Origin of the sequence: Massilia sp. ZL223, from assembly GCF_018119395.1 — a bacterium.
In the GTDB taxonomy this organism is placed as follows: domain Bacteria; phylum Pseudomonadota; class Gammaproteobacteria; order Burkholderiales; family Burkholderiaceae_D; genus Telluria.
Genome location: NZ_JAGPWD010000008.1, coordinates 55,899 through 137,215, shown reverse-complemented (window position 1 = coordinate 137,215; position 81,317 = coordinate 55,899). Strand labels below are relative to the sequence as shown.

The 81,317-nt window shown below is 63.1% G+C and carries 77 protein-coding genes, 1 tRNA gene and 1 pseudogene (1 of these 79 only partly in view); 44 read left to right on the top strand and 35 right to left on the bottom strand.

All coding sequences use genetic code 11. From position 1 onward, the window contains the following. From KBW95_RS08120 to KBW95_RS08110, 3 genes are all read right to left on the bottom strand, one after another. On the bottom strand, positions 1-1,857 hold a 1,857-nt coding region (locus tag KBW95_RS08120; RefSeq protein ID WP_211527932.1), incomplete at its 3' end, for an ATP-binding protein. A gap of 379 nt (positions 1,858-2,236) precedes the next feature. Next, positions 2,237-2,431 (bottom strand): YbdD/YjiX family protein, encoded by a 195-nt coding sequence (locus KBW95_RS08115; RefSeq protein ID WP_211525833.1) that lies wholly within the window; start codon positions 2,429-2,431, stop codon positions 2,237-2,239. Continuing rightward, entirely contained in the window at positions 2,431-4,497 is a 2,067-nt protein-coding gene (locus tag KBW95_RS08110; protein ID WP_211525834.1) for a carbon starvation CstA family protein, read from the bottom strand. The genes KBW95_RS08115 and KBW95_RS08110 overlap by 1 nt, the downstream gene beginning before the upstream one ends. Before the next feature lie 306 nt (positions 4,498-4,803). Here KBW95_RS08110 and KBW95_RS08105 point away from each other — a divergent pair, with 306 nt between their 5' ends. The 7 genes from KBW95_RS08105 (at position 4,804) to KBW95_RS08075 (ending at position 12,235) form a co-directional block, all read left to right on the top strand. Further along, positions 4,804-6,180, top strand: a complete 1,377-nt coding sequence (locus KBW95_RS08105; protein ID WP_211527931.1) for a cache domain-containing protein — start codon at positions 4,804-4,806, stop codon at positions 6,178-6,180. Beyond that, positions 6,177-6,809 (top strand): response regulator transcription factor, encoded by a 633-nt coding sequence (locus KBW95_RS08100; RefSeq protein ID WP_211525836.1) that lies wholly within the window; start codon positions 6,177-6,179, stop codon positions 6,807-6,809. Before KBW95_RS08105 ends, KBW95_RS08100 begins: the two co-directional genes overlap by 4 nt. A 117-nt stretch (positions 6,810-6,926) precedes the next feature. Continuing rightward, positions 6,927-8,099 carry an HDOD domain-containing protein gene (locus KBW95_RS08095; protein ID WP_211525837.1) on the top strand — a complete coding sequence of 391 codons (1,173 nt, stop codon included), beginning with the start codon at positions 6,927-6,929 and terminating at the stop codon, positions 8,097-8,099. Beyond that, positions 8,092-10,137: a bifunctional diguanylate cyclase/phosphodiesterase gene (locus tag KBW95_RS08090; protein WP_211527930.1), complete on the top strand. Its 2,046-nt coding sequence runs from the start codon at positions 8,092-8,094 to the stop codon at positions 10,135-10,137. The genes KBW95_RS08095 and KBW95_RS08090 overlap by 8 nt, the downstream gene beginning before the upstream one ends. A 175-nt stretch (positions 10,138-10,312) precedes the next feature. Then, a tRNA-Ser gene (locus KBW95_RS08085) sits at positions 10,313-10,402 on the top strand. Positions 10,403-10,579: 177 nt separating this feature from the next. Further along, positions 10,580-11,788 (top strand): site-specific integrase, encoded by a 1,209-nt coding sequence (locus tag KBW95_RS08080; protein ID WP_211527929.1) that lies wholly within the window; start codon positions 10,580-10,582, stop codon positions 11,786-11,788. A 129-nt stretch (positions 11,789-11,917) separates the two neighbouring features. Further along, positions 11,918-12,235, top strand: coding sequence for a hypothetical protein (locus tag KBW95_RS08075; protein ID WP_211527928.1), 318 nt, complete (start codon positions 11,918-11,920; stop codon positions 12,233-12,235). Between the two features lie 119 nt (positions 12,236-12,354). On the opposite strand, the gene KBW95_RS08070 is transcribed toward KBW95_RS08075, so the two are convergent. Continuing rightward, positions 12,355-14,091: a bifunctional 2-polyprenyl-6-hydroxyphenol methylase/3-demethylubiquinol 3-O-methyltransferase UbiG gene (locus tag KBW95_RS08070; protein ID WP_211527927.1), complete on the bottom strand. Its 1,737-nt coding sequence runs from the start codon at positions 14,089-14,091 to the stop codon at positions 12,355-12,357. Between the two features lie 203 nt (positions 14,092-14,294). On the opposite strand from KBW95_RS08070, the gene KBW95_RS08065 reads away from it, so the two are divergent. Continuing rightward, entirely contained in the window at positions 14,295-14,900 is a 606-nt protein-coding gene (locus tag KBW95_RS08065; protein ID WP_211527926.1) for a type IV toxin-antitoxin system AbiEi family antitoxin domain-containing protein, read from the top strand. Positions 14,901-14,912: 12 nt separating this feature from the next. Further along, positions 14,913-15,749, top strand: a pseudogene (locus KBW95_RS08060) (nucleotidyl transferase AbiEii/AbiGii toxin family protein). On the opposite strand, the gene KBW95_RS08055 reads toward KBW95_RS08060, so the two are convergent. Beyond that, on the bottom strand, positions 15,746-16,000 hold the full coding sequence (locus KBW95_RS08055; RefSeq protein WP_211527925.1) for an AlpA family transcriptional regulator: 255 nt from the start codon (positions 15,998-16,000) through the stop codon (positions 15,746-15,748). The pseudogene KBW95_RS08060 and the gene KBW95_RS08055 overlap by 4 nt on opposite strands. A gap of 810 nt (positions 16,001-16,810) precedes the next feature. On the opposite strand from KBW95_RS08055, the gene KBW95_RS08050 reads away from it, so the two are divergent. Then, positions 16,811-17,557 (top strand): hypothetical protein, encoded by a 747-nt coding sequence (locus KBW95_RS08050; RefSeq protein WP_211527924.1) that lies wholly within the window; start codon positions 16,811-16,813, stop codon positions 17,555-17,557. Here the strand turns inward: KBW95_RS08050 and KBW95_RS08045 are convergent, their stop codons facing one another. Next, positions 17,558-18,439, bottom strand: a complete 882-nt coding sequence (locus KBW95_RS08045; RefSeq protein ID WP_211527923.1) for a site-specific DNA-methyltransferase — start codon at positions 18,437-18,439, stop codon at positions 17,558-17,560. Between the two features lie 578 nt (positions 18,440-19,017). On the opposite strand from KBW95_RS08045, the gene KBW95_RS08040 reads away from it, so the two are divergent. The 3 genes from KBW95_RS08040 (at position 19,018) to KBW95_RS08030 (ending at position 24,555) form a co-directional block, all read left to right on the top strand. Then, the gene (locus tag KBW95_RS08040; protein ID WP_211527922.1) at positions 19,018-21,357 is read left to right on the top strand and encodes a Z1 domain-containing protein; all 2,340 of its coding nucleotides are present in this window, start codon (positions 19,018-19,020) and stop codon (positions 21,355-21,357) included. Between the two features lie 1,154 nt (positions 21,358-22,511). Next, positions 22,512-24,020 (top strand): P-loop ATPase, Sll1717 family, encoded by a 1,509-nt coding sequence (locus KBW95_RS08035; protein ID WP_211527921.1) that lies wholly within the window; start codon positions 22,512-22,514, stop codon positions 24,018-24,020. A 115-nt stretch (positions 24,021-24,135) separates the two neighbouring features. Then, positions 24,136-24,555 carry a hypothetical protein gene (locus KBW95_RS08030; protein ID WP_211527920.1) on the top strand — a complete coding sequence of 140 codons (420 nt, stop codon included), beginning with the start codon at positions 24,136-24,138 and terminating at the stop codon, positions 24,553-24,555. A 382-nt stretch (positions 24,556-24,937) separates the two neighbouring features. Here KBW95_RS08030 and KBW95_RS08025 read toward each other — a convergent pair whose 3' ends face one another. After that, positions 24,938-25,363, bottom strand: coding sequence for a hypothetical protein (locus tag KBW95_RS08025; protein WP_211527919.1), 426 nt, complete (start codon positions 25,361-25,363; stop codon positions 24,938-24,940). 313 nt (positions 25,364-25,676) lie between these two features. Further along, entirely contained in the window at positions 25,677-27,410 is a 1,734-nt protein-coding gene (locus tag KBW95_RS08020; protein ID WP_211527918.1) for a methyltransferase domain-containing protein, read from the bottom strand. Between the two features lie 258 nt (positions 27,411-27,668). Here KBW95_RS08020 and KBW95_RS08015 point away from each other — a divergent pair, with 258 nt between their 5' ends. From KBW95_RS08015 to KBW95_RS07980, 8 genes are all read left to right on the top strand, one after another. Beyond that, positions 27,669-28,346, top strand: a complete 678-nt coding sequence (locus tag KBW95_RS08015; RefSeq protein ID WP_211525841.1) for a PEP-CTERM sorting domain-containing protein — start codon at positions 27,669-27,671, stop codon at positions 28,344-28,346. A 232-nt stretch (positions 28,347-28,578) separates the two neighbouring features. Further along, complete coding sequence (gene lldD / locus KBW95_RS08010; protein WP_211527917.1) at positions 28,579-29,712, top strand: FMN-dependent L-lactate dehydrogenase LldD; 1,134 nt, start codon at positions 28,579-28,581, stop codon at positions 29,710-29,712. 237 nt (positions 29,713-29,949) lie between these two features. After that, a complete protein-coding gene (locus KBW95_RS08005; RefSeq protein WP_211525843.1) occupies positions 29,950-31,104 on the top strand; it encodes a TRAP transporter substrate-binding protein in 1,155 nt (384 codons plus the stop codon). A gap of 164 nt (positions 31,105-31,268) precedes the next feature. Then, a complete protein-coding gene (locus KBW95_RS08000) occupies positions 31,269-31,853 on the top strand; it encodes a TRAP transporter small permease subunit (RefSeq protein WP_211525844.1) in 585 nt (194 codons plus the stop codon). Further along, positions 31,850-33,790 (top strand): TRAP transporter large permease subunit, encoded by a 1,941-nt coding sequence (locus KBW95_RS07995; RefSeq protein WP_211527916.1) that lies wholly within the window; start codon positions 31,850-31,852, stop codon positions 33,788-33,790. The genes KBW95_RS08000 and KBW95_RS07995 overlap by 4 nt, the downstream gene beginning before the upstream one ends. A 192-nt stretch (positions 33,791-33,982) precedes the next feature. Continuing rightward, the gene (locus KBW95_RS07990; protein WP_211527915.1) at positions 33,983-35,134 is read left to right on the top strand and encodes a PAS domain-containing sensor histidine kinase; all 1,152 of its coding nucleotides are present in this window, start codon (positions 33,983-33,985) and stop codon (positions 35,132-35,134) included. A gap of 87 nt (positions 35,135-35,221) precedes the next feature. After that, complete coding sequence (locus KBW95_RS07985; protein ID WP_373888771.1) at positions 35,222-35,674, top strand: response regulator; 453 nt, start codon at positions 35,222-35,224, stop codon at positions 35,672-35,674. Positions 35,675-35,953: 279 nt separating this feature from the next. Beyond that, positions 35,954-36,586: a YitT family protein gene (locus KBW95_RS07980; RefSeq protein WP_229429612.1), complete on the top strand. Its 633-nt coding sequence runs from the start codon at positions 35,954-35,956 to the stop codon at positions 36,584-36,586. A 3-nt stretch (positions 36,587-36,589) separates the two neighbouring features. Here KBW95_RS07980 and KBW95_RS07975 read toward each other — a convergent pair whose 3' ends face one another. Then, positions 36,590-38,041, bottom strand: coding sequence for a carboxylesterase/lipase family protein (locus KBW95_RS07975; protein ID WP_211527912.1), 1,452 nt, complete (start codon positions 38,039-38,041; stop codon positions 36,590-36,592). 122 nt (positions 38,042-38,163) lie between these two features. Next, complete coding sequence (locus KBW95_RS07970) at positions 38,164-39,105, bottom strand: LysR family transcriptional regulator (RefSeq protein WP_211527937.1); 942 nt, start codon at positions 39,103-39,105, stop codon at positions 38,164-38,166. A 355-nt stretch (positions 39,106-39,460) separates the two neighbouring features. On the opposite strand from KBW95_RS07970, the gene KBW95_RS07965 reads away from it, so the two are divergent. Continuing rightward, entirely contained in the window at positions 39,461-41,062 is a 1,602-nt protein-coding gene (locus tag KBW95_RS07965) for a diguanylate cyclase domain-containing protein (protein WP_373888773.1), read from the top strand. Positions 41,063-41,141: 79 nt separating this feature from the next. Further along, complete coding sequence (locus KBW95_RS07960) at positions 41,142-41,873, top strand: helix-turn-helix transcriptional regulator (protein ID WP_211527910.1); 732 nt, start codon at positions 41,142-41,144, stop codon at positions 41,871-41,873. Here the strand turns inward: KBW95_RS07960 and KBW95_RS07955 are convergent. Further along, complete coding sequence (locus KBW95_RS07955) at positions 41,854-43,200, bottom strand: alpha-amylase family glycosyl hydrolase (RefSeq protein ID WP_211525853.1); 1,347 nt, start codon at positions 43,198-43,200, stop codon at positions 41,854-41,856. The genes KBW95_RS07960 and KBW95_RS07955 overlap by 20 nt on opposite strands. Positions 43,201-43,380: 180 nt before the next feature. On the opposite strand from KBW95_RS07955, the gene KBW95_RS07950 reads away from it, so the two are divergent. Together KBW95_RS07950 and KBW95_RS07945 are read left to right on the top strand one after the other, a co-directional pair. Continuing rightward, positions 43,381-44,358 (top strand): porin, encoded by a 978-nt coding sequence (locus KBW95_RS07950; protein ID WP_211525854.1) that lies wholly within the window; start codon positions 43,381-43,383, stop codon positions 44,356-44,358. A gap of 92 nt (positions 44,359-44,450) precedes the next feature. Beyond that, positions 44,451-44,873: a hypothetical protein gene (locus KBW95_RS07945; protein ID WP_211525855.1), complete on the top strand. Its 423-nt coding sequence runs from the start codon at positions 44,451-44,453 to the stop codon at positions 44,871-44,873. Here the strand turns inward: KBW95_RS07945 and KBW95_RS07940 are convergent. The 3 genes from KBW95_RS07940 to KBW95_RS07930 form a co-directional block, all read right to left on the bottom strand. Next, positions 44,847-45,869 carry an SDR family oxidoreductase gene (locus tag KBW95_RS07940; RefSeq protein ID WP_211527909.1) on the bottom strand — a complete coding sequence of 341 codons (1,023 nt, stop codon included), beginning with the start codon at positions 45,867-45,869 and terminating at the stop codon, positions 44,847-44,849. The two genes, KBW95_RS07945 and KBW95_RS07940, sit on opposite strands and share 27 nt — an antisense overlap. A 328-nt stretch (positions 45,870-46,197) precedes the next feature. Further along, positions 46,198-47,202, bottom strand: a complete 1,005-nt coding sequence (locus KBW95_RS07935) for a sulfate ABC transporter substrate-binding protein (protein WP_211525857.1) — start codon at positions 47,200-47,202, stop codon at positions 46,198-46,200. Positions 47,203-47,344: 142 nt separating this feature from the next. Continuing rightward, a complete protein-coding gene (locus KBW95_RS07930) occupies positions 47,345-47,557 on the bottom strand; it encodes a hypothetical protein (protein ID WP_211525858.1) in 213 nt (70 codons plus the stop codon). Between the two features lie 141 nt (positions 47,558-47,698). Between KBW95_RS07930 and KBW95_RS07925 the strand changes: the two genes are divergently transcribed. Both KBW95_RS07925 and KBW95_RS07920 read left to right on the top strand, forming a co-directional pair. Beyond that, entirely contained in the window at positions 47,699-48,451 is a 753-nt protein-coding gene (locus KBW95_RS07925; protein ID WP_211525859.1) for a phosphatase PAP2 family protein, read from the top strand. Between the two features lie 10 nt (positions 48,452-48,461). After that, the gene (locus tag KBW95_RS07920) at positions 48,462-49,298 is read left to right on the top strand and encodes a metallophosphoesterase (RefSeq protein ID WP_211525860.1); all 837 of its coding nucleotides are present in this window, start codon (positions 48,462-48,464) and stop codon (positions 49,296-49,298) included. A 301-nt stretch (positions 49,299-49,599) separates the two neighbouring features. On the opposite strand, the gene cls is transcribed toward KBW95_RS07920, so the two are convergent. Next, positions 49,600-50,988, bottom strand: a complete 1,389-nt coding sequence (gene cls / locus KBW95_RS07915) for a cardiolipin synthase (RefSeq protein WP_211527908.1) — start codon at positions 50,986-50,988, stop codon at positions 49,600-49,602. Further along, positions 50,985-53,108: a site-specific recombinase gene (locus KBW95_RS07910; RefSeq protein WP_211527907.1), complete on the bottom strand. Its 2,124-nt coding sequence runs from the start codon at positions 53,106-53,108 to the stop codon at positions 50,985-50,987. The genes cls and KBW95_RS07910 overlap by 4 nt, the downstream gene beginning before the upstream one ends. A gap of 162 nt (positions 53,109-53,270) precedes the next feature. On the opposite strand from KBW95_RS07910, the gene KBW95_RS07905 reads away from it, so the two are divergent. Further along, positions 53,271-54,107, top strand: coding sequence for a branched-chain amino acid aminotransferase (locus tag KBW95_RS07905; protein ID WP_211527906.1), 837 nt, complete (start codon positions 53,271-53,273; stop codon positions 54,105-54,107). Here KBW95_RS07905 and KBW95_RS07900 read toward each other — a convergent pair. The 5 genes from KBW95_RS07900 to KBW95_RS07880 all read right to left on the bottom strand — a co-directional run bounded on the left by KBW95_RS07900 (position 54,080) and on the right by KBW95_RS07880 (position 57,059). Continuing rightward, positions 54,080-54,688 carry an NUDIX domain-containing protein gene (locus KBW95_RS07900; RefSeq protein WP_211525864.1) on the bottom strand — a complete coding sequence of 203 codons (609 nt, stop codon included), beginning with the start codon at positions 54,686-54,688 and terminating at the stop codon, positions 54,080-54,082. The genes KBW95_RS07905 and KBW95_RS07900 overlap by 28 nt on opposite strands. Before the next feature lie 173 nt (positions 54,689-54,861). After that, positions 54,862-55,530: an OmpA family protein gene (locus KBW95_RS07895; RefSeq protein ID WP_211525865.1), complete on the bottom strand. Its 669-nt coding sequence runs from the start codon at positions 55,528-55,530 to the stop codon at positions 54,862-54,864. A 107-nt stretch (positions 55,531-55,637) separates the two neighbouring features. Continuing rightward, positions 55,638-55,784 (bottom strand): lmo0937 family membrane protein, encoded by a 147-nt coding sequence (locus KBW95_RS07890; RefSeq protein ID WP_020652694.1) that lies wholly within the window; start codon positions 55,782-55,784, stop codon positions 55,638-55,640. Between the two features lie 90 nt (positions 55,785-55,874). Further along, positions 55,875-56,099, bottom strand: a complete 225-nt coding sequence (locus KBW95_RS07885; RefSeq protein WP_211525866.1) for a hypothetical protein — start codon at positions 56,097-56,099, stop codon at positions 55,875-55,877. 192 nt (positions 56,100-56,291) lie between these two features. Beyond that, entirely contained in the window at positions 56,292-57,059 is a 768-nt protein-coding gene (locus tag KBW95_RS07880) for a glycine zipper 2TM domain-containing protein (protein ID WP_211525867.1), read from the bottom strand. Between the two features lie 205 nt (positions 57,060-57,264). Between KBW95_RS07880 and KBW95_RS07875 the strand changes: the two genes are divergently transcribed. After that, positions 57,265-57,993, top strand: coding sequence for a Crp/Fnr family transcriptional regulator (locus tag KBW95_RS07875; protein WP_211525868.1), 729 nt, complete (start codon positions 57,265-57,267; stop codon positions 57,991-57,993). Between the two features lie 105 nt (positions 57,994-58,098). On the opposite strand, the gene KBW95_RS07870 is transcribed toward KBW95_RS07875, so the two are convergent. The 3 genes from KBW95_RS07870 to KBW95_RS07860 all read right to left on the bottom strand — a co-directional run bounded on the left by KBW95_RS07870 (position 58,099) and on the right by KBW95_RS07860 (position 60,865). Next, on the bottom strand, positions 58,099-58,320 hold the full coding sequence (locus KBW95_RS07870) for a glycine zipper 2TM domain-containing protein (RefSeq protein ID WP_211525869.1): 222 nt from the start codon (positions 58,318-58,320) through the stop codon (positions 58,099-58,101). A 23-nt stretch (positions 58,321-58,343) separates the two neighbouring features. Further along, positions 58,344-58,655, bottom strand: a complete 312-nt coding sequence (locus KBW95_RS07865) for a BON domain-containing protein (protein ID WP_229429611.1) — start codon at positions 58,653-58,655, stop codon at positions 58,344-58,346. A gap of 131 nt (positions 58,656-58,786) precedes the next feature. Beyond that, positions 58,787-60,865, bottom strand: coding sequence for an AsmA family protein (locus KBW95_RS07860; protein ID WP_211527905.1), 2,079 nt, complete (start codon positions 60,863-60,865; stop codon positions 58,787-58,789). Between the two features lie 193 nt (positions 60,866-61,058). On the opposite strand from KBW95_RS07860, the gene KBW95_RS07855 reads away from it, so the two are divergent. From KBW95_RS07855 to KBW95_RS07830, 6 genes are all read left to right on the top strand, one after another. Continuing rightward, positions 61,059-61,523, top strand: a complete 465-nt coding sequence (locus KBW95_RS07855; protein WP_211527904.1) for a DUF4398 domain-containing protein — start codon at positions 61,059-61,061, stop codon at positions 61,521-61,523. 64 nt (positions 61,524-61,587) lie between these two features. Next, positions 61,588-62,541, top strand: a complete 954-nt coding sequence (locus KBW95_RS07850) for an OmpA family protein (RefSeq protein ID WP_229429610.1) — start codon at positions 61,588-61,590, stop codon at positions 62,539-62,541. 89 nt (positions 62,542-62,630) lie between these two features. After that, a complete protein-coding gene (locus tag KBW95_RS07845) occupies positions 62,631-63,164 on the top strand; it encodes a bacterioferritin (protein ID WP_211527903.1) in 534 nt (177 codons plus the stop codon). Between the two features lie 130 nt (positions 63,165-63,294). Next, positions 63,295-63,567 (top strand): YqjD family protein, encoded by a 273-nt coding sequence (locus tag KBW95_RS07840; protein WP_373888772.1) that lies wholly within the window; start codon positions 63,295-63,297, stop codon positions 63,565-63,567. Positions 63,568-63,606: 39 nt separating this feature from the next. Beyond that, the gene (locus KBW95_RS07835; protein ID WP_373888770.1) at positions 63,607-63,972 is read left to right on the top strand and encodes a phage holin family protein; all 366 of its coding nucleotides are present in this window, start codon (positions 63,607-63,609) and stop codon (positions 63,970-63,972) included. Between the two features lie 24 nt (positions 63,973-63,996). Then, entirely contained in the window at positions 63,997-64,386 is a 390-nt protein-coding gene (locus KBW95_RS07830) for a hypothetical protein (RefSeq protein ID WP_211527902.1), read from the top strand. A 390-nt stretch (positions 64,387-64,776) separates the two neighbouring features. Here KBW95_RS07830 and KBW95_RS07825 read toward each other — a convergent pair whose 3' ends face one another. From KBW95_RS07825 to KBW95_RS07815, 3 genes are read right to left on the bottom strand one after another with little or no spacing between them, the layout of a single operon-like run. Continuing rightward, positions 64,777-65,184, bottom strand: a complete 408-nt coding sequence (locus tag KBW95_RS07825) for a hypothetical protein (RefSeq protein WP_211525876.1) — start codon at positions 65,182-65,184, stop codon at positions 64,777-64,779. A 49-nt stretch (positions 65,185-65,233) separates the two neighbouring features. Continuing rightward, positions 65,234-65,386, bottom strand: a complete 153-nt coding sequence (locus KBW95_RS07820; protein WP_211525877.1) for a DUF3309 family protein — start codon at positions 65,384-65,386, stop codon at positions 65,234-65,236. Between the two features lie 23 nt (positions 65,387-65,409). Further along, positions 65,410-65,886, bottom strand: a complete 477-nt coding sequence (locus KBW95_RS07815) for a glycine zipper 2TM domain-containing protein (RefSeq protein WP_211527901.1) — start codon at positions 65,884-65,886, stop codon at positions 65,410-65,412. A gap of 193 nt (positions 65,887-66,079) precedes the next feature. On the opposite strand from KBW95_RS07815, the gene KBW95_RS07810 reads away from it, so the two are divergent. The 3 genes from KBW95_RS07810 (at position 66,080) to KBW95_RS07800 (ending at position 68,342) form a co-directional block, all read left to right on the top strand. Then, positions 66,080-66,631, top strand: coding sequence for a hypothetical protein (locus KBW95_RS07810; protein ID WP_211525879.1), 552 nt, complete (start codon positions 66,080-66,082; stop codon positions 66,629-66,631). 85 nt (positions 66,632-66,716) lie between these two features. After that, positions 66,717-67,040, top strand: coding sequence for a BON domain-containing protein (locus tag KBW95_RS07805; protein WP_211525880.1), 324 nt, complete (start codon positions 66,717-66,719; stop codon positions 67,038-67,040). A 45-nt stretch (positions 67,041-67,085) separates the two neighbouring features. Next, positions 67,086-68,342 carry an AI-2E family transporter gene (locus KBW95_RS07800; protein WP_211525881.1) on the top strand — a complete coding sequence of 419 codons (1,257 nt, stop codon included), beginning with the start codon at positions 67,086-67,088 and terminating at the stop codon, positions 68,340-68,342. Between the two features lie 30 nt (positions 68,343-68,372). Here KBW95_RS07800 and KBW95_RS07795 read toward each other — a convergent pair whose 3' ends face one another. Together KBW95_RS07795 and KBW95_RS07790 are read right to left on the bottom strand one after the other, a co-directional pair. Continuing rightward, positions 68,373-69,296: a YihY/virulence factor BrkB family protein gene (locus tag KBW95_RS07795; protein ID WP_211527900.1), complete on the bottom strand. Its 924-nt coding sequence runs from the start codon at positions 69,294-69,296 to the stop codon at positions 68,373-68,375. A gap of 81 nt (positions 69,297-69,377) precedes the next feature. Next, complete coding sequence (locus KBW95_RS07790) at positions 69,378-70,415, bottom strand: OmpA family protein (RefSeq protein WP_211527899.1); 1,038 nt, start codon at positions 70,413-70,415, stop codon at positions 69,378-69,380. A gap of 404 nt (positions 70,416-70,819) precedes the next feature. Between KBW95_RS07790 and KBW95_RS07785 the strand changes: the two genes are divergently transcribed. From KBW95_RS07785 to phbB, 5 genes are all read left to right on the top strand, one after another. After that, positions 70,820-71,434: a winged helix-turn-helix domain-containing protein gene (locus KBW95_RS07785; protein WP_211525884.1), complete on the top strand. Its 615-nt coding sequence runs from the start codon at positions 70,820-70,822 to the stop codon at positions 71,432-71,434. Positions 71,435-71,695: 261 nt separating this feature from the next. Continuing rightward, positions 71,696-72,445 carry a glutathione peroxidase gene (locus tag KBW95_RS07780; protein ID WP_211527898.1) on the top strand — a complete coding sequence of 250 codons (750 nt, stop codon included), beginning with the start codon at positions 71,696-71,698 and terminating at the stop codon, positions 72,443-72,445. Then, positions 72,442-73,332 (top strand): zinc-dependent peptidase, encoded by an 891-nt coding sequence (locus KBW95_RS07775; RefSeq protein ID WP_373888769.1) that lies wholly within the window; start codon positions 72,442-72,444, stop codon positions 73,330-73,332. The genes KBW95_RS07780 and KBW95_RS07775 overlap by 4 nt, the downstream gene beginning before the upstream one ends. Before the next feature lie 105 nt (positions 73,333-73,437). Continuing rightward, complete coding sequence (locus KBW95_RS07770; protein WP_211525887.1) at positions 73,438-73,995, top strand: hypothetical protein; 558 nt, start codon at positions 73,438-73,440, stop codon at positions 73,993-73,995. 144 nt (positions 73,996-74,139) lie between these two features. Then, entirely contained in the window at positions 74,140-74,883 is a 744-nt protein-coding gene (gene phbB, locus KBW95_RS07765; protein WP_211527897.1) for an acetoacetyl-CoA reductase, read from the top strand. Positions 74,884-75,180: 297 nt separating this feature from the next. Here phbB and KBW95_RS07760 read toward each other — a convergent pair whose 3' ends face one another. From KBW95_RS07760 to KBW95_RS07735, 6 genes are all read right to left on the bottom strand, one after another. Next, entirely contained in the window at positions 75,181-75,774 is a 594-nt protein-coding gene (locus KBW95_RS07760; RefSeq protein WP_229429608.1) for a hypothetical protein, read from the bottom strand. Between the two features lie 10 nt (positions 75,775-75,784). Then, on the bottom strand, positions 75,785-76,636 hold the full coding sequence (locus KBW95_RS07755) for a hypothetical protein (protein ID WP_211525889.1): 852 nt from the start codon (positions 76,634-76,636) through the stop codon (positions 75,785-75,787). A gap of 88 nt (positions 76,637-76,724) precedes the next feature. Further along, entirely contained in the window at positions 76,725-77,090 is a 366-nt protein-coding gene (locus tag KBW95_RS07750; RefSeq protein WP_211525890.1) for a VOC family protein, read from the bottom strand. A 60-nt stretch (positions 77,091-77,150) separates the two neighbouring features. Beyond that, the gene (gene hyi / locus KBW95_RS07745) at positions 77,151-77,936 is read right to left on the bottom strand and encodes a hydroxypyruvate isomerase (protein ID WP_211525891.1); all 786 of its coding nucleotides are present in this window, start codon (positions 77,934-77,936) and stop codon (positions 77,151-77,153) included. 362 nt (positions 77,937-78,298) lie between these two features. Beyond that, a complete protein-coding gene (locus KBW95_RS07740; RefSeq protein ID WP_211527896.1) occupies positions 78,299-79,645 on the bottom strand; it encodes a DEAD/DEAH box helicase in 1,347 nt (448 codons plus the stop codon). Between the two features lie 262 nt (positions 79,646-79,907). Then, a complete protein-coding gene (locus tag KBW95_RS07735; RefSeq protein WP_211526885.1) occupies positions 79,908-80,687 on the bottom strand; it encodes an inositol monophosphatase family protein in 780 nt (259 codons plus the stop codon). A 189-nt stretch (positions 80,688-80,876) separates the two neighbouring features. On the opposite strand from KBW95_RS07735, the gene KBW95_RS07730 reads away from it, so the two are divergent. Continuing rightward, positions 80,877-81,317, top strand: partial view of an RNA methyltransferase gene (locus KBW95_RS07730; protein WP_211527895.1) — the 5' portion only. 324 nt of this gene lie beyond the right edge of the window; the window shows 441 of its 765 coding nt (coding positions 1-441); its start codon is at positions 80,877-80,879; the stop codon falls past the right edge of the window.

The window sequence follows — 81,317 nt, the reverse complement described above, 5'->3', positions numbered from 1 at the left end:
CTGGACTGGGTCGGCCGCCAGTTTTTCCGGGCTGAGAAGAATCAGCTGGGTGGCGCGCGCCGCCGGCTCGGCGCGGATCGAGGCGGCCAGCGCCAGGCCGCTGGTGTGGGTCAGCTCCATGTCCAGCAAGGCCGCATCGAAGGGACGGCCGGCGCGCGCCGCGGCCAGCAGGCGTTCGTAGGCCGCGGCCGCGCTGGCCGCGCCCTCGCAGGAGGCGCGCCAGGTGTCGAGCTGGCGCATGAGTTCCGTACGGCTCTCGTCCTGCTCGTCCACCACCAGCACGCGCAGGCCTTCCAGGCTGTGCTGGCGATGGCCGGGCGCGTCGGGATCGACGCGGCGCTTGTCGAAGCCGACCGTGAACCAGAAGATCGAGCCGCGCTGGGGCGCGTTGTCGACGCCGATCGCGCCTTTCATGAGCTCCACCAGCTGCTTCGAGATCGCCAGCCCCAGGCCGGTGCCGCCGTACTTGCGGGTGGTGGAATCGTCGGCCTGCGAGAAGGCGTTGAAGATGCGCGCGCGCGCCTCGCGCGAGATGCCGATGCCGGTGTCGTGCACCTCGAAGCGCAGGTTGACCTTTTGCGCATCCTCGCCCGCCACGCGCACGCGCGCCAGGATGCGGCCCTGGTCGGTGAACTTGATCGCGTTGCCGAGCAGGTTGGCCATGATCTGGCGCAGCCGGTTCGGGTCGCCGCAGATGGCCACCGGGATGTCGTTGGCGATGTCGAAGTCGAAGCCGATGCCCTTGGCGGCGGCCTGCGGGTTGTAGACGTTGTGGATGTCGTCCAGCAGGTCCCACAGGTTGAAGTTGATGTACTCGATGGTCAGCTTGCCGGCTTCGATCTTGGAGAAGTCGAGGATGTCGTTGATGATCACCAGCAGGTGCTCGCCGGAGCGCTTGACCAGGGTGGTGTAATTGCGCTGCGCCTCGGTGAGTTCGGTGGCCAGCAGCATCTCGGTCATGCCCAGCACGCCGTTCATGGGCGTGCGGATCTCGTGGCTCATGGTGGCCAGGAAGGCGCTCTTGGCGCGGCTGGCCGCTTCGGCCGCGTTCTTGGCCTTCTCAAGCTGCTCGGTGCGCACGCCCACCTGGCGTTCCAGCTCGTCGCGGTGGTGCAGCAGGGCGGCGCCGCGGTCCTGGATCTGGGCCATCATGGTGTTGAAGCTGTCGATCAGGGTGCCCAGTTCGTCGGTGCGCGCGTGGCTGATGCGCAGGCCGTAGTTCTGGCTGGTGGAGACCTTTTGCGCGGCCTGGATCAACTTGGTGACCGGCTCCAGGATGCTGCGCTTGAAGCGCCCGGCCAGCATCAGGGCCACGGGCAGCGAGGCGCCCATGGCCAGGCCGATCACGCCCAGGCTGGCGAGGATGTCGAGCCACATGGGCAGCAGGTCGGCCTCGAGCATGACGATGCCGACCGGGAGCTCGCCATGGCGCACCTCGTGATAGACGCGCATGTGGCGCGACAGCAGGGTGCGGCCGCTGCGGTTGGCCTGGGCCAGGGTGGCGGCATCGACGCCGTCGAGCCCTTCCAGGTCTTCCTCGGCGCGGCCCTGGGCCTGGTAACGCGCCAGCGGTCGGCCGAGGCGGTCGTAGAGCACGGCGGCCGAGATCTCGCGCTGGGCCTCGAGGGCGGCCAGGGTGGCCTGGGCCTGCTTGCGGTCGACCAGCAGCAGTTCGCTGGCGCTGGCCGCGCCGATCACGCGTGCGAAGGAGGCCAGCTGCATGCTTTCTTCCTGGCGGTGGTTGATCACCGAGCTCACCGCGAAGGCGGCGAAGACGAACAGCAGGGCGGTCGCCGTGGAAAGCAGCGAGAGGATGGTCAGCTTCTGGTTCAGGCTCGAGCGCTCGAAGTTCGGCATTGCGGTTCCCGCAGGCGGACGGCGAAGCGGACCAGCGATGGACGCAGCAGGTCCTCCTGTGCGGAATGCAAATTCCCGCAAGAAAAAATATACGGTAAGGGGGGATGATGTTTTTGAGGCAACGCAAAGTGGCGGGGGAGGGCGGGCGCTGACCCACGGCCACGATGTAGCCACCTGCCCGTCAACGTCATCCCGGCGAAGGCCGGGATCCAAGTTTGCCCGCGCATCCTCGAACGTCAAGCTCGGTGGGTACGCGACGAACTTGGATTCCGGCCTTCGCCGGAATGACGGTTTTTGGGCTGGAGGGGAGAGCGGGCGCGGGAGGTGTGCAAGCAAAAAAGAAGGGGGCGCTCTCGCGCCCCCTCATCACTTCATCTGCTTAGCAGCAGCTCGCCCTCGACCCGCCGTACCTCGCCTCCTGGCGCTCACGGAAGAACTCCTCGTAGCTCATCGGCGTCTCATCAGGATGAGTACGCTCCATGTGCGCCAGGTAGGTGTCGTATTCAGGCAAGCCCACCATCAGGCGCAGGCTCTGCCCGAGGTACTTGCCTGCCTGTGCCAGCGAGCCGAACATCACTGCACCTGCGGCGTCGGCATGGCGACGTAAGGCGTTTCCTTCGCGGTCGGGCCGCCGGCGGCGCGGGCCGCCAGCACGGTGCGGACGCCGTAGAACAGCACCGCCACCACCACGAACATGAAGAAGCCCGACAGGGTCGCATCGACATAGTCGTTGAAGATGATGCGTTCCATCTGCTCCACCGTCTTGGCCGGGGCCAGCACCGTGCCGGCGTCGTGCGCGGCCTGGAACTTGTTGGCGTGGGCGATGAAGCCGACCTTCGGATTCGCATCGAAGATCTTCTGCCAGCCGGCGGTCAGGGTGCAGGCCAGCAGCCACAGGGTCGGCACGATGGTGACCCAGGCGTACTTGGCGCGCTTCATCTTGAAGAGCACGCAGGTGCCCAGCATCAGCGCGATACCGGCCAGCATCTGGTTGGCGATGCCGAACAGCGGCCACAGGGTGTTGATGCCGCCCAGCGGATCGACCACGCCCTGGTACAGGAAGTAGCCCCAGGCCGCCACGCACAGGCCGGTGGCCAGCAGGTTGGCCGGCAGCGACTCGGTGCGCTTGAGCGACGGCGCGAAGGCGCCCAGCAGGTCCTGCAGCATGAAGCGGCCGGCGCGGGTGCCCGCGTCGACGGCGGTCAGGATGAACAGCGCCTCGAACAGGATCGCGAAGTGGTACCAGAAGGCCATCATGGCCTGGCCGCCCACCACGTTCGACAGGATGTGGGCCATGCCCACCGCCAGGGTCGGCGCGCCGCCGGCGCGCGAGATGATGGTGTGCTCTCCGACGTCCTTGGCCATCTGCTCCAGGGCTTCGGGCGTGATCACGAAGCCCATGTTCGACACGGCGGCCGCAGCCGACTGCGCGGTGGTGCCCAGCACGGCGGCCGGGCTGTTCATGGCGAAGTAGACGCCCGGATCGATGGTCGCAGCGGCCACCAGGGCCATGATCGCGACGAAGGATTCCATCAGCATGCCGCCGTAGCCGATGAAGCGGGCGTGCGATTCGTTCTCGATCATCTTCGGCGTGGTGCCCGAGGAGATCAGCGCGTGGAAGCCCGACACGGCGCCGCAGGCGATGGTGATGAACAGGAAGGGGAACAGGTTGCCCGACCACACCGGACCGGTGCCGTCGATGAACTTGGTCACGGCCGGCATGCGCAGGTCCGGCGCCACCAGCAGGATGCCGATCGCGAGGCCGACGATGGTGCCGATCTTCAGGAAGGTCGACAGGTAGTCGCGCGGCGCCAGCAGCAGCCAGACGGGAATCACGGAAGCGACGAAGCCGTAGCCGATCAGCATCCAGGTGAGTTCGGTGCCGGTGAAGGTGAACATCGGGCCCAGGACCGCGGAGTCGTGCACCCACTGGCCGCCGATAATGGCCAGCATCAGCAGCACGAAGCCGATCATCGACACTTCGCCGATGCGGCCGACGCGCACGTAGCGCGAGTACAGGCCCATGAACAATGCGATCGGGATGGTCGCCATCACGGTGAAGGTGCCCCATGGGGAGCCGGTCAGCGCCTTCACGACGATCAGCGCCAGCACCGCCAGGATGATGACCATGATCATGAAGGTGCCGAGCAGGGCGATCATGCCCGGGATCTCGCCCATTTCCGACTTGATCAGGTCGCCCAGCGAGCGGCCGTCGCGGCGGGTGGAGATGAACAGCACGAGGAAGTCCTGCACGGCGCCGGCGAAGACCACGCCGGCCAGGATCCACATCATGCCGGGCAGGTAGCCCATCTGGGCCGCCAGCACGGGGCCGACCAGCGGGCCGGCGCCGGCGATCGCGGCGAAGTGGTGGCCGAACAGGACGTACTTGTTGGTCGGGACGTAGTCGAGGCCATCGTTGAATTTATAGGCCGGGGTCTGGCGCTTGGGGTCGAGCTGCATCACCTTGCTGGCGATGAATAGCGAGTAGAAGCGGTAGGCGATCAGGTAGACGCAGACTGCCGCCGCGACGACCCAGATGGCGTTGATGGTTTCGCCGCGCTTGACCGCGACGACGCCGAGCGAAAACGCGCCCAGCAGCGAGAGCGCGACCCAGCCGAGCGCGCGCATGGAACGATTCATTGTGACTCCTCCGATTAAGGATTGATGCTTATTTTCCGCCGGTGGGGCCGGCGCATTTATTGACAGCTATCGGCCAGTATCTTGCACTATCAGTTACGCCACAAGCGCATGATTACGGAGGGGCTGCGTAGTATTACGTAGGGCAACTGTGCGCCTGAGGCGTAGTCGCTCCGTTAGCCGAGTCCCGGGACGACGGCCTTCGGGCTAATGCAGTGAAACTTCGTCAGCGCCTTGCAAGCACTTCGGTAAAAAACCGCCCTCAGGCGTAAAATGCGCGGATGCAAGTATTCGATGTGGAAGCGCCAAATGGCTGAGACATTACGCCTGAGACAAAAGGTCATCGTGCTGGCGATCGCGCCGCTGATCGTGGCGCTGGTGGCCATTGCGCTGTTCGTGCGCCAGCAGGCGGTGACCCTGGCGCAGCAGCAGCGCGCCACCATCCAGCGCGCCTACCTGGACAGCAAGGAAGCCGAGCTGCGCCACTACGTGGCCCTGGCCGCGCGCTCGATCGCCCACCTGACCCGCTCGGGCCGCAGCGACCCCGCCACCCTGGCCGAAGCCAAGCGCATCCTGGCCTCGCTCAGCTACGGCGACGACGGCTACTTCTTCCTGTACGACATGCAGGGCAACAACCTGATGCACCCGCGCCAGCCCGAACTGGTCGGCACCAACATGTGGAACTGGCGCGATGACCTGGGCGAACCCACCATCCAGCGCCTGATCCAGCGCGCCCAGGCCGGCGGCGGCTTCCAGCGCTACCGCTGGGTCAAGCCATCATCCAGCCAGCAGGCCCTGAAGCTCGGCTACGTGGTGCCGGTCCCGCACTGGGGCTGGATGATGGGCACCGGCATCTACCTCGACGACGTCGAGGCCGCGCTGGCCCAGGTCGATGCGCAGCAGTCGCGCAACATCGAAGAAACCATGTTGTGGATCGCCGGCCTGGCCATCCTGGCCGCGCTGACCGTGGCGACCGGCGGCCTGGCGCTGAATATCAGCGAGCACCGCGTGGCCGACGCCAAGCTCAAGGCCCTGGCCCAGCGCGTGGTCGATTCGCAGGAAGAAGAACGGGCGCGCCTGTCGCGCGACCTGCACGACGGGATCAGCCAGGCGCTGGTTTCGGTCAAGCTGCAGCTGGAGGCGGGCATCATCCGCCTGGGCGGCGACGAAGGCCAGCGCGCGCAGGCCAGGATCGGCCTGGAACGCACGGTGGAGCAGGTGAAGTCGGTGCTGGGCGAAGTGCGCCGCATCTCGCACGACCTGCGTCCGACCCTGCTGGACGACCTGGGTCTGGCGCCCGCGCTCGACCACCTGGCCAGCGAATTCGGCGAGCATGCCGGCACGCCGGTGCGCTTCCGCACCGAAGGACAGCTCGACGGCCTGCCCGAGATGGTGGGCACGGTGCTGTTCCGCGTAGCCCAGGAAGCCCTGACCAACGCCGAGCGCCATGCGGGCGCCACCTGCATCGACATGAGCCTGGTGAGGGCGGAGCGGTGTTTGAGCCTGACGATCCAGGACGACGGCCTGGGCTTCGACGCCGACAGCGTGGCCGTGCACCCGAAGCGCGGCATCGGCCTGCGCAACATGATGGAGAGGATGGAAGCGATCGGCGGCCGGCTCGCGATCGCTTCCTCGCCGGCCGGCACCCGCGTGGTGGCCAGCATCGACCTGGAGGAACAGGCATGAGCCAAGAAGTGAAGATTCTGCTGGTGGACGACCACCCCCTGGTGCGCGACGGCCTGCGCGCGCGCCTGGAAGCCGCGCCGCACCTGCGCGTGGTGGGCGAAGCCGGCTCGGGCCAGGAAGCGCTGGAGCAGGCCGGCCGCTGCCAGCCCGACCTGGTGCTGATGGACGTGAACATGCGCGCTAGCAGCGGCATCGAAGCCACCGCCCAGCTCACGGCGCGCTATCCGGGCATCGCGGTCTTGATCCTGTCGATGCACGACAAGCCCGAGTACGTGAGCCAGGCCATGCAGGCCGGTGCGCGCGGCTATGTGCTCAAGGACGCGCCGGGCAAGGACATCGTGCTGGCTATCGAGACCGTGATGGGCGGCGGCATCTACTACAGCGCCGCGCTGGCGCGCCAGCTGGCCAGCCCCCTGGCGGCCGACAACCAGCTGACCTCGCGCGAGCAGGAAGTGCTGCGCCATATCGCCGCCGGCCAGTCGAACAAGCAGATCGCGCGCGAACTCGACCTGTCGGTACGCACCGTCGAAACCCACCGCCTGAACATCAAGCGCAAACTCGGCATCGAAGGGCAGGCGGAATTGATCCGTTTCGCCGTCCAGCGCGCCGGATTCGAAGAAAACCCATAAATCCTTGTCTTCCGGGATGCATATTCTTCGGATATCGTGTCTTTACGGAAACAGCGGGTGTTGCTTTCTAATAATTGGTGCACTAAGATCATCTGAATATCACCTTTGAAACAACACATGGCTGCGCAGGAACAAGATTCAATCCCGCTGGTTGCATTCGACCCGGTCGCCAATGCGCAGAACGAGTGGGTGGCGCTTTGCGTGCGTGTGGAGCCCGGCGAGAACATGCCGGCGCGCCTGCAGGCCGTGTTCGGCATGCCGGACCTGCTGGCCGCCATCGCGCCGCTGGACGGCCTGTTGATGGTCGATTCCCCCGCTGCGCTGACGCCGCCGGTGCTGGCGCTGCTGCCGGCCAACCGCATCGGTTTCGTCGTGGCGGCCGATGCGCTGCTGCAGGAGGGCGCCATGCGCCGCCTGGGCGAGCTGCACGAAACCGGTTACCGGGTCTGGCTCGATGGCGCGATTCCTGAAGGCGTGAAGGCGCCGGCCGCCCTGCGTTCGGTCGCGCGCGACTGCGGCGCGGATGCGCCGCCTCCCGGCCGCCTGGCCGCGCTGTTCGGCCCGCACCTGGCGCGCAATGTGCACACTGCGCTGCGTTTTTCCGAATGCGAGAACGCCGGTTTCGACTGGTTCAGCGGCGACTACCCGCTCGACCCGGCCAGTTTCCCATCGCCGAGCGACGACGGCAGCTCGCGCCGCCGCCTGCTGACCCTCCTGGGCCTGCTGGCGCGCGATGCCGATTCGCGCGAGCTGGAACTGCAGCTCAAGCAGGACCCGACGCTGTCCTATCACTTGCTCAAGCTGGTGAATTCCGCCGCCTTCGCGGTAAGCACCCAGATCACCAGCTTCAACCAGGCCATCAACCTGCTGGGCCGGCGCCAACTGCAGCGCTGGCTGCAGCTGCTGCTGTACGCGCGCCAGCAGCCGGACGGCCCGCCGAACCTGCTGCTGCCGCTGGCCGCGCGCCGCGGCGCGCAGCTGGAAGCTCTGTGCAAGCACGCCGGCGGCAGCCGCGACGAACAGGACCTGGCCTTCATGACCGGCGTGTTCTCGCTGCTGGACCGGCTGCTGCGCATGCCGATGCACGACATCGCGGCGGACCTGTGCCTGCCCGAGCACATCGCGGGCGCGCTGCTGGAGCGCAGCGGCACCCTGGGCGGCTGGCTGCGCCTGACTGAGATCGATCCGCTTGGGGATGACCTGGAGCGGGCCGGCGTGACGATTGACGCCTGGTGGAACAGCCAGTTGCACGCGTATCACTGGGCGATACAGGTGGGCCGCAATGTCTGACCTGCACGAGGTGGTTCCGGTCGCGGTGGATGTCGTCGGCGGTTCTGCCGCCGTGTGCGAGGCCGTCATCCGACTGCGTGGGGAAGCGCTGTCGCATGAGCTGGGCCGCGTGGCGCGCGAGCTCATGTCCAGCCCTGTGGGGCGCTTCGTGCAGGGCGCGGGCAGCTTCGAGACCGGCGTCTATGGCAACTCGCTGCGCCATCCCGTCTGTGCGGGCACCGAGCAGTTCGGCTACTACGAGGTGGCGGGGCGCGGCTACTGCGACAGCGACTACCGCCAGCTGGCCGCACTCGCGCAACTGACCGGCAACCTGATGCAGATGCAGGCGCTGGCCCAGCGTTCCACCCACGCGTACGCGCAGATGGAAGCGCAGCTGGCGCACCAGTCGCAGATCCTGGACCAGATCCACGAATCCGTGCTGACGATGGACCAGATGGGCTACATCACCAGCTGGAACCGCGGCGCCGAGGAGCTGTTCGGCTACTCCGCGCTGGAAGCCATCGGCCGCAACATCCTGTTCCTGTACGCGGACGAGGATGAAGGCTTCCACGACGTGTTCGCGGAGCAGGGCGGGCGCATGATGGAAGTCCGGCGCAGGAAGAAATCGGGCGAGGTGTTCTGGGCCAGCCTGTCGCTGTCGCCGCTGCGCGACCTGGCGGAGCGGCCGATCGGGCTGATCGCGTATCTCACCGATATCACCGAACGCAAGCAGGCCGAGGAACAGCTGCACCACCTGGCCTATTACGACGAGCTCACGGGGCTGCCGAACCGCACGCTGTTCGCGCGCCTGGTCGACCAGGCCCTGATGGTCGCCCAGCGCAACGAGGCGAATGGCTGCCTGCTGTTCATCGACCTGAATCGCTTCAAGCGCATCAACGATACCCTGGGCCGCCGCATTGGCGACGAGCTGCTGAAGCAGGTGGCGCAGCGCTTCCGCGACACCTTGCGCGACGAGGATGTGGTGGCGCGCCTGTCCGGCGACGAATTCGCCGTCGGGCTGTTCGACATTCGCCAGCACTACGAAGCCACCACGGTGGCGCAGAAGCTGCAGGGCGTGCTGGATGCGCCGTTCTACATCGCCGGGCACGACCTGCGCGTGGGCGCGAGTATCGGCATCAGCGTGTATCCGCAGAACGGCAACGATGCGGAGACCTTGCTGGGACTGGCGGACATCGCGATGGAGCGGGCCAAGAAGGGCGACGCCAATCCGGACCGCAGCGTGGCCTTCTATAGCGACGACATGAACCAGGGCATGCAGGAGCGCATGCGCATCGAGACCGGCTTGCGCCAGGCGCTCGGTAACGGTGAATTGATCCTGTATTACCAGCCGAAGTTTGAAATCGGCAGCGGGCGCATCGTCGGCGCGGAGGCGCTGGTGCGCTGGGTGCATCCGCAGCGCGGCCTGGTTCCCCCTAGCGAGTTCATTCCGCTGGCCGAGAGCACGGGCCTGATCGTGCAGGTGGGCGAGTGGGTGCTGGAGCAGGCCTGCGCGCAGGCGGCCGTGTGGCAGAAGGCGGGCTTGCCGCCGTTCCGCCTGGCCGTGAACGTGTCGGCGCGCGAGTTCACGCAATCGCTGCCGGCGAGGGTGGCGGATACGCTGCGGCGCTACCAGCTCGATCCGTCGTGGCTGGAGCTGGAGATCACCGAGAGCACGCTGATGCACGACATCGGACGGGTGACCGGGATCATGGACAGGCTGACGGCGCTGGGCGTGGCCTTGTCGCTGGACGATTTCGGGACCGGGTATTCGAGCTTGTCGTATCTGAAGCGCTTCCCGATTCACACTTTGAAGATCGACCGCTCGTTCACGACCGGGATTCCGGGTGATGCGAGCGATTGCGCGATCGCGGGGACCATCATCAGCATGGCGCGCCAGCTGCGCCTGCGCGTGATCGCGGAAGGGGTGGAAACGGTGGAGCAGCTGGACTTCCTGCGCGAGTCGGGTTGCGACGAGGTGCAGGGGTATTTGTACAGCAAGCCGCTGCCGGCGTATGACTTCGAGCGGAGTTTGCGGGACAACTGGCTGCTGCTTGCCTGAGTATCGCGGCTTGTTCCGCACCGACCACCGCTAGCCTTAAGACCGTCGCTCCGGGACTCGGCGTCCCCCTCGGCCGGAGTCTAAGTTTCGTGGCTCAGCCGAGGCATATGCAAACTGCGTGGACCGATGAGCCTCACTGGGACCGATGATTTATGTATAATGCCGGTTCCTCAAAGGAAGCGTGGCCGAGTGGTTGAAGGCAGCAGTCTTGAAAACTGCCGACGGGGGAACCCGTTCGTGAGTTCGAATCTCACCGCTTCCGCCAAGCATACTGAACAAGAGCCCCACACGTTGGGGCTTTTTTTCGTCTCCTCATAGGAGAAATGTCAAAATCGGGGTCCACTGACGTCCACTAGAATTTACCTGCATCCCGCTCTTCAGAGTGGGTAGGGCGGTGGGTAGGTTTGAGAGTGAAGAATGTGGTCGAAAGGTGGGTACACCGATGAGCTACACGATCAACAAGCTTTCTGCGATCAAGGTGCGTGCCGTGACCCGGCCAGGCCTATATGGCGACGGCGGCGGATTATGGCTGCAGGTGTCCCGGAGCGGTTCCAAGAGCTGGATCTTCCGCTACGATGTCGCCGGCCGGCGCCGCGAGATGGGTCTTGGATCATGCATCACCGTCGACCTGGCGCTCGCGCGTGAGAAGGCGCGTGCATGCCGGCTGCTTTTGCTGGATAAGCGCGACCCGCTGGAAGAACGGGATAAAACCCGAGCCGAGCATGCGCAGCGCCAGGCCAAGCGCGTGAGCTTCGACGAATGCGCTGTATCGTACATCGACGCGCACCGAGGCAGCTGGAAGAGCGCCAAACATGCGGCGCAATGGGAGACTACGCTCGCCATGTATGCCAGTCCTGTCATCGGCGCGCTGCCGGTGGCCGACGTCGACACGGACCTGATCGTGAAGGTGCTCAATCCCATCTGGAAAACGAAGACGGAGACCGCCACACGCCTGCGTGGACGGATCGAGAGCATCCTGGACTGGGCTGCCACGCACAAGCTACGTCATGACGTAAATCCGGCGCGTTGGCGCGGGCACCTAGAGAATCTGCTGGCCAATCCGAACAAGATCGCACCGGTGAAGAACCATCCTGCGCTGCCATGGCGTGAAGTGGGCAGCTTCATGTCGGACCTGCGACAGCGCGAAGGTGTCTCGGCTCGGGCGATCGAGCTCGCGATCCTGACCGCGTGCCGGTCGGGCGAAGTGCGTGGCGCAACATGGGACGAGATCGACCTGGAAGCGAAGCTGTGGACCATCCCCGCCGGCCGCATGAAGGCAGGGAAGGAGCATCGCGTCCCGCTGTCTACGGGCGCGATCGCTCTCCTGCGTGCACTGGAGCGTCGTGGGCGCTTTGTTTTTCCAGGGCGGGACACGAAGACGACACTTTCCGACATGAGCCTGACGGCCGTCCTGCGGCGAATGGGGCGCAGTGACATCACCGTTCACGGCTTCCGTTCGACGTTCCGCGACTGGTGTTCGGAGTGGGAAAACAACTCGTTCCCACGCGAGGTGTGCGAGCACGCGCTGGCGCACAACCTGCCTGACAAGGTGGAGGCGGCATACCGGCGCGGGGATCTGCTCGACAAGCGTGTCGTCCTGATGCAGGCCTGGGCCGACTACTGCGCAGTCGATCCGGCGCCCAAGCGCTGACGGCGCGTCCGCGACCGATGCCGGTGGGTAGAGAGGTAAGTCGTGGACACGCGACCTGGATCAAGCAATCCACCATGGCGGTTCGTTACGCTCTAACGGACTAACTTTTCCTTTCAATTGAGGCGGGCCATGACCACAGCGAAAACGACGGCGGAGCGACAGGCGGCGTATCGGGCGCGGCAGGCATGCGGCGCAAACGACGGGCAGAAGAGGGTCAATCTGTGGCTCAGCACTGGTTGTGCCCTGGCCTTGGCCAGACTCGCGAGGCGCCACGGTATCACGCAACGAGAATTCGTTGAAAAGCTCGTCCTGGCAGAGGACGACAAGGTTCTCGCGACGATGGCGCTCGACTCCACGGAGTGGGGCGCGTATTTCCAGGTAAAGCCTATGCGTGCCAAGGCAGGGGCGACGACCCACGCAGGCGACATGCCCTCCGCCCTGAAGTGAATGCGTTGGCGGGGCGGCGCCGGCCGCCGCAGTCACGCATTGCCACAGCGTGTCCTGCAGGCGGGCAAGCGTCAGCGAGTTACGTCATGACGTAATTCCGACCTTGGCTCGGTGATCGGTCAGATGAGCTCCGGATCGAGCATGAGCCGCTCCCGGCGCGCCGCCGGCTCCCATGGGCGCAGACCCTGTTCCCTGGCCAGGCGGATGCGCTGCACCTTCATCGCATCGAGCAGGTCTGCCGGAGAAGCGGCGCTCTCCAACATCGGCAGGGTTTGCTCGGCTTCGAGAAAGAAACGGTGACGCGCATCGGTACCCGCCGTCAGGAAGGCCTCTTCCCACCACGCGGTGATCCGGTCGCTGGCCCGTTCCAGCGCAGTCTGCGTGACGAGGCGGCTCGACTTCTCGTTGTTGATCCGCTTCGATGCCGGCATCAGGTTCCAGGCGTCCCCGCAGGGCCAGGCAGCGAAGGGAAAGCAGTGGTCGATATCGTAGTCGTCGCGCAGGCGCTGGCCCGACCAGACGCAGTAGACGGACTTGCCCTGGGTACGCAGCCGTTCGACGGCGGCACGGGCGAAGCTGGTGTCCCGTTCGGGGTCTGCCCACGCAAGCAGCGAATACGCAGTCTGGCCGAGCGCCGGGCCGAGTTGCCCGGCGTAGGACTCCATCAAGCGCACCCATTCCGCAATGAGGACTGGTTCGACCCACACGCTGTAGTGGCTAAGGGCATCCCAGATCTGGAGCGGAACGTGGAATTCGCCGAAGCTCCACAGGAAAGGGTCGTCGATCCTCAGGCTTGACGGTGTCGATGTGCGACGCTGGTGCCTGATGTAAAAGATGTTCTCGTCGCTCGCCGGCCAGCGCAGGTACTTGACCGGCATTTCGCGTATCAGCCTGGAGATCTCCCACAGGCTGCCATGAAGGTGCCGCGCCGTGTCATCACAGAAAGCCATCCCTGCGCGCAGGTCCACCGGGCGAATGGAACGCAAGGACGTGAAGTTGTTGGTCACGAAGCCCGGTGCGTTTCCGGCCCGGTTGGGTGGCATCTGGGGAAGCCCGCCTTCGATGAGCGGCTTGTACATGCGTAGCCAGAACAGTGCCACCAGGCCCATTGGCAGGACGACGGACTCCGACTCGTGGCGCGCTGCACCCGCCGCGGTATCGGCGATCCTGGCGAGGATGCGCAGCAGCGCGATCTTGTAGGTCGATGACTTCCCATCGGTGAGGATTAAGTGGCGCAGCAGCGGGAGTGCGCCCAAGCCATCATCCGGTAGCCCAAGAACCGCAGTCGTCCACGAAATGCCCGGCCGGCCCAGCCTGTCGGGGCTGTCGTCGGTGCGTACCAGCCTGAGGCCGAACTGCTGGGCCATCGCCGCCAGCTCCGGCAGCGTCACCTCGTACATGGCGCGATCGGTATCGGGTGGGCCGATGCGAAGGCTGATGGCGATGCGTCCATTTGGCGACAGCAGCGTCGCCAGCTTTCGCAGGGCACGCTGGCGTGCAGCCGGTGGAACGTGCATCCAGACCGCCGAGAGCAGGATCAGATCGAAGGTCAGTCCTAGCCGGCGTACCTTGGCCAGGTCGGGCAGGCTGTCAGCCACCCAGTGAATGCGTGGCGAAGGATGGCGCAGGCGGGCGAGGGCGCGCATCGCTTCCGAGGGCTCAACGGCGACGACATCGTATCCTTTGGCCGCAAACCAGGCGGCGTCCCTTCCGGAGCCGGCGCCGACGTCCAGAATCGTCGCGCCGGGCGGTGGTAGCAGATCCAGCAGGGCAGGGTGCACATGCTCGAAGCTCAGCGATTCGTACTGGGAGACAAGCTGCTCGGCGTTCTGATCGTAGTGAGGAATGGTCTGCATGACCTTCGGTATGTTTTGTCGACTCATCAATTGTATGCCGAAGCATGCTGCCGTAGAGCAATCGATATGTTTGCAATCGTATGCAAATCCAATAGATTCGATGGCTTCAGTCTGCATCCAGTTCAGGCACTCCAGAATAGGAGATATTGAACAAAATGTCGGCATATATGGATAAGTGCCGATGTTTTGTGTAGACTGGCTTCATGAGTCAACAAGCTGAACGAATTCTTGAGCTTGCACGATCCAAAGGCATACTGCGTACACGAGATGTGGACAGTGCCGGTGCATCGCGCGCACTGCTGGCCTCGCTGACCGACGAAGGCAGGCTGCTCAAACTCGGCCGAGGCCTGTACACATTGCCCGATCGGTCTGCGTCCGAGTACGAGAGCTTTGCCGAGGTAGCGACACGTAGCGGAAGTGGGGTGCTATGCCTGCTTTCCGCGCTGCGTTTTCACGATCTGACCACGCAGCAGTCATCCGACATCTGGCTCGCCATACCGCACAAGGCTCGTGCTCCGCGTTTCGATTATCCGCCGCTGCGGGTAGTCCGCATGTCGGGACCGGCGATGACCGAGGGAGTCGACATTGCAGACCTTGCTGGCGCCCAGGTGCGCGTGTTCAGCGTGGCGAAGACGGTTGCCGACTGTTTCAAATTCCGCAACAAGATCGGCCTCGATGTTGCGCTCGAAGCCCTGCGCGAAGCCTGGAACGGTAAGCGGGCGACAATGGACGAACTCTGGCGCTACGCGGAGATCTGCAGGGTAGCAAACGTCATGCGTCCGTATCTGGAAGCGGTGGGGGCGGCATGAAAGCAGCGAATCGTGCTGCATCGCGCACGGCTTCTGAACCGCGCACGGGCCGACAGGACGGACTTCAACCTGATCCTGACGCGGTATTCGCTCGAGCGGCTGCTGTACCGTTTAAGCGTGTCGCCCTGGGCCGATCAGTTCCTGCTGAAGGGAGCGCTCCTTTTCGACCTGTGGGTCGACCAGCCGTACCGGCCAACCCGGGACATCGACTTGCTTGGCTTCGGACCTTCCGAGCTTGACGACCTGATCGAGGTCTTTCAGCAGGTCTGTGTTCAGCCATCCGATGACGGGATGGTCTTCGATCAAGGCAGCGTGCAGGCGGCGCGAATTCGTAAGGAAGCCAACTATGAAGGCGTGCGAGTTACACTGCTCGGCACACTGGATGGTGCGCGCTGCTCGGTGCAAATCGACGTTGGATACGGCGATGCCGTGACGCCTGCAGCAGAACTCGTGCAGTTTCCAGCGTTTTTGGAGGATGTCGCGACACCATCGTTGCGTGCCTATCCCGTGTACACCGTCATCGCCGAGAAGTAGGAAGCGATCGTCAGCTTGGGTATGGCCAACACGCGCCTGAAGGATTACTTCGACCTGTGGTTCCTTGCGACCTATGCCGAGATCGATGAGGCTATTCTCCGTCAGGCGGTCCAGGCCACGTTTGCCCGCCGGAGAACTGAGGTGCCCCAGGCCGCGCCGCTTGGACTGTCTGACGCTTTTGCGGCGAGTCCAACCAAACAGCAGCAGTGGCGAGCATTTCTCTCGAAGAGCAAACTCATGGCGCCAGACTTAGCAGAAGTGACAGCGGAACTACGGCGTCTCTTGGGCTTACTCGACAGTGGGGCGGCAGGCTAAGAGTTGCAGTCTCGGCGGCTAGCACGAATGCACTGCACCGCCCACTGCTCGACTTCGCTCTTGATCCATGCCGCCGATCGACCCTGGAGCTTTACCGGCCTTGGGAAAGCGCCCCTCTTGATCGCGTCGTACACACTGCTGCGCGACTTCCCGCAGATCGCTATCACCTCCTTCAACCTGATGAACTGAATGTCGGCACGGTTGCTTGACGCGCGACGCTCGATAACGGTGTCAATCGCTTGCTGATCCATGTATGCCTCTAAGTGTGAATTTGAGAAGTTGCCTTATGGTCGCGCCCGCCAAATTGATTCAGTACTGCGTCGCTTCGCAGATGCGTAAGAGCGCCTGGCAGGGTCATCTGGTGCAGGCGCTGAGCGGCAGTTTGCCTTCCGCTGACTGCTGAGGTATTGCGCAAATCCCGGTCTCGGAGCCGTTCACATGCGGATCGAATGTGTTGAAGACTGCCTTTCAGGGTTTGGTTCTTCGGGCAGGATAGACTGCCGTCTAAAAAAGTTAACCTTTCTAGATTATCACGGCCCGTGCCTCGTGGACTGCAGAGTCCAAAATCTGTTCAGACAGTACAAGGCAGGGTGTGCGAAGGCACTTAGCTGGCGCCTAGACTAACCTCATCCTCATCTACGAGCGCGTTTGGCAACGGCAGAGCGTTAAAAGGAATCATGTAGATCAGAGCGGTAAACAACAACATCTGTGCCGGCTTACTAGAAACGCGAAGCGATGATGGTCGAAGTCATCCTGTGGGAGCGCCCAGTTCAGCTAGTAAGAATGTGGCAACGTCGCAATCGTTCGCAGTATCTCAGTCGCGCAGCGTAACAGGTACCCGCCGCACCGCATCCTGCTGAGAAACCGTTGGCGAATGACACGAATTTTCCCGAGTGGGGATCAACTGGCTTAGCCAGCCGGGTACGGGGCCGTTGCTTTTTGTCAGCACTAAAAAGATGTTCTCAAAAACATATTTTTAGCGTCAACAAGTTGTAAAATCCCAAGACACTTTGAAAACGTTATAAGCCTTGGGCAAACGAACCGAGGTATCAGGAGCATGTGTGGCACCTTTCGACCCAACCACGGCCCTTGCGGGCCTCACTCGTTCCCAACTCGACTGGATATCTGCAGTAACAGCACAATTTAAACTGGCAAAGACGTTTTGGGCAAAGCCGGGCTCGGACTTGATTACTCCATCGGTGCTAGAGCGCATCGGTGATGCTCTACGAATTCATCATGCATTTAGTCGCCAGGCACTTTCGAAAGACCGGTTCGAGTATGCATTCGAGAGGGCGCTGAGCCAATGCGGCTTCAATGCGTCGCTAGCTTCAAGCCGGACAAACCGTGGGCATGATCTAACGATCAATGACGTCCGCGTGAGCTTGAAGACTGAAGCGTCAGCAGCGATTAAAGAGAATTTTCTCCACATCTCAAAATTTATGGAGTTGGGACGAGGGGAGTGGCATCTGCCAACCCTTCGGGACCTGTTTCTGGAACACATGCAAGGCTATGAGCGTATCCTACAGTTCCGGTGCTTGAAAGGCAGTCCAGAAGAATACTTCTACGAACTAGTTGAAATTCCAATGGATATGCTTCGAGAGGCTGCAAACGCACGCCTGGAAGTGATGGAGAATTCTAAACAGAACCCAAAGCCCGGCTATGGGTATGTACTAGACGCTGTCGAGCGACAGAAATTTGCTCTATATTTCGATGGCGGCACGGAACGCAAACTCCAAATCAAGTCGATTCGCAAAGAGTTGTGCACCGTGCACGCTACTTGGCAATTTAAGTCGGCGCCACTAGGGTAGTCAACGTTGGCGGATAAGGCGCTCGCGCGCCAGTGTGGCGTACTGTTCATTTAGTTCAACACCGGTGCATATGCGACCTAGTTCGTTACATACGACTCCGGTGGTACCACTACCGAAAAACGGGTCGAGGACACGGTCACCTGGACGGGAGCCTGCTTTGATGCAAATACGCGCAAGTTCCCGCGGGTACACCGCGAAGTGAGCACCGCGATACGGCTCCGTATGGATGTTCCAAACCGTTCGGCGGTTCTTCGATTTTTGCGTCGCATCGACCGCCGGTTCTTTTATTGCTTCATGGTCGTAGAAATATTTTTCGCTCTTCGAGAATAAGAAAACAAATTCATGAGAACGTGTTGGCCGGTCGCGCACACTTTCTGGCTGACAGTTCGGCTTATTCCAGACGATGTCCGTTCGCAGGTACCAACCGTCATCTTGAAGGGCGAACGCAAGGCGCCATGGGATGCCAATTAAATCCTTTGGCTTTAAACCTTCAGGGGTCGGCGCGCGATAGCTCATGCCTCGGCCAGCGTTTTTCTTGTCATCATCACGCCAAGTGCGTCCGCCCGATGTGTAGCTGTCGCCAATGTTCAGCCAGAACGTACCGTCATCTTTCAGCACGCGACGCACCTCGCGGAACACCGCCACCAAGTCCTTGATGTAGTCGCGCATGTCAAGTTCGGCACCAATTTGACCACCAATGCCGTAGTCGCGTAAGCCCCAGTAGGGCGGCGATGTGACACACGTTTGGACTGAGTTGGCCGGAAGGTTCTGAAGCACCTCGCGAGCGTCGCCAAGCAAGATTTCGCAACGATCATGAGCGGGAGTCGGAACTGCTGCTGGCTCAGGCAGTTCGAGGAATGAGGTTTGGAGCGCGTCGTTCATGCGGCATTATAGCGTTCGAAGACCTCCGCTGAGTAGCTGGAAATCTGACAATCAACAACGCTATGTTTGGCATCTGTCAGGGCCTAGAGTTCTCCATATAGAGGCCACAGCGCACAGGATCGGCAGCTGGGCGCTTCTGACCAGCTGCACTCGCTACGAATCCACCCTATAGCTGCTATGGGGCAGTGGCACATGCGAAAAGCAGAGCGCTGCACTTCCCACCTGTAGCCTGTCTCGCCAGGATGGGTCGTTCTTACTTTGGCTAACAGCATGCGCATCATGGCGTTAATCCTAAGGCGAAGATTCAACGCGGGGCCGTTACTTCGATAGTGCTTGTGGCGCAAAGCGAGCTGCCTTCCTAACGTATTTGCCACTAGCATGCTCACGGAAGACGCATTAGGCCTGCAAAAGTGCAAAAAATGCAACAAATGAAAAAAATGCAACAAGCGCAATATTTTCGCATGCCTTGTTCACAGCCTAGGCTTAACCTCGATCTATTCTGTGAGTGTTGCTCACAAAAGCGTTGACATATTTGTGATGATCCATCATGATTGAGATTCCAAAACTAGGAGCTCAGTATGAACGATACGCTGCTTGGGATTTTCGAGGTTGCTTCGCTGGCGCAAGTCGGCACGTCGGCAGTGGCGAACTGGCGCAAGCGGTTTTCTGACTTCCCATCCCCTGTGGCAGAGCTTCGTTCAGGGCCTGTCTTTCTGGAGTCACAGATTCGTGCATGGTTGGCGCAGAAGCCGGGAATTGAATTGCCCATGCTTGCAGGATTCTATGAACGACTGGCAGCAAAATGTGGGCATGACGCCGAGTTGGTTGCAAAAGTTCATGAAACCGTCGACAGATTGGCTCGTTCTGGCACAAGCATCCGCAGTCCTGGAGTTTTGCTCGGTAAGGTGCAAAGCGGAAAAACTCGCGCATTTTTAGGAATTATTGCGCTGAGTTTCGATCGTGGATACGACGTAGCTGTTGTACTTACAAAGGGGACTAAATCACTCGCGCGCCAGACGCTGGCGCGCGTGCGAAAGGACTTTCAGGACTTTATCGTGGCTGACGAGGTGCAGGTTCATGACATTATGGCGTTGCCAAACATGACGCCGTACGAGTTTAATCAAAAGCTAATCCTGGTCGTGAAGAAGGAAGACGATAATCTAACCCGGTTGCTTAATGCATTTGAGAACAGCTATCCGGGACTTCAGGCGAAGCGCGTGCTCATTATTGACGATGAGGCTGACTTCGGATCAGTGAGCTATCGTAAGAAAGACGGTATCCCGGATGTTGGCACCATATCTAAGCAGATCGATCAGCTTAGAAATCTCGTCGCCGATTCAGATTTTTTGCAAGTTACTGCTACACCATACTCTTTATATCTTCAACCAGAAGATGAAGTTATCGTGAATGGTGATCCACTTTTTACTCCTCGACGCCCCAAATTCACTGTCGTGCTTCCTACACACTCACAATATGTCGGCGGTGATTACTATTTCGAACGTAGTGCAGATATTGATTCCCCTGCGTATTATTTCTATCGTGAAGTTCCGCTTGAAGAGCGTGAGGCTCTGAAAGTTGAGGATCGAAGGCGACTTAAAGTTGAGAATGTGCTTTTTGAGAAGCGATCAGCCGTACTTTGTCACGCGATTTTAACTTTTATTGTAGGTGGTGCAATCAGGCGGCTGCAAGCGCGCCGTAGTGGTTTGCCCATGCAAAAATATAGCTTTCTGTTTCACACTGAACAGACGAAGATTTCGCATGCTTGGCAGGAAGTGGTTGTCTCGTCCGTTCGTGACGCATTAGTAGCGGAAGGTGCGCAGGATACTGAAAAATTTGATCAGCTTATACGGGCATCGTATGAGGACTTGCAGCGCTCAGTCCATAGTGGCAGTGGATGGATGCCTAGCTTCGCTGAGGTCAAAGCTGATGTTCATTCGGCATTGGTGCAGGGGCAGTTGATGATAACGAAGGTGAATTCTGAAAACGATATCGATGCATTGCTCGACGAAGACGGGCAGTTGCGATTAAGAACGCCTTTTAATATCTTCATTGGAGGTCAAATTCTGGATCGCGGCATTACTATTAGCAATCTTATTGCTTTCTATTATGGAAGGAATCCAAAAAAATTTCAACAAGATACAGTTTTGCAGCACTCTAGAATGTATGGCGCTCGATCCCTTGACGATCTCGCGGTGACACGCTTTTACGCCCCGCAGATTGTCTACCAGGTGATGAAGAATATCCACGAGTTCGATGCCGCCTTGCGTGAAGCGTTTGAATCAGGATCAAATAATAGAGGTGTGTATTTTATTCAGAAGGACGCATCTAATAGAGTGGTTCCTTGCTCGCCGAATAAGCTAATGTTTTCCGGAATTTACAGCATACGACCGGGGCGTCGATTGCTTCCGATGGGTTTTCAGACTGTAGCGAGAACTGCCGGCATAAAGCATCTTTCACTCCTCGATAAAAAAATCGCAAATTTGGTTGGAATAAATACGGAGCAGCCCATCTTACTAAACGTGGAGGAGGCGATTGAGTTGCTTTCACTTGCATATTCGAACTTAGAATTCGACGACCCAAGTGAGGATGATAGAAAGGCACACATTGCGGCGCTTGAGCATTTGTCGCGAACTTCTAATGACAAAGATCTACGGGGGAAAGTGTGGCTAATCACTGCAACTGATCGAAATGTATCAAGATTCCGTGAAGAAGGTCGTTTCTCCAACTCACCTGACACGAAACAGCAGTCAGATGCCGCACGGTTGCAAGCTCAGGATGTTCCTGTACTGATGTTATTGCGTCAAAATGGTGATCAAGCGAAGGGGTGGCGAGATTTAGCATTCTGGTGGCCCGTTATTGTTACACCGAAGACTGCCGTAACATCTATATTCGCTTCCGATACCGCTAGTGTTGCGTGAGTTTCGCGGCTGGCCCTACCGCGCCGCACAAGGCCACTGCTCCCCGCTCTTTTTACCTATCCGCTGTTTTGGGTAGTCCGCATGTCTGGACCGGCGATGTCGGAAAGTGCCGAGTTTCATACCTCGCTGGCGCCGAAGTGTCGCTAGCTGCTTTAAGTTCCGTAACGGGATTGATCTCGGTATTGCGCTAGAAGCACTACTCGAAAGCCTCAAGTGGAAAGCGTACGATAGACGAGCTTTGGCGGTGCGCGAAGACATGCGGGTAGCAAACGTCATGCGTTCGCATTTGGGAGCGGTTAGGGCATGCAGGCGGAGAATTCCGCAGCATCAGTTCGCCAGCCTTCTGAATCGCTCATAGGCGGAAACTTAACATGATCTTGGCGCGGATGTGCTCATGGGGCTGCCGTATTGTTTAAGCGTTATGCCTGCAGCCCGTCAGTTCCTGCAGAGGAGCACTCCTTTCGCGCTATAGCTCAACTAGTCGCGCTAGCCAGTGTGAATTTGCGCCAGGGTCTTTAGATTGCATAGTCCAAGTGGATTCAAATGCCGTGTTTCCACAGCTGCTGAGCGCGCCTGGTAGGGCCATCTGGTGCGGCTTCTGAACGCAACTCCGTCTTCTGGTAAGCGCTGAGGTGTCGCGCAGATGCCGGTGTCTGCCACGCTAACATGCATATCGAACGTCTAGAAGAGCATTTTAAGGGCTGGTTCTTCAGGCAGCCAAGCGGCCAGGCAGGCAGAGAGTAGACAGGCAGGCAGGGAGGCTAGGAAAGACTGACGTCTCCAAAACCTTTCGGTGCGAGTTGAATTATATCTACGAACCAATCTACAGGTGCGCTATGACCGCTCAACGCGGAAAAGGTTATCAACGAGGTAGTTAGCTTGTTTTTTTGCTTTTTTGTCAACCGGAGTTCTCTAGCGTAAAATTTCTGCTCTTGGACATGTACGCTAGGATATACTTTCTGATGGGAATTCTTCTGCCGCAAATACATACCCAGACGACTTGCGGTTGAGCGCAAAAATATAGCTGTCTCAAACGTTATATAGGGCAAAGCCGTGCGGAAAAACGTATTGGTCTTTGCTCTTGAGATCGCAGTAACATCAACGTTTTTCTAATAAGCAGATTTCGAGATTTGATTTTTCAGCCTTCTAATTAAATGGAAAAAGAAATAATAAAAATGGTAAAATTTGAAGATTTTGCGCAGAGTTTCGGCTTTGTTAGTTATCCTTTCTCTGTGTTTACTGCTGAAGAGGAAAAAGAGTTTCTAGACCGAGCATTTATTCAGCCACTCGCATATTCCACTGCATCTGCGGCAGCGAAAGAACGCAAAAACGTGTTCATATATGGAGAGCGCGGGACAGGTAAAACTGCGCTTCTATATAAGCTAATGAGTGAGTGTAACAGTAAAGTTATATCCATTTCAGATTATTCGCAGCTGCCTCTTGTTCCAAGCCAAACGCAAATATTGGGATTCTATATATCCAATATTGCACCTATCGTTTTGAAGAGTATCGCTTCTAGTGTTGTTCTAAGAACACGGCTTAATAGGGATGACAAGCTGCTGCTTTCATATTTATTAAAAAACCATACAACTTCTGTTACGCGTGATGCAGTTCTGCAGGACATGAAGGAAATCCAACACTCATTTTTAAAGCGAGTTAGTGTAGGGCTCTGGAACGGATTGTTGGGTCTTGTAAATAATGCGACTGGAGCCGCGGTCGACGCCGCATCTGATGCTATTAGCAAATCTCTCGGCCTCCCTAGTATCGATAGTGGCAACCCAGAAAAAGAATATTTTAAAAAAATTCAACTCAATATCGATGACACTTTTGATGAGTCGAAAGCAAATCAGATAATTCTAGGCAAACTGCTAGACCTCTGCAAAAAGGTTGATATTGCTAATCTAACGTTAGTATTGGATCGAGTTGACGAGGACTCGCGTTGGAAGAATGATGCTGAACTAGTCGCTGACTTTTTACGGCCATTCTTAGTTGAAAATGAAATTTTCTTCCAGCCTGGACTCAGGTTTATCTTTTCTATATGGAGTATTCCATACCAAAAAGTTAAATCCGATTTTCGCATCAACAAGTTCTGTGTAGAGCAGGTTGAGTGGACAGCAGTCGAACTGATGAGCGTTCTCAATAAGAGGATGTCTGAACACTCTGCGGAACGAGTAGGGAGCTATCAGGATATCGTTGCAGATTCTGAGCACTTTGAGTCAAAGGTAGTCCCGCTTGCAAATTCGAATCCACGTGATCTTTGGCAGTTGATGAATAAGATATTTCGTGAGCAATATCGCATGGATTCCGGAGCCAGAAAGATTTCTGTTGACGCCATGGACAAAGGTGTAAAAGAATTCGTTCGTACCTTTAACTATTATGAGTATTATCCACGTAAGATTAATGCAAAGTCAAATAGTATGGATGTATACTCATATATCGCTCACTTATCGAAATTAACGGAGGTGCGATTCACGTCTACAAACCTTGATGATGCTGCGAGAACCGGTGGATCTACACAAAATTATATTGTTGGCATGGAGGCAATCGGACTAGTGCGCCGATGTGAAGAAAAGGGGCCAAAGGGTGCTAACCTGTACGAAATTAGAGATCCTAAAGTCCAATTTGCGGTTATGCATAATATCGACATTCGGCGTGACGCATGATTTAGTGCGTAGTGTTTTTTATTCATCTGGCGGCCGTTAATATAAGATGCGCTGCGAAACATGTTTGAGTTCGAATGTGATCACTTCGGTGCTCATTATTGATAGGTTATGTTAAATGGATATTTCGACGGTACTTGGTTCGGGTGTTGTGGCTGGGCTAGTAGCAGGTTTGGTTGCGCTAAGGAATAGTGAACGTAAGATTCATATTGAGAACATCACTCAAGAGCGAGCAAAATGGCGAGATAAAATAAGACATATCTCGTCGCAAGTTCAAGTAGCTGGCTTAGCGCGCGATGAGGGGAAATTAACTCAATTGAGAGCAGAGTTGCGTCTTCATTTGAACCCGTTCGATACTGAAGATTCCAAAATTCTTGATAGCGTAGCAGCAATTGTTTCCTCAGCAGATCTCAATAAAGCATTAGATGAGTATGGATCACGAATTTCTTACCTTTTAAAGCACGATTGGGAGCGGGCAAAATTTGAGGCCAGGGCGGTTGCGTTAGAAAGAAAACCTCAGCGAAAACAACACCCATGACTATAGTGCTGTTATTGATCCGATAACTCTGCTGAGACAATCGCTTACTAAAAGGTGATATGGGTAGAGTGGTGGGTTAGCGCAGCATGTCGGATGATTTCCATAGCAGAGTTCGCCGGACACCGCTTCCGCCAGTACTATTCCCCACCCTTGGCGTGACCCACATCCTCGTAGCCTGAGCATGTGCATCGAGGCCGATACCCGCCATTTCTTCACTGTCCCCTCTTGCGCAATTCTCGGCGAAGACGAGCATTGTCTACTGTCACTGCAACAAGCGTCAGGATGACAAGCGTGCACAGCGCGTCGGGTCCTAAGTAGTGCCAAAATGCCCATCCGAAAAGCGCAAGTAGAGCGCCGGCGGCGAGCAGTGAAAGGGAATCCTTCATCGGACCGCCTCTTGGTGCTTGTAGTATTTCCGCGATGTCACGCCTGGGTCGTAAACGCCCGGCAACCGATGAAGAAGCGCTGCAAGCCACGGTCGCCTGAAGCCCCATTTCGCAGCCAGGACAAGTATATCGCCGAGAGAGGTGCCGTTGCCGAGACAGCGCCCTGTAGCGACCGCAAGGCTTCCAATGACTGCCTCCGCGTAGAAGGCCGCAGAACATGCTGCGACGACTCCCAGCTTTTCCAGTTTGGTACCAGCACCAATCAGTTCGGCCACGGTAACTCTGGTGCCGAATTTGTCTATCAAGCCAAGTAGTACCGTTACCGTACCTACCGTGGTTTGCACCGTTCCAAAGAGGCTTTCTGGCGCAGGAAGGCCAAGAGCGCTCATGTTCTCCTTGAAGTATTTGTAAAAGTTCGACATTGATCAGTCTCCTCGATAGTTACGTACTTCTCCGCTAACTCTGCGTATCGAAAGCTGTTCTCAATTGCTGAGTTGATGCACGCACACCCATACCGGCAATTTTCTTTTGATTCTGGATGGAAACGTAGAAGGAATTATTGGGTGTCGGCTTACTGCGCTGATTGAAGAGCATCAAAATTGTCAGCAAGTAGGATCAAGCCTGAGCCTGCGCGTAGGACACGAGAGACATGATCAAAGAACTGATTACTCTAACGAAGCATGAGGCAACCGTAATGCAGTCGAGTAATCTGCTGCTTGCCGAGATGCCGCCCAGTTAAAGCGAAGGGGAAGGGACGATTAAGTTTTTGGCAGTCGCTGGCTCCCATGGACGTAAACCCTGATCCTTAGCCAAGCGAATGCGCTGCACCTTCATCGCATCGATCAGGTCCGTTGGTGAAGCGGCTGCCTCCAGCATCGGAAGCGTTTGCTCGGCTTCGAGGAAGAAGCGGTGCCGCGCATCAGTCCCCGCCGACAGGAAGCCCGCTTCCCACCATTCGGTGATCCGCTCGCTGGCGCGTTCCAGGGCTGTTTGGGTGACCAGGCGGTTCGACTTCTCGCTGTTGATTCGCCTCGATGCAGGCATCAAGTTCCATGCGTCGCCGCAGGGCCAAGCAGCGAAGGGAAAACAATGATCGATGTCGAAATCGTCCTTCAGGCGCTGGCCCGACCATACGCAGTAAATGGACTTGCCGTGGGCGCGAAGTCGTTCGACCGCGGCACGCGCGAACTTGGTATCGCGCTCGGGATCTGCCCACGCAAGTAGCGAATACGCGGTCTGGCTTATTGCCGGTCCGAGTTGCCCCGCATAGGACTCCATCAGGCGCACCCATTCCGAAACAAGAACCGGCTCGACCCACACGTTGTAGTGGCTAAGCGCATCCCAGATTGGGAGGGGAACGTGGAACTCGCCGAAGCTCCACAGGAATAGATCGTCGATCCGCAGGCTTGACGGTGTCGATGTGCGGCGCTGGTGCTTGATGTGGAAGATGTTCTCTTCGCTTGCTGGCCAACGCAGGTACTTGACTGGCATTTCGCGGATCAGCCTGGATATCTCCCACAGGCTGCCGTGAAGGTGGCGCGCCGTGTCATCGTAGAACTCCATCCCTGCACGAAGGTCGATCGGTCGAATTAAGCGCAAGGCCGTGAAGTTGTTGGTCACGAAGCCGGGGGCATTTCCAGCGCGGTTAGACGGCATCTGGGGAAGACCGCCTTCGATGAGCGGCTTGTACATGCGTAGCCAGAAGAGTGCCACCAGGCCCATTGGCAGGACGACGGATTCCGGCTCATGGCGTGCTGCGCCTGCCGCGGTATCGGCGATCCTGGCCAGGATGCGTAGGAGCGCAATCTTGTAGGTCGATGACTTCCCGTCCGTAAGGATCAAGTGGCGTAGCAGCGGAAGCGCGCCCAAGCCATCATCGGGTAGCCCAAGAACCACAGTCGTCCATGAAATACCGGTCCGGCCCAGCCTGTCCGGGCTGTCGTCGGTGCGAACCTGCCTGAGGCCGAACTGCTGGGCCATCGCCGTCAGCTCTGGCAGCGTCACCTCGTACATGGCGCGATCGGTATCGGGCGGACCAATTCGAAGGCTGATGGCGATTCGTCCATTCGGCGACAGCAGCGTTGCCAGCTTTCGTAGGGCACGTTGGCGTGAAGTAGGCGGCACGTGCATCCAGACTGCCGAGAGCAGGATCAGATCGAATGTAAGGCCCAGCCGGCGTACCTGTGCCAGGTTTGGCAGGCTGTCAGCCAACCAGTGAATACGTGGCGAAGGATGGCACTGGCGCGCGAGGGTGCGCATCGCCTCCGAGGGCTCAACGGCGACAACATCGTATCCCTTGCCCGCAAACCAAGCGGCGTCCCGTCCAGAGCCGGCGCCGACGTCCAGAATCGTCGCGCCGGAGGCTGGCAGCAGATCCAGCAGGGTAGGGTGCACATCTTCGAATGTCAGCGATTCGTACTGGGAGACAAGCTGCTCGGCGTTCTGATCGTAGTGAGGAATGGTCTGCACGTGACCTTCGGTTTGTTTTGTCGACTCATCAATTGTAAGCCGAACTATGCTGCCGTAGGGCAATCGATTCGCTTTGCAATTGTGATGAGGCTGTCCTATCTTTAATTTCTACGAAAGGAAATTTACATTTCCTGTCGATAATCTTTACAACAGTAAAGTTGCTCCAAGAAATTTTTCATGTTTTTCAAGGAATTGCAGATTTGGCATAAAGATTGCTTAATAGTGCCAGTAAGTTCACTATAATTTCCTGAAAGAAATATGAAAACCCAACTTGCTTACTCTTTGGCTGCACTTGCACTCAGTGCTTTCGCCAGTACGGCTTCTGCCGCTCTCATCCCTTCAGGCGTACACAACGACGTCGCGTTCTCGACGGTAACGGATGATTGGGGGTGGAAACTCATCAGCACGAGCGATTATGGCGGCGGCCTTTCCGTTGCCGACCTATTTGCCGGTCACCAGAAGTACGTCATGCTGGGTGCAATGCGGCGTGGCTCCACCACGATTGACGTCTTGGCAGCAGACCAATATGCGACGGTGACCACCTATACCTCTATAAACACCACGAACAAATCGAATAACGTGGGTTGGTACTACAACGGCTACTCCATGGGATTTGCCGGCGCCGATGACATCATTTGCCAAAATAGTGCGGACGTGTGCGCGATGGGTGAACGCGATCGCATGAGCTGGCACACCAGCAATTCGATTTCGTACTGGGAGCAAAATCATCTCACCGCGCCCAATTATGTGTTTAACGGATGGCGCAGCGGCAATAACACGGGTATTTATAGTGGCACCGATTGGGTTCGCGTCGTCTTCACGCGCGACGAGATCCGAACTGAAGTGCCGGAGCCCGCATCCCTCGGTCTCATCGGCCTAGGTGTTTTTGCCTTGGCGGCAGCACGGCGTAAATCGCGCGCTGCAAAGAACGCTTAATTCGGCATCAAGAGGCTCGCTAAAACGTGCCTCTTTCTTTTTGGCCCGCGGTAGGGATTTGCTGCACGATGGCGCGGAGAGCGGGATGCCATCAGGGCGGATGAGAGAGCGAAAGGCAAGAATCATTTAGTTTGGTTTGAAGAAATAAGGCAAACTATGCAATGCGTGCAAGCACGGCTTGCGGCAGTCATTGCACTTCGATGCCAACCAGACTTCAACCGAGCGCCAGGCCATGATCATCTCCTCCGCCACGGATTTTCGCGAAGCAGCCCGACGTAAGCTGCCTCCCTTCCTGTTCCATTATCTCGATGGTGGCGCGGGCGCTGAACAAACCCTGCGCGCCAACGTGGACGACCTGCAGTCGGTCAAGCTGCGCCAGCGCGTCCTGCGCGGCTCCGCCGAGCTCGACGTCAGCGCCGAATGGTTCGGCGATCGCTACAACCTCCCGATCGCGCTGGCCCCGGTCGGCCTGGCCGGCATGTACGCCCGCCGCGGCGAGGTGCAGGCAGTACGCGCCGCCTGCCACCGCCACATCCCCTTCATCCAGTCGACCGTCTCGGTCTGCCCCCTGTCCGAAGTCGCCGCCCAGGCCTCCAAGCCGATCTGGTTCCAGCTCTACGTCCTGAAAGACCGCGCCTTCATGCGCGACGTGATGCGCCGCGCCTGGGAGCTGGGCGCGCGCAACCTGGTCTTCACGGTCGACATGCCCGTCCCCGGCAACCGCTACCGCGACCTCCACAGCGGCATGAGCGGCCCCGACGGCCCCTGGCGCCGTGTGCTGCAGGCGATGCTGCACCCACGCTGGGCCTGGGACGTCGGCCTGCACGGCCGCCCCCACGATCTCGGCAACATCTCCACCTACCGCGGCCACGCCACCGGGCTGGCCGACTACATCGGCTGGCTGGGCGAAAACTTCGACCCCGGCATCGCCTGGCAAGACCTGCAGTGGATCCGCGACGAGTGGCAGGGCAAGCTGATCATCAAGGGCATCCTCGACCCGGACGACGCGCGCGACGCGCTAAAGCTCGGCGCCGACGGCATCGTGGTCTCGAACCACGGCGGCCGCCAGCTGGACGGCGCCATGTCCAGCGCCCAGGCGCTGCCGGCGATCGCCGAAGCGGTGAAAGGGCAGATGACCATCTTCGCCGATGGCGGCGTACGCACCGGCACCGACGTGTTCCGCATGCTGGCCCTGGGCGCCGACGGCGTGCTGCTCGGCCGCGCCTTCGTCTACGCCCTGGCGGTGCAGGGCCAGGCCGGCGTCGAAAAGCTGCTGGCCATCATGGAAAAGGACCTGCGCACCAACATGGTGCTCACCGGCGTCAAGTCGGTGGCGGAAATTGGACCCCACTTGCTGGCCCGATGAGGCGGCTAACCAACATGCATACCAGGGAACTAGCTCTTATTGCAACAAAGCGGTAACATCGAAACAAGCCTTGCAGTAAGGAATCTGTAAGGAAACGCGTGAATTCTAGAAATAGTTTCAAAGTATTTAATTAAGGAGGAGTCCTCAGAGCCAAGCGTTGTGCGTGTCATCGATTCAGATTCAGTCCGTGCATTTCATGTATCAGTCCGTAATCAATAACTAGACAGGAGACATACGATGAAGAAGGGCGACAAAGATTTGAAGGAAGCAGTACCGAACCGCAGGAAGTTCCTGGGAACCGCAGCCGCCGGCACCGCCGCAGGCGCATTGGCGTTCCCGAGTATCGCAACCGCACAAACGACGAAGCAGATGCGCTTCCAGAGCACCTGGCCAAGCAAGGACATCTTCCACGAATACGCGCTGGACTTCGCCAAGAAGGTCAACGACATGACCGGCGGCGAAATGAAAATCGAGGTGCTGCCCGCCGGCGCCGTGGTCCCGGCCTTCGGCCTGCTCGACGCCGTCTCCAAAGGCACCCTCGACGGCGGACACGGCGTGATGGGCTACAACTACGGCAAGCAGGCCGCCATCGCCCTGTGGACCTCGGGCCCGGCCTTCGGCATGGACGCCAACATGGTGCTCGCCTGGCACAAGTACGGCGGCGGCAAGGAGCTGCTGGCCGAACTCTATAAAGGCATTGGCGCCAACATCGTTTCCTTCCTCACCGGGCCGATGCCCACCCAGCCGCTGGGCTGGTTCAAGAAGCCGGTCACCAAGAAGGAAGACCTCAAGGGCCTGAAGTTCCGCACCAACGGCCTGGCGATCGACCTGTTCACGGCCATGGGCGCGGCGGTGAATGCGCTGCCCGGCGGCGAAATCGTCCCGGCCATGGACCGCGGCCTGCTCGACGGCGCCGAATTCAACAACGCCAGCTCCGACCGCCTGCTCGGCTTCCCGGACGTCTCCAAGATCTGCATGCTGCAAAGCTTCCACCAGAGCTCCGAGCAGTTCGAGATCACCTTCAACAAGACCAAGTACGATGCGCTGCCGGCCAAGCTGAAGGCGATCATCGAGAACGCGGTCGAAGCGGCATCGGCCGACATGTCGTGGAAGGCGGTCGACCGCTATTCCAAGGACTACCGCGACATGCAGGCCAAGGACGGCGTCAAGTTCTACAAGACCCCGGACGCGGTGTTGCAGACCCAGCTGGCGGTGTGGGACGAAGTCGTGGCCAAGAAGGGCGCGGACAATCCGCTGTTCAAGAAAGTGGAGGCGTCCATGCGCGCCTTTGCTGAACGCGCGATGAAGTGGGACATGGACACCAACAACCCGCGCCGCATGGCTTACAACCACTACTTCGGGCGCAAGGCTCCCGCGCCGAAGAAGGCGTAAGACGTCCGCGCCAGTAAGCGCGATTAGTTAGCAGTAGCACCGTCGTAGCCTCCAGTGGAGGCTACGACGGGATGGGGCTAACGACGTCCTCATACCTTCGTGGTGCTTTGTGCGTCGCCCTGCATAAAGCAGGGTGGCAGTTTGTCGCGACCGGGAGCAGCTTCATGCAGAGAGTTTTGTTTTTCGTCGACCGGGTCAGCAGCTGGGTCGGCCAGGCTTTTTCCTGGCTGATCGTCGCGCTCACCTTCCTCATCAGCTGGGAAGTGTTCGCGCGCTATGCCCTGAACAAGCCCAATCCCTGGGCCTTCGACCTGATGATCATGATGTACGGCGCGGCCTTCATGATGGCCGGCGCCTATACCCTGGCCAAGAACGGCCATGTGCGCGGCGACGTGCTGTACAGCTTCTTCCCGCCGCGCCTGCAGGCCGGGCTGGACCTGATCCTGTACTTCGTCTTCTTCATCCCGGGCGTGGTCGCCCTGGTCTGGGCCGGCTACACCTACGCCGAAGAGTCCTTCGCCATCCGCGAACACTCCACCCTCACCGCCAACGGTCCGCCGCTCTATCCCTTCAAGATGGTCATTCCCTTCGCGGGCGTCCTGCTCCTGCTGCAGGGCTGCGTCGAAATCGTGCGCTGCGTGATCTGCCTGCGCAACGGCGAGTGGCCCGCGCGCGAGGCCGATGTCGAGGAAGTCGACGTCGACAAGCTCAAGGCGTCCGTCCACATGGAAGAGGGGAAGGCGCCATGAGAAAAGAGATTTACTTCGGCCTCTCGATCCTGGTCCTGATCGTGATCGGCCTGTTCATCCTGATGCCGGCGCCCGCCGACATGACCAACGGCCACCTGGGCCTCCTGATGCTGGCGCTGGTGGTGGTCGCCATCATGCTCGGTTTCCCCACCGCCTTCACCCTGATGGGCATGGGGGTGATGTTCGCCTGGTTCGCCTTCCACAGCAACGACCCCGCCAACGCCACCCAGCTCACCCTGGACCTGATGGTGCAGCGCGCCTATTCGGTGATGGCCAACGACGTGCTGATCTCGATCCCGCTGTTCATCTTCATGGGCTACCTGGTGGAGCGGGCCAACCTGATCGAGCGCCTGTTCAAGAGCCTGCACCTGGCCATGGCGCGCGTGCCCGGATCGCTGGCCGTGGCCACCATCGTCACCTGCGCGATCTTCGCCACCGCCACCGGCATCGTCGGCGCGGTCGTCACGCTCATGGGCCTGCTGGCGCTGCCGGCCATGCTCAAGGCCGGCTACAGCACCCAGCTGTCGGCAGGCAGCATCACGGCGGGCGGTTGCCTGGGCATCCTGATTCCGCCCTCGGTGCTCCTGATCGTGTATGGCGCGACGGCCGGGGTCTCGGTGGTCAAGCTGTATGCGGGCGCCTTCTTCCCGGGGATCATGCTGGCCAGCCTGTATGTGGCCTATGTGCTGATCGTCGCCAAGCTCAAGCCGTCCGCCGCGCCGCCGCTGCCGGCCGAGGAGCGCATCGTCGCGCTGCCGGCATTCACGCAGACGATTCCGAATGCGTACAACAAGTCGGCGGTGCCCGGCCTGGTGCGTGCGATCAAGGGGCCGCGCGGCGCCAATGTGCCCTCGCGCACCCTGATGTCGCACCTGTTCGTTGCCTTGCTGCCGGCGCTGGCTTTCGCGGCCATCATGGGCGTGAGCTACCGGATCGTGACTGCGCCGGACGCCGCGCCCACCGAACTGGTCGAGATGGGCGCCCAGCAGGATATCGACAGCTCCTCCAGCGCCGACGCCGGGGGACTGGAAGAGCCGCCGGTCGAAGGCGGCCTGCAGGAGCCGCCGGTGGAAGGCGAGCTGGCCGAGCCGCCGTCGGAGCAGCCCGTCGCGGCAGCCGCGGCAGGGGTTCCCGAAGCGCCCGGCGCCGAGGTGCCGTCCGCGCCATCGGACCCGGTCGCCAAGCCGGCGTCGAAGACCTACTGGATCGTGCTGGCGGTGGGCGTCGTGGCGCTGGGGATCTTCTACCTGTTCTTCAGCTTCGCGCGCCTCGAGATCTTCAAGATGCTGCTCGGGTCCCTGTTCCCGCTGGCGATCATGATCCTGGCCGTCCTCGGCAGCATCGTGTTCGGGCTGGCGACGCCGACCGAGGCGGCGGCGATGGGCGCGTTCGGCGGCCTGATCCTGGCGATCGCCTACCGCCGCTTCAACTTCGGCCTGCTGCGCGAATCCGCCCACCTCGCCACCAAGACCACGGCGATGGTGTGCTGGCTGTTCGTCGGTTCGAGCATCTTCTCTGCGGCCTTCGCCCTGCTGGGCGGGCAGGAAATCATTAACGCCTGGGTGCTGGGCATGAACCTGACCCCGGTGCAGTTCATGATCCTGGCGCAGGTGGTGATCTTCCTGCTCGGCTGGCCGCTGGAGTGGACCGAGATCATCGTCATCTTCATGCCGATCTTCGTGCCGCTGCTGGCCCACTTCAACATCGACCCGCTGTTCTTCGGCCTGCTGGTGGCGATGAACCTGCAGACGGCCTTCCTGTCGCCGCCGGTCGCCATGTCGGCCTTCTACCTGAAGGGCGTGTCGCCGCCGCATGTGACCTTGAACCAGATCTTCCTGGGCATGCTGCCTTTCATGGGACTGCAGATCCTGGGGATCGTGCTGCTGTATGCCTTCCCGGCGATCGGGCTGTGGCTGCCGGAGGTGCTGTACAAGTAAACCAGGAGCCCGCCAGACTCGACACAGCCGCCGGAATCGGCGGCTGTGTTCGTATCTGGAGTCCCCCATCCGTGCGCTGAACATTTACTTGTAAAAATATAATGAGCTCTCCCGCCACCCGCATCGGGTAAGGTCTACCCCAGGGGCAGGTCGGACTGCCGCTTCCGGCAGATTTACGTTCCGAGCGAATCCATGCCCACAGATCCGACACATCCAGATGCCCGCTGGATCCAGCGCGACGCCGATGCCTTCTCCGAGCTGATGCTCGTCAAGACCAGGCAGTACGGCGTGATGTTCTACGACACAGAGCTCCGTATCACCGGGTGGAACCAGGGCGCGGCCTTCATCACCGGCTGGACCGCCGACGAAGTGATCGGCAAGACGACTGCCATCCTGTTCGTCCCCGAAGACCGCGAACGCAAGCTGGACGAGCACGAAGCGCAGACCGCCGCCCTGGTCGGGGTGGGCGAGGACGAGCGCTGGCATTTGCGCCGCGACGGCTCCTGCTTCTGGGCCAGCGGCGTGAGCGTGCCGCTGCACCGCGACGAGAACGGCCGCGTCACCGGCTTCGTCAAGATCTTCCGCGACGCCACTCACCTGCGCGCCCGTACCCGCTACCTCGAGAACGAACTGAAGGAAAATGTGGCGCGCCAGGCCGAGCGCGACGTCTTCATCGGCACCATCGCGCACGAGATGCGCAATCCGCTGTCGCCGCTGCGCTCGGCCCAGCAACTGCTGCAGATGTTCGCCGGCGACGCCGAGCGCAGCTGCCAGCCGCTGGCCGTGATCGACCGCCAGCTGGGCTTTCTCGAGAAGCTGATCGAAGACCTGGTCGACCTGACCCGCGTGCAGAGCGGGAAGATGAGCATCGCTTACGAAAGGACCCACCTGCAGGTGCTGCTGAGCGAAGCGATCGAGAGCTGCCGCGGGCTGGCGCATGCCCAGCAGATCAGCTTTCACTTGTCTTTCCCCGCGGTGCCGATCGAGATCGAAGTCGACAGCCGGCGCATCAACCAGATTTTCGTGAACCTGATCAACAACGCGATCAAGTACAACCATCCCGGCGGCGACGTCTGGCTCACCGCGACGGCGGACCAGACCCACTTCGTCTGCTACCTCAAGGACAACGGCAAGGGCATTCCCGCCGAGATCCAGCCCAGGATCTTCGACGTGTTCACCCAGGCCGAAGGCACCGACGCCCAGCGCGGGGCAGGGCTGGGGATCGGCCTGGCGGTGGTCAGGGAACTGGTGTCGCTGCACCAGGGCACGGTGGAGGTGCGCAGCGAAGGCGTGGGCAAGGGCAGCGAGTTCATTGTCCGGATTCCCTTGCGCGGGCCGGCCTGAGTTCGCCCCGGGCGCGCCGCAATCGTGCGTGCTCGTGTGCACTCCCGAGCGATAATGAAGGCGCTGATTTGTCACCCAGGAGATGTCGTGTACCGCACCCCAGTCCGGCGCCGCTTCAGTACGGACGATCGCCGCCTGCCGCCGCCCGGCACGCCGGCGGAGCCGGATGCTGTCGCATCCGATCCGGGCGCGCTGCTGCGCAAGGTGCTGGTGGTGGACGACCAGCACGACCTGGCCGAATTGGCCGAAGCCCTGCTGAGCTCGCACGGCCTGGATGTCGTGGTCGCCCATTCGGGCGAGGAAGCGCTGCAGGCGCTGCAGGACAATACCGATATCGATGCCTTGTTCTCGGACATCATGATGCCCGGCATCAACGGACTCGACCTGGCGGACCTGGTCGATGAGCGCTATCCCCATATCAAGGTGGTGCTGACCTCGGGGTATACGCTGCCGTCCCTCCTGGCCGATCGCCGCAAGCGCTACCTGTTCGCACCCAAACCGTACAACATCGCCACTATTCTGGGGCTGCTACGCTGCTAGTACGGCCTCATCGGCCGGAGCCTCGTTGTTACTGTGCGTTACTGTGGTTTCCCACACTTACATTGCAGTGCAACATGAGTGATAATGGCGGCTGTAGGCCGCAATACGGTCTGGATTCAAGTAATTTGTCATGGCGACCCGCCCTGGATAGGCCGGGCCGCCGATTTGAACACTGCACACACCGATGACCCACACTCTTTCATTCGCTCTGTCTCTTGCCAATCTGCCTGCCTCGTCTCCGGCCGCCAGCCTGGAGGCGATGCAATGACGCAGGGCGTGATGAGGCGTGGAAGTTCGCAGTCGGGGCCGGCGTTCCAGGTGAAGCCGCACTCGCTGCTGGACGATGTCTACGGCATGTTCGTGGGCGTACTGTTCGCCGCCACCGGTATCCTTTTGCTTCAGGCCGCCGGCCTGATCACGGGCGGCGTGGCGGGCATCGCCTTGCTTGCGTCCTATATGACGGGGCAATCGGTCGGCCTGCTGTTCCTCTTGATCAATGTGCCGTTCTTCCTGTTCGGCTACCTGTTCATGGGTGCGCGCTTCACCATCAAGTCCCTGATCGGCAGCGCGATGATCATGGCCTTGCTCAAGCTGATTCCCAATGGCCTGACGATCGGCCACGTCGACCCGATGGTGGCGGCGCTGGGCGGCGGCACCTTCTGCGGCATGGGCATCCTGGCCATGGCGCGCCATGGCGCCGGCCTGGGCGGCACCGGCATCTTCACCCTGTGGATGCAGAAGCGGTACGCGATCAATGCGGGCCGCGTCCAGGTGATGATCGACAGCGTCATCCTCATGGTAGCGCTGACAATGGTCGAGCCGGAACGCGTGGGCTGGTCGGCCCTGAGCGCCATCGCCATGAGCAGCATGGTCATGGCCTGGCACCGCGCCGGCCGCTATTTCGGCAGCTGACCTTTATTTGGCCAGGCGCGCCGCTGCGGCGGCCTGGGCCGTCTCGATCTCTTCTCCCCAAGGATCCTTCTTCGGTTCCGGCTTGCCGCTGCCGGCGAAATCCATGATCTCGTCGGCGGCCGGGCGGTAGCGCGGCCAGGCCGGCAGGCCGCGCCCGTTCGGATCGCCTTTTCTCGCGAAGTTCACCAGGTAGGCGCTGATCGCCTTGCCCATCGCGACGTCCTTCTTCGTGCTCTGCGCACCATATTTCACCGCCACCGTATCGAAGAAATACGGGATGTCGGTCGCGTGCTCGGCGCCGCCCGGCTTGCCGATGGCGTCGGCGACATAGGAGAAGCGGTAGGCGTACACCGGCACGCCCTGGCCGGCCAGGGTGGCCGCCAGGCTGCGCGCGCCGGCAACCATGAAGCCGGTCTTGCCGCCGATGTCGGCGCTGGTGGCGCCGATCATGACCGGCACCTTGTGGAAGCGCCCGCCGGCGAAAGCCGCGCCCGATTCGATCGCCAGCTTGCCGTCGGCGTAGGGGCCCAGGTAGGTCGGCGCGCCCTCTACCTTGCGGTTGGCCAGGTTCAGGCCGTCGACCACCTGCTCGGCGCCCAGGGCGCGCAGCTTGGGCAGGGCCTGCGGGTCGTCTTTCGCGATGCCCTTGGCCGTGGCGAAGTTCACCCCGACCTGCTCGACGTAGGCGAGGCCCGGGTCGACCGTCTTGCCTTCGCCGCCAGACATCACGACCGCCCTGGCGAACAGGCCCTGGGCCATGGGCGAGGTGAGCAGGGTATTCACGGCCATGCCGCCCGCCGATTCGCCGATGATCGTCACGTTCGATGCATCGCCGCCGAAGGCTGCCACGTTGCGTTTCACCCATTGCAGCGCGGCCAGCTGGTCCATGAGGCCGTAGTTGCCCAGCAGGGCGCCGTCGCCGCTTTCCCTGGTGAGCTGGGGATGGGCGAAGAAGCCGAAGCGTCCCAGGCGGTAATTGAAACTCACCAGCACGACACCCTGTTTCGCCAGCGCCGCGCCCGCATAGGTCGGCGGCGAGGACCCGCCGTTGACGAAGCCGCCGCCGTAGATCCAGACGATCACCGGCAGCTTCGCCGAAGCGGGCTTGGCGGGCTTCCACACGTTCAGGTAGAGGCAGTCTTCGCTGGGAGCGGTGCCGAGCGGGGCGGCGTCGCTGGCGAAGGGGAGTTGCATGCAGTCGGCGCCGTAGCTGGTGGCCTGGCGCACGCCGTTCCAGGCGGCGGCGGGCTGGGGCGGGCGCCAGCGCAGGGCGCCGACCGGCGGGGCGGCAAAGGGGATGCCTTTCCAGCTTGCCACGCCGTTGTGGACTGCGCCTGCGAGCTTGCCGGTGTCGGTGGTGGCGAGCGGCTGGTTCGCTGCCGAGGCGGCGATGGGCAGGGCGAACGCAGTGGAAACCGCTAGCATCTTCAATAGGGTGGGGCGGGACTGGGGCATCGGATGTCTCCTCGTACGGCTTTTTATTTTGTTAGCTTTAAAACCGTCGTACGCGCCACTGGCGCCTTCGCCGGGACGACGTGCATGAGTTAACGATAAGTTTAAAAGGGTGCGCAAGCTCGTCAATGAAAATCTTGCCGCCTGCGCGGCCGCGTAGCTGGCGCTGCCTTCGCCGGCTCGAACCCGGCAAACACCCCCTTCAGCCAGTCGACAAACACCCGCACCCGCGGCGACAGCTGCCGGCTCTGCGGGTACAGCACCGACACCGGCAAGGTCGGCGGCGGCAGTTCCGGCAGCAGCACTTCCAGGCCGCCCGAACGCAGCTCCGCCTCGATCCGGTAGCGCGGCACCTGCACGATCCCTAGCCCGGCAATGGCGCAGGCGGTGTACATGTCCGCCCCCGTCACGGTCACCGAGCCCGGCAAGGTGCGCTGGCGCAGCTCGCCGTCGCGCATGAATTCGAGCGGATATGGACGGCCGGTGGCGGAGGAGACGAAATTGACCGCCTCGTGCCGGTCGAGGTCTTCCAGCTGCTGCGGCCGGCCGAAACGCGCGACATACTCGGGACTGGCGCAGGTCACCTGTTCCAGCTGGGCCAGCGACAGGCCCACCATCGAGGAGTCCTGCAAATTGCCCACGCGGAGCACGCAATCGATCCCTTCGCGCACCAGGTCGACGAGGCGGTCGCCCTCGCTGATCTGCAGTTCGAGCGCCGGGTAGCGGGCCAGGAAACCGGGCAGGGCGGGCGCGACGACGTGGCGCGCCAGGGTCGACTGCACGCTGACGCGCAGCAGGCCCGCCGGCGCCGTGCGTGAAAATACGCTTTCCATCTCGGCCAGGTCGCCCAGCAGGCGCACGCAGCGATCGTAGTAGGCCTGGCCGTCCAGCGTGGGCGCGACCACGCGGGTGGTCCGTTCGAGCAGTCGCGCGCCCAGGCGCTGTTCCAGCCGCTTGATGGCATTCGTAACCGTCGCGCGCGGCAGTTGCAGGTCTTCCGCCGCCGCGCTGAAGCTGCGCTGCTCGACAATGCGGGTGAAAATCTGCATTTCCTGGAAGCGGTCCATGTGGCTGGCCATATTATTCTCGCCTTGTTAACAATGCTTGGAAGAAGCGTAGCATTATTTTCTCTCCAATAATGATTGATTTCGGGTGAAATAGGCCCCCGCTTGCGAGCGCCTCGCGCCTGAGAACTGTGAAAATCCGTGAGAGTGTTGCATTTACCCCATAATGACTGCCTGGAAACGAAAGATTCCCCGTCGCATGGTTTATTTGTCATTGTCCGAGGGTATCATCGAGCCCTTCCAACAGTGTTTGCTCAGGTCCATGAAGGGTATGTTCCAGAAGTTACGGTTGTCGACGCTGATGACCTTGGCCGTCTGCACCACGGTCGCATTGACAGTCGGCTTGCAGCTTAGCTTGGTGAATCACTTCGCGGTGCGCCATGCCGGCATGGAAGCCGAGCTGCGCCTCCAGCAGCTGTCCTGGCAAATGCGCGATTCGCTCAACCGCATCGTCGAGCAGGCCGCCGGCGACGCCCGCCTGCTGGCGGCGCTCCCCGCGCTGCGGCAGGCGCGCGACCCGGCCTCGGCCCGTGACGTGCTGGAAAGCCTGCAGCGCACCTTCCCCGACTATGCCTGGATCGGCATGGCCGCCGCCGACGGCACGGTGACGACCTCCACCAAAGCCCTGCTCGAAGGCGCGAACGTCGGGGCGCGGCCCTGGTTCCAGGCCGGCCTGCATGGGGTGCGGGCCTCCGATTATCACCCGGCCAAACTGCTCGACGGCCTGCTTCCGCGCGGCACCGACCCGTGGCGCTTCATCGACCTGTCCGCTCCCGTGTTCGGCATGGACGGCAAGCTGCAAGGCGTGCTCGGCATGCACCTGAGCTGGGAATGGGCGCGCCGCCACGCGCGCGAGCTGCTCACGCCGGCCCTGCGCGCCTATGGGGCCGAGATCATCGTGGTGCGCGACGACGGCACCGTGCTGCTCGGTCCGCCAGAGATGATCGAGCAAAAGATCGAGACCGCCAGCCTGCACGCCGCCCGCAAGGGCCAGACCGGTTCGCTGCGCGAGGAGTGGCCTGACGGCCGCACCTATGTCACCGGCTACAGCCAGACCGGAGCGGCCAACGATCCGGCCTCGCTGCGCTGGGTGGTGCTGGTGCGCCAGGTCGAGGAAAAGGCGATGGAAGGCGCCAGGCAGCTGCAGGAGCGCATGCTGATGTGGAGCGCGGCGCTGGCGCTGCTGCTGGCGCTCGCGGCCGGCCTGCTGGCGCGCCGCCTGAGCCGCCCCATGGCCCAGCTGGGCCGGGCGATCGAAGCAGCTACGCAAGCCACCGCCGCAGGCGAAGAAGCGCCGCCGATTCCGCTGGTCGACGGCTTTCACGAAGCGACCGTGCTGTCGGGCACCTTGCACGACCTGGTGCGCAGCGAGGCCGAGAACCGGCGCGCGCTGCTGGCCATGAACGAAAGCCTGGAAGCGGCGGTCGCCGAGCGCACCGCCGAGCTGCAGGCCCTGCTGCTGCGCGACGTGCTCACCGGCCTGCCGAACCGGCGCGCCCTGCTGGAGACCTTGCCGGAAGCGATGAGCCGTGCCCAGCGCGTCGGCCGCCCGGCGGCGCTGCTGTTCATCGACATGGATGGCTTCAAGGCGGTCAACGACACCTATGGCCACGAAGAAGGCGACGAGCTGCTGCGCCAGTTCGGCGCGCGCCTGGCCCTGGCCGTGCGCAAGACCGACATGGTGGCGCGCCTGGCCGGCGACGAGTTCGTCGTGGTGCTGGAGATGCTGACCGACTACGCCCATGCCGAAGACACTGCGCGCAAGCTGCTCGACCGGGTGCAGGAAGGCTTCCGCCTGCGCAAGGCCACCGTGCACGTCGGGGCCAGCATCGGCGTCGCGGTGCACATGCCGGACGATGCGCCCGACCTGGACGCCTGGCTGGCGCGCGCCGACCACGCCATGTATGGAGCCAAGCGCTCGGGCAAGAATACGGTCGCGCTGGCGGCGGTGCCTGTCTGAACGGCTAGGTTGCCGGGCTGCAAGCCGGACTGTTACCATCTGAGCATAATTTCTTGTGCTGCCGGTGGCGGCCGATGCCATGTCCGAAATCAGCCTCCTGATCCATACCCTGAAGCGCCAGCTTAAACTGCAGGGCATGACCTACCGCGACGTCGCCCGCTCGCTCGGCCTGTCCGAGCCCAGCGTCAAGCGCCTGTTCGCCGCCGAGCAGTTCACCCTGGACCGCGTGGTCGAGGTCTGCAACCTGCTCGGCTTCACCCTCGCCGAACTGGCCCAGGAAGCCCAGGACGGCCAGCGCCGCCTGCGTACCCTGAGCGCGGAGCAGGAAAGCGAGCTGGTGTCGGACGCCAAGCTGCTGCTGGTGTCCGTGTGCGCGCTGAATCACTGGAGCATGGCCGAGATGCAGGCCGTGTACCGCCTGAGCGAGGCGGAGTGCGTGCAGCACCTGCTGCGCCTGGACCGGCTGCAGCTGATCACGCTGCTGCCGGGAAACCGCATCCGCCTGAACGTGGCGCGCGATTTCGACTGGCTGGCCGACGGGCCGATCCGGCGCTATTTCCGCGAACAGGGGATGCCGGATTTCCTGGATGGGGCCTTCGCCCAGGCGGGGGAGTCGCTCGACTTCGCGCATGGCATGCTGACCGAAAGCGCGCAAGCCAAGCTGCGCGCCGAGCTGCGGCAGCTGAGGACGCGCTTCGCCCAGCTGCACGAAGAGAGCCTGGCGGCGCCGCTGGCGCAGCGCAAGGGGACCGGCTTGCTGCTCGCCTTGCGCGAGTGGGAACCGGCCGCGTTCAGCGCGCTGCGGCGCTAGGCTTGGCGGCGTCGATCTTGTAATCCCACGCCGCCAGGGTCCGCTTCGCGGCGCTGCCCGGCAGGGAGTACTGCTGCTTCGCCCCGCTCAGGTTGACCGTCACGCCCACCGCATTCCCATCCTTCTCGCGCCGGAACGCGAACACCTTGTCGTTCCCCGTCTCCAGCACCTTCACCGCGCCGCCGTACTGCCCGTTCCACAGCGCAGGATTGTCATGCTTGAGCTTGAGTAGTCCCGCATAGAAGGATGCGTACGGAATATCCTTCCACTCGATCGGATCTTTCTCGAAGAATTCCAGCCGCTTGTGCAAGCCCGCTTCCTGCCCACCATAAATCAGCGGCATGCCGGGCAAGGTCGCCGCCAGCACCGCCATCGCCTTGAAGGCCGGGCCGTAGTGTTCCTTGTCGCTGCCGTGCCAGGAGTTCTCGTCATGGTTGCTGGTGAAGCGCATCCGGTAGGCGTATTCCGGATAGGCGACCTTCGGCTGGGCCAGGAACTCCTTCAGCGCACGCGCATCGGCCTTGCCCTTGGCGATGTCCTTGAACAGGCCAAGCGTATCCCAGCCGTAGGTCATGTCGAAGGCCTGGTGCTGGTCGGGCTGCCAGGCTTCGGCCAGCATGAACACCGGCTTGATCTTCTCCAGCTCGGCGCGCGTCTCCACCCAGAAGGCGAGCGGCACCTTGGCCGACACGTCGGCGCGGAAGCCGTCGATATCGGCCTCGCGCACCCAGAAGGCCATCGCGTCCGCCATGCCTTTCCAGAGGCCTGGCTGCTTCCAGTCGAGGCCCGTCACGTCGGTCCAGTACTCCGGTTCGGCCCCTTCGGTATAGGTGACCGGAAAGATCTCGCCTTTCTCGTTCTTCAGGTACCAGTCCGTGTGCTCGACGGTCCAGGGGTTGTCGAAGGCCGTGTGGTTGGCGACCCAGTCGATGATCACCCGCATGCCGAGCCCGTGCGCCTGCCGCACCAGTTGCTTGAAGTCGTCCATGCTGCCGTAATCGGGATTGATGCCCTTGTAGTCGCGCACCGCGTAATAGCTGCCGAGACTGCCCTTGCGGTTCTTTGCGCCGATCGGGTGGACCGGCATCAGCCACAGGATGTCGACGCCCATCTTGCGCAGGCGCGGCAGGTGGGCGGCGAAGGCCTTGAACGTGCCTTCCTTCGTGTACTGGCGGATGTTGACTTCGTAGATGTTGGCATTGCGCGACCACGCGACATGCTCGACGACCGCCGGACTACGCGCTTGTTGAGCGGAAACCTGCAGCGGAGAAAGCGTGGCGCACACGGCCATTGCGAGCATCGAAAGAGGGCGGGCGGCGTTTCTCATGGGTATCCTTGTTGGGTTGACGTAAGTCATTGTACGGTGCCGAACTACATCGAACCTCGAAAGTTTGGCACGACGGCTGGAATATCTGCATGTTTCGGCGTAATCTGAGTTTTATGTGAAGTATTAGACAGATCGGCTCGCCAAACAGTCGGAAAGTAAGCGACAGAGAGGGATGACGCCATGAGAATGTCAATCGTCGCATGTGCCGTACTCGGAGGGAGTGCGGCTTGCGCCGCGGCGCAGGACCACGCCGCTCCGAACGGGAGCGCCGGCGCCAAGGCAATCAAGGAATACGTCTGCACCGACAAGTGCAGCGAAGGCGCGCGTCCGCCCGCGGGCGCGGCCCAGGATGCCCCTGCGATCTTCACTGTCGAGACCGTTCCCGAGCAGGATCAGGCGTCCAGGAACAGCGGGAAAGGCGGGCGTGGAGGTGCGCTGACCGTCGGCCGCCAGTACAGCCTGGAATACACGGCGCTCAACGATGTGGGCGATCCCTTCCATGGCGGCCTGGCCGGCGCCAGCCAGCCTTCCGGCCCGCGCGCCGGCGACAGCATGAACTACCGGGGCCGCGTCGCCGGCCTGTCCACCGGCGCGGCCTGGGACAAGGGCGACATCGACGGCTCGCCGTCCGGGCGCGCATGGGGCATGTCGCTGGGATTCAGCGCCGGTCCGCTGACCATCCGCGCGGCCCACCAGAACCGCAACGTCGCCAAGGTGACGCGCTACGACCAGGTCGGCATCAGCATGGCGGCCAAGAATTCCATTCTCGCCGCCAATATGCGCTTCGGCTGGGGCACCGCCTATGCGGCCTACAGCGCCAGCCGCGGCTGGGGCAGCTCGCCGCTGTTCAATCCCGACAACCCCTACGGCGCAGGCATCGCCTCCACGCCCTCGACCGACAGCCGCGACGTGCTGGCGGGCGTGGCCGTGCCGATCGGCCACGCCACCACCTTGCTCGCTTCCTACATCCGCAAGAACGACCGCGACCCGGCCAACCGCGACGCGCGCCAGATCGCCGTCGGGGCAAGCTATGCGGTATCGCGGCGCCTGGATTTCTATGCCGCCTGTTCGCGCATCCAGCAGCTGAACGGCACGCCGCAGGGCGCGCGCTCCGGCAATGGACTCGCCGTCAACCTCGGCATGCGGCGCTCGTTCTGACGCTGCGCGCGCAGCGTGCGTGCGCTGCGCCGCCGCAAGGCAAATTTCAGTACCCTGTCTCCATGGTTCAACGATCATCTACTGGAGGCATCATGACTGGAACTAGCACCCTCGATCCGGACAACTTCCCGGAACGTCCGGACCGCAGCCTCGGCAAGGGGCATGGCATCGACGCGCTCGGGCCGAGCGACATTTCCGACACCGGCAGCGACGTGGTGGGCGGCCCGGGCTTTGCGGGCAACCTGGACCCGGAGCAAATGCTCGATTTCGATGAAGGCACGACCTCGGACATGGAGATGAGCCATGCGGGCGATACCGCCGGCCCCGACGTCGGCGACGCCAACTTCTCGGGCGACAGCGACTCGGGCGGCACCGGCGAGCGGGCTTCGGCCGGCCGCGACACGGTGGTCAAGGACGGCGCCGACATCGACACCGACCACATCGAGTCCATCCCCGATCTGCCGCTGACCGAGGAGGACACCAACTTCTTATCGAGCAAACCGCCGCGACAGTGACCAGGCCGCGAACAGGGCTCCACCGCCCAGCAGGGCGGTGACCAGCGGCGTGGAGCGCAGGCTGGCCTTGGTGTACAGGCTGCGCTCGTGGATATGGCCCGGCATGCCCTGGCGCTGGCGCAGCTCATGCGCCGGATTCGGGGCGTGCAGCGCGTCGCGGCGGCCCGGCTGGGCGGCGATGTCCGACTTCTGCTGCCGGAACATGGTCGCGCGCATGTAGCGGTCGAACAGGCGGGGCATGGCGCGCGAACCGGCGGAGATCATCTTCGAGGCGCTGCCCGCGTAGACGTCGCGCTTCGGCGTCTGGGCCGCGTGCAGGATGGCCTCGGCCACCACTTCCGGCGCGTAGATCGGCGGCGGCAGGGCCGGCTCCTTGTCCAGGTAATTCTTCGCGTGCTTCACGAACATGGTGTCGATCGCCGCCGGCTTGACCAGGGTGACCGACAGCGGCGCATCTTCCTTTTCCAGTTCCATCCGCAGCGAATCCGTGAAGGCTTTCACGGCGTGCTTGGAGGCCGAGTACATGCCCTGCAGCGGGATGGCGCGGTCGGACACCTCGCTGCCCACATTGATGATGGCGCCGCCGCCGCGCGTCTTCATGCGCTTGACCGCTTCCAGCGAACCGTTGACCACGCCCCAGAAATTGGTCTGGAACAGGCGGTGGTGGTCCTCGGGCGCGACGTCTTCCAGGCGGCCGAACACTGAGATGCCGGCATTATTGACCCAGGTGTCGATGCGGCCGAAGCGCTCCATCGCGGCCTGGCCGATGCGCTCGACGTCGGCCGGGTTGCCGACGTCGGCGGCGACCGTGGCCACGTCGACGCCGCGCACGCGCAGTTCGCTCGCCAGTTCGTCGAGGGCGTCGGCGGCGCGCGCGGCCAGCACCAGTCTGGCGCCCTGGTCGGCGGCCATGCGTGCCGTGGTCAGGCCGATGCCGCTCGTGGCGCCGGTGATGACCATGACCTGTTCGTTGAGCTTGCGGAGTTTGACTGACATGACGTGTTCCTTTCCTTGGATAGGTGCGGAAGGACTGCCGCGGAGAAACGGGGCAGGCCACGAGTTGACGAACTAATCACGTCGTGGTCGATGGGGGGATTTCAAGGGTTGTTTTTGGATGGGGAGGGGCAGGAGTGCTCGATGCGGAGTGCGGGAGCAAAACGCAGAGGACACGGTGAAGAATGAAAGAGCAGGGGTATCGCTATTCCTTCCCGCAACCATAAAACCGTCGTACGCGCCAGTGGCGCGTACGACGGTTTTTAGCGTGCTGGCTTCGGTTAGTAATGGCTAGCCGCACTGATACAAGGCTGCAGAACGGCTCAGGGAATTACCTACCCGGCTGATAAATCTGATCGAACACGCCGCCATCCGAGAAGTGCGCCTTCTGCGCCTGCGTCCAGCCGCCCAGCTCGCTGATCTGGAACAGCTTGATGTTCGGGAACTGGGTCGCGTACTTCTTGGCGAAGCGGTCCACCGCCGGGCGGTAGTAGTTCTTGGCGATGATTTCCTGCCCTTCGTCGCTGTACAGGTATTCCAGGTAAGCCTGGGCCACCTTGCGCGTGCCCTTCTTGTCGACGTTCTTGTCGACCACGGCCACCGGCGGTTCGGCCAGGATGCTGATCGAGGGGGCGACGATCTCGAACTTGTCCGGACCCAGTTCGCGCAGGGCCAGCAGGGCTTCGTTTTCCCAGGCCAGCAGCACGTCGCCGATGCCGCGCTCGACGAAGGTGGTGGTGGCGCCGCGGGCGCCCGAGTCGAGCACCGGCACGTTCTTGTACAGCTTGGCCAGGTAGTCGCGTGCGGTCTGCGGCGAGCCGCCCGGCTGGCGCAGGGCGTAGCCGTAGGCGGCCAAATGGTTCCAGCGGGCGCCGCCCGACGTCTTCGGGTTCGGCGTGATCACCGACACGCCCGGCTTGACCAGGTCGCCCCAGTCGCGGATCTGTTTCGGATTGCCCTTACGGACCAGGAACACGATGGTTGAGGTATAGGGCGAACTGCGGTAGGCAAGGCGCTTTTCCCAACCGGGCGCGACCAGCCCACGTTCGCTGATAGCATCGATGTCATAGGCCAAGGCCAGGGTCACGACGTCGGCTCCCAGGCCGTCGATCACGGCACGCGCTTGCTTGCCCGAGCCGCCATGCGACTGCTTGACCGTCACGTTGTCGCCGGTCTTGGCCTTCCAGTGCTTGGCGAAGGCGCTATCGAAGTCCTGGTACAGCTCACGCGTCGGATCGTAGGACACATTGAGCAGGGTGACGTCGGCTGCGAAGGCAGTGGACTGAACCAGCAGCGTCAGGGCTGCCAGCGAACGGATAAGGTTTTTGCGAAACATGTTCTGTCTTTCGGTGGGTTCGGAAACACTAGAGTAGAGTTCCGGCCCACCCGAAGAGAACGAATAGTTTCGCCTAACAATATGCGTTTTTTGATGCGTGCGATGTTTGGATGTTGCTCAGGTGTTCGCAACCTGGGACCGCTTACTTGGCCTTGGACAGCACCAGCAGCCAGCGGCGGAACAGCAGGATTTCGACGTGGCCGGCATCGACACCGGTATCGCATTCGATGATCGGGTTGACCGCATAGAAGCGCTTGCGGAAATCACGGGTGACGCGGATTTCGCGGCGGCCGATGCGGGCCATAAAAGGGACAGGTGCGTATTCCAGGCCGAAGGAGCTGTTCAGAGTGGTCATGGCGTTTTTCCTTTTATCGTTGTTTGTTGTCGATGAGTGAAGAATAGCAACAACCACTGTATATGTCTACAGTACTGTGTGGGCATACAGTAAAAAAATATTTTTGTGGTTTTTTCGCCAATAGGCCCCATATCGCGCAGCATGTTGAACAAGGTTACCCCCCGCCTGCACCGCTTCGCCGCGGCGCGCTTCTCGCCCGAAGGCGAATTCGGACTCCATCTCACGGTCGGGGTCGCCATGCTGCTGGCCGCCATGGCCGTCTTCGCCCGCCTCGCGGGTGCGGTCGTCGCCGGCGCCCCCATCACCCAGACCGACCTGGAAGTCGCCAACTGGCTGCACGAACACGCGCGCCAGGGCGGCCTGCTGCGCGAGCTGCTGCTTGTGGTCACCCATGTACACAGCACGCCCGGCATGCTGGCGCTGACCGCCATCGCGGGCATCTGGCTGTACCGGCGCGGCCATCGCTACTGGATCGTGGCGCTGATCGCCTCCGTCCCCGGCGGCATGCTGCTCAATGTGGCGCTCAAGCACACCTTCGAGCGCGCCAGGCCGCATTTCGTCGAACCGATCCTTACCCTGAGCACCTACAGCTTCCCCAGTGGCCACGCGCTGGCCGCCACCGTGTTCTACGGCTTCCTGGCCTGCTATGCGGCGCGCCATGCGCGCGGCTGGCCGGGGAGGGTATTGCCCTTCCTGCTGGCCGCGGCGATGATCTTCACGGTGGCGTTCTCGCGCATGTACCTGGGCGCGCACTATTTGTCCGACGTCCTGGCCGGCATGCTCGAAGGTTGCGGCTGGCTGGCTGTTTGCATCACCGCCGCCGTCACGTTCAACCGGCGCAGCGCGGCGCGCCAGAAGCGTCAGACGGGCAGCGCGCCGCCCCAGGAAGTGTGAAAGGAGAACCATGCGTACCCTCGTGCACCTGTCCGACCTGCATTTCGGCCGTGTCGACCAAGAACTGCTGGCGCCGCTGCGCGGGCTGATCGAACGCGTCGCGCCGGACGTGCTGGTGGTCTCGGGCGACCTGACCCAGCGCGCCCGTCCCGAACAGTTCGAGGAGGCGCGCGCCTTCCTCGACACCTTGCCGGGACCGCAGATCATCGTACCGGGCAACCACGACATCTCGCTGTACAACGTGTTCCGCCGTTTCGTGCTGCCACTGGCGCGCTACAAGCGCTACATCACCGACGACCTCGACCCGGTCTACATCGACGACGAGATCGCCGTGCTCGGCGTGAACACGGCGCGCTCGCTGACCATCAAGGACGGACGCGTCAGCCGCCACCAGGTGGAGAGCATCCGGAAGTGCCTGTCCGGCCTGGACCCGGCCCTCACGCGCATCATCGTGACCCACCATCCCTTCGACCTGCCCGATCACTTCGAGGAACGCGACCTGGTGGACCGCGCGCCGATGGCGATGAAGGTGTTTGCGGAGACGGGGGTGGACATCCTGCTGGCGGGCCACATGCACGCCAGCCATGCCGGCAGCACGGCGGAACGCTACCAGATGAGCGAATACGCTGCCCTGGTGGTGCAGGCCGGGACGGCGACCTCGACCCGCGGACGCGGCGAAGTGAACTCTTTCAATGTGATCAGGGTCGAACAGCAGAAAGTCGAAATCGACCGTTACGGATGGGACGTCGTGCACAAGGACTTCCACGTGGTGAACACGGAGAAGTTCATGCGTAATGGGAATGTCTGGACACCGCACATCGATGGGATGCTGGCGGCCGGGCTCTAAGCTCTGTCTGACTTACTGGAGGAAGCCGGTCGATAAGGCTTGAACACCCGTCTCTCAACGTTAGCAGCTTACGTTAGCACGTCGTACGCGCCACCGGCGCCTACGACTTCCGGCGGAGGCCGGAACCCAAGTTCCGCAAGCATACCGACTGCGCAACGAACTTGGACCCCGGCCAAGGGGGCCGCCCAGGCCCGGGGCGACGGTTTTATGGCTAGCCACACTAACCGATCGGCCAGACGATCAGCTGACGAGTCGGCAAGTCGGCAAGTCGCCAGTCGTAATCAGTCAAGTCATACGGAACTTAGATCCAGTACTCGGTCAGCCGCGACAGCATCTCCCGAATGCGGTCCGTCCACGGCCGTCGCCGCCACTGCTCGAGGGTCACTTCCTTCGAGTCGCGCAGGTCTTCGTTGAACGCGCTTTCCATGTCGCGTCCGAAGGCCGGGTCGAGCACGACCACATTCACCTCGTAGTTATGAATAAAGCTGCGCCGGTCGATATTGGCCGAACCGATGGTCGACCACATGCTGTCGATGACGGCCGTCTTCGCGTGCAGCACCGCCACCTGCAGCTGGTAGATGCGCACGCCTCCCTTCAGCAGCTGGTCGTAGAAGGATTGGCCCGCGTACTTGATGAAGTCGTGGTCCGAGACGCCCGGCAGCACCAGCTTCACATCCGCTCCCCGCTTGGCGGCGCCGATCAGCGCGTCCACCGTCTGCTGGTCCGGCACGAAATAGGCCGAGGTGATGTGGACCGACTTCTTGGCCTCGTTGATCGCCAGCAGCAGCGCCTTGTAGATCTCGGAATCGCGCTCCGGCGTGGTGGCCAGCACGCGCACCACCTTGTCGCCCGCGGGCGCCAGGCGGGGGAAGTAATCCACCTGGGGCAGCTCGCCCGCCTCCTGGCTCACCCAGTTGTCGATAAAGGCATATTGCAGGGCAGCCACCGCCGGGCCTTCAATGCGGATGTGGGTATCGCGCCAGCCCACCTTGTTGGCGTCGGCGGTGCTGGCCTTCATGCGCGAGCGGAACAGCGAGCTGTTGGCATAGGTCTCGCTGATGTTGATGCCGCCCGTGAAGGCGACCTTGCCGTCGACCACCATGATCTTGCGGTGGTCGCGGTTGTTCAGCTGCCACTTGCCCGGACGCTGGGCCGGGTTCACCGGGTTGAAGATCAGGACATTGAGCCCGCCCGCCCGCAGGTGTTCGAAGAATTCCCTGGGCGTGGCCAGGGTGCCGACGCCGTCGGCGATGATGTTCACCACCACGCCCTGGCGCCGCTTCTCGATCAGGAGCTCGGCGAACTCCAGGCCCACCGGGTCGCGGTCGAAGATATAGGTTTCGAGGTTGATCGAGGTGGTGGCGGCGCGCGCCGCGTCCATCATGGCGCGGATCGTGGCCGGGCCGTCGAACAGCAGGTCGACCCTGTTGCCGGCGATGAGAGGCACGCCGGTGGCCTGTTCCTCGAGCACCGCCAGCTGCTTGAGGTCGGGCGTGGCGTTGGCCCAGCGGCGCGCCAGCAGGGCGGACGCTTTCTTTTTGTCGAGGGCCCCGCGCGGCGTGGCGACGGTCGGGGTCGCCTTGGCGGGCTGGTCGGGCAGGCGGTCGGCGTCGGGCAGGGTCTTGCACGAGGCGACCACGCACACGAAGGCGAGGAAGGCGGCCCATGCGCTGATGCGGTGCTTGTTCATTTCGTTCCCCTCAGGGTATGCGGGTCGGGCGGCGGCAAGGTCTGGAACTTGGGGCCGATGAAGAACTCGACCGGCGAATACGCGAAGCGCCGGCCGAGGGCGCGCAGCAGCAGGATGCCGCGCTTGAAACGGATCTTGCGGGCCCGCAGGGCCACCCACAGCGCCAGGCCGAAGCTCACCAGCAGGTTGGCGGCGCCAATCAGGAACACGCCCAGCGCGGCGTTGCCCAGCTGCGCAGGCGTCAGGTCGTAGTCCAGTCCTACCAGCGCGGTGGCGACGTTGGCGGTCGAGAAGGTGATGTGGCGGATGTCGAGCGGCAGGCCGAGCAGGTAGCCCACGGTGCCGGTGGTGCCGAGCAGGATGCCGAAGAAGAAGTTACCCATCAGGCCGCCGAGATTGTCCTCGACATACTGGGCGAAGCGCCCGAGGCGCTCGGTGCCCAGCACGCGTCGCAGTCCGCGCAGCTGGCGCACGCGCTGGCCCATGCGCGTGTACAGGGCCTTGTTGTCGTAGTAGCCCGAGATCAGGCCGGCCACGAACAGCCAGACCCCGGCGATCGCGGCATAGAACACGGCCGGGCTGTGGATCGGGTCGACGTCGGCCAACAGGTGGTGGGCCTTGTCCGGGCTCACCAGGTGGTGGCCGGTGAACCATACCCAGGCCTCGGCCAGCGCCCAGGCCACGGGGAAGGCGAGCAGCACGTTGCCCAGCACGGCCACCATCTGGGTGCGGAATACCTTGTTGACCAGCTCGGCCATGCGGTCGACGTCGACCCCGCGCCCGTTCTCGGCGCGGTGCAGCGAGGCGGCGATGCGCTGGGCGGTCATGGCCGGCTGCTTGGTGGCGATGGTGAAGCGCAGGATGTGCACCAGCACGAAGCCGAGCGAATAATTCATCGAGAACAGGAAGGCTTCGACCAGCGGGGCACTGCGCAGGGTGCCCAGCAGGATCTTGAACATGGCCATGAAGCCGACGATGAAGCCGGCTCCGCTCGCCGCCCAGAACATGTGGCGCAGTTCCCTGCGGCTTTCGGCGATGTAGTGCTCGCCGGTGCGGCTGGCGTTCTCGGTCACGTTGCGCGCCAGCAGGTCGACGTTGTCGCGCAGCAGGCCGCGGATGCGGTACTTGGTGTTGTGGGCCTCGATCAGTTCCTGGGCCAGGTCGACCGCCGCCAGGCGCCGGTCGCTCACCACGGGTTCGGCCGGGCGCGCTGCACTGGTCGCGAGGGCGTCCAGGTCCAGGGTCGGCGCGGACGGCAGTTCCCCGCTTACGTCCACCAGGTAGAGCAGCTTGTGCAGGCGCTCCAGGCTCTGGTGCAGGGCCACCAGCAGGTAGGTGAGGGCGACGCTGGTGCCGGACGAAAGGGCGCCGCGGCGGATCTTGGCCACCACCTCCTCGCACTGGTCGAGCATCACCAGCAGATGGCGCGCATCCTCGGGCTGTTCGATCTGGCCCTCGAGGTAGCGGCCGTACTCGTCGAGGTAGCGGTTGACCTCGATGTTCTGCATCAGGAAGGGCGAGTCGAAATCCTCGATCTCGCTGTAGCTGTGCACCAGGCGCGGCTCCAGGCCCAGCGCGCAGATGCGGCAGGACAGGGTGCGGATCGCATCCAGCAGGCCCATGATGGTGACCAGGCGCGCGCGGTCCGGACTCGCCGGTGCGCCGCCGCGCTCTTCGGGCGGGGGGGCGTCGGCGACCACGTCGAACAGCTCCAGCCAGTCGGCGGTGGGCACTTCGCGGATCCATTCGTAGTCGTCCTCGCGGTACAGCACCTGGTCCAGGGCGTCCGATAAATACAGGTCGTCGAGCGCGGGCGGCAGGAAACGGTAGGTGACGCGGCGCTTCAGTTCGGTGACGAAGCCGTCGTTCGAGAGGATCCCGATGTCGCTGTACAGGCTGGTATGGCGGCGGCGCTCGAGCAGGGTCGTGACGTAGCGGCGCAGCGCCCAGGCCTGCGCGGGATTACCCTTGAGCAGCTGGGTCAGGGTGCGCACGTTCTTCGCCGGATCGTCCGGCCGCTGCCACAGCCAGCGCTGGCGCGGACGCAGCTGGCAGACCAGCTGCACCAGCAGGTCGATATCGCCACTGTCCGGATCGATCTGTTCGAGAATAGCTAGCATGGAAAACAACATTGTCGGAAAGCCTCAGTGTACGCGAGGCAGGCGGTCGGCATGGTTCGGAAACGAACAGTAAGCCGACTGTACTGACGGATGCCATCCGACTGGACGCGAGAGCGCCGAAGCCGATACACTGGACTGATTTTGTTACCAATCGGGAAGAACATGTACCTGACTTACTTCAACGGCCAATGGGCCGAAGGCAACACTCCTCTGTACGGCGCGATGGACCACAGCCTGTGGCTGGGCTCCTCGGTCTTCGACGGCGCGCGCGCCATCCGCGGCAAGCTGCCGGACCTGCGTCCGCACCTGGAGCGCGTGATCGCCTCCAGCGAGAAGCTGGGCCTGCGCTGCCCGCTGAGCGTGGACGAGATGGAGAAACTGGTGCGTGAAGGCGTGGCCAAGTTCCCGGCGGACGCCGAGCTCTACATCCGCCCGCTGGTCTTCGGTTCCGAGGGCTTCCTGATCCCGGTGGCGGAAAAGAGCCAGTTCGCCCTGACCCTGTTCGACGCGCCGCTGCCGCCCTTCGCAGGTTTTTCGGCCTGCCTGTCGACCCTGCACCGTCCGCAGCCGACCATGGCGCCGACCGACGCCAAGGCCTCGGCCCTGTACGCCAACTCCACCCGCGCCATGCGCGAGGCCAAGGAGCGCGGCTTCGACCAGGCGATCATGCTGGACGCCGCCGGCGCCGTGGCGGAATTTGCGTCCTCCAACCTGTTCCTGGTTACCGAAGACGGCAAGGTCGTGACCCCGGCCCTGAACGGCACCTTCCTGGCGGGCATCACCCGTGCGCGCGTGATCGCGCTGCTGGCGCAGGAAGGCGTGCAGGTCGAAGAGCGCATCGTCAAGCCGGAAGAACTGGAAACGGCGCGCGAGATCTTCAGCACCGGCAATTATGGCAAGGTGACGCCGTGCACGCGCTACGAGAGCCGCTCGCTGGAAGCGGGTCCGGTGGCGCGCCGCGCCCGCGAACTCTACCTGGCGTTCACCGAGGCGTCCTGAGTTCCTCTCAGGTTCTCACGTAAGGCCTGCAGCAGGATGACGGTCTTGGCGTCGCAGATGCCGCCGTCCCGCACCTGCCGCAGGGCCTGGTCGACGTCCATTTCGAGGACTTCGATGTCCTCGCCTTCGTCTTCTTCTCCGCCGCCTTCCTCTTTCTTGTCGGCCTTGGTGTACTCGCCCAGGAAGTAGTGCACCTGCTCCGTCAATGAACTGGGGCTGGCGAACAGGGTCATCAGCTTGCGCAGCTTGCGCGCTTCGTAGCCGGTTTCCTCCATCAGCTCGGCGCGGATGCGGTCTTCGGGACTGGCGTCGTCGAGTATGCCGGCCGGCACTTCGATCATGAAGCCGTCGTGGCCCGCCAGTCGCGCGCCGGGGCGGAACTGGCGTGTCAGCAGCACGGTGCGGCGCTCCGGATCGTAGAGCAGCACGGCCACGCCCGAAGCGCTGGCATAGACTTCGCGCGTCTGGCGCTGCCAGCTGCCATTCTTGCGGCGCTGTTCGTAGGTGAGGTTCTTGAGCTGGAAGTAGTTGTTCGAGAGGATGTCTTCCTTGATGATGCGGATGGGGTCGTCGGTGGACATGCTGGCTCCTCGTAGATGTAGGTCGAGGATACCCGGAGGGGAGGGAGGCCCGCGCACCGCTTCGTCTTCCATCAGTCCGCAACCCCGGAACGACGGTTTTACAGCTAGCAGAAATAAAAAAGCTGCCGGCTTTCACCGGCAGCTTTCCCACATCACGATGCAACAGACGCTAATCAGCCCTGCGCACGCTCCGCCACATAGATCTCGACACGGCGATTGCGCGCACGTCCCGACGCATCGTTATTCGACGCGATCGGCTCGCGCTCGCCGCGGCCTTCGATGGTGATGCGGTTCGGGTTCACGCCGCGGGCCGACAGGTAGTCGCGGGTGCGCGCCGCGCGGTCGACCGACAGCGGCTGGTTGATGTCCGGGGTGCCGGTGCTGTCGGTGTGGCCGATGATGGTCACGGTGGTCGCCGGATTTTCCTGCAGGGTCTGGGCGAAGCGCTCCAGCACCGGCTGGAAGTTGGACTTGATGTCCGAACGGCCGGTGTCGAACGAGACGTCGCTCGGGATTTCCAGCTTCAGGCGGTTGTCCTGGGTCTGGGTAACCTGCACGCCGGTGCCGCGGGTCGCCTGTTCCATCTGCTGCTTCTGCGCTTCCATGCGCTTGGACCAGATGTTGCCGATCACTGCGCCGGCTGCGCCGCCGATCACCGCGCCGCGGGTCGCACGGCCGCTGCCGCCGCCGCTGGTGGTGCCGCCGATGATGGCGCCCAGGCCCGCGCCGATGCCGGCGCCGGTGGCGGTGCCACGCTGGGTGGCGCTCATGTCGGCGCAGCCGCTGGCGGTCAGGGCCACGAGGGCGGCGGCGACTGCCGATTTGGTCAGTTTGCTATGCATAGAAATCTCCTCAAAATAAAATCCGTTTCGGAGTCGCGCCCGTTCCAGGCACGACCGCGAAACGGATTGGTCCTACAAAAACAGTGCATCACTACGTGATGCACTCACTATATGCCGCGCCCGCTGATCAGTCGCACCAGAATCATGATCACGGCCACAACCAGCAGAATGTGGATGAAGCCGCCGATGGTGTACGACGTCACCAGGCCAAGCAGCCACAGGACGATGAGGATAACGGCGATGGTGTAGAGCATAATGGCCTCCTTGACAGAGTGTTTCGCGCTGATTGCGCTGTGATTCCAGTATGCTTTTCGCCGTACTCGAGCACCGTACGATGGCGTACATTAAACGCAACTTTTCTCCGTGCGCAAGCCGGGGATCCATCCCATCAGCCCCATCAGCCCAGTCACGCCGATCAGGCAGGTCAGCATGCCGCCCGCCACCAGGAACACCACATCCTGCGGCTGCAGCGAACCGCTGGCTGCCGAAGGCGGTTCGGCCGAGAACAGGCCAAAGCCGGTGAGTACCACTCCCCAGATGATGATGCCGATCCATGCGAGACTGTTCATATGGCTTCCCCTTCGATGGTTTAGTTTCCACACCGCCACTTTGTTTCAGCGTGGATCCATTTTCGGGGTAGCTCATCCATTCTTCCGTGCGCTGCCGCACATTGTCATTTAGAAAGTTTTGGCCGGCATCCTCGCGGAAAACCGGCCATGTGCTAGCCATGCGGCTTGGGTGTATATCGTGGGCGCGGCGGCTCAGGCCACCGAACGCAGGCGGCCCTTGACGATGCGCACGCGGTCGCCCGAGCGCCATTGCGGCGGGCTGCTCTGGCGGAAGGTGCGCAGGGTGCCGTCGTCCAGGCGTACCCGGATTTCATAGCTGGTGGTGGCCTTCATATTGCCTTCGACCTGGTTGCCGACCACGGCGCCGCCCACTGCGCCGGCCACGGTCGCGATCTTGCGTCCGCTGCCGTCGCCGATCTGGTTGCCCAGCAGGCCGCCCAGCACGGCGCCGCCGGCCGCGCCCAGGCCGCTGCCTTCGGCGCGCTGCTTGATGGTGCGGACCGATTCGACGTTGCCGCAGTTCGAGCACCAGTTGCGGCCGTTGTCGGCGGCGGCCACCTGGGTGGCTTTCTTGTGGACCGTCTTGCTCGCCGGTTCAGGATCGTCCCTCACAACGACCGGCTGGGGCTGCTGCACATACGCCTGCGGGGCCGGCTGGGCCGGGTAGACCACGCCCGGCTGTGCCTGCGGCGCATAGCCCTGGACCATGCCGGCCTGCTGTGCAGGAGCCATCGGCACCACGCCAGGGGCCGGTTGCGGCGCGCCCTGCGGCAGCGTGGCGGCCAGGGCCGCGCGGTCGGCTTCGCTCAGCTGGCGGTTGGCGTTGCCGCCGATGGAAGAGGGGATCCAGCCCATGATCGCCGCGGTGCCTACCATGCAGAACAGCAGGACGGCGAGCGCGGCCAGGATCATCAAAGGGTGGAGGCGGCCTTTCACAGGCGAGTTCGGTATGTTGTTCATGTCTTGTCCTTTCCGTTGATCCATGAGGCGGCGCCGGCGCGGCGCAGCTTGCCCATTCGAGCAAACATTGTCGCTAGGAACGAACTGCGCTTCCGTGCGTCACCGTACATACTCGCTCGGGACGCGCCGTTACGCTGGCCTAAATTGTTTGCAAATGTATCCGACACGTCGCCAGGCAGCCATGAAATCCCATCACGAGGACACGATGAATTTTGCTGTGCCCCCGCAGCTCGCCGGGCACCACAGCAACCTGTTGCTGGCGGCCTTGCCGCCGCAGGATCTGGCGCAACTCCTGCCCTCGCTCGACCCGGTGAGGGTCGAGGTCGGCGAGGTGCTGTGTGAAGCGGGCGACCCGATTCAGTACATCTATTTCCCGCACGATTGCCTGATCTCCCTGCTGGGCGTGGCCGAGGGGCGCATGACCCTGGAAGTAGGCCAGGTCGGGCGCGAAGGCATGCTCGGCGCTACCGTGGCGCTAGGGCACGACACCACCCAGGTGCGCGCGATCGTGCAGCGCGCGGGCAGCGCCAGCCGCATGGACAGCGCCCGTTTCCACGAGGAAGTGGCGCGCAATCCGGCGCTGCAGCGGGTGCTCTACCGCTACACCGACCAGCTGCTGGCGCAGGCGATCCAGATCGCCGTGTGCAGCCGTTTCCACGTGCTGGAAGCGCGCCTGGCGCGTTCCCTGCTGGTCACGCGCGACCGCCTGCAGTCGAGCAAGTTCCACCTGACGCACGAGTTCCTGGCCCACGCGCTCGGGGTGCGGCGCGTCGGCGTGACCAAGGCGGCCAGCGCCCTGCAGCAGCAGGGACTGATCAACTACAGCCGCGGCAACATCGAGATCCTCGATCCGGAAGGACTGGCGGCGGCGTCCTGCACCTGCTACGAGATCGTCAAGGAAGCGGGCGCGCTGCCGGTGCACAGTTTCATGTAGCGGACAGCAATGTGGTCAGTTCGTCATTAACATTCGCTTACAAAAAAGACAAACGCCCGGGCAAGCCGGGCGTTTGTCTGTCGGTGTCGGTGCTGCTTGTCGTGCTTAGTTGGTCTTCTTGACCTGGTTGCCGATCACGCCGCCCACTGCTGCGCCGCCGACGGTGCCTGCAGCGCTGCCGCCGGTCAGTGCGCCGCCGATGACCGCGCCGGCGCCGGCGCCGATGGCGGTGTTCTTGTCCTGCTGCGACATGCCCGAGCAGCCAACCAGGCCCACGGCAGCGGTAGCCAGCGATGCGGTAACGATGAGTTGTTTGATGGTTTTCATGGTGGATCTCCTATCGGTGGGTTCTATTTCAGACGCAGGTCATTCCTGACCGACTTCACGCCTTTTACGGTACGGGCAACCGTCGCAGCAGTCGCCACGCTCTCCGCCGAGCTGACGAATCCGCTCAGCTGGACGACGCCTTGATAGGTCTCGACATTGATTTCGGAGGCCTTCAGTTCCGGATCCCCCACCAGCGCCGCCTTCACCCCTGCCGTGATCGCCGCGTCGTCGACGATCTCGGCGACGCCGCGTCCCGGCGCGGTGGAAGCGCACCCGGCCAGGCTTCCCAGGACCAGGCAGGCCAGCAGGGCAGTGGTGGAGCCGAGGTGCTGCATGCTGCGGTTTCCGTTCATTCCAGCTTTCAATGTTCGATGACTTGACGCCAGCATATTCCTGCGCACGATTCTGATCTGTTCGGCAACACACCGATGCGGCACAGTTCGCTAGTCGGTGCGCGCCATCCTCCTTAGCGACGCTGGACCTTGCCCGGCGGCGGAGCGGTCGGCTTCTCCTTGGCCTGGGCCACCAGGCGGGCGCAATCGCTGTCCTCGCCCGGGCCGGCGTTAATCAGGGGCAGCAGGGCCGCCACCGGCGCCGCCGCCGCGGCCAGCGCTGCCGCGCCGCCGGCTTTCAGGGCCAGCACCTTCTTGTCGATCGACACGTCCGGCTTCTTGAACGGGCCGCGCACGTAGAGCGGGGCGCGAAGCGAGAAGATGCGCAGGGCCTTGGTCTGCGGGTTGACGCGCAGGTCGAGCTGCTCGCCGGCCAGGTTGATGGCGCCGTCCACCGTGATCAGGGCTTCCTCGGTATCGATCACGAAACTGCGGGTCTTGGCGATGCCGCTGGTGACGGCGAAGTCGGCCGCCACGCAATTGAGCTGGACCTGCTTGTCGCCAAACAGCTTGGTGAGGATGATGTTGCCGACGTTCAGGCCAGCCATTTCCAGCAGCATCTTGCTCACCGTTCCACGATCGACCAGGGCCTTCAGCTCGCCGTTCGAGCCGGCCAGCAAGCTGGCCACCGAATTACCGACCGCAGACAGCTGGGCGTCGCCATTGATCTGGCCCACCGTCGCCTGCTGGATCTGCTCGACCTGGGGGAACAGCTGCTTGATCTGGATCTTGCGCGCCGCGACCTTGGCGGTGGCCTTGATCGCGTTCTTGCCTTCGCGGCCGCGGCCGTCCAGGCGGATGTTGGAGCGCACCGTGCCGCCCGCCATGCCGAACTCGAGCGGCTCCAGGCTCAGCACCGCGTTCTGCATCTTGAGGTGGGTCGAGAGCTTGCTGATCGGCAGGGCCTTGTCGCGGATGACGCGGTCGGCGGCGAAGCGCACGTCGGCGTCGAGCACGTTCCAGCGCTCGGTCTTGAATTCCTCGACCGGCAGCACCTTGCCCTCGGGCTGCAGGGTCTCGGCATTGCGCTCCTGCTTGGCCTTGTTGGAGTCGGCGCCGATCAGCGGGGCCAGGTCGGCGAACACCAGCTGTTTCGAACGCACGTTGCCCGACAGCTTGGGGCGCTCGCCGCCGGTGACGTATTCGAGCCGGCCGCCGATGTCGCTCGAGCCCACCTTGCCCTTGAAGTCCTCATACACCCAGCGCTTGCTGTCTTCGCTGAGCGTGCCGGTCAGGTGCCCCGAGGTCGAGAACGGGCCGGTGGTCGGCAGCAGCACCTTGGTGAAGTAGTACAGCTGGTCCATGCTGGGACCCGCCAGGTCGAGCTTGAGGTCGAGCGCCGCCAGCCTGGCCGGGCGCGTCACCGTGCCTTCGACGGCGATGCGCGTCTTGCCGGAGCGCATATCGGCCTGGATGGGGTAGGGCGTGCTCTGCTGCTTGAGCGAGAGCACCGCGCCGGCCTTGCCGCCGCCTTTCACGGGCGCGCCGTTGTAGGTGCCGCTCAGGGTCCAGCCGACGCCGTATTTCGGATCCTTGTCGAGGGTGCGCACCTGGGCCGTGACATCGGCCTTGGTGACCGCGTCCTTGATGTGCACGACGCCGTCGGTCAGCACCACGCGCTCGAGGTCGAGCTTCCAGCGCGATTTCTCCTGGTTGCGCTTGAAGGTCCAGTTGTTGTGGGTTTCGTCGGTGCGCAGCAGGTCCACGCGCGGCGAGTCGAAGCGCAGCAGCGGAATGTGGATGGTCTTGTCCAGCAGCGCGAATGGATTGAGCGAGAACGAGAACTGGCGTACGCTGGCCATGTCGCGCACCGGCAGGTTCGCCGGATTGCCCACGTACACATCGTCGGCGTAGAGGTAGGGCCAGGGGATGTGGTCGCGCCAGGTGCGCTCGGCCGGGGCCATGTTCCTGGCCGGACGTTCCCATTCGACCTCGAGGTCGCCGCGGATGGCGAAGGGACGGTCGATCGCATCGCTGACCCGGGTGTTGATCCAGGGCCGCGCGCGGTTCCAGTCGAAGGTGAGGATGAAGATAATGGCCAGCACGGGCAGCGCGATGACGATGCCCAGGATGGTCAAGAGGATCTTTTTCTTGCTTTTGTGCTTGCGGCCGGCCTCGGAGTTCGTGGCCGCCGGCGTCGGCATGTCGGCCATGGCGGTCCTTCCTGTCAGGGATTGTTGGGCCGAGCGTAGCGCAAGCCGAAGCGTATTGATGTGCGGTGCCGCACCCATCGCGGAAGGCCCCCGCCGCAGGGCCTTCGCTGGGGCAATGTGCGCCAGCGAACCGAGCGATTCCGATAACAGGTTTATAACCTTGTCTAAATCATCTTCACCCCAGGAGACTGTGATGGACAAGACTCATCCGATGCAACATCTGGCCCGTCTCGGCTGCCTGTGCGCCGTCCTGGCGCTCACCGCTTGCGCCAGCGAACAGAAGGCGCCCGCGACCGCCGACGTGGCGGTGTCGCGCAACGCCGTCGAAAACGCCGTCGCCGCCGGCGCCGCCGAACTGGCTCCCGAGGAAGTCTCGGCTGCGCGTTCGAAGATGCTGCGCGCCAACCAGGCGCTGGCGGCCAAGGACTACAAGCTGGCGCGCGAACTCGCGATCCAGGCCCAGGCCGACGCCAAGCTGGCCCAGAGCAAGGCCCGCTCGGCCAAGGCCAACGCCACCGCCAACCAGCTGAACGAAGACTTGCGCGTGCTGCGCGAGGAAGTCGACCGCGCCAATGCCGGCAGCACCCAGATGGGCAGCAGCCAGACCGGCACGACCCAGCAGCCGCAGCCGACCCCGCAACCGCAGCAACAGCAGTAAGCGTCCAGCCGCGAGCGCCCGGCCACGCGAGGCCGGCGCACCGGCCACCCATGCGTCCGCGCCCATGGCGCCCGAACAAGAAGAGGACCAGACCATGAACAACCGCAAGCCCGTGATCTCGATGCTGGCCGCCGCCGTCCTGGCGGTTGCCTGCGCGAGCGCCCCCGTGACCACCCCGACCCTCGACCAGGCGCGCGCCGATTTCGTCGCCGCCAACAACAATCCGCAGATTTCGTCCTACGCGCCGCTCGAGTTCAAGCAGGCCAGCGACGCCCTCGACCAGGCCAACGCCGCCGCCGCGCGCCGCGAGAGCCTGAACGACATCGACCGCCTGGCCTACCTGGCCAAGCAGAAGATCGCCACCGCCCAGGAAGTCGCCAAGGCCAAGGCCGCCGAGGCCGATATCGCCAACGCCGGGCGCGAACGCGATGCCGTGCGCCTGGAAGCCCGCACCGCCGAGGCCGAGCGCGCCAGGCGCGAAGCCGAGGCCGCCCAGGCCCAGGCCGCGGCGGCCCAGCAGCAGGCGGCGGCCGCCCAGGCCCAGGCCCAGGCCGCCCAGCAGCAGAACGCGGCGCTGGCCCAGCGCGCGGCCCAGCTCGAAGCCCTGCTGGTGGAGCTGCATGCCGTCAAGACCGAGCGCGGCTATGTGGTGACGATCGGCGACGTGCTGTTCGGCACCGACAAGTCCAGCCTGACGCCGAACGGCATGTCGACCCTGCGCAAGCTGGCCGACGTGATGGCGCAGAACCCGAACCGTAGCGTGCTGGTCGAAGGGTTTACCGACAGTGTCGGCAGCGAGACCTACAACCTGGAACTGGCGCAGCGCCGCGCCAACGCCGTGGCCACCGCCCTCGGCCAGCTGGGCGTGCCGCGCGAGCGGATCGCGATGCGCGCCTATGGCGAAGCCTTCCCGGTGGCGCCGAACGACACCGCCGGCAATCGCCAGCTGAATCGCCGGGTGGAGATCGTGCTGTCGAACGAGGGCGCGCAGATTCCGCCGCGCGCGGCAGGGCGCTGAGACGGCCGCCCGGCACCGCCCGGGCATGAATGGCACGCTTTCGCCGCCGGCTTTTACCCTACGTTTTTACCGTAATGTAAGGATTCACTATGGAACAGAAGACCAAGTTAGCGCACGGCTTCGACATCGGCGCGATCCGCCGCGCCGCGGCCAACCTCGACGACGGCGCCGTCACCGAGGGCTACCAGGCCGACCGCGAAGCGGTCATCGCGATGCTCAACGACGCGCTGGCCACCGAGCTGCTGTGCGTGCTGCGCTACAAGCGCCACTACTACACGGTGAGCGGCCCCAACACCGGCCACATCAAGGCCGAGTTCCTCGAGCACGCCCAGCAGGAGCAGGACCATGCCGACCGCATCGCCGAGCGCATCGTCCAGCTGAACGGCTCGCCGAACTTCAACCCGGCCACGCTGACCTCGCGCAGCCACGCCGAGTACGACGAATCCGAGGACGTGCAGGCCATGATCCGCGCCGACCTGATCGCCGAGCGGGTGGCGATCGAGTCCTACCGCCAGATGATCGCCACCATCGGCGACAAGGACCCGACCACGGTCAAGATGCTCACCGACATCATGGCGGTCGAGGAGGAGCACGCCGACGACATGCGCGACCTGCTGTCCTGAAGCGGGCCGGCCAACCATCAACACCTATCACAACGACACAAAGGAGTAGATCATGCACCACACACACCGCTCTTCCAGCAACGACAGCCTGCATCCGATCAGCGGCGCCACCTACGCCACCCAGTCCGACATGAAGGCCCTGGTGCGCGATGCGCAGTCGATGCTGACGGCGGCGGCCAACCTGACCGGCGAGAAGGCCGACGAGCTGCGCCACCGCGGCATGGAAATGCTGGACCGCGCGCTCGGCAAGGCCAGCACCATGCAGGGCCAGGCCGTGGAGCGCAGCAAGGAACTGGCGCACGAGGCCGATGTCTACGTGAAGGACAACCCATGGCGCACCATGGCCGTCGCGGCCGGCGTCGGCATCCTGCTCGGTGTGCTGCTTAGCCGCAATTCCAAATAATCTGCGCCGGGGGCTGCCGTGGAAAAAAACGATACCGTAGTGCACAACCCCGGCCTCATGGGCGGGATCTCCAGCCTGGGCAAGAGCATCTTCGGCCTGCTCGTCTCGCGTGTGGAACTGGCCGCGCTCGAGCTGTCCGAAGTGCGCAACCACGTGATCGAGCTGGTGGCGATCTTCGCCGTCGCCGTGCTCTCGATCTGGTTCGCCGTCGCCTACGGCACGGCCATGGTGGTGGCGCTGGCCTGGGATGCCATGGGCTGGAAGATCCTGTTGATTATGTTCGTCATTTTTCTTCTCGTCACTGCGGTGCTGGTGGCGAAGGGACTGTCCATGCTGAAGCAAAACAAGCTGGCTCTCCCTGCGACCATGAAGGAACTGAAGAACGACCGCGACATGCTGCTCTAAGCGGCGACACGATGGGGAGGAATCATGCACAATCATGACGGAACGACTGGTTTGGCGGGTCACAAGCATAGCCTGGACCCGGTAGCCCGCAAGCAGGAGCTGCTGCGCGAAGGGGAATTCTTCCGGGCCGGCGTGGCGCATGCGAAGGCGCACATCCGGCACGCGGCACGGCCTGAGGTGATGCTGCATTCGGCGATCGACCACGCCACCTGGGCCCTGCGTGCACGCGCCGACGCGCTGCTCAAGCCGACGGGCACCAATGTGTCGGTGTTGATGCCGTACGCGCTGGCCGTGGTGAATTTCGTCCGCCAGCGCCGGCTGGGCAAGCCGGCGGCGGGCGCGGTGCTGGCAGTGGGGGCGCTGGGCTGGTATCTGAATCGCAGGAAGGCGCAGCAACAGCAACTGGCGCACTAGCCGGCACTGGGCTGCACGACAAGAAGCACAAGAAGCCTGTCACGAATATGGTGGGGCTTGAGCGGCGTCTCAATCGGGGATTGGACGCCGTCTTTTTTTGTGCAGCATGGATGGCGGCCAATGCGCGCGCCGACTGTCAACAAGGAACGGAGGAGCAGGGTTGGCGGCTTCGCCGCCGACGCGTTCAAACTGCGTCGAGAATCGGCCGATGAGAGAGACGTTGAGCATCACTGCGTCGGCGGCGTAGCCGCCAACCCTAGGTGTCCAGGCGAACATGGTGGCGTTGGATCGGGGGAGAGAGAAGAGGGGACGCGCTCGCGGCGCGGAGCTGCCTGGCCGGCCGCCAAGACGGCCGGCTCCAGCCGGCGATGTGTGCCTGTCAGTCCTGGCTCACTGCTCCTGGTCCAGCTGCGCCTTGGCCTGGGCCATGTCCTGCTGCCAGGTTGCGCGCGCTTCCTTCATGCAGGCGCTGCGTTCGGCGGCGGGGCGCTTCTTGCACGCGTTCTGCGCTTCCTGCAGCGCGGCGCCGATTTCCTTCTGCAGCGTCTTCATCTTTGCCTGGCGGGTCGGATCGTCGCGGTACCAGCGCGCCGGATCGCCTTGCGCGATCTCGCGCGCCTGCTGCCGTGCGACGGTCGGATTCACCGCGGCATCGGTGTTGCGTACGGCGGCCTCGGCGCCCGCCTGGGGCTGGGCCTGTTCCTTCGCCGGTTCCTGTACTTGCGCCTGCGCCGCGAGCGCAGCGATGCCGAGCGCGCAGGCGCAAACGCCGCGCACCAGGCGGTTCATGTGTTCCATGCTTGCCTCCAGCTTCAATATCCGGCGCACGCGGCGCCGGCCGGTCAGACTACAGCCATCCGGTCAGCAGCAGGACGACCAGCACGATCACCAGCACGCCGGTCACCCCAACCGGGCCATATCCCCAGCTTCGACTGTGGCTCCAGGTCGGCAGTACGCCGACCAGGGCCACCAGCAGGATGACGAGCAGAAGCGCGCCCATCGCTGCCTACCGCCTGCAGCCGATTAGTAGCGATAGACGCGGCCGTCGACCATGCGAACCCGATTACCGACGCGCAGGTCATACACGCTGTCCTGGGTCACGGTGCGGTATTCGCCGTTGTCCATGCGGATGTTGATTTGGTAGAGCTCCTGGCCGGTCGCGTTGCGGTTGCCTTCGACGCGGTTGCCGATCGCAGCGCCGGCGACACCGCCGGCCACGGTGGCGGCGGTACGGCCGCTGCCGCTGCCGACCTGGTTGCCGGCCAGGGCGCCGACCACGCCGCCCAGCAGCGCGCCGGCGCCGCTGGTGCGGCCGTCGGCCCGGGTCACCTGGATCGATTCGATGGTGCCGTAGCCCATGTTGGCATTGTCGTAGCGGCCATTGGCGTAGCCGCCGCTGGCATAACCGTCGTTGTACGGCTGGGGATTATTGCTGGCGCAGCCAGTGAGCAGGGCGCCAGTGGCGACGACGACGGCGGCGAGGGTGCGGGTAGCGTTCATGTTGTTCTCCTGACAAAAGTATGAGCTCAGATTAGCCATGTGGACATAGGGGGTCTGTGCGGTGCCGCACCCACCTTTCGAGGCAGCCGGGCCGAACTGTTGTGTCCTGTCGAATGTGTTCGATACCGAACAGAAAACGCTGGGCGCGACGTGTACAACGTGGGTTAGCGTGTTGACAAATGGAGAAGAAAAAATGAAAACCTCGCATGCGCTTTTGCTGCTCGGCGCTGCCCTCGGTTGGGCCGGACACAGCCGTGCGCAACAACCGGTGCCGGATGCGAAAACGGCTTACGAGCAGGCACGCGAGTCCGCCGCGGCGAACTACAAAGCGGCGCGCGCCAAGTGCGACCTGATCGCCGGCAATCCGCATGACCTGTGCGTGGCCGAAGCGCGCGCGGCGCGCGTCCGTGTCGACGAAGAAGCGGGCGCCGCCTACAAGAACACCCTGGCCGCCTACACCAAGGCGCGGATGCGCATCGCCTCGGCCAACTACGACCGCGACAAGGTGCGCTGCGCCGGCCTGGCGGGCAACGACCGCGACGTATGCATGGAGCAGGCCAAGGCCGTGCTGGTGGCGGCCCAGGCCGACGCCAAGGCCGACCGCAAGACCATCGAGGCGCGCCTCGATGCGCGCGAAGACAAGATTGCCGCCGAATACAGGGTGGCGCTGGAAAAATGCGACGCCTTCGCCGGCGCCGCCAAGGACCAGTGCGTGAACGCCGCGAAAGCCGCCTTCGGTAAATAAGACCCCGCGCGCCGGCCGGCGCCGGTGCTGCACAACCCGCCCGACAGGGCACAGCTGTATCTCTGACCACTAACAAGGAGCCATCATGAAAATCGCACAACGCCTCATCACCGCCGCCTTCACCGCCGCCGTCGCCATCACCGCTGCCGGCTGCGCATCGAACAGCTCGGACAACACCGCCAAGACCGCCGGCGAATACGTCGACGACGCCGTCATCACCACCAAGGTGAAGGCAGCCCTGGCCGCCGACCCGAACGTGAAGGCGACCGAGGTGAACGTCGAGACCTACAAGGGCGACGTCCAGCTGTCGGGCTTCGTGGCCCAGCCGGGCGATGCACAGCGCGCCGTGGAGATCGCGCGTGGCGTGAAAGGCGTGACTTCGGTCAAAAACGACATCCGTGTGAAATAATAGCGGGTCACCGGGGCGGCCCGGTTCATTGTTCAGGCGTTTTCCATGCAGCTAGCTAAATCCGATCCGGCGTCCCCGACGCCGGCCCCCTTGCCGGCCCCCACGCCTGACGAAGCCGCCCCGGACGCACATCCCGACGGCCAGCAGCCTCCTCATGCCGAGGAGGACCTGGCCCTCCACGCCGGCGGCCTGCGCCTCCCGGTGCACGTCAATGCCCGCGGCCTGTCGCTGGGCATCCTGGCGACCATCGCCTGCGTGTTCGCCCTGCAATGGGCGCAGAAGTTCTTCGTGCCGCTGCTGCTCGGCATCCTGATCGCCTACACCCTGAATCCGGTCGTGCTCTGGTTCGAGCGCATGCATGTGCGCCGCATCGTCGGGGCCACCCTGGTCACCGCCGTGATCGTCGCCTTGATGGCGGGCACCATCTACCGGCTGCAGGACGAATTCTTCAACATCATCGACGAGCTGCCGACGCTCACCCACAAGATCACCAAGATCCTGACCAACAACCCGGGCGGCCAGCGCTCGACCATCCAGCAGGTCCAGGCGGCCGCGGCCGAGATCGAACGCGCCGCCAACAATGTTGGCAGCGATACGCGCCGCGCGGCGCCCAAGCGCCAGAGCCAGCTGCCGGCGGCTGCGGCCGGTTCGAATATCCGCGTGATGGACTGGGTGCTGGCCGGCTCGGTCGGCCTGGCGACCTTCCTGTCGCAGGCGACCATGGTGGTGTTCCTGGTGTTCTTCCTGCTGCTGGCGGGGGATACCTTCAAGCGCAAGCTGGTCAAGCTGACCGGGCCGTCGCTGACGCGCAAGAAAGTGACGGTGCACATCCTGGACGACATCAACACCTCGATCCAGAACTACATGTTCATGCTGCTCGTCACCAACGTGCTGCTGGCCTTGCTGATGTGGGGCGCGCTGCGCGCGATCGGGCTGGAAAACGCCGGCGCCTGGGCCGCCTTCTCGGGCGTGGCCCACCTGATGCCTTACTTCGGGCCGCTCCTGATCACGGCCGCCACCGGCATGGTGGCCTTCCTGCAATTCGAGTCGCTGCGCATGGTGATCCTGGTGGCCGGCGCTTCGCTGGGCATCGCGACCCTGGTCGGCATGGTGGTCGCCACCTGGATGACGGGCAAGATCGCCAAGATGAACCCGGCCGCCGTGTTCGTCAGTCTGCTGTTCTGGGGCTGGCTGTGGGGCGTCTGGGGCCTGCTGCTGGGCGTGCCGGTGGTGATGGTGCTGAAGGTGGTCGCCGAGCGTGTCGAAGGCATGGAGTGGCTGGCCGAGCTGCTGGGCGAATAGCCTGCCCGCGCCGCCCGGCCATCCGTTTCCTCAGGCGCTGCCCGGCATCGGGGCCTTCTTCTTGTCGCCCGTCTCGTGCGCCGGCTTGTGGCGCAGGCTGCCCATCTTGAGCGCGTACTGGCGTGCGAACTCCGCGCCCAGGAAGAAGATCTGGGCCGAGTAATACACCCACAGCAGCAGGGCGATCAGCGAGCCCGCCGCGCCGAAGCTGTCGGCCGCGCCGCTGTTGCCGATGTACAGGCCGATGCCGAACTTCCCGAGCGTGAACATGGCGGCGGTGCCGAGCGCGCCGATGGTCACGTCGTGCCAGGACAGCTTGATCTTCGGGAGCAGCTTGTAGATCACGCCGAACAGCGTGGCGATGACCAGGAAGCTGATGCCGGAAGCGACCCAGCCGAGTATCAGGGCCGCTTCTTTCCACATGCCGCCGATGTAGCGCTCCACCACGGCCAGGCCGGCGCTGACGACCAGCGAGACCATCAGCAGGAAGCCCAGCACCAGGATCAGGCCGAAGGACAGCAGGCGGGTGCGCACCACGTTCCAGACGCCGGACTGGGTGGGCTTGGGCACGTCCCAGATTTCGTCGAGCGAGTCCTTCAGCTCGGCGAATACGGTAGTGGCGCCCACGAACAGCAGGATCGACGCCACGATGGTGGCGAAGCGCCCGGTTTCCTTGTTCTGGGCCCCGGCCAGGATGGCCTGGATGGTTTCCGCCCCCTGCTTGCCGACCAGGCCGCGCAGCTCGCTCAGCAGCTGGCCTTGCGCCGCCTCGGCGCCGTAGAAGAAGCCGGCGACGGCGATCACCAGCACCAGGATGGGCGCCAGCGAAAACAGGGTATAGAAGGCGAGGGCGGCGCCCTTGCTCGATGCGCGGTGGTCCAGCCATTCGGACACGGCGCAGCGCAGCACGTGCGCGATCTGGCGCGAATACGGTAGCCACTTCTTGACAGCCATGTGCCTTCCTCCAAAGGAAAAGGGGGCCGGAGCCCCCTTGGTCCGAGCGGCAGTCCGCTCAGGGACTGCCAGGGCTCGGCATTACTGCACCTTGCGTTCGACGGTGATCTGCTCGACTTCGACGCGGCGGTTCGGTTCGAGGCAGGCGATCAGTTCTGCGCGCTTCTTCTGGTTGCAGGTGACCAGCGGGTTGGCTTCGCCCTTGCCGTAGGCCTTCAGGCGGTTGCCGTCGATGCCCTTGCTGACCAGGTAGTCACGCACGGCGTTGGCGCGGCGCTCCGACAGCTTCAGGTTGTACTTTTCCGAACCCAGGCGGTCGGTGTAGCCGGTGATGTCCACGTCGGTGACGTCCGGAGCGGCTGCCAGGGCGGCGGCGATCTCGTCCAGCTTCGGCGCCGGCAGGATGATCTCGGCCTTGTCGAAGTTGAACAGCTTGGTCGCTTCCAGGGTGACCTTTTCGAAGCGCGGAGCCGGTGCCGGAGCCGGTGCCGGTTCCGGTGCCGGGGCAGGAGCCGGGGCTTCGGCGACGGTGGTGGTGGTGGTCGCGGCGGCGACGACCGCTGCCGGCGGCGGGTTCAGCGCGTAGTTGATGCCGACGGTCAGGTACTTGTTGTTGCTGCGCTTGAAGCCGAAGGCCTGGTCTTCGTTCAGGAAGCCGCGCACGGTGCGCAGGTCGGCTTGCAGGGACCAGCGCGGAGCCAGGTCGGCCTGGAAGCCGATGCCGACGGTGCCGTACGGGGAGGTTTCCTTGACGTTGCGCAGCGGGTTCTCGACCTTGTCGCGCTGCAGGCCGAGGCCGACCAGGACGAACGGACGGATGCGGTTACGCGACAGGAACAGCAGGGCGTCGGCGCCCAGCAGGCTCTGGTGGTAACGCGCGCCGTTTTCCTTGAAGCGGGTGTGGGAGCCGCCGATCTGGACGTCCCACGCCTCGTTGACGACCTGGCCGAACTTCAGTCCGCCGCCGGTATCGCGGTCGGTCACGCCGAAGCCGGAGTCCGGCTTGACGTGGGTGATATTCGGTTGAACATACCATTGCGGATTGACATTTTGGGCGAGGGCGGCGCCGGAAGAGCACACGAGTGCGACAGCCAGGGCGATCTTCTTCGAATTATTCACAGGTAACTCCCGTAAGTTAAAAATGGATGACATCACATGAATAGACAGGGATGTTGGATAAACATTAACAGTGCAAGTTCCGCAAGCTCGGTGCGATAGCGCACCTAGTGAGGAGCCGTGTGCAATTCTACAACAGTGATCAAAAACCCACATTTCTCTACGGAACGCACCAAATCGGTGCGTTTTTTGTTGATGGGAAACAAAAGAGCCTGGAAAAGCGCTCGGGAGGGTGGACAAAAATGCTTGTCGGAATGTTGTCGAATGTTGGATGGCGCACAGACCGGACGGGCTGAGACAGGCAATCTTGAGTCCAGTTAAGCGGAACCGAGGTGTTGTCAGGGTGTCATACGAACACACAGCGACCCGGACCACACAGTCTCACTCTCTCATTGGAGCTCAAGAATATGCATGCAACGACTCACCACAACGCGGCCCAAGGCGAAACCGGCGCAGTGCACACTTCCAGCAACTCGGCACTGATCGAACGCGTCCCGCCGCAACCGACCGAGCGCGCCCCGATCTCGCTGGCGCCCATCGAGCGCGTGCGCTCGACCTCGGCCACGCAGCGCCGCATCGAGAACATGCAAAAGCTGATCAATGAACTGTCGAACCACGAAATGCTGGCCGACGAGATCGCCTGGTTCCTGAAGTTCTCGCCGTCGGGCGCCCGCAAATACATCCGCGACCTGCGCGAAGCCGGCGTCATCGAGCTGGCCCGCTATATCGAGGGTACCGCCACCTACCTGGGCAAGGCCGTGTACCAGATCTCGCCGGACCCGGAGCGCGTCAAGGCCTTCCTGGCGGCAATCTGCCAGCCGAAGCGCGAAGGCACCACCCCACGCAAGGAACGTCCGGGCCTGCGCGAGCAGAACATGGCCGGCAGCGGCCGTCACTTCCACATCCTGGCCGACGACACCCACTACGCCATCCGCGTGAACCGCAGCCCGGTGACCCGCGACCCGCTGGTGGCCGCCCTGTTCGGCCCGGCGCCGAGCCAGACCGCCAAGGAACGCGCCTGAGTGCGCGCCCCGGAGCCGCCGCGGTAGAGAGCCGCGCCGGTTCCGGTCCGACGATCGCTGACGTCATTTCACCGCGCCTTGTGCGCGGTTTTGTTTTTTGGGGCTTCGGCTTCGATAGGGTATTGGCTGTCCATGCATTTCCGCCGCCTCATTTAGCTGAATAACTATTTGCATCGAGCACGTTGAAAACCGGTCAATAAACCTCACCTGTCCGCCATGCGACGGTCCCCGGACCGCCTGTTCAACCGACAAGGAGTGACGATGTTACCGAGTGCCGACAGCCTGCAGGGCAAGCCTGTTCCGAACGTGGTCTTCAAGGCGCGCCCCGACGACCAGTGGCGCGACCTGACGACCGATGAGCTGTTCAAGGGCAAGACCGTGGTGGTGTTCTCGCTGCCCGGCGCCTTCACGCCGACCTGTTCCTCGACGCATCTGCCGCGCTATAACGAGCTTGCGCCTGTGCTGCGCGACAATGGCGTCGACGACATCCTGTGCATTTCGGTCAACGACGCCTTCGTGATGAACCAGTGGAAGGCCGGTCAGGACGCCGCCAACATCACCGTCATCCCCGACGGCAATGGCGACTTCACCGAAGGCATGGGCATGCTGGTCGACAAGCGCGACCTGGGCTTCGGCAAGCGCTCCTGGCGCTATTCGATGCTGGTGCGCGACGGCGTGATTGACAAGATCTTCATCGAGCCGGACAAGGAGGGCGATCCCTTCGAGGTGTCGGATGCCGACACCATGCTGCGCTACCTGAATCCCGAGGCCGTGGCGCCCGATCCGGTGGTGATGTTCTCGCGTCCCGGCTGCCCGCACTGCGCGCGCGCCAAGCAGGCGCTTAACGATGCGGGCATTATCTTCACAGATATTTCTGAAGACCAGAAGATCACCACCAGCGTACTGCGCGGCGTCACCGGGCGCCTGACCTGGCCGCAGGTATTCGTCGGCGGACGCCTGGTCGGCGGCGCGGACGATGTGCTGAGCTGGGTCGGCGCGCAGGCGCAATGATGGACGCATGGATTCTTGGCTCCCTGGCCGGGGCCGCGCTGCTGGCCTGGCTGGTGCCCGCTTGGCGCCGGCGCCGCGCCCTGACGCGCCCCTTGCCGCCGGAGCAGGTGGCGGTGCTGGAGCGCAATGTGGCGCAGTATGCCGGCATGGATCCTGCCCAGCGCCACAAGCTGGCGCGCATGGTCCAGCAATTCCTGTTCGAGAAGAAATTCGTCGGCTGCGCCGGCCTCGAGCTGACCGACGAGATGCGGGTGACCATCGCCGGCCAGGCCTGCCTGCTGCTGCTCGGGCGTACCGCGCAAGAGGGGCCGGCCTTGCTCTACCCGACGCTGCACACGATCCTGGTTTATCCGGGCGCCTTCCTGGTGCCGCGCAAGGAAGTCGACGTGGCCGGCGTGGTGACCGAAGGGCGCCAGGACCTGCTGGGCGAATCCTGGGGCGACGGCCGCGTGATCCTGTCCTGGGACCACGTGCGGCGCGCCGGCCATCCCGAGCCGCCCAGCCACAATGTGGTGCTGCACGAATTCGCGCACCAGCTCGACAGCGAGTCCGGCAGCACCAATGGCGCGCCCTACCTGGGCAGCCGCGAACGCTACCGCAGCTGGTCCGAAGTGCTGTCGCGCGATTACGCCAACCTGCGCCATGAAGCCATGTTCGGCATGCACGGCGTGCTCGACCATTACGGCGCGAGCAGCCCGGCCGAGTTCTTCGCCGTCGCCACCGAAAGCTTTTTCGAGCAGCCGCACCAGCTGGCGGCGCGCCATCCGGCGCTGTACGGAGAGTTCCTCAAGTATTACCGGATCGATCCGCGTCAATGGCAACCCGAACCCGTGGCCGTCATGCTGGAACCTGATCCGCAAGGCGTGGTCTACGGTATGTGGCGCTGAGAGCGGCCGGCGCGCTGGCTGAGTTGGGCAAAGCGTGCGTCTGCGTACAGAGCGGCGAGCGCGACAGGAGCATGCTTGAGCCACCACGATCCAGGAGGAATCGCAATGTCCACCATCATCGCAGGGCACGTACAGCTTCAGGAAGACGTCGAACGCGCGCGCCGCGCGCTGGTCGACGCGGGTTTCGACGCCGACCGCGTCAGCGGCTTCTACGTCAGCCAGCCCGGCCAGCACGACACCACCCCGATCGGCGGCGACAACATCCTGTCGCCCGGCGCCAAGGAAACGCCGGAGGGGGTGGTGAAGGGTGTCGCCACCGGCGGCGTGGTCGGCGCGGCCATCGGCGCAGCCACGGTGCCGGTCACCGGGCCGCTGGGACCCATCGTCGGCGGCCTGGTCGGCGGCCACGTGGGCTCGCTGTTCAGCTTCAGCAAGATGAAAGAGGCCGGGGAGCACGAGAAAGGCGGCGACGAGAACGAAGTCCCGCCGCGCCTGACCGGCATGCTGGTCGCGGTCGCCTTCGACGATACCGGCCTGGAAAGCAAGGCCGTCGACATCATGCGCCAGCTGGGCGCGCAGCGCATCGAGCGCGCGCAGGGCAATATCGTCGATGGCGACTGGGCCGATTTCGATCCCACCTGCCGGCCCGACGTCATCGCCTAGCGGCCGAACCGCAGGTCAGGGCCGCACGCCCGTCCATTAGGGGCGATGTTTGATCGCCCTCAAATGACCTATCTCAACGCTTCCCTACACTCCCCAGTTCGGGCTGCGCATGAAGCGCGGTGTGTGATGCAAGGGGAAGGAATCATGAGCAAACAAGTGGCTTTGGTGACGGGCGGGCTGGGCGGACTCGGCACGGCAGTATGCCGCCGTCTGCACCAGGAAGGATTCATCATTGCAGCGACCTGCTCGCCGTCCAATGGCCAGCGCCATGCATGGCTCGCGGCGCAGCGCGACGAGGGGATGGACGTGCTGGTGGTCGAGGCCGACGTCGCCGACGACAGCGCCTGCGCCAGGGCGGTGCAGCGCGTGCTGGCCGAGACGAAGCGGATCGACGTGCTGGTCAACAATGCCGGCATCACGCGCGACCGCAGCCTGCGCAAGATGGGCGTCGACGACTGGCATGCCGTCATGGGGGCGAACCTCGACAGCGTATTCAGCATGACCCGCCACGTGCTCGAGCCGATGATCGAGCAGAGCTGGGGAAGGGTGATCAACATTTCCTCGGTCAATGGCCAGCAGGGCGCCTTCGGCCAGGCCAATTACGCGGCGGCCAAGGCGGGCATGCATGGCTTCACCAAGGCGCTGGCGCTGGAAGTCGCGCGCCATGGCATCACGGTCAACACGGTGTCGCCCGGCTATCTGGCGACCAGGATGGTGAGCGAGGTGCCTGAAAAAGTGATGAAGGAACGTATCCTGCCTGCGATTCCGGTTGGCCGGCTGGGCACGCCGGAAGAGGTCGCCGGGCTGGTGGCTTACCTGGCGTCGGAACAAGCTGGCTTCATGACGGGGGCTAACATCGCGATCAATGGCGGGCAGCATATGTGCTGAGCGCACAGGCGCCGGCGCGTGCGAGGGTGTACTGCGCACGCCGGCGAGCCGATAGGCGACATGATCGGGGGCGATGCGCTTCACGGTCGCTGGCCTGGAGCACGTCGCCTTTTTCATGTGATGCGATGTTGCCGGCTTCCGGATGAAGGAGAAAGCAGCCGATTCGCCGGCGTGCGCGCTATCGTCTCGTGACTGTTTCCCGTGATGTGTGCGGCTAGCTCGGAAGCACTGTCTCTCCAGCCCGGGGAGGCCGCGGATCGCCCGCCGGTCGCGGGCGGGCGATGCGGCCGGCGACGCTCATGCCGCAGCGGTCGGCGGTTTCGGCGGCGCAATCGCTTCGATGATCCTGATTTGCTTGGCGATCTTGTCCAGCGCCAGCAGGATCGGCGCCGGCTGGCCGGTGCCGACCGCCCCCGCGAAGGCCAGCAGGCCGGCCACCAGCGTGGTGACTTCGCCGATCAGGCCGATCTTGCGGATCTTTTCGGCGGCATCGGCGGTCAGCGCCATCAGGTGGCTCTGCGGCTTGCCCAAGCCCTTCACGATCACGGTCGCGGCGTCGGCATACAGTCCGTTGGCGCGCTGGCGCAGCAGGATCTCGTCGTCCAGCAGCTTGCGCATCGTCGCCTGGACTTTCTCCGGCACGGGGCCGCCCTGGTAGCTGCGGATCTCGCGCATGATGCGCTCGTGCAGCTGGTCGGCGCAGGAAGAGAGCTGGTCGGCGAGTTCGGCCACCTGGTCGACGCTGGACAGGCCGCCGGCCCGCGCCGCCGCCGGGCCGCTTGGCGGCGACTCCGCCGCGGACTTCGCGGTGGCGGACGTTCCTGCGGAAGGTGTCGCGGGACCGGGCGAAGCGGCAGTTCCCCGGCCGGAAGAGGGTGGATTGCTGGTCATGGTAAGCCTCTCAATCTCCGGACAGGTTTTCGCGGATCGTCCGCAGGTCGCGGCCGTAGTTCGCGAGCAGGCGCCGGACTTCGTCGCTCGTGAGGTGGTTCAGGTTCTCGCGCATCTTCTGGTGGCCGAGCGCCACCTTGGTCAGGCCCTGCAGCGCCAGCGCGTAGCGGCGGTCGATCAGCCTGTACTCGGTCGACTTGTTCAGGTAGTGGACCTTGGCCAAGGTCACCAGCATGCGGTCGGAGCTGCGCGTCGAAAACGGTATCTCGACGTCGAAGATGCCGAGTACGGTCTTCTTCTCATTCTCGTTGGTCTTGTAATACAGCCGCGTGAGCGAAATCATGGCGTCGAGCAGCACCTGGACATCGGCGTCGCCGTCGCGCACCATGGTCTCGACGCTGCGGTTCTGGTAGCCGGAGGCGATCACGCGCGTCAGGAGGCGGGTGAGGCCGGTATAGGCCGCGATGTGGCGCTGCTGGAGGCCGGAGTCGGCATTGGCCTTCAGGCCATTGCCCAAGTCATCGATACGATCGGACAGGTCGTAGCGTCCATCGCCCGCCAGCAAACTGAGGGTTTGCATGTAGAGCACCAGCGTCTTCTGTATGGCGACGAAGTCCTCGTAGACGGCGCGGCGCTTGGCGTCGTTTTCGCGCGCCAGCTTGTCGGCCGGCGGCGACAGGTAGGGCTGTTCGCGTTCGTAGGTGTCGCGGTAGCGGCGCGCCAGCTCGGCATAGCCGCCCAGGCGGGCGGAAGCGTCCGCGAACTCGCGCACTTCCTGGAGGCTGACGGGCCCGGTGGTGGCGCAGCCGGCCAGCAGCAGGCTGGCCAGGAACAACAGACGCAAAGCAAGGCGTTGGAGCATCGAAGGTCCTCCCCGGCCGCGCAATATGGCGGCCTGAACCTCCTCATTCTTTCAAACCCGGCTGCGCACGTTCTTGCTAATCGTCAACTCAGGCGACCTTGGCCGGGTCGAAGTGCGGGTTCTGGATGATGCCGAACAGGTTGCCGAAGGGATCGCGCACCGTCGCCACGCGGATGCCTTCGCCGACATCGGCGACCGGCGAATCGACCGTGGCGCCGAGCCCGACGAGGCGGGCGAGTTCGGCGTCGGCATCCTGGGTGCCCCAGTAGGCGGTCGCGCCGCTGGTGCCGGGCTGGCCGTCCGGAATCAGGCCCAGCTCGAAGCCGCCGATCTCGAAGCCGACGTAGAAGGGCTGGTCGAAATAGGGCGCCTTGCCGGCGACGCGCGCATACCATGCGGCGGCTTCAGCCAGGTTGTCGACGGGGTAGATGACGGTACGCAGTCCTTGGATCATGGCGGCTCCTGATTGCCTGGTTGAGTGAGCGCCGATGTTGCCGGATTGTCAGCACCTTGTCTAGCGGCCCCTTCGGACTTCCTCGAGCCAGCCGAGCGAGGCCAGCGTCTCGCCCTCGGGCACATACTCGCAGCCTACCCAGCCTTCATAGCCGAGTTCGTCGAGCAGGCGGAACAGGAAGGGAAAGTGGATCTCGCCGGTGCCGGGCTGATGGCGGCCGGGGACGTCGGCGAGCTGGATATGCCGGATGAGGCCGAAGCGTTCGCGCAAGGTGGCGGCGAGGTCGCCTTCCATGCGCTGCATGTGATAGATGTCGTACTGCATGAAAAGGTTCGGCGCGGCGCACTGCGCGATGACCTCGGCCGCTTGGCGCGTGCCAGTTAGAAAATAGCCCGGCACATCGCGATCATTGATGGGTTCGATGAGCAGCTCGATCCCCTGTTCGGCGCACCGGGCGGCGGCGAAGCGCAGATTCTCGACATAGGTGGCGTGCGCCCGTTCGGCCGCGACGCCATGCGGCAGCTTACCCGCGAGACAGTGCAGGCGAGGCGTCTTCAACTCGATCGCGTACTCCAGGGCGAGTCCGACGCTATCTTGGAATTCCCCGACGCGCCGCGGATCGCAAGCCATCCCGCGCTCCCCCGCCGCCCAATCCCCTGCCGGCAAGTTATGGAGAACAAGCTGCAGCCGATGCCTTTCCAGCCTCTGCGCGATGCTGTCTGCCTCTACGCCATACGGAAACATGCACTCCACCGCCTCGAACCCGGCCGCCCGCGCCAGCGCGTAGCGTTCGAGGAAAGGCGCCTCGGTGAACAACATACTCAGGTTGGCGGCGAACTGGGGCATGGTACTAAGCAGTCAAGAAAGACCACTATCCTAACCCAAGCACGCAAGCAGGGTCAGAGTCGAATTGTTTGGCAACTTCGAGGAATTTCCCAATAAATCGACTCTGACCCTATTTAATTTTCTGGCCTGCAGCCAAGGTTTCGCCATGGCGCCATTGATCCAACAAACTAAATTGCTGAGCTTAAGGCTTTCGGGCTTTTTTGATTCCGGGGAGCTAAAAAATAAATAGGGTCAGAGTCGAATTGTTGGGAAATTCCTCAGAATTGCCAAACAATTCGACTCTGACCCTAATTGGGCTTGCCCCTCATTCGGCTGCCTTGAATCGGCTGGCCGAAGGGGCGCCGCGCAAGGCGGCGGGGGGCTTAGCGGTCGCGGGCGGGGCGCGAGGCTTGCGGGGGACGCGGGCCGTTGCGCTTGGCGCCGGCGGAGGCGCCGGGTGCGCCCGGGGCGCGCGGCTTGCCGCCGTTGCCGCCGCTGCGGCCGCCGTTCGGACGGCCACGGTTCGGGTGGCCCGGGGCGCCGCTGCGCAGCTGGATCGGCTGCGGCTTGGCGTTCAGGTCCGGCTCGAAGCCAGGAATCACGTGACGCGGCAGCGTCTGCTTGATGAGCTTTTCGATGTCCTTCAGCATCTGGTGCTCGTCCACGCACACCAGCGACACCGCTTCGCCCGTCGCGCCCGCGCGGCCGGTACGGCCGATACGGTGCACGTAGTCTTCCGGCACGTTCGGCAGGTCGTAGTTCACCACGTGCGGCAGCTGGTCGATGTCGATGCCGCGCGCCGCGATGTCGGTCGCCACCAGCACCTGCAGGCTGCCGTCCTTGAATTCCGACAAGGCCTTGGTGCGTGCCGACTGGCTCTTGTTGCCGTGGATCGCCATCGCGCCGATGCCGTCCTTGCCCAGCTGTTCCACCAGCTTGTTGGCGCCATGCTTGGTGCGCGTGAACACCAGCACCTGGTGCCAGTTGTTCGACTTGATCAGGTGCGACAGCATCGGGTGCTTCTTGTCGCGGTCGACCGGGTGGATCTTTTGCGCGATCACTTCCACGGTCGAGTTGCGGCGCGCCACTTCGATCGACGCAGGGTTGTTCAGCAGACGGTCGGCCAGGGCCTTGATATCGTCCGAGAAAGTAGCCGAGAACAGCAGGTTCTGGCGCTTCGGCGGCAGCAGGGCCAGCACCTTGCGGATGTCGTGGATGAAGCCCATGTCCAGCATGCGGTCGGCTTCGTCCAGGATCAGGATCTCGATCTTGCTCAGGTCGACGGTGCCCTGGCCCGCGTGGTCGAGCAGGCGGCCCGGCGTCGCCACCAGGATGTCCACGCCATGCTTGAGCAGCTTGATCTGCGGATTGATGCCGACGCCGCCGAAGATCACGGCGGAATTCAGGTTGGTGTACTTGCCGTACACGCGCACGCTTTCCTCGACCTGGGCCGCGAGTTCGCGGGTCGGGGTCAGCACCAGGGCGCGGATGGTGCGCGGAGCGGTCTTGTTGCGCAAGGCGGCGCCGGTCTTGTCGGTCGACAGGCGATGCAGGATCGGCAGGGTGAAGCCGGCGGTCTTGCCGGTGCCGGTCTGGGCGCCGGCCAGCAGGTCGCCGCCGTTCAGGACAGCAGGAATGGCCTGGGCCTGGATCGGCGTCGGGGCGGAGTAACCCTGTTCAGTAACGGCGCGCACGATGACGTCAGACAGACCAAGTGTAGAAAAAGACATAAATTCTCAGTAAAGAGTGGCCCGTCGCCATGAAAGGCGCCAGTCCAGGGAACTCGGATCGGATAGTGCAGGCGGGCGGCCGAGCCGCATCCCGCCCGGACGCTGCCGCATGTCGCGAAGTGCGCAGTGCGGCTAGCCGGGATTATAGTGAGAATGTTTCACTATGGAAAGTTTTGTGCAAAACTAACGGGCACTTTCCAGCCGTTGACGCGGGACAGGGTGGCTTGTGGCCGTCCTCCGTCCCGGAAGCACGGAGGGTATTTTACGCGAAAGGCGACAACAGCGGGATCAGGCCCCCGAATACCTTCGGGCCGGCGGCGATCACGTCACCCTTGTGCAGGTAGTCCGACTCGCCGTTGAACTCGCCGACGATGCCGCCCGCCTCGGTCACCAGCAGCGCACCGGCGGCGATGTCCCAGACTTTCAGGCCCTTTTCGAAGTAGCCGTCGATGCGGCCGGCGGCCACGTTGGCCAGTTCCAGGGCGGCCGAGCCGCCGCTGCGCACGCCGTGGCTGCGCGAGGCGACGACTTCGTACATGCGCAGGTATTCGGCCAGCGCGCGCGGATCCGGGCCGTGGCCGCTCGAGAGCAGGGCGCGCGCGATGCGGTCGGTGCTGCGCACGCGGATACGCTTGTCGTTCAGGTAGGCGCCGGCGCCCTTGCTGGCGGTGAACAGGTCGTTGCGGACCGGGTCATAGACCAGGGAATGGGTGATCACGCCGCGCTGTTGCAGGGCGATGGCGATGCAGTAGTTGGGGTAGCCGTGCAGGAAGTTGGTGGTGCCATCGATCGGGTCGATGATCCACACGTTTTCACTCTCGTCGTTCAGGTTGGCGGACGCGCCGCTTTCCTCGGCCAGGATCGCGTGATCCGGATAAGCCTTCAGCAGGGTCTCGACGATCGCCTGTTCCGCCGCCTGGTCGACGTCGGTGACGAAATCGTTGTGTTGCTTTTCAGAGACGGTGATGCGGTCGATATCGAAGGACGCGCGGTTGATGACGGTGGCGGCGCGGCGAGCGGCCTTGATGGCCGTGTTGAGCATTGGGTGCATGGAGGCTTTTCCGTGAAAAAACGCGAACGGCCCACGAACGCACCAGGGCGCTGTGAACGGTCGGCTATAAGAGTGAATTAAAGAGCAAAGCGGTGCCGAACCCGTTACAATCGCGGGCCTCAGGTATCAACCCAAGCCGCTTTCGAACCGTTCGCACACCGCGCGATGGCGCTATTGTAAATGAACTCGACCCAACCCGACACTTCTCTTTTCACCCGGCTGCGCTTTGTGCTGGTCGAAACCAGCCGCGCGGGCAATATCGGTGCGGTCGCCCGGGCCATGAAAACGATGGGATTCAGCGACCTGGTGCTGGTCACCCCCAAGTGCGAGGATCCCCTGAACGATGCGGAAGCGGTGGCCTTCGCCAGCGGCGCGGGCGACCTGCTGCAGAATGCCCGCATCGCCGGCAGCATCGGCGAAGCGCTGGAAGGCTGCAACTTCGCCGCCGCCGTGTCGGCGCGCCTGCGCGAATTCTCGCCGCCGGTCTGGACCCCGCGCGCCTTCTCCAGCCACGCGGCCGGGCAGGCGGAACTGCGTCCAGCCGTGGTGCTCGGCAACGAGCGGGTCGGCCTGCCGAACCACATCGTCGAGCAGTGCAACGTCCTGATCAACATCCCGGCC

Excerpts from the sequence above, each read along its gene's own strand:
- KBW95_RS07840 (WP_373888772.1), top strand. The coding sequence starts at position 63,295 with ATGAAGGCCCTGGTGCGCGATGCGCAGTCGATGCTGACGGCGGCGGCC.
- KBW95_RS08105 (WP_211527931.1), top strand. The coding sequence starts at position 4,804 with ATGGCTGAGACATTACGCCTGAGACAAAAGGTCATCGTGCTGGCGATC.
- KBW95_RS08030 (WP_211527920.1), top strand. The coding sequence starts at position 24,136 with ATGGATATTTCGACGGTACTTGGTTCGGGTGTTGTGGCTGGGCTAGTA.
- KBW95_RS07990 (WP_211527915.1), top strand. The coding sequence starts at position 33,983 with ATGCCCACAGATCCGACACATCCAGATGCCCGCTGGATCCAGCGCGAC.
- KBW95_RS08025 (WP_211527919.1), bottom strand. The coding sequence starts at position 25,363 with ATGTCGAACTTTTACAAATACTTCAAGGAGAACATGAGCGCTCTTGGC.
- KBW95_RS07970 (WP_211527937.1), bottom strand. The coding sequence starts at position 39,105 with ATGGACCGCTTCCAGGAAATGCAGATTTTCACCCGCATTGTCGAGCAG.
- KBW95_RS08110 (WP_211525834.1), bottom strand. The coding sequence starts at position 4,497 with ATGAATCGTTCCATGCGCGCGCTCGGCTGGGTCGCGCTCTCGCTGCTG.
- KBW95_RS07825 (WP_211525876.1), bottom strand. The coding sequence starts at position 65,184 with ATGGAACACATGAACCGCCTGGTGCGCGGCGTTTGCGCCTGCGCGCTC.
- KBW95_RS08000 (WP_211525844.1), top strand. The coding sequence starts at position 31,269 with ATGCAGAGAGTTTTGTTTTTCGTCGACCGGGTCAGCAGCTGGGTCGGC.
- KBW95_RS07820 (WP_211525877.1), bottom strand. The coding sequence starts at position 65,386 with ATGGGCGCGCTTCTGCTCGTCATCCTGCTGGTGGCCCTGGTCGGCGTA.
- KBW95_RS07910 (WP_211527907.1), bottom strand. The coding sequence starts at position 53,108 with ATGCTAGCTATTCTCGAACAGATCGATCCGGACAGTGGCGATATCGAC.
- KBW95_RS08055 (WP_211527925.1), bottom strand. The coding sequence starts at position 16,000 with ATGGATCAGCAAGCGATTGACACCGTTATCGAGCGTCGCGCGTCAAGC.
- KBW95_RS07920 (WP_211525860.1), top strand. The coding sequence starts at position 48,462 with ATGCGTACCCTCGTGCACCTGTCCGACCTGCATTTCGGCCGTGTCGAC.
- KBW95_RS08005 (WP_211525843.1), top strand. The coding sequence starts at position 29,950 with ATGAAGAAGGGCGACAAAGATTTGAAGGAAGCAGTACCGAACCGCAGG.
- KBW95_RS08095 (WP_211525837.1), top strand. The coding sequence starts at position 6,927 with ATGGCTGCGCAGGAACAAGATTCAATCCCGCTGGTTGCATTCGACCCG.
- KBW95_RS07785 (WP_211525884.1), top strand. The coding sequence starts at position 70,820 with ATGCATGCAACGACTCACCACAACGCGGCCCAAGGCGAAACCGGCGCA.
- KBW95_RS07875 (WP_211525868.1), top strand. The coding sequence starts at position 57,265 with ATGAATTTTGCTGTGCCCCCGCAGCTCGCCGGGCACCACAGCAACCTG.
- KBW95_RS07950 (WP_211525854.1), top strand. The coding sequence starts at position 43,381 with ATGAGAATGTCAATCGTCGCATGTGCCGTACTCGGAGGGAGTGCGGCT.
- hyi (WP_211525891.1), bottom strand. The coding sequence starts at position 77,936 with ATGCCCCAGTTCGCCGCCAACCTGAGTATGTTGTTCACCGAGGCGCCT.
- KBW95_RS07735 (WP_211526885.1), bottom strand. The coding sequence starts at position 80,687 with ATGCTCAACACGGCCATCAAGGCCGCTCGCCGCGCCGCCACCGTCATC.
- KBW95_RS07885 (WP_211525866.1), bottom strand. The coding sequence starts at position 56,099 with ATGAACAGTCTCGCATGGATCGGCATCATCATCTGGGGAGTGGTACTC.
- KBW95_RS07930 (WP_211525858.1), bottom strand. The coding sequence starts at position 47,557 with ATGACCACTCTGAACAGCTCCTTCGGCCTGGAATACGCACCTGTCCCT.
- KBW95_RS08040 (WP_211527922.1), top strand. The coding sequence starts at position 19,018 with ATGAACGATACGCTGCTTGGGATTTTCGAGGTTGCTTCGCTGGCGCAA.
- KBW95_RS07800 (WP_211525881.1), top strand. The coding sequence starts at position 67,086 with ATGCAGCTAGCTAAATCCGATCCGGCGTCCCCGACGCCGGCCCCCTTG.
- KBW95_RS07890 (WP_020652694.1), bottom strand. The coding sequence starts at position 55,784 with ATGCTCTACACCATCGCCGTTATCCTCATCGTCCTGTGGCTGCTTGGC.
- KBW95_RS08070 (WP_211527927.1), bottom strand. The coding sequence starts at position 14,091 with ATGCAGACCATTCCTCACTACGATCAGAACGCCGAGCAGCTTGTCTCC.
- KBW95_RS07935 (WP_211525857.1), bottom strand. The coding sequence starts at position 47,202 with ATGTTTCGCAAAAACCTTATCCGTTCGCTGGCAGCCCTGACGCTGCTG.
- KBW95_RS07775 (WP_373888769.1), top strand. The coding sequence starts at position 72,442 with ATGATGGACGCATGGATTCTTGGCTCCCTGGCCGGGGCCGCGCTGCTG.
- KBW95_RS07940 (WP_211527909.1), bottom strand. The coding sequence starts at position 45,869 with ATGTCAGTCAAACTCCGCAAGCTCAACGAACAGGTCATGGTCATCACC.
- KBW95_RS07815 (WP_211527901.1), bottom strand. The coding sequence starts at position 65,886 with ATGAACGCTACCCGCACCCTCGCCGCCGTCGTCGTCGCCACTGGCGCC.
- KBW95_RS07860 (WP_211527905.1), bottom strand. The coding sequence starts at position 60,865 with ATGGCCGACATGCCGACGCCGGCGGCCACGAACTCCGAGGCCGGCCGC.
- KBW95_RS07900 (WP_211525864.1), bottom strand. The coding sequence starts at position 54,688 with ATGTCCACCGACGACCCCATCCGCATCATCAAGGAAGACATCCTCTCG.
- KBW95_RS07850 (WP_229429610.1), top strand. The coding sequence starts at position 61,588 with ATGGCGCCCGAACAAGAAGAGGACCAGACCATGAACAACCGCAAGCCC.
- KBW95_RS07760 (WP_229429608.1), bottom strand. The coding sequence starts at position 75,774 with ATGACCAGCAATCCACCCTCTTCCGGCCGGGGAACTGCCGCTTCGCCC.
- KBW95_RS08015 (WP_211525841.1), top strand. The coding sequence starts at position 27,669 with ATGAAAACCCAACTTGCTTACTCTTTGGCTGCACTTGCACTCAGTGCT.
- KBW95_RS07870 (WP_211525869.1), bottom strand. The coding sequence starts at position 58,320 with ATGAAAACCATCAAACAACTCATCGTTACCGCATCGCTGGCTACCGCT.
- KBW95_RS07945 (WP_211525855.1), top strand. The coding sequence starts at position 44,451 with ATGACTGGAACTAGCACCCTCGATCCGGACAACTTCCCGGAACGTCCG.
- KBW95_RS07960 (WP_211527910.1), top strand. The coding sequence starts at position 41,142 with ATGTCCGAAATCAGCCTCCTGATCCATACCCTGAAGCGCCAGCTTAAA.
- KBW95_RS07750 (WP_211525890.1), bottom strand. The coding sequence starts at position 77,090 with ATGATCCAAGGACTGCGTACCGTCATCTACCCCGTCGACAACCTGGCT.
- KBW95_RS07955 (WP_211525853.1), bottom strand. The coding sequence starts at position 43,200 with ATGAGAAACGCCGCCCGCCCTCTTTCGATGCTCGCAATGGCCGTGTGC.
- KBW95_RS07810 (WP_211525879.1), top strand. The coding sequence starts at position 66,080 with ATGAAAACCTCGCATGCGCTTTTGCTGCTCGGCGCTGCCCTCGGTTGG.
- KBW95_RS07795 (WP_211527900.1), bottom strand. The coding sequence starts at position 69,296 with ATGGCTGTCAAGAAGTGGCTACCGTATTCGCGCCAGATCGCGCACGTG.
- KBW95_RS07770 (WP_211525887.1), top strand. The coding sequence starts at position 73,438 with ATGTCCACCATCATCGCAGGGCACGTACAGCTTCAGGAAGACGTCGAA.
- KBW95_RS07755 (WP_211525889.1), bottom strand. The coding sequence starts at position 76,636 with ATGCTCCAACGCCTTGCTTTGCGTCTGTTGTTCCTGGCCAGCCTGCTG.
- KBW95_RS08115 (WP_211525833.1), bottom strand. The coding sequence starts at position 2,431 with ATGTTCGGCTCGCTGGCACAGGCAGGCAAGTACCTCGGGCAGAGCCTG.
- KBW95_RS07805 (WP_211525880.1), top strand. The coding sequence starts at position 66,717 with ATGAAAATCGCACAACGCCTCATCACCGCCGCCTTCACCGCCGCCGTC.
- KBW95_RS07980 (WP_229429612.1), top strand. The coding sequence starts at position 35,954 with ATGAGGCGTGGAAGTTCGCAGTCGGGGCCGGCGTTCCAGGTGAAGCCG.
- KBW95_RS07740 (WP_211527896.1), bottom strand. The coding sequence starts at position 79,645 with ATGTCTTTTTCTACACTTGGTCTGTCTGACGTCATCGTGCGCGCCGTT.
- KBW95_RS07925 (WP_211525859.1), top strand. The coding sequence starts at position 47,699 with ATGTTGAACAAGGTTACCCCCCGCCTGCACCGCTTCGCCGCGGCGCGC.
- KBW95_RS08080 (WP_211527929.1), top strand. The coding sequence starts at position 10,580 with ATGAGCTACACGATCAACAAGCTTTCTGCGATCAAGGTGCGTGCCGTG.
- KBW95_RS08035 (WP_211527921.1), top strand. The coding sequence starts at position 22,512 with ATGGAAAAAGAAATAATAAAAATGGTAAAATTTGAAGATTTTGCGCAG.
- KBW95_RS07895 (WP_211525865.1), bottom strand. The coding sequence starts at position 55,530 with ATGCATAGCAAACTGACCAAATCGGCAGTCGCCGCCGCCCTCGTGGCC.
- KBW95_RS07905 (WP_211527906.1), top strand. The coding sequence starts at position 53,271 with ATGTACCTGACTTACTTCAACGGCCAATGGGCCGAAGGCAACACTCCT.
- KBW95_RS07830 (WP_211527902.1), top strand. The coding sequence starts at position 63,997 with ATGCACAATCATGACGGAACGACTGGTTTGGCGGGTCACAAGCATAGC.
- lldD (WP_211527917.1), top strand. The coding sequence starts at position 28,579 with ATGATCATCTCCTCCGCCACGGATTTTCGCGAAGCAGCCCGACGTAAG.
- KBW95_RS08100 (WP_211525836.1), top strand. The coding sequence starts at position 6,177 with ATGAGCCAAGAAGTGAAGATTCTGCTGGTGGACGACCACCCCCTGGTG.
- KBW95_RS07780 (WP_211527898.1), top strand. The coding sequence starts at position 71,696 with ATGTTACCGAGTGCCGACAGCCTGCAGGGCAAGCCTGTTCCGAACGTG.
- KBW95_RS07845 (WP_211527903.1), top strand. The coding sequence starts at position 62,631 with ATGGAACAGAAGACCAAGTTAGCGCACGGCTTCGACATCGGCGCGATC.
- cls (WP_211527908.1), bottom strand. The coding sequence starts at position 50,988 with ATGAACAAGCACCGCATCAGCGCATGGGCCGCCTTCCTCGCCTTCGTG.
- KBW95_RS07975 (WP_211527912.1), bottom strand. The coding sequence starts at position 38,041 with ATGCCCCAGTCCCGCCCCACCCTATTGAAGATGCTAGCGGTTTCCACT.
- KBW95_RS07995 (WP_211527916.1), top strand. The coding sequence starts at position 31,850 with ATGAGAAAAGAGATTTACTTCGGCCTCTCGATCCTGGTCCTGATCGTG.
- phbB (WP_211527897.1), top strand. The coding sequence starts at position 74,140 with ATGAGCAAACAAGTGGCTTTGGTGACGGGCGGGCTGGGCGGACTCGGC.
- KBW95_RS07880 (WP_211525867.1), bottom strand. The coding sequence starts at position 57,059 with ATGAACAACATACCGAACTCGCCTGTGAAAGGCCGCCTCCACCCTTTG.
- KBW95_RS08045 (WP_211527923.1), bottom strand. The coding sequence starts at position 18,439 with ATGAACGACGCGCTCCAAACCTCATTCCTCGAACTGCCTGAGCCAGCA.
- KBW95_RS07865 (WP_229429611.1), bottom strand. The coding sequence starts at position 58,655 with ATGCAGCACCTCGGCTCCACCACTGCCCTGCTGGCCTGCCTGGTCCTG.
- KBW95_RS08075 (WP_211527928.1), top strand. The coding sequence starts at position 11,918 with ATGACCACAGCGAAAACGACGGCGGAGCGACAGGCGGCGTATCGGGCG.
- KBW95_RS08065 (WP_211527926.1), top strand. The coding sequence starts at position 14,295 with ATGAGTCAACAAGCTGAACGAATTCTTGAGCTTGCACGATCCAAAGGC.
- KBW95_RS07855 (WP_211527904.1), top strand. The coding sequence starts at position 61,059 with ATGGACAAGACTCATCCGATGCAACATCTGGCCCGTCTCGGCTGCCTG.
- KBW95_RS08090 (WP_211527930.1), top strand. The coding sequence starts at position 8,092 with ATGTCTGACCTGCACGAGGTGGTTCCGGTCGCGGTGGATGTCGTCGGC.